Raw genomic sequence first — 115,343 nt, 5'->3', positions numbered from 1 at the left:
ACCTTGGCTGCCTGTTTTTGCAACTTCACAATTTCAAGCGCATTGCTTTGTATCTCAATATTCCTTTTTACTATTGCCAGCTGATTATCAAGCGCCAGTAACTCATAGTAAGCATTGGCAATTTCAGCTACCAGATTAGTAACAAGAAAATTCTTACCCTCAATGGAAGACATATATCTCTTCACTGCAGACTTCTTAGAATTTCTAAGCTTTCGCCAGATATCCACTTCCCAGTTAGCCACAGCACCAACCATTAAGTCGGGCACTGGGCTGTCCAGATTACGCTCTTCCTGCTCATTGAAATACTCTTCATTGGCACCTAAAGGTGTATGAAGGGCGTTTTTCTCTAGTCCACCACCTGCTTTGAGACCAACTGAAGGAAGTATCTCACCTTGCTTAGCTTGAACTTCATTAGCTGAAATAGCAATTTCCTGAAGTACAATATTCAACTCCTGGTTGTTGCTTAAAGCTGTATCTATCAGACCTATCAAATACTGATCCTGAAAATAGTCCTTCCAGTGAACCTTAGTATTATTGGTAGTATCTTCCGATGCACTATAAGTATCGGGGAGATTTACCTGCGCTGAACGCTCCACTAACGAAGGTGTTTTACATGCTGTAAACACCAATGAAAGGAAGATTACTCCAAATGTTATTTTTATTATGCTTCTATTCATTTCTTTTCGTTTAATCAATGCGTACTTTTTCATCATGATCATCGTCCTTGTCATCATCTTCAGACTCATAAACAGGATTATAATCTTCACTCAATGGTGAATCATACTCATCCTTAATCATGGACCTACCATCAGCCATTCTACCAAATATGTAGTACAAACCTGGTATAATGATTACACCGAATACGGTACCGAAAAGCATACCTCCTAAAGCTGAAGAACCGATGGTTCTATTACCAATAGCACCAGCTCCTGTAGCAATAATTAAAGGAATTAAACCAGCTATAAAGGCGAAAGAAGTCATCAAAATAGGACGGAAACGAACGCGAGCACCTTCAATAGCCGCTTCCAGAATTGTTGCGCCCTGACTCCTCTTCTGTACAGCAAACTCTACAATTAGCACAGCATTTTTACCCAATAAACCTACCAGCATGATAAGACCTATTTGAGCATAAATGTCATTGGCTAAGCCCATAGCTTTAAGTAACATGAACGAACCAAATACCCCTACAGGAAGTGATAGCACAACAGCTAAAGGAATAATAAAGCTCTCATATTGTGCTGCCAAAACGAAATAGACAAACACCAATACAATTATGAATACGTAAAGTGCTTCATTTCCACGTTGCGCTTCATCGTATGAAAGTCCTTCCCAGGCAATATCATAACCACGAGGTAAGGTTTTCTCTGCTACTTCTCTTACCGCCTGAATAGCATCGGCAGAAGTATAACCTTTAGCCGGTAAACCTCTGATGGATGCTGAATTATACATGTTAAACCTGGTAATTTCATTTGGTCCCTGCTTCTTCTCTATTTTCATAAAGGATGAATAAGGTACCATCTCACCATGATCATTCTTCACATAAAATTTCAGAATATCAGATGGCATTCTTCTAAACTGAGGATCGGCCTGAACATATACTTTGAAGAATCTTCCGAACCTAATGAAGCCTTGCTCATAAGTACTACCAATTAAAATATTCAGGTTCTCCATAGCCTTACCAATGGAAACCCCCTTCTGCATGGCTAACTCATTATCAATAGTTAATTCATACTGAGGATAGTTGGCTGCGAAGAAAGTAAACAAACCAGTAATCTCAGGTCGCTCACGCAGATTATCCATAAACTGGTTGTTGATTTTATCAAATTCCTGATAATCTGTGCTTGTTGTTTTATCAAGCAAACGCATAGAGAAACCTCCTGAAGAACCAAAACCTGGAATTGCCGGAGGCTCAAAAAACTCAATAACGGCTCCAAGACCTTTAGATTTTTCTTCAAGCTCTTCCATAATCTCAGTTACAGTATGCTCTCTTTCTGACCAGCTTTTAAGGTTAATCAAACAAGTACCGGCATTCGATCCCCTACCCTCTGTCATGATTTCGTAACCTGCCAATGATGATACTGACTCTATACCGTCAACTTCTTCAGCTACCTTTTGCAACTTCTGCGAGACCTGATTGGTACGCTCAAGTGTTGCACCCGGAGGTGTCTGAATAATGGCATATATAGTTCCTTGATCTTCACTAGGAATGAAGCCTGAAGGCAGTATTTGATTTTCAAAGAAGATACCAACGCAGAAGGCAATTAATACACCGAACGTTAACATTCTTCTATTTACTATCAACTTCAACAAGCTTGTATATCGACCTGTGAGCTTTTCAAAACCTCTATTGAAACTATCAATTCCTCTGTTTAACAAGTGTTTCTTACGAGGTTTACCATGCGTATTTTTCAATAACATGGCACATAAAACAGGAGTAAGCGTTAAGGCAATAAGCGCTGAAATAACTATTGAACTTGCCATAGTTATAGAGAACTGGCGGTAGAAGGTACCCACCGGACCAGACATAAATGATATCGGTAAAAATACTGATACCATCACCATTGTTATGGCAATAATAGCTCCGCTAATTTCAGACATTACCTTTCGCACTGCTTTGTATGGCGTTAGGTTTTCCTCTTCCATCTTGGCGTGGACGGCTTCAACCACCACAATGGCATCATCGACCACAATACCAATGGCTAGCACCAGGGCAAAAAGTGTCACCAAGTTAATGGATAGCCCAAAGAACTGAATCACGAAAAAGGCACCTATTAAAGAAACTGGTACTGCCAGAATTGGTATTAATGTTGAACGCCAGTCACCCAGGAATATAAATACCACTATAGCAACCAAAATAAACGCATCTCTTAATGTGTGAATTACCTGCTCAATTGAGGCATCCAGGAATTTAGATACATCATAACTGATTTTGTAATCTACTCCCGGAGGGAAATTCTGCTTCATTTCCTCAAGCGTAGACTTTACATTCTCAATTACTTCTGTGGCATTGGTACCATAATTCTGCTTGAGTACTATTGCTGCAGAAGGGTGACCATCTAAGTTGGAGTAAATATCAAAGAACTCACTACCAAGCTCTATCTTGGCAATATCTTTCAGGTGAATGCTCTCTCCTTCTGCATTAGCCCTTACAATTATATTTTCATACTGTTCTGGCTTATTGAACCTTCCTTGATAAGTAAGAACATATTCTAAAGATTGTGCCGCTATACCTGAGCTACGGCCCAACCTACCCGGACGACCAATAATACTCTGCTCTCCCATAGCTTCCATTACTTCATCAATAGAAATATCATAAGCTCTCATTCGGTCGGGGTTCAGCCATACACGCATAGCATATTTACGGCTACCTAGTATTTGTGCCCTTGCTACACCATTGATACGCTGTATTTCAGGTATCATATGAACGTTAGCATAGTTGTATAGGAATTTTTCGTCCATCCTTTCATCATTACCATATAGGTTGACATACATCAACATACTTGGCTGAATAGGTGTGATGATTACACCTTCCCTTTGTACCAACTCAGGTAATAGTGGCATTACCTGATCGACTCGCGTCTTGACTCGAATTACGGCTTGGTTAGGATCTGTACCAGGTTCAAATATCACTCTTAGTGTAGCTTCACCGGCACTGGTAGCATCGGTAGCCATGTAGCGCATACCCTGTACACCATTAATTGAATTTTCAAGTGTTACTAAAGTAGAGTTTACAAGTACTTCAGCACTTGAGCCTGGGTAAGCTATAAATATATTTACTGTGGTTGGGGCAATTTGCGGAAACTGCGAGATAGGCAGTTGACGTATAGCTAGCAAACCAACAAATACAATAGTGATAGAAATCACTATTGCCAATACTGGTCTGTGGATTATTTTACTAAACATATGTGAATATTTTTAATGATGAATTATTCAGCGTAAAGCTCCAGACCCGCCAATGCAGTTGATGGTTCTACAAAGTCAAACTCTATTTGATCATTAGCTCGAACTAATCTTAAACCATCAAGAAGAATCTTATCATCTTCTTTTAAACCATCGCTAATAGCATAGATGTGAGGTAACTCACTTGCAATTTCAATTTCTCGTGCCTGTACCCTATGCTCTTCATCAATTACAAAGACATACTTTTTCTCTAACACCTCAAAGGTTGCCTTTTGAGGTATTAATAAGGCATCATTTAATGCAACCCGCATTTCAATATTACCTGTCTCACCATGTCTCAATAATGCATCAGGATTTGGAAAAGTAGCCCTAAACGGAATGTTACCTGTTTCATGATTAAAATCAGCCTCGATAGTTTCTACTTTCCCGTCATATTTGAAAAGCTTGTTATTAGCCATAAGCAGTTGCACTGTCACTGCACTATCACTTTTCAGCTCCGTCATATAATCCAAATATTCTGCCTCGGGTACATTATAATACACCCACATTTGGCTATTGTCGGATAGGTGAGTAAGCAATTCACCTTCTTCAACCAAACTTCCTTCCCGTACATGGAAGCGATCAATAATTCCGTCAAAAGGTGCACGAATATCAGTAAAATCAAGGTGTACTCTGGCAAGACTCAGCTCAGCCTTGGCTTTAGCTAATTTTGCTTTGGCCATGGCTAGCTCATTCGGAGCAACTACATTATTTTCAGCCAGGTTTTTAGTATTATCATATTCAATTTGAGCAAAATTCACCTCTGCCTCTGCTCTTTCTAATTCAGCCTGATATAAACGAGGCATTACTTTAAATAAGAGTTGCCCCTTTTTTACATGTTGGCCTTCGTCAACATAAATATTTTCGAGATATCCTCTTTCCTGCGCCATTAACTCAATGTGCCTTATGGAATGAATTTGACAGACATACTCTTTTACTAATGAAGTGTCTTTTCTAACTGGAGATGTAACTGGAAACTTATGTTCGGCTTCATGATGTGCTTCCTTGTGCTGACAACTGCTTGTCCATAAAGCGAATGACACACCAATGAAAATCAATATTTTTTTCATGTTGATATTTATTTATACTGAACACAGGATTAAACCATCGCAATAGAACGTGCTTCCATTAAAGCTGTAATGCGAGTTATTACCTGTAACAGGTATTTTGTTGTTTAAATAAGATTGATAAAAGTGTTAAACAGCAGCTTTGTAAAGCATAAGCTGCTAGTTATTTTTTTAAGTAATTTCTAAAAGGAATTGAAAATCTGGAACTGTAAGATCACAGCCCTATGAGTGGTATTATATTCTAAAAACTGCATGCAGTTTATATCTCTTATTGGAGATAAGATGATGAGATAAATTATCGTATTGTAAGCTTTTGGGTAAGCTAAAGTTAGAATTATGATAAACTGATGAATAAGGTGATTCTAGCGAATGCTCAATGCATTTCACATCATATTCTGAAGAAGATCGTTCATTTTCTTCTTCCTCTTCAATAAGGTTGTCATCAATCCAGCCGTTTCTATCATCGTGAATGTGACCTTGGCTAGCCTGAGAGGATATGACTGCAGATTGATGATTACTAGCATCATAAACAGCATCTACCTTAGTTGCTAAATAAGATATAAGGGTATCTGACTGCTGACCTGCAGCATTAACATGACTACCTGCGTACAGCAGTAGCGCAAATATTAAGAAGTATTTATGTAATACCTTATTCATTTATGATACAAAAGTAGAAGAGCATATTTATATCAACAAGCTAAAACGCTTAAATATTCAGTCATGTAAGTAATCTATCAGGTTTGTTTAAAACCTATCGCTATCGAACGATAGGTTTTTGAATTAGTTGCCTAACATCTTTCTCACTGTAAGACTTATGGCCAAATGATTTGCATTAGGACTTAACATAAAGTTATTCGGCCGACCATTACCTTCGTTCCAGTCGTATGATGAATACTGAAAATTGGCATTTCTAAAGGTAAAGCCCGGTTCAATAAAAAACACCTCTTTGTATACAAGGCTTAGTTTTGCGCCAAATTGATAACCAATTGAATTACCATATGCCACATCTCCGTTGTAATTATTATTTTCTGTCTGTGATGCCTCCGCAGGTAAATTATAATCTAAGCCACCATGCGCTCTAATACCGTAGAGTGCACCTTGATCTTCGAACCTGAACACATGACCAATGCCTAGTGATAAAGACTTATAATTAAAGTTGAAGGAACTTTTATTTGAGACACCATTTATATTTTCATACTGTAGAGCCAGTGCGAAATTGATTCCAGCCCCTGCGTAAAGGAAAATAGGAAGTTCGCTATCAAGCTGAACACCAAAAGAAATACCTAATCCGCTACCATAACCATACATTACATCATTTCCGGCATAGTCCATATTGGTATTCTTAAAGCCATAATTATAACCAATATCTCCATATAAGGAGAATTCCTGCGCATATGAATGATTTATAACGGTTATTAATGACATAGCAGATATCACCGCTATAAAAGCAATTTTATGAATAGTTTGTAACATATTAGTATAATAAAAAAGCCCTCAATGGAGGGCTTAAAATTTATTAAAGAAATTTCCTGAATTAACCGATTGCTACTCTTTTGAAAGCAGAAACAGTCATTCCCTTATTTACGCTATCAAGATATTGAGCGATTGATTGCTTATTATCTTTCACAAATGCCTGTGGTAATAAGGTATTCTCTTTGAAGAACTTGTTCAATTTACCTTGAGCAATTTTCTCAAGCATTTCTTCTGGCTTACCTTCCTGACGGGCTGTTTCTTTACCTATCTCGATTTCCTTCTCAATAGTAGAAGCATCAACACCTTCTTTATCAACAGCTACAGGATTCATAGCTGCAATTTGCATTGCTACATCTCTTCCAGCTTCACTTACGTCAGCATCACCTGTATTCTTAAGTGCTACTAAAACACCTAATTTACTACCTGCGTGTACATATGAAACAACCTTTTCACCTGAAAGCGTTTCGTAATGGCTGATTTCAAGTTTCTCTCCGATTTTACCTATGTTCTCAACTACTTTCTCCTGAACTGTAGTATCACCTAAAGGTAAAGCTTTTAATTCTTCAAGATCAGCAGGTTTCTTGTCTGCAACAAGCTCAATAATTTCCTGACCTAATTTTTGGAAGTCGTCATTTTTTGCAACGAAGTCAGTCTCACAAGTAAGAGAGATCAAGTAAGCTTCAGATTCGTCAGCATTAGTTTTGATAAAAACATTACCTTCAGAAGTAGCTCTGTCAGCTCTCTTCTCAGATAATTTTTGTCCTTTTTTTCTAAGGATTTCAATTGCTTTATCGAAATCACCATCAGCTTCAGTTAGGGCCTTCTTGCAATCCATCATGCCGGCACCTGTCATTTGTCTAAGCTTATTTACTTCTTGTGCTGTAATAGCCATGCTTATAAAATTTAAATGGTTTTAATTAGAGTTTAAAATTATAGTGATGTGGATAAAAAAAATTGAACACCGAATCTAGTCCAATGTTCAATTTTTGCATTACATCAAATAATCAAAGTATTATTTAGCATCTTTAGCTTCTTCCTTTGAAGGAGCTTCTTCTGCTTTAGTATCTACTGCTTTCTTTTCCTCTTCAGCTTCTTTCATTTTAGCTTCGTCCTTCTCTTGCTTTCTTTCTTGTAAGCCTTCTTCAATAGCCTTACCGAAAGTTTTAAGAATTAAGCTAATTGATTTCCAAGCATCATCATTCGCTGGAATTGGATAGTCAACCTGAGTAGGATCAGAGTTAGTATCAACAATAGCGAATACAGGAATATTCAATTTTTGTGCTTCTTTAATAGCAATGTGCTCTCTTTTGATATCAACTACGAAAAGCGCAGATGGAAGTCTGTTTAGATCAGAGATACCACCAAGTACTCTTTCTAATTTTTCACGCTCACGCTGAATCATCAATCTCTCCCTTTTTGCAAGGTTTAAGTAAGCTTCGTCTTTCATCATTTTATCGATGTTAGACATCTTCTTAAGAGACTTACGGATAGTAGCAAAGTTTGTCATCATACCACCTAACCATCTGTCGGTTACGAAAGGCATGTTCAACCTTTTTGCTTCATCCTGCACGATATCTTGTGCTTGCTTTTTAGTTGCTACAAAAAGCACTTTTTTACCTGAACGTACATGTTGCTTGATAGCGTGACAAGCCTCATCAAGAGCTGCCAATGTTTTGTTCAAGTCAATGATATGGATGCCATTACGCTCCATGAAAATGTAAGGAGCCATCTTTGGATCCCACTTTCTTGTTAAGTGTCCGAAATGGACACCAGCTTCAAGTAAATCTTTGTACTCAAGCTTAGCCATAAGTGTTTATTTTTAAATTGAAATTTATTGAAAAAGAAGTTGGTTGGAGTAGCGCTCCAACCAATTCAAAAATTTTATTAACGTTTCGAGAACTGGAATTTTCTTCTCGCTTTTCTTCTACCGTATTTCTTACGCTCAACCATTCTCGGGTCTCTTGTAAGAAATCCTTCTTTCTTCAATGCTGGTCTGTGCTCTGGATCTATTTCGCATAAAGCTCTGGAAATAGCTAAACGGATAGCTTCCGCTTGTCCTGCAACACCACCACCATCAACGTTAATTTTAAGATCATAATTTCCTTCAGTTCCTGAAGTAGCTAAAGGCTGTCTTACAATAGTTTGTAAAACTTCAGTAGGGAAATATTCTTTTAATTCTTTGGCATTAACAGTGATTTCACCTTTACCTGCTTGTAAGTACAAACGAGCAACAGATGTCTTTCTTCTACCAATAGTATTTATAACTTCCATCTATAATTATTTTGCGATTTCTTTTACTGTAGGTTTTTGTGCTTCATGACCATGTTCAGCACCTTCGTATACATAAAGATTTCTGAAAAGGTCTCTACCTAATCTGTTTTTAGGCAACATACCTCTGATAGCTCTTTCAACTAACAATGTAGATGATTTTGCCTTTAACTCACGAGGTGTAGTAGCACGCTGTCCTCCTGGGTAACCAGTATATCTTAAATATACTCTGTCGTCCCACTTGTCTCCAGTCATCTGGATTTTATCAGCGTTAATAACAATAACGTTATCACCACAATCAACATTTGGAGTATAATTAGGCTTGTTCTTCCCACGGATGATTTTTGCTACCTCACTTGCAAATCTACCTAAAACTTGACCTGTTGCATCTACAACAACCCAATTCTTGTCTACTGTAGCTTTATTTGCCGAGATGGTTTTGTAACTAAGCGTATCCACTATTTTCTCTTTTTGATTATTCCTAACTAAATGTAAATAAGCCTTTTAGCTAATGGCTCCATACCCAAATGGACACACTTCCTGCTAAAAGGGACACAAAGATAGCTGCTTAATTATGAAAATGCAATAAGGAACTGAAAAATTAATAGCAATTCTAAGACTACTTTTCAATTTCTGTTTTTAGTTAACTGCTTAATGGCCACTTCAAAATCTTTTGGATAGGGAGCTTCACAGCTCAAAGGCGCTTCATTTAAATCCAAAATAGATAAAAAACGTGCATGCAATGCAAATCGCTTAATGATGGGGAGTTCTTCTTTTCCTTTGGCTAAATGGTATTTGCTTTTTAGGTTAGATAATAAAAGCGGTTTACCTCCATAAGCATCATCACCGGTAATGGAGGCATTTAATGAAGCCAAATGAACTCTTATTTGATGCATCCTACCTGTCTCTGGAGTACACTCCACCAAAGTATGTCTTTTATATGCCTCTAAAGTGTTAAAACTCGTCTTAGCTTCTTTACCTTTTTTGTGAGAAATTTTCACATAACCTGAAGAAGTAATATGTAGAGGTAAATCAACTATTTCATTTTTAAAATCATGGATACCATCAGCTATGGCATGGTATTTTTTTATAGTAATTCGCTTCTCAAACTGAATAGATGCATTTCTGTAAGCCTCAGCATTCTTAGCTATCAACAGCACTCCAGAAGTTTCTTTATCTAATCTATGACAGATCTGAGCATCCGGCAGATAGTCCTTAACCAAGGAAAGAATAGTGATAAGATCATTCCTATCTGCTAATGTGGAAATAAAAGGTGGTTTATTAATAAATATGTAATCCTCTGTTTCTTTAAGAATAAGAGGTTTTAAAGAATCGAAATACATTTACTACTATTCAGCTTCGTCAGATTCAACAACTTTATGTTTTATAGGATTCATTCTTGGAAGTTTAAAGCTAAAGGTTGAGCCTTTACCCACAGCACTGGTTACTATTACCGATGAGCCATGTGCTTCCACTATATGCTTTACGATGGCCAGACCAAGACCGGTGCCTCCTCTATCTTTTGACCTACTCTTGTCAATCCTGTAAAAACGATCAAAGATACGTTTTATATGCTCAGGAGAAATACCTGATCCATTATCTTTCACAGAAACTTCTACATCAGCCTTATGTATCTCAAACCCGATTACTACTTCTGTATCTTCACTTGAATACTTTAAAGCATTGGTAACGAGGTTAATAATCACCTGATAAATTCTATTATAATCAGCATAAACCTCAATTGGCTCATAAGCCTTATCCAATTTTAGCTGCATATGTTTTTTCTCAGCTTTTCCCTCAAGCTGATCAATCACATCATGAACAAGGGCCAGAATATCAAAGCTTTCAAAATGCATTTTTATCTCTCCGGCCTCTATATGAGAAAGCGTAAGTAAATCATTTACTAACATTTCCAGACCATCAAGACTTTTGCCGGCCTTTTTAAGAAATTTATTCCTTACTGATTTATCCTTTACGGCACCATCGAGGAGTGTATAAATAAAGCCTTGTGCAGCAAATATTGGAGTTTTAAGCTCGTGAGAAACATCTGCCAGAAACTCTCTTCTGTAAGCTGCCATTCTCTTAAGCTCTTCTATTTCCTGTTGTTTATTGGCTGCGTAGCTATAAATCTCCTGATTAATTCTTTTTAATGGATTAAGCGTACTTTTCTCCTCAAACTCATCAATAAAAGAATAATCCTTATTACCCAGTTTATTGAATACTTCGTAAATTTTATTGATTTCCCGAAAAAAAACGAATTCGAGAATGATTGAAATAAGCAAATAGGCACTTGATGCCGCTACTGCAAAAGTAAGCAGTAAGGCCTGTATACTAATACCATCAATTAAGCTTAGAAATGCCGTAGTTACAACCGCAATGGAAAATGCTAGTAAAACCGCTACCGCCCGCGAATTGTAAAACATAAATTAGGAATCTAAATCAAACTTATACCCTACTCCTTTTATAGTAGTGATAAATCCCTCACCAACTTTCTCCCTCACTTTTCGCACGTGCACATCCACCGTTCTAGCCAACACATAAACATCGGCTCCCCAGATGTTTTGAAGCAGCTCATCCCTATTAAAGACTTTATTCGGGTTCTGGGCTAAGAAATACAATAATTCGAATTCCTTTTTAGGCAATGTAACTTGTTTATCGCCAACACTAACTGTGTAACTTGTTCTATCAATTGATAAGTCACCAATTGTAATTTTACTGTTTTCCTTTTTCTTTTTAGTATCTCTTCTAAAATAAGCATTAATTCTGCTCATCAATGCTCTTGGCTTTATAGGCTTCGTAATGTAATCATCAGCACCATTTTCAAAAGCAGCTACTTCAGAGTACTCTTCGGAGCGGGCAGTTAGAAATATGATAAAGGCACCAGTAGTTTCTGGAGCTTCTCTCAATTGTCTACAAGTTTCTACTCCATCCTGATTAGGCATCATAATATCAAGAAGCACAAGTTGCGGCTGAAATTTCTTTGCAATTTCAACTGCCTTTACTCCATCAGAAGCAGTTTTAACCTCATATCCCTCCTTTTCAAGGTTATATTCAAGAATTTCAAGAATGTCAGACTCATCATCTACAACCAATACTTTTTGGTTTTGCTTGTTAGCCATAGTGTTTATTGTTACTTTATTTTCACTTAAAACTCGATAAAAATATCAATAAATTAAGCAGATAAATGGTTATTAACAATTTCTTAATACCTAGCACTCGGTGAAAAACCTTCAAATAGAGTTGAAATTTGTAGCATAGTAAGCCAGCATCTTAAGCACATCTTCATCAAAATCAGAAAGATACTGTTCTTCTAGTTTTTGCTGAATACTACCATATCTTTCAAAGGCAAGTAAATGCGCATTATTAAGTGAATCATTTTGAATGAGATAATCGGCATAGACCGGGTTGTTAAATTGCAACATGCTCAATTGATTCCTGAAATTTATAAACGCCTTAGCTTTAGCCTTTGCTTTTTGGCTGTCATCTAAACCTTCTAATCCAATATATAACTCATTAAAAAAGCTCAATTGATTGTTGATAAAGCTATTAAGTCTTAAGGCATCCTGAATATTAGACTGATACTGGTTGATTTCCTCAGAAAAATAATTAGAATCTCTCAGGTATTTTAAGGTCATCTTTCTACCCAGGAAAGAGGCTAAGTTTTCGTTGAAATCTGTACTATCTTTAATGTAAACCACATCATGAATCAACTCATGAAATATCACTTCAGCTAGTTTAGCTTCGCTGCGTTCAAGTAGTTTACTCATTAAAGGATCATTAAACCAGCCTAATGTAGACCATGCCCCGACAGGACGAATCCTAACATCAAAGCCTTTATTAGATAGTCTTTTAGCTTCTTTCTCAGCCTCTTTGTAAATAAAAAAGCCTTTATAACTGACTTCACCCAATATGGGAAATTGCCAGGTATAACTCTTAAGCTCATAAGGTTCAGCCGCAGTCACAACCCATAAAACATCTTTTCCTTTTTGGTCAAATACTTTTTCGTATTGATCTTCTGCAGGTAAGCTAAGGCTATCAACTGCGTAGCGCTTTATTTCGTCAAGTAGTTTAAGTTTACTCTTTAAACTATCAGGGAAATCAGGGCTATTCAAAAAATAACCAACTGGCTGAGCCTCCTTAATAATTTTGAATTGACCCTTAGCTTGCATAAAGCCATATGATAGCTCTTTATAAAAAAGACTGCATACCGCTGTAATTAACAACAAAACAAGAATAAGTATTTTTCTACCTCTAGCTAGTTTCATTAGCCCTTTCCAATAGGAATAGTTTTAAAAATATTGAAATAGATGGCATGTGAGAATTCAAATTTATTATTTCCGAAATCCCAGAAAGGCTCAAACCTCAACAACAAATTAGTTGATTCTCCCAAAGAAAACTCATTCATAACTCTTAGAATCAGTAATTCCCTTACATCTTCAAAATAGCGTGATCCAAAATTGGTAGTATAAGATTGGTAAATGCGCCCTCCTTTGTAAGAATAGAAATGATCTCCCCGCCAGTAAGAAAGCATAAAAGTTCCTATTTCACCTGAAATACTTGCATTTAAATATGCGCCATAACCCTCTAAATAAGGTAGCTCTGGTTCAGGAGAGGTATCCACAAAGTGCACCACGTGTCCTTCAAGCTTAAAACTGTTCAGATGTTTTCCGGAAAAGCCTTTTTCATAACTGGCTCCAATGCTATTGTTAAATACAATTATTAATGGAACATTTTGTAAGGTATCAATTTGACCTCCTCTGTGATAACCGCGGAACTGATATATTAAATTAAGCTTTTGCTTTTCATTATTTATGAGCTTGTAGTGATTTACCAATCCTCCAGAAATATGTTCTTTAAAATCAGAGGCTGGATAAATCATTTGTTCCCAATTAACCCATCCATCAAGAAACATTTTATCAGTTTCTCTTAAAAACTGTAAACCCTTTTCTGGTCTATCATAAAGCAAGCGTTCGAAATCCTCTAAAGGTTCAATCATTCTATGATGAACACTACCGTTGATATTACCAAAAATCAATTGATTGCTGTCCCATCCATATAAAATGTTAAAATATGGCTCGTAATAAGTAAGGTCAGGGTTGCCAAAATCTTGTTGCAGCATTACTCCTCCATTAATTTTTAATTGGGCATTAAGTTGCCATCCTAATGAAGGAATAATCTTGTAACCAAAAAGCGTGTAACCTTGGTTAATCTTGTTATAGTATTCGTTATTTTTATTAAAACCCAGAGCTCTTAAACTAAAAGTATAGGGTGTTTTGTAAGATGAATCTAATTCAAGCTTTTGTTCAAGCCCGCTATTATCAAGCTGTGCATGTAAGGCATTTAAGCTTAAAAAAAGAAAAAATATGGTGTAGATTTTACTGTATTTGGGCATTTAATCCTTTGATAAAAAGCAATATGCTCCATTTGGCAATTGAAGCAATTCCTACTAAATTCGATTCGGCAAGTTACACAATCAGCATTTACATAAAATAAGATGAGCGAAAAAAACGAGAAATTAAAGGCATTAAAGCTTACCATAGATAAACTTGAAAAAACTTACGGTAAAGGAACCGTAATGAAATTAAGTGATGAAAAAGTAGTTGATGTTCCTTCTATCCATACGGGTTCTTTAGGGTTAGACATAGCCCTGGGCATTGGAGGTATCCCTAAAGGTAGAATTATTGAAGTATACGGACCTGAATCATCAGGTAAAACTACCTTAGCCATGCATTGCATAGCCGAAGCTCAAAAAGCTGGAGGTTTAGCTGCCATAGTGGATGCTGAGCATGCCTTTGACAAGAGTTATGCTGAGAAGTTAGGTATTAACACTGAAGACCTATTGATTTCTCAGCCAGATAGTGGTGAGCAGGCACTAGAAATCGCAGAACACTTGATTAGATCTGGAGCATTGGATATCGTGGTGATCGATTCAGTTGCAGCGCTTGTACCTCGAGGTGAGTTAGAAGGGGAAATGGGTGATAGTAAAATGGGACTTCAAGCTCGATTAATGTCTCAGGCCTTGCGTAAACTTACTGGTGCAATTAGCAAAACAGGATGTTCATGTATTTTCATTAACCAGCTTAGGGAGAAAATTGGTGTAATGTTCGGTAATCCTGAAACAACAACAGGTGGTAATGCGCTTAAATTTTACGCTTCTGTAAGGCTTGATATCCGTAGAATAGGAAGCATTAAGGAAGGTCCTGATAATATCACTGGTAATAGAGTTAAAGTGAAGGTTGTGAAAAACAAAGTAGCTCCTCCTTTCAAAGTAGTTGAGTTTGACATTATGTATGGACTAGGCATATCAAAAGTAGGTGAAATAATTGATTTAGGTGTGGAGCTTGATATTGTTAAGAAGGCTGGTTCGTGGTTCTCTTATATGGATAATAAATTAGGACAAGGTAGAGATTCTGTCAAAAATCTACTACTCGATAACCCTGAGCTTATGGAAGAAATAGAAGCTAAAATTAGAGCCAGAATTAATGGTGAAGAAGAGGTAGAAGAAAAAGCAGAAAAGAAATAAGCAAACGCATAAATAATTTAAGCCTTGATCAATCAGATCAGGGCTTTTTTATGCCTTTTCAAATACAAACTTAATATAAGTTTAACAAGTTGGTAAAGTTTAAGGTTGTATAAGCACGTATCTTTGATAATGTCTATTACAGCACGCAAGCCACAATTAAAAACTGATAATAAGATAGACCCTAGTTTTTTCTATGATGATGAAAAACAGGGAATCTTTATAGCTTCTAATATTTTTAAGCTTAATAGGGCAACAGTCTTCTATCTTGCCTACATAGTAAGTATAGCTGTTTCCTTTATTATCAACTACGCCTTCAAATCTTATGCTGATATTGATTCGCGCATGTGGATCATAGCTGTAAATGGTGGACTACTTACAGTTTTAATTCCGTTTCATGTAATTCATGAAATATCCAGAGCTGAATTAATGAAACGTTTCGGTAGTGCTACTGTTGCCTATATTTGGAGCTGGCGACAGCTTGTTTTAAGGATTGAATATAAAGACATCTCTAAAGCCAACACTGATCATTTACGAATTGCCAATTCTATTCCCTTCTTACTATTCTCAATAATTCCGTTACTTGTTTCCTTTTTAACTAAAGGTCCTTTAAGTCTATATTTTATGACTGTAGCCTGTTTCCATGCTATTTATTCGATTAGAGGATTTTCTTTATTAAGTTATTTATATAGGAATCAAAAGATGCCCTTCACCAAATCTGAATAATTCGTTAACTTGAAACGGCTTTAGAAAATCCAGGGCTTGTCAAGTTATTTTAAATCGAATTGTTATGCATTTATTTACTCGTTTTTCTATTTGTGTATTAGTTGCTATATTATTTTTCTCTTGTGAAACAGATAAAAAAAGTGTTGAAGAATTGCAGGCGGATGTTATAGAAGTCCATGATGAAGTAATGCCTAAAATGGATGACATCATGAAATTGAAAGCACAACTAAAACTTATTAAAGCCGATACCGCGGAGGTTTTACCAAGTGATGAGTTGATATTAGTAAACAACCTAATTGACAACCTGGAGAAAGCCGATAAGAGCATGATGAACTGGATGCGCAACTATGACAGCCTAATGGAAGGCATGAGCGAGGAAGAGAAGTTAACTTATCTTATGAAGGAAGAGGCTGCTATTAAATTAGTGAAACAAAAAATGCTTAGCGCCATATCAGAGGCCAAAATATTTCTCGAAAAGCAACAAGATTAATCTTTACAGTTTGCAAGCGATTTTTGAACTGTTTTCACAGATACTAAACCTTTGGCATTACCCCAGGAATTATTAATGTAAGTTGCTATCTCGGCTACTTCCAAATCTGTTAAAGAATTATTATCAGGCATTTTCTGGCTATACAAAACTCCGTTCACCTTTATTTCACCTTGCATGCCATTTTTAATGATACAAAGCGATCTTGACATGTCAGTCAGCATATAATCTGCTTTAGCCAAAGGAGGATAAACTTTACCCAAACCAGCACCATCAGCCTGGTGGCAATTACTACAATACGAAGTATAAAGTGTTTTACCTTGTATCATGTATTTAGCAAATTTTTTCATCTGCTCAGAGGAATACTCCTTGGTAGCTTCATTCTGAAAGGATTCATAACTACCACATGCCGAGAGTAGTAGTGCAGCACAAAGGATGGTAAAGATTCTATTCATTTGGTTGATTATAAGTTTTCAATAGTAAATCAATATCCTTAATCAACTTATCTACCTCCTCACTCTTGGTACCATCATATACTCCTCTAATATGTCCTTCCTTGTCAACTAGCAAGAAGGCTCCACTATGAATGTATCCTCCAGCTTCATTCTCATCCTCCATAGCTGTGACCATATAACCCTGCTGTCCTAACTCATAAATCTCTTCTTTATCGCCAGTTACAAAGTGCCATTTTGGTGCTTCAACTCCTAAGCGTTCTGCAAAGTCATTCAAGAGTGGCACAGTATCATATTCCGGATCTATGGTATGTGAGATAATACCTACCTCATCATTATTTTTATATGCCTCATATACCCTTAGCATCTCCTTTTTCATGGTAGGGCAGATAGTTGGGCAACTTGTAAAGAAGAAATCCGCAACATAAACCTTTCCCTCAAAAGATTGAGGCGTTACCCATACACTGTCCTGATTCATCAATTTAAAGTCCGGAACAGTATGTTCAACCGTATCGGTTACCACCTCTCCATCAACTACTCTTTCAACATACTCTTTACGACCAAGAATAGGAAATGCATTTTCAGCTTCAGATTTTTTTTGATTCTCACAGGCAGACAAGACGATTATTGCAAACAAGCTAACTGCACCTAATATTCTATTTCTTAAACTCATAAAATTACTTCTTTGTAGATTTCTCCCTGAATGATTTATAAACTCTAACTATTATCATGATTAAAAAGCCAAAGGCCAAAAAGCCTAATGTTCCCCAAATCCAGTTAAATTGATTTTTTAATACAATAAGAAAAACGATAGCCACTAAAAATAAAGTTGCTACCTCATTCCATATACGTAACTGAAAAGAGGTGTATTTTGCTTCCCCTTTTTGAAGTTGTTTGTAAATATAGTGGCAGGCAAAGTGATACAGGTAAAGAAAAAACACAAAGCTCAGCTTTACATGCATAAATGGCATCTTCAACCACGAAGGCTGGGATATAATTAAGGAAGTTCCCAGAATTAATGTAATAATGGCTGATGGCCAGGTAATCACTTTCCATAATAACCTGCTCATTTTAGCTAATTGCTTATCTAAAATACCTTTTTCTGGTTCTTGCTTCGCCAAGGCTTCGGTATGGTAAATAAATAAACGTACCATATAAAATAAGCCTGCGAACCAGGTAACTATAAAAATTATATGAAGTGATTTTAGATAAAGATACATTGATCAATTGCTTACTTACAATATTGTTATACTGCTGCAAACTTATAAAGTTTGAACTAATTCTACTTAATTCACGTAAAGAGAACAACCTTATTTTTATACAATTCCCACAATGAGCACTGAAAGTAGTATATGGTATTTCGAAAATGTTGATCTTTTCAACATTCTGTGTCCGCATAAGCTAGCAGGTCTGTCTGAGAATCACGTCATGAACCGTTTCAAAAAGAATGAGTTTATTTATTTTCCAAATGACATCCCTCATCATGTTTACATGATTGCGGAAGGCAGGATAAAAGTAGGTTCTTATACAAATGAAGGTAAGGAAATTGTAAAGGCTATATTAGGGCCTGGTGAAATATTTGGAGAACTGGCATTGACTGGTGAAGAAAAAAGAAATGACTTTGCACAAGCCTTAGACAATGACACAATTGTCTGCCCGATGAGCTTAAATGAAATGAAGCAAATGATGGCTCACAATAAACCGCTCAGTTTTAAACTGATGAAACTAATAGGTTTGAGACTTAGAAAAGTAGAAAGAAGACTAGAGTCATTGGTCTTTAAAGATGCACGTACAAGAGTAGTTGAGTTTCTTAAAGATGAAGCAGAAGAGAAAGGAAAAAAGGTAGGGTATGAAACCATGATACCAAACCACCTGACTCATAAGGATATCGCATCATTAACAGGAACATCCCGTCAAACAGTGACTACTATTCTCAACGACCTTAGAGATAAAAACATCATTAACTTCGATAGACGCAAGATACTAATAAGAGACCTTGAAAAAATAGCCTGATAAAAACAAAAAAGGGAAGCAAATGCTTCCCTTTTTTGTTGACTTGTGATCTTATCATTTAGAAAAATTATTTCTAATCAAGAAATCTGTATATGCCTGCTGATACATTTCAACATCTGGGGCAATATTTATCGCTCTTTCATAAGCTGTTAATGCATCTAATAATAAATCATGTTCTTCATAGAAAGCTGCTAACACAATATTATCTAATGCAGTAGACTCTTCAACCTCACCTCTTAATTCAGCAAGTGTTTTCTTCAACTCATAAGATTCGTCTTCAGGCTTGGTAGTGATAGCATATTCATCAGATGTTAAATCGTTTCCTTTCACCGTAACTTTCACTTTCACAAACTTATTATCTAAAGAGGCAAAAGGCTCCTCTGCCATATTCAACATGTATGATGTTTTACCAGTCTCAGCAGTTTTGATTACATCATCAAATAAATTGCTAAATATAAGCTCATAAGTTAAATCTTCAACCTCTCCTTCTTGTTGAGGCTTATTCCATCTGATAACCACTTCTGAATTGATTATATCAGTAGAGCTATGGGCCATAATATTAATAGTAGCGCCACTTGCAAGTGCTCTGTCAACAGCCCCTGTTGCTCCCAAACTTTTTCTGTAATCACTGCCATCACCGCTATCGGTCATTTTGTTTATTACAAAATCAGCATATTTGCTAGCAACACTTGAATTTTTATTCTTTAAACTGCTAGCTAATGAACTTACAGAATGCGTTCCAGCGGTTTTAACTTCCAGCGTCTTTCCTGTATTATGCATTAAGCCAATATAAGCTTCGTCAGAAAGCTTCAATTCATCACCACTATTCAATGATTGTCCCGTCTTTAATGGCGACCATTCACTACCTCCTGATTTGTAGGAGTTATCTCCTTTATTCGCCAACACCTTAAAAACATAGCTTTGTGCATTAGCTGATACACTAAATAGCATAAAGCCGATAAACAGTAATTTTACAATTGATTTCATATCTCCTAGTTTAATAAAATTGTCTTCACTTTAATTCAAAATTCAAGCCATTAATTAATAACAACTTCCTTCTTCTTTTTCTGTACTTTAAACAGTTCCTTTCTACCTTCTTTGGTAAATATATTTTTAACTACTCCATTATATACCTCAAGGGAGTCACCTACCAAGGCAACTGCAGCCATTGCTATGGTTAAATCCAAAATCCAATCATATAAATGATAAGCGTAGATTATCAATCCCACAATTAATATCAATTCAATTAGTTGGGCCAATTTGGTTATACCATCGTACCAAGCAGGTAAGCGGTAATAAACCCACATAAAAGCTACAACATTCAAGTAACAAAGCAATATAGCTATTAAAATTTGTAGCTCATTACTTATGGTTCCTACATAATCTTCATCCAGAATCATGGAAATGATATTGGCATGAATAACCACTCCGTACATATCAGGCTCACCCCTACCGGCATATTTCTTATTGAGAGGGGTAAAATATTTATCTTCTATATTATAGCGATCACCAAAAAACCTCCCTAAAAACCCGAAAAGAACAATCTTTCCTTCAATCATTTCAGGAACAAAGTTCTCTTGAAAAACATCATGAACATCCAGCGCGAAGAAAGTGGTAGCAAAATTCGATTGTGACCCTAATGAATTACCCTTATAATTGATGTATTCTACCTCATTATTTCTCGCTAAAAACTTTTCAGCCTTTTCAGGGGCATAAATTGATGCAATTTTAACAGCAAATGCCATTTGAGAGCTATCGCTTTTATACGGCAAAACCGGGTTGAACACCCTGTTTGTTTTTACATCCTCTTGGGTTACCCCTTCGTCAGTCACTAAGTTAGCATGAGCAAAAATTGCATTATCACGAAACTTTGGATCTGACAGTTTAAGAGAGTCATAATACCATTTGCCACTCTCTTCCTCCACAAAGTTTAATACTTTGGATGCCATCACTAAAGTTTCAACCTCATTTAAGGCTTCCGCTAAAAGGCTGTCCTGTTCTTCATCTTTCGGAAAAGGAAAAAATGAATCAACACCTATAACTTTAGGATTGTACTTACTTATTATCTTAATCTGTTCTGCCACACCAGCACGTGGTAAAGTACCCATATTTACAAGTACGATGTCATCCTCGGCCATAGGATCTTCACGCAGCTTAGAATAAACAACATCGGTAAACTCAACATCTGCTAAAGCTTCTCCAATAGGATCTATTGCCTCAAAAGCATTAAACAAACCTGACAAGCCCCACATTACCAGAAATATAAAGGCTGTGGCTATTAGAGAATCGACCCATCTGTTGTTTCGTATCTTCACTTTATATTATTAAAATAATACTTTTTTTTATTGAAATAGTAAAATTATTGTTTTTAATCCTAATTAACAATAAATAATGGCAAAACTTGATTTAACTGCCTAGATGTCTGTAACTTTTGCACCTTTAAAAATGCATAAAAATCTTTGAGAAAAAAAAACAGATTAAGTTTAGCACAATATAAAGAAGGTATTTTATCTGGAGACAGGATTATTCTTAGTAGAGCCATTACACTTGTTGAAAGTAACTTACAAGAGGACAATGAATTAAGCACGCAATTAATCGATGAACTTTATCCTTCTACAGGTAATTCTATTAGGATTGGAATTACCGGTGTGCCTGGAGTAGGCAAAAGTACCTTTATTGAATACTTTGGTAAGTATTTGATATCGAAAGGGAAAAAGATAGCCGTGTTGACTATTGACCCCTCAAGTCAAAAAAGTGGTGGCAGCATACTTGGGGATAAGACCAGAATGAATGAGCTTAGCCAAGACAAGAATGCCTACATAAGACCATCGGCCACAGGTGATGCACTAGGAGGTATTGCCCATAGAACGCGCGAAAGCATGCTTTTATGTGAGGCTGCTGGTTACGAAATTATCATTATAGAAACTGTTGGTGTCGGACAATCAGAAACTTCGGTTAAGGGCATGGTTGATTTCTTCTTGCTTCTGATGCTGGCCGGTGCGGGTGATGAACTTCAAGGCATAAAGAAAGGTATTATGGAAATGGCTGATGCGATAGTTATAACCAAAGTTGACAGCGGAAATGAAAATGCAGCTCGTAAAGCAAAAAAAGAATATGAAAATGCCTTACATCTTTTCCCCCCTAACGAGAATGGTTGGCTACCTAAAGTAGAACTAAGTTCTGCCGTTGATGGTGAAGGAGCTCAGGAAGTTGAAAAGCTGATTAACAGTTTTATCAAAAAAATGAAAGAGAATGGTTTTTTTGACCACAACAGAAGTCAGCAAGCTATCAATTGGATGCATGAGACCGTTCATCAATATTTACGCAAGAACTTTTATAATACACCTGTAATTAAGGAGAATTTACCGAAATTTGAAGAGGATGTAAAATCTGGAAACCAGCATGCGGTTAAAGCCGCCTTAGAACTTATTAAAAAATATAAAGCTTAAAAATGAATAAACTGATCTTCACTCTTCTTTTATCTTTTTCATTGACCATAGCATATTCACAAACACCATGTGAAAATGGAAGTGCGGGAGGATATCCTTGTAATCAGGTAGACTTTTATTCCCATATTGATAATGCTACTTTAGCAGGTACTAGTGGAGTAGAAGGTTCGGACATATGGGGCTGGACTGATCCTCAATCGGGTATTGAGTATGCTTTAATGGCACAAACAAATGGCACTGTGTTTATTGAACTTAGTGATCCCGCAAATCCCACAATAGTAGGTAGACTTCCATCACACAACAATAAGTCGAGCGCATGGAGAGATGTAAAGGTGTATAATAATTTTGCATTTATTGTAGCTGACAACAACTCTGGTCATGGCATGCAAGTATTTGACCTTTCTAAATTACGCAATGTCACCAATCCTCCCCAGAATTTTGTGGCTGACGCGCGTTATACAGGGGTATCAAGTGCTCATAATGTAGTAATTAACCCTAGTAAAGGTCTTGCTTATATTGTTGGAGCACGGGGAGCTTCTAATGGTTGCGGAGAAGGTGGTCTTCACATAGTTAATATATCGAATCCACTTAATCCCACCTATGCTGGATGTTTTGATGCTGATGGATACACGCATGATGCACAAGTGGTTACCTACAGCGGCCCTGATCAAACTTATGTTGGTAAACAGATCGCCTTTAATTCAAATGAAAATACCATTACTATTGCTGATGTAAGTGATCCTTCTAATACAAGTTTAATTAGTAAGGAAGGCTATAGTGCTTCAGCTTACACACATCAAAGCTGGGTTACGGAAGATCATAGATATTTAATTTCTAATGATGAACTAGATGAAATAAACGGTTTGGTAGACAATACCAGAACCTTAATATGGGATATTCAGGATTTAGATAACCCGACTTTAATTAGAGAGTATTTTTCTGATAGAGTAGCTATTGACCACAACTTATACGTGCATGATAATGTAATTTTTCAGTCTAACTATCAAAATGGTGTAGTAATGTTAGATGCTAAAAAAGTAGGTTCAACCAATATTAGAGAGCTGGGTTATTTTGACACATTCCCGCAAGGAGACAACACTAGCTTTAATGGGAGTTGGAGCAATTATCCGTTTTTCGAAAGTGGCATATTAATAATTTCTGATATTGATAATGGTTTTTTCGCTGTAAAACCAAACATCAAAGATGTAATAACTAGTCATCCTGAATTCGTAAGTTGTGAAAATCCTACTACACTTAATGTTAATACGGATGATCAATTTGAAGTTTCGGAATACCAATGGCAGTTATTTGATGGCGCACATTTTAACGATATCCAAGACAATAACACTTATGATGGTGTCAATTCAGACGAGTTAACAATTACAAATGAATCAGATAATCTGAATGGAAGTGAGTACAGATGCAAAGTCACGATATCAACAGGTGAAATCGTTTACAGTTATGCATCAAACGGGTATCAGTCACCACCTATTGCAGACTTTGACATCTCATTGATGGGCAATACTGTAACTCTAACGAACAATTCAACAGGAGCACAAAGCTTTGAATGGGATTTTGGGGATGAATCTGCTTTATCTTCAGAAAATTCTACTAGTCATTCTTATGCAGAATGTGGAAGTTATACTATTACTCTAACAGCATCAAGCGCATGTGGTAATACAAGTTTATCTAAAGAAATCACAATAACTAAACCCGTTTCGCATTTTTCGTATGCTGTTATTCAAGAAGAAGATGAGAGCATTACCTTTAGTTTTATTTCAGATGTACAAAACGCTAATTCAATCCTTTGGGACTTTGGTGATGGAAATACGTCTATAGAAGAGAATCCTATTCACACTTACTCATCTAATGGTCAATATGAAGTTAAATTAACGACTTCGAACACTTGTGGCGACTCTATCTATACTGAAGTATTGGATTTAGACTTAATTCTTAGCTCTAAAAATATACTTGAGCAGAACCTGAAAGTATTCCCAAATCCGTTTAATACTGAATTAAAAATTGAAGCACTGGATAATTCTTATGAACTTAATTTAATCGAAATATATAATGCTGCCGGAGCTAAAATAGAACAAATTAAAGCTGCAAATAGAACATCAATCAGCACAGCTCATTGGAAAGAAGGGCTCTACCTGCTCGTATTTACTGACATCGAAGGACGTAAAGCTGTAAAAAGAGTGGTTAAAGAGTAGAAACATCAATTTGAAGACATTTTAAAATAGCCCGATAACTTCTATCGGGCTATTTTTTTGTCAGCAACTATTTACTTAATTCTTATCTCTCACATTTTTATGTTGATAAGGACAATGTCGGCATTTATTTCCACAGCAAAACCCGCGCTTTAAATGATATTGAGCTGTAAAGACCATTAATCCATTTTCAAAATAGAAATCTTTTGCCTCTAAATTAATACTGTCCTTTTTATTACTCATCTTATTGCAATAGGCTTTTTCTCTTCATCGATAGCCACCATAGTAAAGAGGCCTGAAATGGATTTTTCTCTGTTCTCAGAATACATCTCTTCGGTGAAAACCTCTACCAAAACTTCCATACTTGTTCTACCGACCTTTTGAACTGAACCAATCAATTCAACAATGGTACCTGCCGGAATAGCTTTATTAAAATCGATTTTATCACTGCTTACCGTTACCATCTTCTGTCTTGAATAACGGGTAGCCGTAATAAAAGCTACTTCATCCATCCAATTCAGAGCAGTACCTCCAAAAAGGGTATCATAATGATTAGTCGTATTCGGGAAAACCGCCTTTGTTACTTTGGTAATTGCGGCATTTTGCTTTTCTAAATCCATTATCTAAATATGAATTGTGTTGGTAAAATACCTGAGGTAAAAACTGCTACAAATTCTCCATCACTTGTGTAATGAATAAACTCTCCTTCACTGCCATACGCTACCCCATCACCTAAATATATATCTCCATTATCCGGATTAATAGAAAATGCGTAAGGTAATCCCAGCTCAACATTGTCAATTATTGTTTCATCCTTAGGAGAGTTTAAGTCAACCGCCTTTACAGCATTACCCTGATAATAATATACCTTACCTTCAAAAAACTCTACATCAGAGAGGATTTCTCCATTAAGGTTAATAGTCTGTGAAACGTTATCTGTATTGGTATCTATTTCAACAAGTGCACCTGAAGAGCAGGCAACCCATACTCGGTTCTGGTTATCAACAAATATTTCATCAGGTCCAGTGGCTATTCTTAAATCTGCCAGGATGGTTTCTGAAGCGATATCAATAATTGTCAAATTATTATATGCTCCGTAGTAATTTCTTGAGACATAAAGTTTACCGGAATGCTCAAGTATTTGTTCTACACCAGGCTCTGTGGCTATAGTAGATTCGATTTCAAAAGTTGTTAAATCGATAACAACAATCTTACTATCTGTTAATGAATAGTTCTCGCCATAAGGACCCCAAACGGTAAGATATGCTTTATTTCCATCTATGGTCATGTAACGCGGCTTATCTATTACACTTGCCTGAAGGGCATCAATTGTTTTTAAATCAGCAAGTGAAAATGATACTACCCTATTGCTCCCATTTAATACAGCATAGGCAATGTTATTATCTATTTCTACATCCTGAATTACATCACCAATAAAGTCGCCATTAGTGTTCTTATAAGCCGCTAATTGATAAGTGGTATCAGTAGTGTTATATATATCTATACTTGCATTGGATGCACCAAAACTCCCCTCATTAATAATAAATACATTACCGGATGACTGCACCTGAGGCTCATCGTTCTCTGAACAGGCAAAAGTGATAATCGATAAAAAAAGTAATAGTTGCTTTTTCATTTAGTTATTTGATTTAAAATTATAATTAAGTGTTAATTCGTAATTTCTACCCGGCATGGCATAACCCGCGTAAGTCTGATAATTTGTATTTAGGGCATTTCTAATTCTGAATCCACAAGTTATACCAGAGGGTAATGCGTACTGAAAACCTACATCATGCAAAATAAATTGCGGCAGCGCATAAACTTCTGTATTAACCTGAGAGGTATAAACCTTACCAGTATAATTAGCCAAATAGCTCAAACGCCACACTTTGTAAGTTGTAAATAATGACACATTTGCCTTGTGAGATGGCACATAAACGAGGTGTTTACCAATTTCAATTTCTCTTTCCGCTTCTAAAACGGTAGAATTTGTGAAGCTGTAGGCAAGATCTAATCCTAATTTCAGCTCATTAACCCTAAAGCTCGTTTGATTATTTAACTCTAAACCCAAAATTTCAACTGTCTTTACGTTTTCAGGCCTGCTATTACCCATATTAGTGGGCTTCCATTGTATATAATCACTGATTAGGTTACGATAAGTTGTTACACTAAAATTGTTCTGAAGGTTGCTAATACCACTATTTAACTCTAGTCCTAATTCATTATTGAAGCCACGTTCGGTTTTCAATTCAGGATCGCCAGCATTTTGCCAAAAACGATCGTTAAGTGTAGGAATTCGGTAATTAACAGAACTGCTGACTTTTAACTTCAACTTATGCCTTGAACGCTGGAAAAGTTGGTAAGCTAAGCCCAAGTATGGAGATAGTGGACTTTCAGGCGAGTCAGATATATATTGTTGTTTAATATGAGCAGCATAATTGATTTTTTGAAAAAGCTCACCTCTTGATTGAACCATAATGCTGTAGCGCTCTTCAAAAGCCTGCTCTTGCTCATATCCAGGGTTTTGAGCGGAAATAACATTCCCTCTTAACTCTGCTTCAACAATATGATTTTTTGCCAATGATGTCGTAATTTTTGAGAAACCCTCTATCCTATTCACAATGTATAGGGACCGTGCCAATCCATCTTTGTAATCCAATTTATCGTTGAAATAGCCAATACCGGAATGAAGTTGAAAGAATCGTGATTGCAATTGATATTGGATTGAAGTTCTTAAATTTTCATCTTGCTGATCACTATTATTGCTTCCTCCACTTAAAGTTGGTTGTATCTCCCTGTAGTTATCATTATACCAAAGACTAAACTCCAGCTTCTGATCATCAGTTAATTTATAACCTAAAGCTGTGAGTGCCCCATAACTTTGGTATGCTGCATGCTCTTGTCTCAAATTTCTTTCTGGTATTAGGAAGTCATTTTCAGAAACATTGTAGTACGCATTTATTTTGTAAGATAATTTTTCGGTGGACTTCTCAAATGAGCCTAAAGTTCTGTATGTATTAAAACTACCTACTGACTGCTGGATTTCAGCAGTCATATTTTTACGATAAGATAAGGGGTTTGCAAGTGCAACTGTACCACCTATTGCTCCACTTCCACCAAAAGAACTGCCTCCTCCAGGAATTAAGGTAACTTCGTCTGTAACAGAAAGCGGAACCGTAGAGAAATCGGTTTGACCTAAAGTATAATTATTTATGCTGAAATTATTCCATAAAACAGATGTTTGGCTGGCATTAGTACCTCTAAAAGAGATGGTACTTAGCATGTTGTTGCCATAAGATTTCAGATAGGTACTCGACTGTGAATTGAGAAATCCAGTTAGCGATGCTTGTTTGTTAAAAGCAACTAAGTTTTCATCCGGAACAATTACCCTACTCCCCACCAGATTGAGCTGAGCATTACTTCCGTATACAGCAACCTCATCTAGCCGCAGCAGGGAATCCTGCATTTGATCCTGCCCCAAAGCCAAATTAGCTGTTGCAAACAATATGATTATCAAAAATACGCGCATGCATTAATTTTTAATGCGACTGCGGTAAAAATCAGATGTAAAAAGATATAAATATAGCTTCGTACATTCCTGACCTTTCACCCGAAAGTCGAAATACTTAAGAATTGTGGCAGGTCTCCTGACTTGTCCTGATTTTGCGGCCTTCCCATGCTGATTGCTACACCAGTACAGTGGCAAAGAGGTTGCAAAAACTACTGCTTTACATCAAGCAATAGGGACTTACAGTTGCGGGGACAGTTCTGGAATTTTAGTTTTAACGGCTAATCACCAGATTCCCTTTTAATACAGACAGGCTCATGCCTCGTCCGTAACCATAATTCATAACAAAGGTAAGGAGAAGATTTGAAATAGCAATGTTAAAATCTACCCAGACAAAGTAATCAGAAATACAAAGACCTAAAAACAAAGCCTTCTACTTTGTTATACTCAAGAGCTGGAAATGGTACTTTAATAAGGTTGGCGGCTCTCAAGATCATTTTGAGCCATTTTCTATCAGTATGTATTCTAGAAAAATCTATATCAAGAGATAATATACACTGCCTATGGCGTATAAATTCTGGCAATGCTTCACCTCTGTAGGTACTAGGATTTTCAAACTCTTTCAACATTCCATTTCCACTGTAACCTACAGCTACATTTAGCCAATCAGGAACCCAACTATTTTCGACTATACTATTGATATTGGCTGACAACCAATAAGTATGACCATTATAATCATAAAAGAATTGTTCGACAGGTGTATCGCCCAAAGGAGGATAGTAAGCAGCATAAGGACTAGGACTATAGGAGAACTTCATCAATAAAATTTGCTGATCAAAAGCAACTTCCTGCGCCATAAAAAGAGCCGAACCAAAAGTATTAGCGATCATGTCAGACCATGAAAAACCCCAACCTTCATACAAACCATCAAAAATTTCGATAGGTGTTTGAAATACTAATCCCATCGGTCCACCAAAAAGTAAAGCCTTCTTTTTAGAGACACCAGAAGACCGAAGTGCCCTGTAGGCAGCAGCGCTTTCTCTGTAAGCCGTAAAAGCATGTCCGCCTTTATCTAGTTGCAAATACCCTTTACTATCATCATAATAATGAAAGGGTACCCTGTCAGTATCTTTATACCAGATAAAATGCAAGAAAGATAAGCCAGCTGCATAAGAAACTGATTCGGTTAGAATCACCTTCCTTAAAGCAACTTTGTTAAGCGTGTCAGGATGGGAGTTTTCATGACCTATTTGAGCTTTACCAAGAAAACTAATACTAAGAAAAAGAAGTACAAAGACGCTCTTCATTGCATGTTAAATTCATTTTGTGAACTTAACAAACGTTCAAGAACTATCTTATTTATCCTCCTATGAACTTCCGGCTTAAAGCTGAGGTATCTATTAAATTCATCAGCCGTAAAATGACCAATAATAATTCCTCTCAACTCCTTTTTATAAGCACTATCAGACTCAAATATTTTAATAACATATTTACTTTTATCTATATCTGATAGTTTGAAATAAGTATTTTGCTTTGCCTTTAAATGGGCGCAAAAATGCATTATGAGCACTTCGTGAACTTGTTTGATAATAGGTCTTAATGAGACATTCTGAAACTCTTCCTCTGCCAAAGTTTCACCTGTCACCTTGGCTTTTGGTATTTGAGGTCGATAATCAGGTTTATTCATAGTAATAAGGAAGTAACATTCTGATGCAGATAGCTCATTGTGATTAAAGGTTTAAATAGACCTTGTAAACCAAGTCAATAATATCAGAATCGAGCTCCTCATAATCGGCACCTGTAATTAATATTTCATTATACTCAGTATAGGCGCAACAGTCCTCTGATATTTGATTAGAATCAATAGAAAAAGTGAACAAATCCTCATCGCCATACATGAATCCATAATTATGTAAGCCTTGTTGCCACCCTATTTCTTCAGCCCTTAAATAATAATTCCCCTCAATAACCAAAGTATCAAGAGTAAGTCTTTCATCTGAGGATAACGGAGAAACTTTGAGTTTACTTAATTGAAAAGTATCTGAAGCTATAAAATCTGACTGATTACTATACAGCTGAAAGTAGATAGGATTTGGCGGAGTAAAGCATGCTATATCATCACAGTTTTCCTCCCCGAAAAAAGAGCAAGAAGTTTGTAGTACCAAGATTAAAAATAATGCAGTAATTTTAAGGGTGTTTTTCATTTTTAAGCTTTTATAGTTTGCTTGATACAGACACACCCGAAAATCGATCCGTTGGAATTACGCTAATAATTACTCCTCAGATCAAACTCTTCCTTCTGAGAATCAAGAAGTTTACCTTGGAAACATTTTAACACCCTGGCAGGGTGCTTTTCTATAAAACTGTGATCGTGCGTACCCATGAGTACGGCAGTGCCACTTTTATTGATATCAGTAAATAATTTAAAAACACCATCAGAAACTTCCGGATCAAGGTTACCAGTTGGCTCATCTGCAATTAATAATACAGGTTCATTTAACAAGGCCCTGGCAATTACTACACGCTGCTGTTCCCCTCCTGAAAGTTGATAAGGCATTTTATTGTCAATGGAGCCCAAACCTACTTGCATCAGCACATCGGCCATACGCTTCTTCATTTTAGAGCGGTCTTTCCAGCCGGTAGCACGCATCACAAATTGGAGATTTTCGGCTACGGTTCTATCAGGTAACAACTCAAAATCTTGGAAGATGATCCCTATTTTTCTACGGAGCTGGCTTATTTTTTTTGAGGAGATGCCGTTAATTTTAAAACCAGCAGTTTCCATCTGACCAAGTCTTAATGGAAGGTCAGCATACAGGGTTTTTAATAAGGATGATTTTCCGCTTCCTGTTCGGCCTATCAAGTACACAAACTCTCCTTTTCCTACCGTCAATGAAATATCGCTGAGTACAGCTTTATCTTCCTGAAAGATGGTGGCATTTTCTACTCTAACTACAGGATCGTTGGAAAAGGACATATTTATTAAATATCTAGTTTTTCAATTTTACCAAAAGACAAACGCTCAATAACTGCCTGAAGTGCTTCTTCCTTGCCCTCCAAACCATATTTTTCCATGTTCTTAAGCGGCCTGTCTGCTCTGAAATAGGCAATGAGCACAAAATCTTCATCGCGCAGCTGAATATAATCAGGAATTTTTGCCTTGCCTTTTACTTTGATGATATACATGGTGGAAGTATCAAGATTTTTGTATCAAGTACTAAGAAATATCTCTTAATACTTGATACAATTATACAGTCAATCAACTATTAACTTTTTTATGATCGGCTAAGAATTGCGCTAATCCTTTATCAGTTAATGGGTGATTTAATAAGGAAGTAATTACTTTAAGTGGACAAGTTACCACATCAGCACCGATGTTAGCACACTCTAATAAGTGCATTGAATGACGCACTGAGGCAGCTAAGACTTCCGTTTCAAAATAATAGTTTTGGTAGATGCCTACTATATCTTCAATAAGGGTTAAGCCATCCATTGAGATGTCATCTAACCTACCAATAAATGGTGACACGTAAGAAGCTCCCGCTTTAGCCGCTAGCAACGCCTGACCAGCCGAAAATACCAAGGTACAGTTAGTTCTGATTCCTTCAGAAGTAAAGTGCTTAATAGCTTTAACACCATCTTTAATCATGGGTACTTTCACCACAATTTTATCATCTATTTTGGCCAATTCTTTGCCTTCTTTAATGATGCCTTCATAATCTGTAGCTATTACCTCAGCACTTACGTTATTATCAACAATATCGCAGATAGCCTTATAATGGGCTCTTACATTATCATCTCCTTTAATGCCTTCTTTGGCCATTAGGCTAGGATTAGTGGTTACACCATCTAATACGCCTAAATCGTAAGCTTCTTTAATTTCATCAAGATTTGCGGTGTCGATAAAGAATTTCATTCTACAGTTTTTGAGGTTTTTCAATAAGTTTTAGCTGACAAAAAGTTCAGCTTTGATGGCTACAAAGGTAGAATATTAATCGGAAAATGGAATGTGAAAAAGAAATTGAAAAGAAGGGAAATAAAAATGGCAAACCAACATCGCACCGCTACAACCGCCTACCCTTGCTACCTTCCGGTCCTGGGGGAATTCAGCAGGAGCTGGTCGTGCCGATTTGCCGATGCAAAGGTAAGTAAATGTTATTGATTTGTAAACAGCCTATTAAGAAAAACTGTAAAACTGTTTTTATACCATTGAATATCAGAGAATAAAAATTTAAAATTTCAGCCTTAAACCATTATCTAAACTGAAAAGAAACTTCCTGATCGGGATAATCGGCTGGGCATCATAAGTTGCCGTAAAGGAAGTAGTGAATAATAATTTTGAAGTGAGCTTTACCTTAAGCGACAAATCCGTGCTGAATCGCTGCCTGTACAGATCATCTTCCCAATCATAACCCACCTGGTAATAATTAGTGAAATTAACATTTACTGCTTCATTGAACTTAGCTTTAAAAGCAATGTAGTTCGATGATTTAGGCAAAGTCTTCTCTCGAAGTCCGTCCTCCGCATTCCAAGCTTCATACTCAAGCATGATTCCTGAACCCACGGCCAAACTAAACTTCCCTGTGTCTAGCAATTCATACCTACCTCCTACTCCGGTAAGCCATCTATTAGCTAAGCCTCTACCTGCATCATACTGCCATTGGTTAAATTGCTCCATAGAAAAGCGCGACTGATAAAAGAAATGATTTCTGTAATGGATATATCCGGCACTGATGAAAGCATCTCCCGCCAGAGAATTATAGGTTACATCACCAATGAGAATGTAGGCTGTGATATCTTTAATTAAAGCTACATTGGCTTTAACACCAAACTGTGTATAAATAGAAGATGAATCAGGCGTGGAATTCCTGTTGTTCATGCTAAAATTAAAATCCAGGTTACCGAGCAAATCCTTATCGGTTGCCGCACTTTTACGAATATTCTCAACATTCAGAATTTGTGCCTGAGTAGAGGTGATTGATACAATTAAAAATAGGATAATATAAGAAAATTTATTCATAGCGTTAATATTTACTGTTGGCTACAACGTTGCAAAAGTATTTCCGTATTGTATGGCAGGCAAATAATAAAAGATTATCTTTGTTGCCCTCATTGGAAAAGCCGATGAGATTACAATTACAAGTCAAATATATGGGGTTGACCGGTATTGACGGTAAGTGTAAGTTATGTATTAGCATGCAGGGTGTAGCGTGTACATCCTCAAGTAATTCACGCAAACTATAATTGGCGAATCTAATTACGCCATGGCTGCATAATCTTAATTCATTTTAAGATTAGCTGAGAAGGGTTGAGTCCCCAAACGGATTCCCCAGCCACATTCCTCAGCCCTACGTTTCTTCGGGGCTGGTCAAGGAGTGTCGACTAGAAGGAACTAGCGTGGTGATGCTATTAAGCCATTGCGAAACTTTAGTAGCTAAGGCCTGCCACAGGACTGTTACTTTCCATAACAGGCTCGAAAACCCAATTAGTAACTAAGCATGTAGAAGATGCATAGGTTCCTTATCCGGACGAGGGTTCGAATCCCTCCAACTCCACCTACGCCCTCCGAAGCTTCACGCGAAGGAGGGCTTTTTAATTTAACACTTTCCTTCTCTTAACTCCCACCATCAAAGGCTTCGGTGGAGAGCTCCACAATATCACATTCCGAAGCCTCACACGAATGAGAACTTTTTAATTTCTATAATAAAAGGCTTAACTGACCAACCTTCATTTTTTAAGATATATTTAACTTATACTTAGGTTAAAAGATAGTTCCACTATGCAATATGTTTATTTATTAAAATGTGCTGATGGCAAGATTTATACAGGATGTTCAGGTAATCTAAAACAACGGCTGGAAGCTCACCAGAAAGGACAAGTGGGTTTTACAAAATCAAGACTACCGGTTGAATTAATTACTTATATAGCTTTTAAGGATAAAATAAAAGCCTTCCAATTTGAGAAATATTTAAAATCTGGTAGCGGCAAAGCCTTTGCGTATAAGAGGTTTATTTGAAAAACTTCACGAAATTACTATTACAGGCTCCTTTTTTGACTAATATTAAATAACATAAACGAACTAGAATTATGGATAGAAAGCAGGCAGAAGGTTATGTGTTGGAATTTGATATGAGAATTAACAACCTTACTCGAATTGTAAATGTCCATCAGCAGTTAATTGAAGAATACGAGGGACGTATGCAATTAGAACCCTGGTATGATGGTCTGCATTTTTGGCAAGATGCTGAAGAAGTATTCGGTCTGACATTGATTGCTTTCCAGAATTATATTAATAGCAGCATATATGAAAGAAAAGCAGGAGGTAAACCTTTGGATTCAACTATAGACTTTTACGAAATTGGGCAAAAAATAAACAACTCATCAATTACTAATATTCAGTTAATAGTTACTCTCTCTAATTATTATAAGCACAGGGATGACCTAAGACCACTTCAAAAACATACTACGAAGGTTTTAGATAAACTTGACTTGGCTTATAACATAGAAACAAGTGATGGACATAAATTTGATCCTCCTGATGACTCCCCAATAACACTAGGTGTAGAAATGTTATCAAAAGATTATAACCTACTTGAGATTCTTAGTAAAGTTACGAGTTGGCGAGAAGAGATTTGGAAAATTTAAAACACAAGATTCCCGTTTCCACGGGAATGACGCTCTGAGCAAGCATTCGGGATAAAACTACAATCGTCATTCCCGAAAATTCTGAAGTGGAACAAAAGAATTTATCGGGAATCTCATCTCTTTCAGCTAAGCTGTAAGTATTAACATAAAAAAACCACCCCGATTTTCATCGGGGTGGTTTCACCGTTAAATCTAAACTAAATTATTCTTAGGCTTCTACTTCTTCCATTTTTGGGTAATCGGTATAACCTTTATGGCCTGGTGTGTAGAAAGTATCCTGATCCCACTCTACTAATTCAGCTTCGGCTTCAAAACGCTCAACCAAATCAGGATTGGAAACATAAGGTTTTCCGTAAGCTACCATATCGGCATTACCTTCTTCAATTACCTTATTGCCGGATTCTCTGTCAAAACCAGCATTGATGATTAAGTTACCTCTGAACTTTGGGCGGTATCTTTTCGCAATTTCCGTTTCCGCATAAGGAATATCTGACACATCATTAAATGGTTCTGACAAATGCAGATACGCTAAATCATATTTATTCAGCTCATCAATAATGTAATCAAAAGTAGGGATGGTTTCTTCATCCATGGTCATCCCGAAAATGCCGTGTAAAGAAGGATTTAATCTTAAGCCTATTTTTTCTTCGGGCATCACTTCTTTGATCGCATCAATTACCTCAAATAGAATTTTTGCTCTATTTTCAATTGAACCACCGTATTCGTCAGCTCTGTGGTTAGAAGTACCGTTAAAAAACTGATGCAGCAGATAGCCGTTAGAAGAGTGAATTTCCACACCATCAAAACCTGCCTCCATGGCATTTTCAGCAGACTTCTTATAATCTTCTGTGGTCTGCTTGATCTCTTCAATGGTCATCTCTTTAGGTGTAACGGTATCTTTGAACCCTTCAGGCGTGTACGACTTTGAATTCGGGTTAATGGCTGATGGCGCATGCGGTAAATCTCCGTTATGGAAATCAGGATGAGACATTCTACCTACATGCCATAGCTGGATGAAAATCTTTCCGCCTTCGTCATGAACCATTTTGGTCACTTCTTTCCATCCTTCCATTTGGGCTTTGGTATGAATGCCAGGCGTGTTGATGTAACCAACTGCCTTTTCAGAAATCTGAGAGCCTTCGGTAATGATTAATCCTGCAGAGGCTCTTTGTTTATAATATTCGCCTTGTAACTCAGCCGTAGGTACCTTTTCAGGATTATCGGCCCTGCTTCTGGTCATGGGTGCCATCACTACCCTATTCTTAAGGTCCTGGCCTGCTAAATTAAATGACTTTAATAATGCTTGATCTTTATTCATGATTAATATATTCTATTTTGAAATTGTAAATATTGAATTGCATACGTGACGGAGTTCATGCTGTTTAGTCAGCAAAATGACACTTGAGTATTGAATCAGTTTTTACCAGAAATGTTTAGGTATAGTGCATTTAAAAAATGAATTGTGATTATGTAGAAAAAAGGATGCGGTGTATCTTTGCACAAAAGAATTTCACATGGCAAGACAAGCAAAAAATCCCAAAGACACTTATACCATCATGACAGAGCTGGTGCTACCCAACGACACCAATCCTTTGAATAACCTTATGGGAGGAAGACTTATGCATTGGATGGATATTGTTTCTGCCATTAGTGCGCAAAAGCATAGCAACAGAATAGTGGTTACTGCTTCGGTGGATAATATTTCTTTTCAAAATCCAATTGCTTTAGGCGATGTAGTAACGCTTGAAGCCAAAGTAACTCGTGCCTTTAGTTCTTCCATTGAGGTGCATATCATGGTTATGGGTGAGAATATTCCTTCCGGAAAGAAATATCATTCTAACTCGGCTTTCTTCACCTTTGTAGCTGTAGATCAAAGTGGTAAACCGATTGATGTGCCAGAGTTAATTCCTGAAACGGAGGAAGAAACAGAATTATTTGAAGGAGCCTTAAGAAGAAGACAACTTAGGCTGGTACTGGCAAAACGTATGAAGCCTGAAGAAGCAACAGAACTAAAATCTATTTTTAAACTCGATCAGTAATGCACATAGAAGATGAATACTTGCACCTGATATTTGGAGATGATGTAGTCTATTTGTCTTCTGATGCGCAAAGTACTAATGCCGATAAATCAGTGGTGGCTGAAGAAGCTGTTAAAGTAGAAACTGAGGAATCTCCAGTGGCTGAGGTAAAAGAGGAAGCAGCTGCCTATGAAAAGCCACCCAGAGCCATTGTTCTTATTCATGAAATACTGAAGGTTGAGCACAAAACACTTTTAGAGAAAATTCTTGGCGCCATCAATATTTCAATGGATGATGTTCAGCTGATTCAATCACATCCGGAAAAATTCACCAGCTTAAGTGGTACACAATTATTTCTTTCTTTCCACCCGAACTATGCCCCTAAAGGTGAATATGAAATTAATATCATCAATAACATAAAGGTAATTTATGCACACGCTTTAGCTGAGCTCGATCAAAACATAACCTACAAGAAACAATTGTGGGGAAATTTAAAAAAGTTGGCTTAGATGCAACTTTTTTTATGATTACTTGGTTTACTTTATAAACTACTTTATTTTTGAGTATAATTTATAACAGAGGAACCATGAATCAACAAGAATTATCAAATCAGGACAGCATTAAGATCATCATGGAGATGGTGCAAAGTACTAAGTACAATATAGCCAGAGATAAAGTCATCTATTTGATGTGGGGCTATTTGGTTGCCATTTCTTCACTTGCTCATTATGTATTAAAATTTCAGTTTGAAATAAGTCAAGCATATTATGTATGGCTGAGCATGCCAGTGGCCGGAATTATTACTGGTATCTATTATGGAAGAAAAAAGAAGCATAGCACGGCAAAAACATTTACAGATAGAGCAATGAGTTCAATTTGGATCGCTTTTATTGTTGCCCTGATTATTTTCCTTCTTGCCTCTCCTCAAATTGGTTGGAGTGCTGTATATCCTATCTTCATGGTACTTTATGGAATAGGAACTGCCACTTCAGGTGGGATTATGAAATTCAAACCTTTAGTGATTGGCGGTTATTTAAGCATGGGTGTTGGCTTGCTTGCTTTTTATCAACCTTTCGACATCCAGTTATTCTTATTAGCCCTAGCAGTAATAGTAAGTTATGTAATTCCAGGGCATTTATTACCAAAAGCTCAAAACGATTAAGTCATGTTTGAGCCTCTAGACCCTATATTACATTCGCAGCTCAGGCTAGCCGTTGTCAGCCTACTTATGAGTGTGGAAGAAGCCGAGTTCACTTACATTAAAGAAAAAACTAAGGCAACTGCTGGTAACTTAAGTGTACAGGTGAATAAACTAAAAGATGCAGGTTATATAACGGTTGAAAAATCTTTTAAAGACAATTACCCGCTTACAACCTGTAAAATTACCCAGGCAGGCGTTGAAGCATTTGAAAAGTATCTCAATGCCTTAAGATCGTATATTAAACCAGAATAAATAATAGAAAAATGAAAAAGCTATCAATCTTAATTTTAAGCCTATTTGTATTTAGTTATCTAAATGCGCAACCGGCACAAACAGATCAAATTGCAAAAAATGAAGTATCCAAACTTACATTTATGGAAGGTTATTGGGAAGGTACTGGTTGGCGTTATAGTGCCGATGGACAGAAGCATTCTTTTGAGCAGACAGAAAAAGTACAATTTAAATTAGATGGTACGGCCATACTTGTTGAAGGTCATGGAACCTCAAACGGCAAGACTGTTCATGATGCTATGGCAGTAATTACTTATGATAAAGAAAAGCAGAATTTCCGTTTTTCATCAAATTTATCAGACGGTAAAGGTGGTGTTTTCACAGGAGAAATAATTGATGGAAAATTCTATTGGTATCCGAATGACTTCATCCGTTACATTATTACAGTTAATAACAATGGCCAATGGCATGAAATTGGAGAAATGAATAGAAATGGCAATTGGTTTCAGTTTTTTGAAATGACATTGAATAAACAATAAGAGCATTAACACTACAAGAGGCTACACATAGCCTTATTATTTTATTATTTTAGTTTACATTATAAACTTATTTACAATGAAGAATTTAACAACAATGATCATAACAATAATTGTTATGATGTACTCATCAAAATCAGTTGGTCAAAATGTAGATCAGCTAATGAAGAAAGCTTATGTAACAAACAGCAAGACTCTTTGGAAACAGGCCGTAACAAAGTCTGAAGGAAATTTATGGACAAGTGCATTAGCTCACTATGGCTTATTAATTGGTACCATGTCTGATCAGGACGAAGCATTATTTGACGAATACATTGATCGAACTTTAGACCTATTAAGAAAGCTGGAAGAAGAACCAGCCTATACTGCTGAAGCCTTGGCTATTCGTTCTGGAGTTTATGGGCTTATTATGGCGTATTCTCCCTGGAAAGGAATGGTATATGGTTATAAAAGTTCCTCTTGTCTTGAAAAAGCTTATGAGCTAGCACCTAAAAGCCCTATTGTTTTATCACTTCAGGCAAATTCACTTTACTATACACCTACAGCCTTTGGTGGAGACAAGGTTGAAGCCAGTAAGAAATTCGAGCAAAGTGTAGCTTTATTTGAAGAACGAGAAGCTGTCAATGACAACTGGATGTATTTATACACATTGGCGAACCTTGGTCAGGCCTATCATGCCATTGATAAGGATGAGCAAGCACTGGCTATTTATAATCAAGCCTTAGAGTTAGCTCCTGATTTCTATTATGTATCAAAGGTTTTGAGACCTCAAGTTCAAAAGAAGTAATTCTTTAGCTATGAGAAAGCTCATATTCTTAACCGGTTTCATTTTTTGTGCAATGGTAGCAGTTGCACAAGAATCTGTTACAGGCCTAGTGACTAATAGTGAAAATGAACCACTTATTGGTGCTCATATCATCAACCTCAATAATATTGATCATAGTGCTGTAACAGATGAAACCGGTAAATTCATACTAATTAAATTTCAAGAAACCGATACGCTCCTGATTAAATACATAGGGTATCAGGAAAGGCTTTATATACCAAAAGAAATGGATGCATTAAATATTCAGTTGACAAGAGAACAGCGCGTACTTAGGGAAGTATCAGTTAAGGCTGTACCTATGGGTGCGGAAGTTTTCGCCATGGAGAAATTAAAGCCTCTTGATATTTATCTGAATCCTGCATCAAAGGCTGATCCACTAGTGGCAGTCAATACCACGGCTTCTTCCACCACAAAAGATGAGAATGCTGCTGTTTCATTTAGAGGAGCTACTGCCAATCAAACGGCATATTTTATAAATGGAGTGCCCTTAAAAAATCCTGTGAAATATACTCAACTTAATAATACAGGGACTTTGAGTATTTTCAATACTGATTTTTTACGAGATGTAACCATCTTCCCGGGTAATCCTCCTTTAGAATATGGTCAATCTACCTCAGGTGCTATTATTCTGGAAATGGCTGATCGGTTTCCCAAGTATCAACAACATAGCTTGAGCTTATCTTTGGCCAATCTTGGTTACTCTTTTAGAAACCAACTTAATAATGATTCTCATGTAGGCGTATTTACCAACTTTCAGTTCAATGAACTGCTACAGTTTACCAACCCAAGAGGTTTAGAGGACATCAATAGTTTCAGATCAAATGATTTGGGCGTACTGCTGGTGAAGCATAGTGCCTTTGGCTCTTTCAAATTCTTTCAGTATGGCTTGATGGATAGTTACAATTTTGCCTTTAATCATCCGAGTTACAAAGGAGAGTTCGTACAGTCTTCAGTAAGAAGTATTAGTACTTTGAAATGGGTCTATGATTTAAGTGATTTCACCTTTTCACTAATAGCTGGAAACAGCTATAACCAAAATAATTTTGAGTTTGGTAACCTGGATTATGATGATGAAAACTTATCTCCTTACCTAGCTGGTCATGTAATACAAGAAGGAACATCTCATATCTCAAAAATTGGCTACTCCTATTGGGGAAGAGAGAACCACTTTGATGGGCAGTACCCACTGTATGACTTTGCTTTAAGCCCTGAAAACCCTAGTGATGAATTAAGCTATACTGCTTCAAGTAATATTCATGAAGTGTATGGCTACCATAGACATAGTTTCGGTAATACTGCTTTAGGCGGTGGTGTAAGGGTTGGCATGCTTAAAAATGCTCAAAATGAGATTTCCTATCAATTGCAGTTTTCGCAGCAGCTCAACAAAAAACTTAAGTTAAAGCTAGCAGCTGGTAAATATTATCAGAATAGAATAGCCGAAGAAACTGAAGCTGATGAATTTATAACTTCATTTCAGCAATCAATCGATATTGAATATGATGCACGCAAGTTAGCCTTTACCCAAAGCTTTTACAGAAATGCCTTTGATCATAAAAACGTAATAGGCTCTGAAACGAGTGTTAATTTTAGATTCAGTAGAAAACTGCAAGTCAACCAGAACCTCAGTTTGTTAGATAATGATAACAGTTTTGACTGGTTTTCACGAAGTACAATTGATTGGAAGTTTCTACCTAGTTGGTCATTCAGTGCGATCCTTCAATTCTTTAAAGGCCAGCGATATCAGATGATTACATCCTCAACTTACAGTGAGCAATTAGATGTTTACAGCCCAATTTATGAAAATGGTAGTAGTCATTTCAGACCATACAGAAACATCTCCGTTTCAATTTCTAAATTAATGCAATTAGGAGACAGATTAAGCAGCGTATGGTTTTTCAGTCTGAATAATGCACTTGACTTTAAAAATACCCGAGATTTAGAATACAATTTTAACTATAATTACTACAGTAAAAACTATCTATCAAGAAGAGGAATTTACTTTGGTGTAGTACTTAATCAAATCTTCGAACCTAAATAACTGAACTATGGAAAATGAAAAAGATGATAAATTATGGAAAAAAGCTGAAGCAAGAGTCGGCTTTAAAAAGCATCTGACAACCTATATTCTTGTTAACATATTCATTTGGCTTGTCTGGTATTTTACAACTGCACCTTATTATGATGGTTTTCCCTGGGCAGCCTTTGTTACGCTAGGTTGGGGCATTGGCATTGTAACAAATTACATTCAGGTTTATGTAAATGACGGTGTGGATGTAACTGAAAAAGAATATGAGAAATTGAAGAATAGAGAAAGACGCTAAACAAAAAAAGGCTGGTTTACACCAGCCTTTATTAATATGATAAACTCTAAAATGATTAAGAGCCAGAGTAAATCTCCTCTAATTTTTGATGAAGTTCATCCCCTCTTAAATTCTTAGCTACAATTTTACCTTCCGGACCTATTAATAGTGAAAAAGGAATGCCTGAAATTTTGTATTCCTGAACAACAGGGGTTTGCCAATATTTAAGGTCTGACACTTGAGTCCATTCAAGTCCATCCTGTTCAATAGCTTTTAACCAATCTTCTCTTTTCTTATCCAGTGAAACGCCTAAAATTTCAAATCCCTGATCTTTATATTTATTGTATGCTGCTACAACATTTGGGTTTTCTGCTCTACAAGGCTTACACCAAGCTGCCCAGAAATCAACCAAAACATAGCCTCCTCTGTAGTCAGAAAGACTAACGGTATCTCCTTCTGGAGTTGGCATAGAAAAGTCAGGTGCTACCACACCTATTGATACTTTTGACAGATCGTCAATCTGCTTGGCATAAAACTGTACGATACTCGAGTTAGGATGTGCCTCTTCAAGACTTGCACTTACCTTTTGCATGAACTCAAAATCTTCATTAGGATTGAAGAAATTCATGGCCTGAATAACAGCAATAGAAGGCAACATTTCCTCAACTTTAGCCTTAATATTTTCTTTACGCTTCTCCTGAATGATCATGAAATCATCCTGAATATTCTTCATCTTTTCCTGATCATCAGCTTTTCTTGCCGCAAGAAATTGAGCATTAATTTCTCTAACTTCCTCATTCTGTTCTTCAGTCATATTGCGAATAGCTTCTAGATGCTTGATATCTTCGGAACCCGTAATTTCTAGTTTACCATTTCTTTCAGATCCATCTGCAATTACCTCTACATCCTCTTCACTAAGAATTAAAGTAGCCCTTTGAGTATTGAACATATTTAAGATGTAGAACTCTGGCGCTCCTGCCGGCATGGTGTATTCAAACGTATTATCCTCATTTAGTACAATGGTATCTTTTAAGGATAACTTGCCTTGCTCTAAAAGGGAAATCGTCATCATTCCTTCTTCTGGCGGGTTCTCTATTGTACCACTTACGGTTACCTGGTTTCCATCTTTGCTTTCACAAGCCGCGAAAAATATTACAGCAATTAAGCCTAAAGCTATTTTCTTCATTTTATGTTGATTTTAATCTAATACTTCTTTTAATAATTTTTGAGCCACTTGAGGGTCAGCCTTACCCTTACTCCTTTTCATAACCTCTCCCATAAACAGCCCAATCAGTCCTTTTTTACCTGATTTATAAGCTTTTACCTTGTCCGACATATCATTTAAGACCTCTTCAACAATTGGCTGAATGCTATCAGACGAGCTATCTTGTATAAGGTTTTGCTCTTCGGCTATACTTAAAGCTCCTTTATTTGGCTCTTTCAGCATAATTGGGAAAATCTTTTGTGCAGCAGCTGAGTTACTTACCTTATTTTGTTCTACTAAATTTATGAGCTCTGCTAGCCTTTGAGGTGAAATAGAAAACGCTTCTATCGTAATTCCTACATCATTCAAATAAGACTTTACAGTACCCATCAGCCAATTGGAAGCAACTTTACAATTACTTACACCTTTGCAAAGCGCTTCAAAATAAAAGGCAGTTTCTTTATTATCAGTCAATATCTGAGCATCATACTCCGGTAGCTCATATTGCTCCATAAATTTCTGCTTAAGCTCTCTAGGCAAAGCAGGCATAAGTTCCTTAATTTCAGAAATCCATGCATCGTCTACAATAATGGGTGAAAGATCCGGTTCAGGGAAATATCTGTAATCGTTTAAATCTTCTTTAGTCCTCAAACTAGAAGTAGTGCCACTATCAGCATCAAAATCTCTAGTTTCAGATATTATGGTACTACCTTTCTCAAGTTCTTCAATCTGTCTTTCTATTTCATGATCAACGGCTCTCTTCACATTTCTAATGGAGTTCATGTTCTTAACCTCCACCTTATTGCCAAGCTTTTCTGCTCCATTTAGCATGACTGAAATATTAGCATCGCATCTTAATGAGCCTTCTTCCATATTGCCATCGCATATGTTAAGATAACGCACCAACTTCCTAATTTCGGTAAGAAATGCTGCCGCTTCCGCTGAAGACTTCAGCACAGGTTCGGTAACAATCTCAATTAGAGGAACCCCTGCCCTATTGTAATCAACAAGCGTTTCTGTTTCACCTGCCAAATGCATAGATTTACCAGCATCCTCTTCTAAATGAATGCGGTTTAGCTGAACAGTATGCTCTTTTTCTGCACCTTCAGGTTTCACCCATACTTTACCTCCTACGCAAATAGGTGCCTTGTCTTGTGTTACCTGATAACCCTTTGGTAAATCTGGATAAAAGTAATTTTTGCGTGCAAAGATGTTTTCTTTGGTTATTTCACATTCACATGCTAAGCCCATCATGATAGCATAATCAAATGCTTTCTTGTTGGCTTTTGGTAGTACACCAGGATGTCCCAGAGAGATTGTGCTGATATTAGTATTAGGCTCAGCTCCAAACTTATTAGAATCAGCACAGAACATCTTGCTCTCAGTCATTAACTGAGCATGCACTTCCAGACCTATTATGGCTGTATATTTATCTCGTACCGACTGTTCTAACATGCTTATTATAATTTAGTGCTGGCTAATTCCTTCGCACTTTCAACAACTTGCGGAAGTCCTTCCACATTTTTACCTCCAGCTGTCGCAAAGAAAGGCTGTCCGCCACCGCCACCTTGAATATGTTTGGCAAGGTCACGAATAATCTGACCAGCATTTAACCCTTTACTTTCAACAATAGACTCTGAAATTACAACAGAAATCTGAGGTTTGCCTTCAATATTGCATGCCAATACAGCAAAAAGTGCCTCTAACTCATTTTTTAGTTCAAAAGAAAGCTTTTTAAGCGAATCAGCATTTGGCAGCTCTATTTGATCTATGATCACAGAAACTCCATTTTGTTCTGTAGCTTTTTTAATCAGCTCTTCCTTAAGTGCACCAGATTTTTTCTGATGTTCTTTATCTAATGCCTTTTGTAGCTCAGCTTTTTCATTGATTAATTGAGAAACAGCCTGTTTAACGTCCTTCGGATTTTTCAGTAAATCAGCAATCTGCTTCACTAAATCCTCCTGGCTATTTAAATAGGCTTCAGCAGTATCTCCAGTAATAGCTTCTATTCTTCTTATACCAGCGGCAACTGAAGTTTCTGTGGTAATTTTAAACTGCCCAATATTACCTGTAGCAGGAACATGTACACCACCACAAAGCTCAACTGAGAACTTAGGATCAAAAGTGATCACCCTTACTGAATCACCATATTTCTCCCCAAATAGTGCCATAGCACCTTTAGCTTTTGCTTCTTCAATCGGAATATTTCTCTCCTCTCCTTTCTGGATGTTTTCTCTAATCTTTTGATTAACAATCTGCTCTACTTTCTGTAGCTCTTCATCAGTCATTTTTGAGAAATGAGAGAAATCAAAGCGAAGCAACTTATCCGACACCAGTGATCCTTTCTGCTGAACGTGGTCACCAAGCACTTGCCTTAAGGCAGCATGTAAAAGGTGTGTAGCAGAATGGTTATATATTATTTTTCTTCTTCTTTCGGCATCTACCTCAGCAGTAACCTTTACCTCTTTATGCTCAGGTAATTTATTAACAAAGTGAACGATGAGGTCATTTTCCTTTTTGGTATCGAGCACATTAATTTTTTCACCCTCGAAATCTAATGTACCAGTATCTCCTATCTGTCCTCCACTTTCAGCATAAAAGGGTGTTTTGTTTAATACAATTTGATACTGCTCTTTATTCTTGTTTTTTACAATTCTGTATCTTAATAATTGAGCTTCAGCACTTAATTTGTCATAGCCGACAAACTCAACATCCTGACTCTCCTTTACTACATGCCAATCACCAGCCTCAAGCTTTCCAGCAGATTTAGACCTGTTTTTCTGTTCAGCCATAGCTTCTTCAAAGCCTTTTTCATCTAGCTCCAAACCATTTTCTTTGGCAATCAACATGGTTAAATCAACCGGGAAGCCATAGGTGTCGAACAACTCAAAAGCTACTTCACCAGGAATTTGATTCTTATTCTCCTCGGCTAAATCAGCTTTGATCACTTCAATACGCTTCAAGCCTTTATCTAAAGTTCTCAAGAAAGTTTGCTCTTCCTCACTAATCACTTTTTCAACTAGTGCCTGCTGAGCTTTAAGCTCTGGGAATACATTCTCGAACTGATTCGCCAATGTCTCAACCAACTTATGAAGGAAAGGCTCCTTTAAATCGAGGAAAGTATATCCATATCTGATGGCTCTTCTTAAAATCCTTCTTATTACGTAACCAGCTTTGTTGTTAGAAGGCAGTTGTCCGTCACTAATGGCTAAAGCAATTGCTCGAATATGGTCAACAATAACTCTGAAAGCTATATCTTCCTTAGTAGTTGTTCCATATTTCTTTCCAGAAATTTCTGCTACTTTAGCTAATAAAGGAGTGAAAACATCAGTATCATAGTTTGAGGTTTTACCCTGAATGGCCATACATAGTCGCTCAAAACCCATGCCTGTATCAACATGCTGAGCAGGAAGACTAACAAGTTTGCCGTCAGCCATCCTGTTAAACTGCATGAAAACAAGGTTCCAAATTTCAATAACCAAAGGATGATCCTGATTCACTAAATCTGCTCCTGGTACTTTTGCAATTTCATCCTCACTTCTTAAATCGATATGAATTTCGGAACACGGGCCACAAGGACCTGTCTCCCCCATCTCCCAAAAATTATCTTTTTTATCTCCGTTAAGAATTTTACTTTCATCTACATGAGCTTTCCATAAGTCAAAAGCTTCCTGATCAAAAGGAAGGTTATCACCCTTATCGCCTTCAAAAACTGTTACATACAAACGATCTTCTGGTAACTTATAAACCTCTGTTAATAGCTCCCACGACCATTCAATGGCTTCCTTTTTGAAATAATCGCCAAACGACCAGTTCCCGAGCATTTCAAACATAGTATGGTGATAGGTATCATGCCCTACCTCTTCCAAATCATTATGCTTTCCAGAAACACGCAAACATTTCTGTGTATCCGTTACTCTTGAACTTGCAGCTTCCTGATTACCTAAAAAGTAGTCTTTGAACTGATTCATTCCTGCATTGGTAAACATCAAAGTAGGATCGTTCTTCAAAACCATAGGAGCAGAAGGAACAATTTTATGATTTTTATTTTCAAAAAATTCTAGGAACTTTTTACGTATCTCGCTGGCAGTCATGTAGTAAAGTATTTCTATTTAATGTTTTACTTTAAAAATATTTCTTTATATTTGTGGATATCAGTTGGGTTCTAATAAAAAATTTGATTTTAACTGAACCTTTATGCAATTTTGTGCCTTTGAATATCCGGTTACAAAATTAGAAAGTTTTAACGAGTCTAAAACAGGATGGCGAGAATTAAATATTACTATGATACCGAAACTTGTAGGTATGAACGAGTAAAAGTATCAAAATGGGATATCCTTTTGAATTTACTAGGTTTCCTATCAGTTTCTTTAATACTAGCAGTTGGTATAATTATTACCTACAACGCATATTTTGACTCTCCAAAAGAAGCACGTCTTAAAAAGGAAAATAAAGAGTTACAGTTTTATTACAATATGATGGAGAAAGAGGTTCAAAACATGCAGAGTGTTTTGGGTGCCCTTCAGGAAAGAGACGATGAAGTATATCGTAACATCATGGGTACTGAGCCTATTCCTTCAAGCATAAGACAAGCAGGAGTTGGTGGTGCTGAAAGATATAAGAACATCATTGAAAGTGAGCTTGAAAGGGAAAAGCTTATTATGGATATGATGACAGATATAGATAAGGTTAAGAAGCAAATGTATATTCAGACCAAATCTTATGATGAGATCTTGGAAATGGCAAGAGACAAAGAAAAAATGCTTGCTGCCATGCCAGCTATTCAGCCTATTCCTAATAAAGAGTTGAAAAGACTAGCTTCTGGTTATGGTATGCGTATGCATCCTATCCTAAAAGTTGTCAGAATGCATGAAGGTTGTGATTTCTCTGCTCCAAGAGGAACTCCAATATATGCAACTGGTGATGGGGAAGTAGTTAGAATTTCAAATACTTACGGTGGCTTTGGTAAGCTTGTAGTAATAGACCATGGCTATGGTTTTGTTACTAAGTATGCTCATATGTCTTCGTTTAATGTCAAGAAAGGAGATAAAGTAAAAAGAGGTGATTGTATAGGCTTTGTTGGTAATACAGGTTCATCCACTGCTCCTCACTTGCATTATGAAATTCACCATAAAGGAAAACCTATCAATCCTATTCACTATTTCTATCAGGATGTTACTGATGGAGAATATGAAAAACTATTAGAGTTATCTGAAATCAAGAATCAGTCATTAGGATAATAGTAAAAGACTTTTGATAAAAAAGCAGTCTTGCAGGCTGCTTTTTTTATGATTATTTATGAAGAAACTACTTTTATACACTTCCTTATTTGCAATAGTTTTTCAGTCCTGTAAAACTGTTCAGCCATCATCTAGCAAAAAAGATGACAAGTCTGAGTTGAGCCAAGTTGATAGTGCCTTAGTTTCAAAAGATACAATTAAGTTAGTGGAAGTTGCTGAACCAAAAGCTCAAGACAGCATTGTGCTCACTGTTTCTCCCTTAAAAGACACTATTACACTTATTGGTGTGGGAGATATCATGATAGGAACAAATTTCCCTAATGAAGGCTACCTCCCACCTGATTCTGGTAAGTATATGCTTGCTGAAGTCGCTGCCACTTTACGTGATGCCGACTTAACATTCGGAAATCAGGAAGGAGTAATTCTAAATGAAGGAGGAAAGCAAAAATACTGTTCAAATCCTGATGTGTGTTATATTTTCCGAAGCCCTGAGTATTTGGCACAACATTACGTTGAAGCTGGAATAGATTTCATGAGTCTGGCAAATAACCACGCTGGTGACTTTGGAGATGAAGGAAGAAAAAACACTATGAGAACGCTGGATAGTTTAGGCATTCACCATGCAGGCCAATTAGCACAACCTTTTACCATTTTTGAAAAGGATAGAGTTACTTACGGCTTTGCTGCTTTCTCACCCAACACTGGCACACAAAGCATTAACGACCTAGAAGCAGCAGTAGATATCGTAAAACATTTGGACAGTTTATCGGATATTATAATTATTTCGTTTCATGGTGGTGCTGAAGGTAGTAAATACGAACACCTGACCAGAGAAAGAGAGTTTTTCTACGGAGAAAACAGAGGAAACGTATATGAGTTTTCACATGCTTTAATAGATGCAGGAGCGGATGTAATTTTCGGGCATGGACCTCATGTGGCAAGAGCGGTAGAAGTTTATAAAAACAGATTTATAGCCTATAGCTTAGGCAATTTTGCAACTTACGGTCGTTTTAATTTAAGAGGGGTAAAAGGTTTAGCGCCTATAGCGAAAATTAATATTGACAATAAGGGAAAATTCATTTCGGGTAAAATTATTTCTGCCAAACAAAAGGGCGCAGGCATCCCCGTGATCGATGGTTCACATGCAGCAGCCCTTAGAATTAAGGAATTAACAGAATCGGACTTTCCCGAATCGAATATTTCTATTGACCTAGAAGGTAATATTCGTTATCTTCACAACCATAATTAGGAAAAAGTGCCTTACAAAGAAAAAACCATAGAGAAAAAATACTACACCATTGGTGAAGTAGCCGATCAATTTGATGTAGCTACCTCTTTAATCAGGTTTTGGGAGGGTGAATTTGATATTATCAAACCTAAAAAAAATCGTAAAGGCAACAGGCAATTCACAAAAGAGGATATTGAAAACGTAAAGCTGATTTACCACCTGGTAAAAGAAAAAGGTTTTACACTTCAAGGAGCTAAGGACATGCTCAAGAATGACTCTCATGCGGTTAAAGATAAAATGGACATGCTTGATTCATTAAAAAATATCCGCACCTTTTTAACTGAAATCAAAGAACAACTATAAGCGTTGAATGCTGAAAAGAAGGCGTTACTTTCTTTGATGTCTGTTTCTGGCATTGGTAGCAGACTGATAAAGAACTTAATAAGTTATGCCGGCTCAGCTGAGAATGTTCTAGCATTACATACAAATAAACTTTTAAAAATACCCGGAATTGGCCCTAAAGCTGCTTCCAAATTAAGAAGTAATGAACTTAAGGAGGAAACAGATAAAGTAATTGATACTGCCAGAGCTACGGACACATTTATCACCTCCTATTTAGATAAAAGTTACCCATACAGACTCAAGCAAATACCTGATGCTCCTCCCATCATTTTCTCAAAAGGGATTTGGCCTGTAAACGATAAGCGGCCTACACTTGCTATTATTGGCACACGAAACGCCACAGATAATGGTAAAAAACTAACCGAAGAAATAATTGAAAACCTCGCTCCTCTCAACCCAATCATATTGAGTGGCCTAGCTTACGGAATAGACATAACTGCTCATAAAGCTGCCTTAAAGAATAATTTAAGCACATATGCCGTACTCGGCTCGGGCATAGATGTGATCTATCCAGCCGCTCATAAAAACACAGCTATTGAAATGCTTAATAAGGGTGGGATTATAACTGAACAACTTTTTGGTGCTAAACCAGATGCTTTTAACTTTCCTGCCAGAAATAGAATTATTGCTGGCATGGCTGATTTAGTAGTGGTTGTTGAAGCAGCAAAAAAAGGTGGAGCACTTATCACAGCAGAGCTCGCTAATTCTTATGACAGAGAGGTAGCTGCTTTTCCTGGCAGAATTCACGATACCTATTCTGAAGGCTGTAATAAGCTTATTAAATATAATAAGGCACATCTCATAGAATCAGCTGATGATATACTCAGGCTGATGAATTGGGAAATGGATAATCAGCAAAACATAAAAAAGAAGGTGTTGAATCTTTCTGAATTAGATGAGAAAGAACGGGAAGTTGTACATACTCTACTGCAGCATGATAAGGAGTTAAGTATTGACCTGCTCAGTATAAAATGCCAAATAAACCTTAACCAGCTAGCTAGTACACTTTTGAATCTTGAATTTAAAGGAATTATCAAATCACTCCCTGGGAAGAGGTATAAGGTGGTATAAAAAAGACTTTGAAAATGTATTTCAAAGTCTTTTCTTATTACAAAATTGATCTTAGAAGGAGACCTCAAACTCTACTCTTCTATTTTTCTCTCTACCCATCTTGTTTTCATTTGTTGCAATAGGATCTGTTTCACCTTTAGAATTGGTACTTATTCTAGCTTCATTTATACCATTAGCTACCATATAATCCCTTACGATCTGTGCCCTATCCATACCTAATTCACCATTAAATGAGCTTTCACCTAAATTACAAGTATGACCAATTAAAGTAATACTATAGTTTTCTTTCTTAGAGAGAATATCAATTACTTCGTCTATAAAAGCCTTTGAATCCTCGTTTAAATCATCTGAATTTAATTTGAATCGAACCGTCTTGGCTAGCGTTTCCTTTTCTTTTTCAGTAAGTGGCTGAAAAATGACTTCAGTTACTTCCTCTTCAACTTTTGGTTCTTCCTTAACTGGTTCCTCCATTACTATTTTTTCCTTAACCGGCTCTTCTTTTTGAGGTTCTTCAGCTTCTTCTATTTCGTCAACCTTCTTCTTTTGTGGTTGTTCTATTTCATTTTCAGCTTCTTCTTTTTGAACCTCTGATTCTTCTTGTAGTATTACGCCTGGCGTTTCTTCTGCTTGTTTCTTATTCTTTAATTTATACGAAATAGCAAATTCAAAAATACCATTCTGTGCTAGGTTAAATCCTGTTCCAACTGGGATGTCATAGCTAACACCAACGGCAATTCTTTTTTGTTCATAGGCAAGACTCATCACGCCAATTGAATTTGAATTATACCATAGACTTAAAATTAACTTTTTGAAATCTTCTGCATCTCCAGATAGTCTGTAGCCGACATCAGTACCCAAATCAAATGCATTATTTTGAGCTTGGCTGATCCACCTCACTGTAGGGGATACTGACAGCGTAGTATTATCATATACCTTATAACCTGCTATTGTCTTTATACTCATAGGAAGTTTATATGTATCTCCATTTTCAACAAAAGAAATATTAGGCTCTGTCATATTGAATAAAGAAACACCTACAAATGCCTTATCATGGTAATTAGCATCTTTTAGTCTATAGTAAAGGCCACTACTAATGGTAGGATAAGCATGTTGCTGGTTTAACAGCGGATCAATCTGACCTGCTCCAGGATTTATAACGCCACCTTCTATTTGTCCATCAGTAATAAAATCACCACCGATCTTATTTTGAAACAAACCACCTTGCACTCCCAAACTTAACTCAGACCTGTCATTTAAAGGAACTGTGTATGAAAAAGCCAGCATGCCACCATTAGAATTTAACAAGCCAGCAGATTGTTCCGTACTCACATTTGCACCTACCACTAATTTATGCTGGTTAGAAAAATGAATAGGCATATATCCCGAAATAACAGTAGTTGTTAAATTCTCTCCAGTATTTAGTGGTTGAATCCTACTATTTAACATGAAGTTTAAATGGTGCGTAGTCGATATTTGTCCTGGGTTTGTGTAAAAAGGAGTATACCTGTACATGGAAAAATTACCTTCCTGAGCCACTGAAACACTACTTAAACAAGCTGTTAAAGCTACTATTGCTATATATTGAATATTTTTTTTCATCGGTTTTGAATGTTTTTCAGTTATTATCTAGCGATAAATATTGTACCCTTATTTGATCCATTAATAGTAATAGGCTGACCATTAGTCATAGTGCCAGCAATCACCCATACGTAGGCGCCAGTAGGTTGATTAACCCCGTTTTTCTTTCCATCCCAACCGATTTCTGTTAATTCCTGAAAACTATCAGATTCAAAAACGAGATTTCCTTCTCGGTTATAGATTCTAAAGCTAATGGACTGAACACTAGCTCCTCCTCTAATGAGTAGCAAATCATTTACCCTATCATTATTAGGTGTAAATAAAGTTGGTAGCAATAACTCATCTGAAAGAATAGAGAAACTTTGACTAACATCTTCAGCTGGTAGATACGAATTGTTCCCTGCCTGGCTAGCTGTCACAGTTACAGTACCAACACCTTCCAAAAGGATGACTTCATTTGATAAAGTAGCTACACCATTGACAGGATCTGTTGAAATAGTAAAGGTAATCGGCTCATTAGAATCACCACCTGTGGCTTCTAAAACCACCTCTCGATCGCTTAATCTTTTATCATCTATTGGATTAAACGTAATAGTTTGGGGCAATTGGTCATCGTTATCAGTGATGGTAATAGTGGCTGTTGATTCCGCTGCTATTGAAGCTGATGTATTGCTAACACTTTCTAACGATAACTGGACTGTTTCATCTTCTTCAACCTCATTATCAGCCCTCACTACTACTGGAATGGTGATTGAACTTGTTAAAGAAGGGAAAACTATCGAGGTACCTATTGCCTCATAATCATTTGATTCGGTTGCTGTTCCACTAATAGAAAAAGTCAAATTCACCTCATTAGCAAATTGCTTCGTACTAGAGATGGTAAACAAACCATTTACATCATCTTCGGCTGCCTGATCGGTAGCTTCAAGGGACAAAACAGCCTCATCATTATCTGTTATAGTATAGGTATACATTGTAGTGGTACCCAATATGGCATTGTTAGGGTTAGCAAGTGTCACAATAACTGTTTCGTTCTGTTCCACTATTTCATCATCCACAATTCCTGTTATTTCGAGTGTGCCCGATGTGTTTCCTGCCGCTATTGTCAGCGTGCCGTTGGTCAACGTGTAATCTGTTCCACTTCCTGTAGCTGTGCCTGTAACCGAATAATCAACCGTAACAGGGATAGCAGCACTTCTTGTTAATTCAACAGCAAATTGGTGAGAAGAAATGGCTTCAGAACCATTACCTTCAGTACTTGTAAACTGTATTTCGGTTATATCATCATTCAAAATGGTCACAACTGCTCCGTCAGTAATGTCAATCGGTAAAGAAGTGCCAGAGAGGTTGCTGAGTGATATATTTACTGACTCATCTATTTCTACTTTAGTATCAGCGGTTGGTGTAAGTGTGAAAGTTTGCGTTTCTCCTTCATTACCGGCAAATGTTAACTTCTGATTACTAATCGGTGTGTAATCAGCATCTGCAGTTGTAGCTGTGCCATCTGCAGTGCTTACATCTACAGAAAAACCACCAACCACTTCAGCGTTTAATGTTGCTGTGAGTGTAATAGCTCCATCATCTTCATTGCCACTCACATCTGATATGGTGACCATTGCTTCATCATCGTTAGTTAATGTAATAGTAGCCTGATCGGTAATATCAACTGCTAAACTGGTAGATGCCAGATTAGACATGCTTACGCTGAATGTCTCATCCACTTCTACTTTTATATCTGAAATTGGAGCGATTGTAAATGCCTGTGTTTCCCCAGCTGTACCAGCAAAAGTCAACGTTCGGCTCGTTAAAGCCGTGTAGTCATTATCAGCTACTGTTGCTGTTCCATCTGCTGTACTCACATCTACTGTAAATCCACCTTGCACCTGAGCATCTAGCGTGGCTGTCAGCGTAATGGTACCGTCATCTTCATTAGCACTTACATCTCCTATGGTGACAGCCGCTGCGTCATCATTGGTTATGGTTACCGTAGCAACGTCTGAAATGGTGATAGGAAGACTAGTACCAGTAAGGTTTGACAAACCAACTGTAAAAGTTTCATTAGACTCATACTTGGTATCTGCCGTAGGAACTACAGTAAATGTCTGTGTCTCTCCTGCAGTTCCTGTAAAGGTTAAGGTCTGTCCGGTGATAGCTATGTAATCTCCATCTGCGGTAGAGGCACTACCATCTGCAGTAGCAACCTCTACTTTAAACCCTCCTTGCACCTCTGCATTCAACGTGGCTGTCATTGTGATTGAACCATCATCTTCATTGCCACCTACATTTGCAATGGTTATTGCAGCAGTATCATCGTTATTGATAGTTACTATTGCATTGTCACTGATATCAATCGTAAGTGCTGTCCCTGAGAGGTTGGACATGCTTACCGCTACAGTTTCATTGCCTTCTAGTTTTGTGTCTGCATTGGGTATAACTGTAAAGGTTTGTGTCTCTCCTAAATTACCGCTGAAAGTGAGTGTTTCACTCGTTACGGCTGTGAAATCACCATCTGCAGTTGTTGCCGTACCATCTACAGTACTAACATCTACAGAAAAACCACCAACCACTTCAGCGTTTAATGTTGCTGTGAGTGTAATAGCTCCATCATCTTCATTGCCACTCACATCTGCTATGGTGACCATGGCTTCATCATCGTTAGTTAAAGTGATAGTGGCCTGATCGGTAATGTCAACTGCTAAACTGGTAGATGCCAGGTTAGACATACTGACTGTCAGGTTTTCATTAGGCTCTAGCTTAGTATCCGCAGTAGGCACAACTGTAATGTTTTGTGTCTCCCCAGCTGTACCAACGAAAGTCAATGTTTGGCCCGTTACAGCTGTATAATCATTATCAGCTACCGTTGCAGTGCCATCTGCTGTACTCACATCTACTGTAAATCCACCTTGTACCTGGGCGTCTAATGTGGCTGTAAGTGTAATGGTGCCGTCATCTTCATTAGCATTTACATCCGCTATGGTAACAGCAGCTGCATCATCATCATTTATGGTACCTGTACCTGTATTATCCGAAATGACCACATTAGTACCTGTAGGGTTAGAAAGTGTCAGAATCACCGTCTCATCAGGTTCTAACATGAGATCTCCTGATACAACCACATCGATAGTTTTACTGGACTCTCCTGCTGCAAAACTCAAGGTTCCTGAAGTAGCGGTGTAGTCCGTACCTGCTGTAGCAGTACCATCAGAAGTAGCATAGTCAACCGTAGCACCACCTGATGGGGCCGGCTGAGATAGCGAAACAGTGAAGGTAAGATTACTTGAACCAGTGTTGCCTTCCGTTACTGAAGGGTCATTGGTAGCAATCTCCGTTTCATCTGTAGTGGTAAAACTCCAGGCTGTTGTACTGATGATTCCACCATATGCATTGCCCGCTTCGTCTTCAAATGCTCCATTGTCGAGTAAAATATAGTGCTCTGTATTTAAAGCCAGGTCAGTAGTATTATCAAAAGTGACCTCATTTCCTGAAACAGAAACAATGGTATTATTAGTAACATCAAATGTCCTAACTACTCCATCATCACTTACTCTATGGACGGTCAGGTTACCACTATTGACCACTACATCTTCATTGAATGTGATGACAAAATTTGAGCTTAAACTAACATCAGTAGCATTATCTGCTGGACTTAACGTACTTACTGTTGGTGCAGTATTATCTATTGTATAGGTATTATCATTAGTTCCTGTTGGAGTTGTAACTACCAACGGGTTTCCAGCGACATCCGTTATGTTCTGACCACTTGCAAAAGACAAGGTAACATCGCCATTCAAACTAGCCATATCTCCACCAGAAACGGTGACATCATAGGTGGTACCTGAACCAACTACCCCAATAGACTCTCCTGTAGGACCGGTTACCTCAAAATCTGCATCATTTACAGCTGTGACATTTGAATTAAATGTCAACCTGAAAACAAGGGCGTCCGCATTAGTTGGTGTATCGGTTGGATTTTGTCTCGCGATACTTGTGACCGCTGGAGCCGTATTATCCAATAGATAGGTATTAATATTAACTACAGTTGGAGTCATATTCGTGAGCGCATTGCCTGCTATATCTGCAATATTCTGACCACTGGCAAAACTTATAGTGACCGTACCCTCATAAGAGACCATATTTCCTCCTGAAATAGTAATATCACGTATAGACCCTGTACCTGTCACTCCAATAGATGCTCCGGTTGGTCCTGTAACTTCAAAGTCATTTAAGTCAGCTCCCGAAATATCTTCAGAGAAAGTTACTCTGAAAGTAACTGCATCCGCATTAGTAGGGCTTGAACCAGGTGTTTGTCTTTCAATTCTGGTAACTCGTGGGGCTTCTGTATCGACTAATACATCCGTAGTAGAGCCAACACCATTTAGCGTTAAAGTAGCATCATTTCCAGAGGCATCTCTAAAAGTAGCACCGTTAGCAGCTATACTACCAATAGAAATTCCATCAGTATCTGATTCACCAGCCTGAATAGTATAACGAAATAAAATTGAGCTTGAACCTGAACCACTCACATAGTCGGCTTGACGAGCTGTAGCGCCTATTGTTAAACCTAACTGGGGTAGTCCGCTGGCAATTGTGACATTTTCGTTAAAGTTGACGGTAAAGTCAAGATTTTGCCCCTGTGTGTAAGTGTTATTAGTTGGTACACTTACCGAGCTGACAACTGGACCAGTTGCATCCACCAAAATACCGGTTGTATTTCCCACACCATTGAGTGTTAGGTTAGCATCAGTGCCGAAAGCATCTCTAATAGAGCCTCCATTAGCTGCCAACGTTCCGATGCTGATTCCATCAGCGTCCTGGTCACCCGATTGCACCGTATAGCGAAATACAAGAGAACTGGAGCCTGAACCACTGATATAGGTTGCCTGGCGGGTAGTGCTTCCTATAGTAATAGCCAGTTGGGGAGTGCCACCTGTGGTGACTACGTCTACATTTTCGTTAAAATTTACCGTGAAGTCTAGGTTTTGATTGATGATATAGGTGCCATTGCCTGGAACGTTTACTGAACTAACAACAGGAGCTGCTGCGTCTTCATCTTGAATGGTAATAGTAACCTGCTGCGTTCCACTTTCAATAGAATTGGTTGGCACGTCCATATCAATGATAATGGTTTCATCTCCCTCTTCAATACCGTCAAACAGTGAGGTGATGCGAATACTGTCCATAATTTCTCCACTCGTTAGCGTAATGGTAGAGCTTGTAATGCTGTAATCAGTGCCACCACCTACAGCTGTACCAGAAAAACTAAGTGGAATATCAACTGTTTTACCTGATATCCTGTCTAACTTACCTCTAACATATACTTGTCCTCCGCTCTCATCGGTAATAGGGTTGTAAATAGAGAGTACCTCTAGTGAAGCATTTGGTTGAAAGGCAGTATCATCATTTGAAATAGTACCTGTTCCAGATGCATCAGAGATGGTAGCATTTGTTGGGCTTGATAGATTAACCGTAAAGGTTTCATCATTCTCATCCAGGGTCTCACCATTCACCAGTACAGTTACAATCTTGCTCGTTTGACCTGGCGTAAAAGATAATGATCCACTGACCGATGTATAGTCAACTCCAGCAAGAGCAGAACCGTCTGCAGAAGCATAATTCACCCCGATGGTCTCACTGCTGGGATTCGATAGTGATATGGTAAATGTAAAATTCGTAGTGCCTGCAATACCTTCGTTCTGTGTGACATCATTAATGGTAATTGTTGGCTGGGAGTCATCATCCGTAATTGTTAGCGCTACTGAGGAAGGGCTCCCAACCGTAGCGCCAGAAATAGTTGTTGAATTAATGGCTACGTTGAGCGATTCACCTCCAGGCTCGTATATAACATCTGATGTCATGTTCAAAGTGATAGATCCCGTAGTACTCCCACCTGAAATAGTGATATCTCCAGAGCCGGTATAGTCTACTCCGGTTGTTGCTGTGCCAGTAAATTGAAGAGGCACTGTCAGATCTGAACTTGGCGCGGAAGATGCTGTTGCTGTAACAGTGATCGACCCACCAGTTTCTAAAGCGGATGTTGCAGAAGATGAAAGTGTTACTTCGGGAGTAGAGGCTGCAGCTGTTACATTCACTCGGAAAACCATATCCAGCGTGCTTTGTGCTCCTCCGTTAAAATATAAAATTCCTTCTGAAAAAGCAGATCCTCCACTCTGGTCATAAATAAGGTTATTTGCTGCGGATACTTGTATCGTATAAGTGTTTCCACTAGTGACAGAAAACCCTCCAGATGAAACATCAAAACTTTCAAAGTTATTCAAACCTGATCCTGCTGATGCTAACCCAGTAACAGAAGTCCCCACCTGAGTTCCTCCTGTTCCGTTACCCTCAAACAATTCAATAGAAAAAGAAGTATCAGCACCTCCCCATTGTAACTCAACTGAAGTTAAATTTCCGCTGCAGTCTGCAACAAATGAATTAGCCAGGTTGCCTGTCGCAAAATTGGTGTTTGTAGTATTGGAGTTACCGTCCGTACATTGCCCATGGGAATAGGTTGAAATTCCGCCTGTAAAAATCAGGACCAGAATTAGTTTCAGTAATTGTTGTTTTATCATTAAGTAATAATTTTCGTTAGGATATTTATTTGTTCAAATACAGTGTCTGAATGAATACCGATCATACTATCAGTAAAAACTCGTTTTCAGACATATTTAGCTTTAGTAGACTCAAAAAATTAAGAGTTACCTATCCTTATTAAACCCAACTGACAGTCGGTTTAGCGTTGGAAAAAGCTGTTCGTTTAAACTATTTGATTTTTATAATTGAGGGAGAGGACCCGCAAGGTAATTTGTAAAATTCTTTCATATTTCTTTCTGTTATATAGTTTGTTAGTCTAGTTAGCAAATAAAATGTATTTTAAATAGGGACAACTCTATTTATTCTATGAAGTATTCCAAAAAATCGTTGAGTCAGTCCTGTTTTACTTGGTGTTAATCAGACTTACTTCACATAAAGTTCATACCATATTGTCTATCTATTAGGTAGAATTCATTTACTTTGCTCAAAATCCATCAAATGAAACATTCCATTATCATATAAATACTGGCTTTTAGCGTAGTAATTCGCGATCAGGAATCTTTTAAAGCAATTACGTTCAACATTCGCTTTGCTAATACAGGAGATGGCATTAATCAGTAGAAAAACTGAAAATCACATGTAGCAGGTTTCTTAATATTTCAAACCCCAGATGTAATCGGTATATAGGAAGCAATTTATTCGGAGGTGCAGTATCTGACAGCATTACTCGAGAACAATTTACTGATCGATGCGAGGTTAATCATCTCAACAGGTTACGAGAGTGATCAGTTCGATGAGCAGGTCATTGAAAAATTCTTAATGCTACTCAAAAAGGTAGATGGTATTTTTGCATTGAGTAACCCTATTGCAGCTGTAGCTTTAGTAAAGCTAAAAAAGACATGGAGTAAAAATATCAGAAGAAATTAAAATAAACTGTTTTAGAAATGATCCAATTAGGGAATTGATAAAGCCAAACCTTTCTAAAATTACACAATTGCCATTGGAAATGGGGGTAGAAGCCATTAATTTGCTGATGGAAACTATGAAAGACCAAGGAGCTAAGCGTAAAACTGTTCGTCAGGTTTATAAAGAGGCTTCACTTTTTCCAAGAGAGTCAACCATAGGGTAAATAGTAAAGTGTAATTCAAGTGTCTGTGAATAAGTTCCCTGCTAAAAAGGCTTATATTTTTGATATGGATGGAGTAATAGTTGATAATATTACTTACCATATACAAGCATTAAAACAGTTTCTTGCTCAGTTTGGTCAAGAAGTGGATGACGAATATTTCCAAAAACATCTCAATGGCAGAACTATGCAAGAAGTAGTTCTTGGCCTAAAACCAGATGCCTCGCAGGAGGAAATAATGCAGCTGACAGAAAAAAAAGAAAGTATTTACCGAAGCTTATACAGAGAACATCTTAAACCAACAGATGGATTAATCTCATTTTTAGAAGAAGCCAAAAATGCTGGTATCTTAATGGCAGTAGCCACTTCTGCAATTACAAGTAATGTTGAATTCACGCTTGATGGCTTGCACTTAAGAAAGTACTTTAATGCTATAGTTGATAGCACTATGGTTTCACGTGGCAAGCCTGATCCTGAAATCTACCTTAAAGCAGCATCAACCCTCGCATGTGAGCCTCAAGATTGTTTAGTATTTGAAGATGCCCTTGCTGGCATAGAATCAGCTCACAATGCTGGTATTGAAGTGGTGGGTTTGGCTACTTCTCTTAACTTTGAACAATTACCTGACAAGGTGATTCTGAAAACAAAAGATTTCACTCAACTATCCGTTACTAATTTATGATAAGGATCGTATTCATTCTTCTTTGTTTTACAAGCTTGGCTAATGCGCAACAGATTAAAGTTGCTAAAGTAAAATACAATGGAGGTGGTGACTGGTATGCTAACAAAACAGCCTTACCTAATCTGATTGAGTTTTGCAATGAAACACTTAACACTAAAATTGACAGTAAGGATTACATAGTAGAAGTTGGTGGACAAGATCTATATCAGTATCCTTATATATATTTAACAGGTCATGGTAATGTTGTATTTTCAGATGCTGAGGCCAGGAATTTGAGAGCTTACTTAATTGGTGGTGGTTTTTTACATATTGACGATAACTATGGTTTAAATCCCTTTATCAGGCTTGAAATGAAGAAAGTGTTTCCTGATAAGGAGTTTGTTGAAATCCCTTTTGACCATCCTATTTATCATCAGAAATTTGATTTTGAAGATAGTTTGCCAAAAATCCATGAGCATGACGGTAAGCCCGCACAAGGGTTTGGAATCATTTATGAAGGACGACTGGTTTGCTTTTACTCCTATGAATCTGACTTAGGAAACGGCTGGGAAGACCCAACAATTCATAACGATCCAGAGGCTGTTCGTCAAAAAGCTCTGAAAATGGGGGCCAATATTATCTCTTTTGCATTTACTCAAGAATAAGGTCTGGTTTTTGCTGCAAAGCTTTTAATTTCGCAACTATGAATAAAGTGTTTTTCAAGCTTATCACATTCGGATTAATTCCTACGCTGATTCTGGCAATGTTTTCATGTGAGCCATGCGAAGAGTGTGGACCAGAGAATGCTTCTCCATATTTTAAATTAACTATTTTAAATAAAACTTCTTTAGACACACTTAATGCAGATAATACCCGCTTTAAAAACGATTTAACGACTACAAAAGAGGCACTCAACAATCCTGAATTCTCTGGTAAAAGCGATTCATTAAACGCTCAAGTAGCCATAATAGAAGACTCTATTGATATTTTAGCTGATTTAATTAGAATTACAAAGGCCAGACTTATTAGCATTGAACAGATTAATGGGGAAAGTAATCTGTTTGAAAATGCTCAAGGTGGTGACAGTCTTGTAAATTTTAGAATTCCATTAGACCCCAACAATACCTTTTCCGATTATATAATAAAAATTGAGGGAACTGACCAATCAAATAATCTTTCTGTTTCATATACTTTAAAAGATTCGGTAATTGAAAGTAGGATAACCAAAGCAGCTTTCGATTTTAAAGTTGAATCTCATAATTATGATTCGATCAATGGGCCAAGAGGTTGTTCAAAAGAAGTATGCATTAGCAATGAATTGACACTATATGTTGAAATCTAAAACTCTATTACTTTTATTATTTTGCTCATTGCAAGCATTTTTAGTCAACGCTCAGTCAGAAGAAACTGAACAAGAGATAGACACTACAAAAAAGAAAGTTATTGAAGTAGGCCTTACTTTTGACTATTTAAAGCTACATACTTTGGCATTAGATAATAGTAAAAAGTGGGAAGGTGCTTTCAATATAAATCTGCTAAACCATTATGCCTTAATAGTGGAAGCAGGCATGTCAACACTTAGTCCTAAAGACGCCTACTATAATGCTAACTATATTTCTGAAGGCACCTATTACAGACTTGGATTTGACTATCAAACAAATATTAACCCGACAAATCTCATCATGTTCGGGTTAAGGTACTCTGGATCAAACTACTCAGAAAATATCACATATAGCACTACCAATCCATTATTTGAAGGACAAATAGGAGAAATAAAAAGAGAGGAATTATTCGCTCACTGGTATGAGTTAGTAATCACTTCTGAAAAAAACGTGAGAAGAATATTTAAAAACGACATTAAGGATTTTCTTTCTCTAGGCTTTAAGTTTAGATTAAAATCATATCTCAAATATTCTCAGTTCGAACTGGCAGAAACCAAGCAGATTCCTGGCTTCGGCAGTACAGTGAACAAACTTAATCCTGAAGTTAACCTCTTCATCAAATTCAGGATTCCCATTTTAAAAAATTAGAAAGTTCCACACTTGTTATTCTTTGGCAAACACTAGGCTTTAATTACTGTTGTATTAGTATGAGTAATAAAAAACGAATGGACATGGAAATTAATTTTATATACAACAGCAATGCATTACAGGAGCGTGAAGCCTTGGGCTACGTTAAATCTTTAGGCAACCATAAAATCAATGAAACCGATGTTTACAATAATGCATTAACTGAAAGAATGCTAGCAGACATTGCTCGTAAATTGAATGTTATGGTAAGTGACTTGCTCGACCCTGAGAATGACAAATATAAAGACGAGCTCAAAGATGCAGATTTCGAGGATAACGATATACTTAAAATGATTTGTGAGGATTTTTCTCTCCTAAGAACTCCTATAATGTTATTTAAGGAAGGCGCCAAATTTGTTAAGAGCCCTTACGACACAAACAGCATTGATATGGCTTTAGAAGACATTCAATCTACCATGGCCAATTCAGACGAGAAATAATTAGAAGATATATTGAAAACTCATATTAACACTCGCAAATGCAGGTGTGCTACTGAAGTTTGCTGAATTCGTAGTTACGTCCATCAAAGCTTTCTTATAGAGAGGAGTCAATGTTAATCCATAATGTTTATTAATATCATAGCTTAACTCCAAGCCCAAAGTGCCACTTGCAAAAGTGTTTCTGTAAGATTTCTGATCATTGGCATCAAAACTAATAGCCTTTATTTGTTCGCTAGAACCTGTTATAGTATTAGACAAAATAAAGTCAGCAGTTGCTCCGGCAACCAGACCAACACCAAATTTGCTATTTAAAAGCTTATATGTCGCGAAAACCGGTATAGAAAGAATTTCGAAGTTATTATTAAGATTATAAGTAGAAGTAACATTTAGTATTTTACCATCGCTAACTTCTACCGTACTACTAGCACCATGATAGGGTAAAAATTCATCACTATTTACATCTCTTATAACCGTGCTACTTTGAGAGGAAGATCTGTAGTTACCATACTGCAATCCTGATTTGATCGTCCATCGCTCACTTAGTCTTAAACCGAAGTTTATACCATAACTTAATGATATATTACTTTTTATCGGTGCTGAACTCAAATCTTCCACTATCTCTCTTTCCGGACTATCAGCAGAAGAAAAAGACCTACCGGCAGAACCTGGGCTATTAAGTGAAGATACTGTGGAATTTACAGGAGCCGAGGTAATATTTGTGTTAGGATTAAAACTACCCGAACCAAAGTTTAAATTAGCTTGAAAATTAACCGACTCCTTCTTTTTATTAGATTCCAACTCACTTACTGCAAAGTAAGAAACCTCCTCAACAGGAATATCTATTGGAGTCCATTTGGTTTCGGTTTCTGGATTGATATAAGATTTCTGAGCTAAGGCAATAGCTTCATTAGAAGTTAAAATATCATTATTGAGAAACACATTTTGAGAAGAGATATTTTGGGACTTATTCAGACCTTCAGATGACCTTGTAGCCACAAACTTTTGTCCTTTATCAGCACTACTAGAAGTTTCATTTCGCTTTAATGAGCTAGACTTATTTGAACTTCTTGAAGCTAGTAAATTTAGGTCTGTTCTTTTAGTTACTGAAGGAACTTCAGCGGTATAATTGTTATTAAGCCCTGCTTGCAATACCAAGCTACTACCATTTAAATCGATAGGTTCAATATCATTTACATTGGCAAACTCTTTAAAGCTATTGCCATTAAAATTGAAGTAAAGCGAAACCAACGCAATTAATAAAATAGCCGCTGCAGTATTTCTATACCACAATGCTCTCTTCTTCATTTTGGCATTATCAGCTCTTAAAAGCTCCGTTTCAATACCCTCCCATACATTTGAAGAAGGTTCAAAAGCTGCCTCGCTAAATCTTTGCTTTAAAGATTTATTAAAATTGTCCCTATCGTTATTGAATTCTTTCATTCCCCCACTTAGTGTTCTTTTCAATATATTCCATCAGTAGTTTTCTTGCCCTGGAATATTGAGATTTACTTGTGCCTTCACTTATAGAAAGCATTTTTGCTATTTCTTTATGTTGATAACCTTCAACTGCATATAGGTTAAAAATTACCTGACAGCCTGTTGGTAGTGTTTGCACCATTTCCATCAACTCTTCCATTGCCAAATTTTCAATAGAAACGGCTCCAAGTCCTTCCTTTAGATCATCTACATCCACCATAGGATATAAATAGAGTTTATTTCTTTGATGATTTAAGGCCGTATTGACAATAATTCTTTTTATCCAGTACCCTATACTCGAATCTTGCCTGAAATTTTTTATGTGCTGAAATACCTTAATAAAGCCTTCTTGTAATATATCCTCCGCCTCTTGCGTTGATTTAGAATAACGCATAGCAACAGCCATCATGCCTGAGGCATACTGCTTGTAAAGCTGGTATTGGCTTTTTCTGTCACCTTTTTGGCAACCTTTTATAATTTCAATGGCTGTTGACATATTGAAACCTTTCGGATTCTCTTATCTTTAGACCCAAATTAACAATATATGGTTGGAATCAGAGAAAATTTTTATCGATTACTTTTATTTACTTTTTTAATTTTCATCCAAAGTTGTGTTCCTGTTCAACCGACAAGTAGTAATTCATCCTCAGCTAATTACCCACAACTACGCTTCGAAAATACCACTTATGACCCTGATATTAAAACGGTTCAGTTGTTTCGCTTTGAAGGTGAGCAACAGGTAGCTCTTAACAATCCAACCATTCAATTGGATAAAAATGAGGGCCTATTCTTGACATTTGATGATTTAAGTAATCAGCAGCAATTATATCAGGCTAAAATTATACATGTAAATAAAGATTGGACGAAAAAGAGCCATGTACTCCCAATGAATTATTTGGGAGAATATAATCAGTTTGCCATTAGAAATTATGAGTATTCTTTTGATACCAAAGTTCCCTATATCCACTATAGCCTTCAGCTACCTCAAGTAAAAGTGACTGGTAACTATTTACTAGTAGTATACCGAGGTAGCAACTCTGAAGATATTGTGCTAAGTGAAAGATTTAGAGTCTACGAAAATTTAACGCAAATAAGTTATAAGATTGTACCATCTAATCTTGTGAAGAATAGAAGAAATATGCAAGAAGTCGAGTTTGAAGTTAATTTGAATGGAGCTAATATTTTAAATAGAGGATCGGACATATATCCGGTAGTTAGACAAAACAATAATGAGCTAAACGCTAAATATTTACAGAGTCCACGCCATATTGAATCTGACAAACTTATTTATTCTTTTTTCGATGGCCAGCTAAACTTCCCTGGAAGCAATGAATTCCGATTTATTGATATTTCAACGGTAAACTTCAGAGGCACTAATATTGCCTCAATCAATAAAGAGAGCTCTCCTATTAGTATGATTGCGGGAAAAGATACTGACCGTTCTAATCAGGCTTACAGGGAATGGGAAGATAGAAACGGTAAATTCTTAATTGGCAATAGAGAAAGACAAACTGATGAATTAGTGAACGATTACATTGATGTAACTTTTCGCCTAGATGTAGCACAGCAGGATGAACCCATCTATATTGTTGGTGAATTCAATAACTGGGAGATCAATAGCAAGAGCAGACTTAAATTCAACACTTTAACCGGTATATATGAAAATTCATACCTCTTAAAACAAGGCTATTTAGAGTATTTATACTACAGCAAGGAAGCTCCACATTATGAATATGAAGGTAGTTATGTAGATACCGAGAATGAATATGATATCGCTATTTATTATAGCAATCCACAATTAAGATATGATCAGTTAATTGGCTATACGCACTTTAACTCACGAAGTGCCCGTCAAAATAGGTAGTTGTTTCAGTACCAGGTTCAATATTAGTTAGGTCAACCATACCGAAGCCTTTATTATTAAATAAGCCAAGACCGTTGTTGAAAATATGTTTTTGTACTTCGACAGGAGCTTTCAGAGTGAAGGGTAAAGTATATCCTCTTACTTCAAAAGGTACATCCTGATCATATAATGGATATACCCGTGAATATTTTTTACCGTGGCTCTCAATCCTTTCAACATAATCCTCATCAGGCTGAAATTCTATATCACCTCCAAGATCTTTCCCATTCAAACCATCTGAAATTCTCTGTGCCAGTAATTCGGAAAATTCTATTGATTGTGGATGAATAAATTCTTTCGCTGAATCATCAGAAAATTCAGGAGATAAAAGAATGATAGGTGAAATACAGATATAGTTCATTTCCTCTTTGAAAGTTATCTCCGGCTCAAGCTCAACGGACAATGGCTTTAACACCAGATTTCGAACTTTAAGTGCTTCAAAAGAAAATATTGTTTGAATTAGCGAGTCTATAAACTCTTTATTCTCACAAGAAAAAACTATTGTAATTTTATTACTGTAGAAGTGCAAACCACTCTTACTAACCTTGGTTTGCCCTTTGAGTCCTGAAAAATTGTAATTCTTAAAATTCCTTAAATCATCATCACCACACTTACTTACCAAACCTTTGAAGAGCCTGTATAAATAATACTGGTGATGAAATGGAACTGAAGCCCCCTTTTCCTTATTTTCAAATATCAACCTTACTCGCAAACCATACAATTTTGCAAGTAGACAATAAGGTAGCTGCTATTGTTTAATAAATAATGAAAAAAATCAGACATTGAACCTGAAGTGCATTATATCACCATCCTGTACAACATATTCTTTTCCTTCAATAGCCATTTTTCCGGCCTCTTTACAGGCATGCTCTGTTTTATATTTCTGATAATTTTCGAGCTTTATAACCTCAGCCTTAATAAAGCCTTTTTCAAAATCAGTATGTATAACACCCGCAGCAGCAGGAGCTTTCCACCCTTTTTTGATAGTCCATGCTCTAACTTCTTGCTTACCAGCTGTGAAGTAGGTAATTAAATCTAATATTGAATAGGAAGCTCTTATAAGTTTGTTTAAGCCTGATTCCTTCAAACCATACTCATCAAGAAACATTTCTTTTTCTTCTTCATCATCGAACTCAGCTATTTGAGCTTCAATAGCTGCGCTTACAATAATTACTTCTGCATTCTCATCCTTCACATGCTCTTTAAACTCTTCAACGAATTTGTTGCCATTTACAGCTGCTGACTCTTCCACATTAGTTACATAAATAACTGGCTTATCGGTCAACAACATCAAATCTCGAACCGGCTCTTTTTCTTCTTTGCTCAAATCGAGCGTTCGTGCATTTTTACCAGACTCAAGGGCTTCCTTATACTTGTTAAGAATTGCGAGTTCAGCTCTCGCTTTAGCATCTCCAGATTTTGCTACTTTTTCAGTTTTCTGAATCTTCTTTTCAACAGAATCAAGATCTTTAAGCTGAAGCTCGGTATCAATAATATCTTTATCAGCAATAGGATTTACCCGGCCTGCTACGTGTGTTATATTATCATCCTCGAAGCAGCGAACTACATGTACAATGGCGTCTACTTCACGAATATTGGCTAAAAATTTATTCCCTAGTCCTTCACCTTTACTAGCACCTTCTACTAGCCCAGCAATGTCAACGAATTCAATGATAGTAGGAATAACCTTTTCCGGATTCACCAACTCTTCTAGAATTTCTAAGCGCTCATCAGGAACACTGATAACACCAACGTTTGGTTCAATGGTACAAAAAGGAAAGTTGGCAGCTTCTGCCTTTGCGTTAGATAATGCGTTGAACAAAGTTGACTTCCCAACATTCGGAAGGCCTACAATACCACATCTTAAACCCATCTATAGTAATATTTAATTCTGAAAAATCTTATACTGGCTATACCCTTTATAAAGCTCCACAAATACCACGCGGATAACTGTGTAAGCTGGAATAGCGGCAATCATACCCACTACCCCTGCCAGGGATGCGCCCGCAAAGATAATAACAAAAATTTCTAATGGGTGAGCTTTTACACTTTTTGAGAAAATAAGCGGTTGTAGAACAATATTATCAGTGATTTGAACAACCGCAAATACTGATACTATCTTAACTAGTAGAAAGAGTAATTCATTGTTCATTTCAAAAAGACCTCCGGTAGTTACCCCTACAATAATACCAAAGAGCGAACCTAGAATAGGGCCTGCATAAGGAATAAGATTGGCAACAGCTGCAAATACAGCTATAGTTACTGCATATTTAACACCAAATATACTTAGGCCTACCGATGCAATTGTAAATATAGAAACCATTTGAAAAAGCAAACCCAATAGGTAATTAGACAACAGACTCTCTATTTTGTAAATAGCACCAATAGATACCTCAAAATACTTGTTAGGGATAAGCGAAATAAAAGTTCTTCTTATTAACCCCTTTTCATAGAGCATGAAGAAACTGATAAAAGTTACCGCCAAAATGGCTATAAAGAAACTACCAGTAAAAGAAATGAAATTATTGATGAGTAGACTGAAATCTAAGGTCTGAACAAAGTTGAGAATATTGGTTCTGAGAGTATCAATAATAAAACCTTTCTCGCCTATTGAAGGAATTGATTCTATTAAGAATGCTTCAACTGCTCTTATAGGTTCTGACACACTTTTATAAAGTGCATCATAATCCAGCTTATTTAAGATGTTTATCTGTTCTGATACTAAAGGTATAAACAGACCTATGAACAAAACAATAAATCCTATAAGGCTAGCGAATCCAATAAGAATAGTTAAAAACTTTGGAATTTGATAGCCGAAAAAATAAACCTTCTGTAGATAGTTGGTAAGTGGCCTTAAAATGGTCGTAATAATTAAGGCAATTACCAGGTAAACTAAAATATCAGTAAACAGCAACCCAAAAAGGTAAATGGCAGCTGCACTTCCTAGCAAATAAAGTATTGGTCTAAGTCTGTTCACAGCACTAAGATAATACTTAAAGGCTACAAAAAAAGGCCCTCTTTTAAAGGGCCTCTTTTGCTATTTTAATTCCAGGAAAGGTTATCGCCTTCGCTGTCGCTCTTCTCTTCAGAATATTCCCTATCGAATTCAGTAAAGTCAAATTCAGGCATCAACTCTGTTTTTATGTGGTCAACACTTTCAGTTAATGCGCTCACAAATTTGTTAAAGTCTTCTTTGTAAAGAAAGATTTTATGTTTCTCATAAGTGAAACCATCTTCCTTGTATTTCCTCTTACTTTCGGTGATAGTCAAATAATAATCGTTGGCTCTGGTTGTTTTTACGTCAAAAAAATACGTCCTCTTACCTGCTCTAATCTTCTTTGAAAAAATTTCTTCTTGTTCTCTTTCCATATAGCTCACTATATTGCAACATCAAAATGTTGCCAACTACTAAGTTTAATTTTAATTAACAATTTTAAATATAGTATAATAGATTTCACAAATGCAAATCGGTTCATTCAAATTGAAGAATGATAACCTTAATTTAAAATAGACAATACCCGTATGAAGATATCCTTCGAAGAGCTACCTCACCTACCAAATATTGATCTACTCGCTAAAAAATTAGTTGAAGGATTTATTACGGGTTTGCACAAATCGCCATTTCATGGATTTTCCGTTGAATTTGCAGAACATAGACTCTATAATACTGGTGAAAGCACAAAACATATTGATTGGAAGGTGTTTGCCAGAACCGATAAGCTTTTCACCAAACAGTATGATGAAGAAACTAATTTAAGAGCATACATCATGGTTGATAATAGTTCTTCCATGTATTATCCATCAGAAAATAAAGGCAAAATAAAATATGCTGTTTTAGCGGCAGCATGTCTCTCTTATCTTTTACAAAAGCAAAGAGATGCTGTAGGACTAATAAGCTTTTCGGATAAAATAGATTTGTTTACTGAAGTAAAATCAACACAATCGCATTTACGCAATCTATTCACCCACTTTCAACATTTGCTTGAGCAAGAAAGCTCTCAAAAAACTACCGCCCTCGCAGATACTATTCATACAGTAGCAGAAAAAATACATAAGCGCTCACTAGTTATTATTTTTAGTGATTTGCTCACTGCCAATAATGAGCTGGATGAGTTCTTCCAAGCCATTCAACATTTAAAGCATAAAAAACACGAAGTATTGTTTTTTCAAATTAATGACCAACAAACAGAGCTTGATCTCGGTTTAGAGGACAGACCTTATTTGATTGAAGATCTTGAGAGCGGCAATCAAATGAAGTTAAACCCTTCAGATGTTAAAGATTGGTACAAGGAAAAATCTGAAGCATATTTCAAAGAAATTGAATTAAAGTGTCAACAATATAAGATTGACCTTACTAAAATTGATATTAACGAAAATATAGAAAAAGCGCTGGCTTCCTTTTTAATTAAGAGAAGTAAAATGCGCTAAAACAAGATATATGTTTACAGGAATAATTGAAGAGACCGGGAAAGTGCTTTCGGCTGTAAAAGATAAAAGCAACCTGATATTGACCATAAAAAGTCATATTTCGGAAGAATTAAAAATTGACCAAAGTGTATCACACAATGGCGTATGCTTAACAGTAACGGAATTGCATCCTGGTGCCCATACTGTTGTAGCGATTGACGAAACATTAAAGAAGTCGAATATAGGGAATATTAAAGATGGTGACCTGGTAAACCTTGAGCGTTGTATGCAAATGAACGGACGGCTTGATGGTCATATAGTTCAAGGACACGTAGATGCAAAAAGCAAATGTATGGGTGTAGAAGAAAGCGATGGTAGTTGGTTATTTACATTTAGCTATAATAGCCATGATAATGTTTTAGTAGAAAAAGGATCAGTATGTATCAATGGTGTAAGCCTAACCTGCTTCGAGGTTACAGATGACAGTTTTAAAGTTGCCATTATTCCCTATACCTTTGAGCACACAAATTTTAAAAAAATCAAAAAAAACGATGAAGTGAACATAGAATTCGATATAATTGGAAAATATGTACATAAACTTGTCGGTTTAAACAAGAAATAATTAAGCATGGCTGCAGAAATAAATTGTATGGTCGTTGATGACGACCCGATTTTTAGACAATATATAAGTAAGCAAATCAAAGAAACTAATGGTTTAAAATTGGTTACTGAGGCAGATAGTGCCCCAAAGGCCATTGAGCTTTTAGAAGAACATGAAGTAGACATCATCTTCCTTGATGTTCAAATGCCTGAAATGACAGGGATTGAACTTGTTCAGCGTCTGAATAATGGTTACGAAGTAATATTAGTTACAGCCAACGACAGTTATGCTGTTGATGCTTTCGATCAGCGAGTAACGGATTATTTAATTAAGCCTTTTGAGTACGATAGATTTAGCCAGGCTGTAAATAAGGCCAAAGTTAACATTGAAACTTTTAGAAAGAAGAAAGCTCATCTGGAGCATATTTTTATCAAAAGTGATGGTAAAATAATTCACCTACGATTACAAGATATACTTTTTGTTGAAGCACTTGCCGACTATGTTGTTATCAACACAGAAGCTAAAAAGTATATTGTTCACCATACCATGAAAGGTGTAGAAAAGAAACTACCAGAAGGTCGGTTTGTAAGGGTACACAGATCATTCATAGTGAATTTAGAAAAGATCGACTTCATTGAAGATTTGAGTATTCACATCAAAGTAAAGTCAATTCCTATCGGTGCTTCTTACAAAGAGAAACTATACAAGACCATGAATTTTCTGTAGGTCTTTGTAGAAGAACTTTTTATACAACCAGTACACTATAAAAGCGGAAAGAACACCTAAAATAGCACCCATTAGTATATCTCCTGGGTAATGAACACCTGCGTATATGCGGGAATAAGAAACTACTGCAGCCCAAACCAACATGAGCTTGCTCCACTTATTTCTGTAGACCAGAAATAGAAAGGTGCCCAGAGCAAAAGTATTACTAGCATGTGAGGATGCAAAACCATATTGACCTCCACACCTCTTAATAGTGTGTACTAAGTGCTCAATTTCGGGATTATGACATGGCCTTAATCGTTCAAAGAAAGGTTTAAAGAAACCTGATGCAGACTGATCTGCCAAGGTAATAAGCAAGCCAAAGCCCAAAAGCATAAATACAGACCTCCACCCAAGCTGTCTAATGATTAAGATGATTATTAGCAGGTAAAGCGGAATCCATTCATTACGCCCGGTAATAAAACGCATAATAGGATCTAGCCAATCAGCATGTAAGCCATTTAGAAAAAGAAATAATTTTTCGTCCCAGTGAATGAGTGTTTCTAGCATGCCACAATAATAAGGTTTTTATTTTGAGTGTTGAAAGCTTAGGGACCACATTATTTATATAGAAAATCCTAATCAAATATATGATTCAACAATTATATGTCGCTTGTATTCAGGTTAAACACCTTTTGTAATTACTTCATAATCAATTGAAGGGAAAGCTTATTTTATGATTAAAATCATTGAATAAATAAGCTCCTGAAACGAACAAAAATCACCCGATATGATTGTTTAAATAAATAGTAAAAACACAATAGTAATCATCTATCACTTCATAAATCATATAGATGAAAATTATATAATCGATTTCACTAAATTACAAGTACTAAACCAATAAACTTTTTAAAACATGGGAGACATAAACGAGAGTACAGCATCGTACCAAACCAACTCGGGCGACATTAGCAAGTGCCCTTTTCATAACGGAAAAATGGAAGAAATTGCAGGTGGCGGTCCGCGTAACCGCGACTGGTGGCCAAACATGCTAAACCTAGACGTTCTTAGACAGCATTCCAACTTGGTTGACCCAATGGAAAAGGATTTCAACTATGCTGAAGAATTCAAAAAGCTAGATTTAAAAGCTATTAAGCAGGATATCTATGATTTAATGACTGATTCACAAGACTGGTGGCCTGCAGATTATGGTCATTATGGTCCTTTCTTTATTAGAATGGCCTGGCATGCAGCCGGAACCTACAGAATTGGTGATGGGCGTGGTGGTGCAGGTTCAGGTACTCAACGTTTTGCTCCATTAAATAGCTGGCCCGATAACGCAAACCTTGATAAAGCGCGCTTATTGTTGTGGCCAATCAAGAAGAAATATGGCAAGAAAATATCCTGGGCTGATTTAATGATATTAGCAGGCAACTGTGCTCATGAGTCTATGGGGCTCGAGATGTATGGTTTTGCTGGTGGTCGTGAAGATGTTTGGCAACCTGAAGAAGAAATCTATTGGGGCTCTGAAACAGAATGGCTGGGCAGCAAAGCCAGATATGAAGGAGAAGATTTAGAGAATCCTTTAGCTGCCGCTCATATGGGATTAATTTATGTAAATCCTGAAGGCCATAACGGAAATCCTGATCCTGCCGAAGCTGCACATTATATTAGGGAGACATTCAAACGTATGGCTATGAATGATTATGAAACAGTAGCCCTTATAGCAGGTGGTCATACATTTGGTAAAACGCACGGTGCGGCCGATCCTACTAAACATGTGGGGGTAGAGCCAGCTGGTGCTAGTATGGAAGAACAATCAATGGGATGGAAAAACTCACATGGTTCTGGAAAAGGTGCTGATACAATTACCAGCGGTATTGAAGGTGCATGGACTGCAACACCGACAAAATGGAGTAATGGCTACTTTGAAAACCTTTTTAAATACGATTGGGAATTACATAAAGGCCCTGGGGGTGCTTATCAGTGGAAACCTAAAGATGGTGCTGGTGAAGGTACAATTCCAGATGCACATGACCCGAGCAAGAAGCACGCTCCTTTTATGCTAACTACTGACCTTTCATTGAAAGTAGATCCAGCATATGAAAAAATATCACGCCACTTTTATGAAAATCCTGATGAGCTAGCAGAAGCCTATTCCAAAGCTTGGTACAAATTAACCCACAGAGATATGGGACCTATTGATCGCTACCTGGGTGAAGAGGTTCCTAAAGAAGAACTCATCTGGCAAGATCCTATACCAAAGGTTAATTATAAACTAAGTGATAGTGATATTGCTGATTTGAAAAAGAAAGTGCTTGATTCAGGCTTATCTATTGCCGAACTAGTAACTACTGCATGGGGATCAGCGGCTACTTTCAGGAACTCAGATAAAAGAGGTGGTGCAAATGGTGGCCGCATCAGGCTAGCACCTCAAAAAGATTGGGAGGTAAACAATCCTACTCAATTGTCTAAGGTTCTTGACAAACTAGAAGCTATTAAAAAAGACTTTGGTAAAGAAATATCTATTGCTGATTTAATTGTTCTGGCAGGATGTGCCGGTGTTGAGAAAGCTGCAAAAGATGCAGGATTTGATATTACTGTTCCATTCACCCCTGGAAGAGGCGATGCTACTGCTGAGCAAACCGATGCCGAAGCATTTGATCCTTTAGAACCAGCTGTAGATGGTTTTAGAAATTTCGCCAATAAAAACAATGCATCAATTGCCGAAAGAGTATTGATCAATCATGCTCAGTTGCTTTCATTAACGGCACCTGAAATGACTGTTTTAGTAGGTGGTATGCGTGCCATGAATGCTAATTACGATGGATCGAAACATGGTGTATTTACTGAAACGCCTGGTAAACTGACGAATGATTTCTTTGTGAATTTATTAGACTTTGGAACTACCTGGAACTCAACTAATGACGAGCAAACAGTTTTTGAAGGTAAAGACAGGAAAACCGGTAAAGTTAAGTGGACGGGAACCAGAAACGATTTAATTTTTGGATCAAATTCAGAGTTAAGAGCACTTGCTGAGGTTTATGCTACTGACGATGCTAAAGAGAAATTTGTTCACGACTTTGTAGCAGCGTGGGACAAAGTGATGAATCTTGATCGTTTCGATTTAAAGAAGTAAATTTTTATTGCGTTTAGATAATACAAAAGGTGATCCAAAATGGAATCACCTTTTTTTATGAATTAACCTTTTATACCATCTATGGCTTATACAATCCTGTAAATCTCCATGATATTATTCAAAATCTGCTCGAAGTTAATTTCTAAATCAATAAGTTTACCTGAGTGTATATCGAACACCCAACCATGAACTGTTAAATTCCTTTCTTTAATAGCTTTTTGTACTTCTGGTGTTTTTAAAACATTGGTACATTGCTCCTGCACATTTAACTCCACCAACCGTTTATATTTCTCATCATCATCACTAAGGCTGTCAAGCTCCTTTTTATGAAGTCTGTAAACATCCCGAATATTTCTTAACCAGGGATTTAGAACTCCTAAATCAGCCGACTGCATAGCCGCTTTAACACCTCCACAAAAATAATGACCACAAACCACTACATGATTTACTTTTAAATGCTCCACTGCATAATTCACTACTGAAAGGGCACTTTGATCAGTGGTAGGCACCATGTTGGCAATATTCCTGTGTACAAAAACATCACCCGGGCCTAACCCCATTAACTCTTCAGCAGTAACCCGACTGTCCGAGCATCCGATGTAGAGCACTTCAGGGTTTTGCCCTTTAGACATATCGCTAAAGTAATTTTTATCAACTGAAAGCTTTTCGTTAACCCAGGCCTGATTATTTTTAAATATTTCTTTAATGTTCATGTTCAATAGGTTATTTAAAGGTCTTTCAATGATTCCAGAATATATCGGAAACAAATAACCACTGCATGAATATAAAGAAATTGTTTAGAACTCGGTAAATCACTTTAGTTTATCCAATCAATATTCTTCTTTAGTAATTTTGCAGTTTCTTTCTCAAAACCTTCCTGATGTTGATAATTGTATGCCCAATTTGCTGTTGGTGGCATACTCATTAAAATGGATTCTGTTCTTCCTCCTGTTTGTAGACCAAATTTGGTTCCTCTATCCCATACTAAGTTAAATTCCACGTATCGGCCTCTTCTTAATAGTTGCCATGCCTTATGCTTTTCCTCAAAGAGTTTCTCTTTATTAATCTGCATAAGGTGCGTATAAACAGGCGCAAAGCTCTCCCCTATTGACTGAACAAATTTGAATACATCTTCTTTCGATTTATTACTGTCCTCTTTCAATCTGTCGAAGAATATCCCACCTATTCCTCTGGTTTCATTTCTATGAGGAAGATAAAAGTATTCATCGGCCCAGCTTTTGAAGTTAGGATAATAATCTAAATCATGCCGGTCACAAGCATTTTTTAATTGTTGATGAAACCATGAGGCTTGTTCTTTATCAATAATATGCGGAGTTAAATCTATTCCGCCACCAAACCAATAAGTACCATTACTCAATTCAAAGTAGCGCACATTCATATGGATGATAGGAACCATTGGGCTTTTGGGATGCATGACAATGGAAACACCCGTAGCGAAAAAGGTAGGTGTTTGTTCATCATCTACTTCAACTTCCAGAGTATTTAAAAGACTTTTGGGTGCTTCTCCTTTCACAGCCGAGAAGTTCACTCCAGCTTTTTCAAGCACTGCTCCATTACTTAAAAGTCTTGATTTACCTCCACCGCCAGAGGTATGTTGCCATTCATCAGTTTTAAATTCTCCTTTACCATCTTCCTTCTCAATGGCATTGCATATATCGCTTTGTAACTCCTGAAACCAATTGCTAATATTCTCTTTGGAAATCATCTTATACCGCTTTTTCTCCTATTATCAAATTTGTGTAATAATCTCTTAGCCTTCGGGCAAAATTAACTATTTTTGAGGTGGAACGAAGGTAGAAAATTAAGCCGAATGAGTACAAAAACCAGTCAGAAAAGTAAATCCAAAATAGATAAAGAAATTCTTCTTAAAGCTTACGAGCTGATGCACACTGCCAAAAGAATGGCAGAAATTTACGATGAAAATAAGCCTGTTGCGGCTAAATATGTTCATAGTACCTCAAGAGGTCATGAAGCTATCCAACTAGCTGCTTCTATGCAGTTGGATGCAATCGATTACGCTGCGCCTTATTATCGTGATGAGTCATTCTTGTTGGGCATAGGTATGGAGCCATACGAATTGATGCTTCAGCTAATGGCTAAAAAAGATGATCCTTTCTCAGGAGGAAGAACCTACTATAACCACCCTTCTTTAAAAAGGGAAGGCATGCCAACCATTCCGCACCAAAGTTCTGCTACTGGCATGCAGGCAATACCTGCTACAGGGATGGCACATGCTATTAAATATTTGGAAGGACAAAACTTACTTGAAGGAGACAAAAAACCTGTAGTGGTTTGTTCTTTAGGAGATGGCTCCGTTACTGAAGGGGAAGTATCAGAGGCTTTTCAAATGGCAGTATTAAAGAACCTCCCTATCATATATTTGATTCAGGATAATGATTGGGGCATTTCAGCTACAGGAGCAGAAATGCGGGCCATGAACGCCTATGAATTTGCCGCAGGTTTCAAAGGGTTAAAACGCATTCAGGCAAATGGCTCTGACTTTGCAGATTCATTCGATAAGATGAAACAGGCTATTGACCATGTGAGGAAAAGAAAAGGACCCGTTTTGGTTCACGCAAATTGTCCGCTATTAGGTCACCATACTTCAGGTGTGCGTAAGGAATGGTATCGTACGGATGATGATTTAGAAATTCATGCAGTAGGTGATCCATTACCTAAGTTTCACAAATATTTGGTGGAGGCAGGTTTTGAAGAAAAGGAACTTGATAAGTTAGCAAAAGCTGGTGTTAAGATTGCTGAAGATTCATTTGAGCGAGCTGTAGAAGCCGCAGATCCTGATCCTGAGGATGTGATGTTACATGAGTTTGCTGAAACACCAATTGTTGAAGAAAAAGGAGAAAGAAAACCAAAAGGCGCTGAAAAAAGCGTGATGGTAGATGCCGCCTTGCATGCAGTTGATGATATCTTAAAAAATAATCCTGAAGCCTTGTTTTATGGGCAAGATGTTGGCGGTACGCTAGGTGGTGTATTCCGTGAAGCAGCTAATCTTGCCAAAAAATACGGTGACGAGCGCGTTTTCAATACGCCAATTCAGGAAGCTTACATAGTAGGAAGCACAGCAGGCATGTCTGCTGTTGGTGCTAAACCCATAGTTGAAATTCAATTTGCTGACTATATCTGGCCTGGTATTAACCAATTGGTTGAAGAGCTTTCTAAATCTTGTTATCTATCAAATGGTCAGTTTCCTATTCAATCACTCATAAGAATTCCGATAGGTGCTTATGGTGGTGGTGGTCCTTATCATTCTGGCAGTATTGAATCAACAGTATTGAACATTAGGGGAATTAAAGTAATATTCCCATCCAACGCGGCCGATATGAAAGGTTTGTTAAAGGCAGCTTTCCATGACCCAAATCCAGTAGTTTGCTTTGAGCACAAAGGCTTATACTGGTCTAAAGTGCCTGGAACTGACGATGCCAAGACTTTCGAGCCTGACGAAGACTATATTATTCCATTGGGCAAAGCCAGAGTAGATCAGGAAGCCGATCAGGCAATGATTGATGCTGGCGAATCTATGGTAGTTATCACTTATGGTATGGGCGTTTACTGGGCTAAGGAAGCCAGCAAGCAGTTTGAAGGTCAAGTAGAAATCATTGACTTGAGAACGCTTAACCCAATAGATTGGGAAACCATTTCTGAAAGTGTTAAAAAACATGGAAGAGGCTTGGTGCTTACCGAGGAACCGGTAATGAATTCTTTTGCCGAGTCACTTGCCGGACGATTAAACCAACATTGTTTCGAGCATTTAGATGCACCAGTAAAAGCTTATGGCGCGTTAAACCTACCTGCTATTGGCTTAAATGTAGTATGGGAAAATGCCATGTTACCTAATGCCGAAAAAGTAGCGAAAGAGATAGAAGGCTTGTTGGCTTATTAAGTTCTTTTTGAATTAGTACCAACTAGATATTGATGTTAAAAGCTCATAATCGTAAAGATTATGAGCTTTTCTGTTTTTAATCAATTTTAGCCATTTCCTCTTTAACAAAATTTATCAGACTACTGATGTTCTCTTCGCTAAAATCGAATTTGATATTGGCAGCCTCGTATACTTCAGGAATAGATTTAGTATAACCCAATTTCAAGGCATTCATATAAGCTTCCAATCCTTTTTTATTATCTGCTTTAAAGTTCTTCCAAACCGCTACAGCACCTAATTGCGCCATGCCATATTCAATGTAATAAAAAGGTACCTCAAACAGATGCAGCTGCTTCTGCCAGATATTATCCTTTTTCTTTTCAAGACCTGACCAATCTGTTACACCATCAGAGAAAGCATCAAATATCCTGTTCCACTCCTCTGTGCGCTCTTCAATTGTATGATTTGGGTTTTCATAAATCCAATGCTGAAATTTATCAATGGTAGCTACCCATGGCAAGGTTTCAATAATTTGTTCGAGGTGTTCCTTCTTGGCTCTTTTCAATTCCTCTTCATTATCAAAAAACACGTCCCAGTGATCCATAGTAATCAGCTCCATGCTCATGGAAGCTAATTCCGCTACCTCGGAAGGGGTTTCCTTAAAGCTATTCAATGAGAGGTCATTCATGAGGAATGAGTGTACTGCATGGCCACCTTCATGCAATAAAGTAACCATATCTCTTAAGGTGGAAGTAGCATTCATAAAGATGAAAGGCACACCTGTTTCCGAAAGTGGGTAATTATAACCACCCGGAGCCTTCCCTTTTCTTGAATCAAGATCGAGATGACCCATTTCCTCCATCTTCTCCAGACACTCCCCTAAATAAGGATCGAGCCTTTTAAAGCAAGTCACTGTTTTCTTAGTAAGGTCTTTTGCCCCATGGAAAGGTTCTAAAGCTTTCTTACCGGTAACATCTACCGCTTTATCCCATGGACGTAAATTTTCTACACCTAGCTTCTCCTTTCGCTCTTTGGCAATATCGTCCAATAAAGGCACTACCTCTGTTTGTACAGAATCATGGAAGTCAAAGCAATCTTTAGGAGCATAGTCAAAACGGCCCATAGCCGCGAACATATAATCGCGGAAGTTATCAAAGCCAGCGTTTTTAGCTAGCTCAGTTCTTAGAGCAATAAGTTCATTGAACAGCTCATCCAGCTTATCTTTATCCTGCTGCCTTCTATCGCTAATCTTTGTATAAATTTCTTCTCTTAATTCCCGATCAGTGGATTGCAACATAACAGCCGCCTGTTGTAATGTCATTTCTTTACCACCATGTGTAATATCCATAGCTCCGGAAATGGCTCCATATTTCTGACTCTTACTAGCAATTTCAGTCTGTAAAGGAATATTCTCTTCTCTGAAGATTTTAACTTCCTTTTCCATCTCACGAATCATAATATCAAAGCCTGGTTCCTTTTTTAAAGCATCGAGATAAGGAGATGCTAATGCCTTTTTATTGAGCTTATCAGAATAAGGAGCCATATGAGGTTCAATTTCCCGTACAAAGTACTCGTAAGCCTGAGCAAGTGTTTCATCAGCAGTATCGCATGTCATTTTTATATAACGCCATGCCATATCCTCTGAAACCACAGCCTCCAATTCACTCATTTGCTTAAACCATATCCGCAATTCATCTTCAGAGTTGATTTCCGCTTCCAGAAGTTGATCGAAATAAGGCTTAAGTCCGTCCCAGTCTTCTACTTTAAAATCTTCCGGTAAAAATATTCTTTTGTATATCGTAAATTCCATAAGTTATCATTCATAAAAAAAGAGGAACATGTCCTCTTCTTATTTTACTCTTTATAGCACTAAATGTTACCCGATTTGAATCTTTACTCCTGGCGAAGTAGGATGCCCTACACAGGTTAACACATAACCTTCTTCTCTTTCAGAATCAGAAAGACCTTCATCTTCATCCAAATGCATGGTACCTGAAAGTAGTTTCCCTCTACAGGCGGTACATAAACCACTCTGGCAAGAAAACGGCAAATCAATATCTTTATCTAAAGCAGTTTCCAGAATAGATTTATCAGCAGGAACAGTAAAAACATGCTCTTCATCATCGAAAAGAACTGTTACTTCATAATCCTGACCACTGCCTTCAGTTGTCTCTTTTTGGGCTTTATCAATAGTACCCTGAACAAAGCTTTCTTTGTATACATTGTCTTTAGGAATGCTTAAAGATTCAAGCATCTGCTCAACATTCTTCATCATGCCTTCAGGGCCACACATCAGGTACTGCGTGTTTTCATGTCCCCAGCTAGGAATACGATCGAATATTTTCTTGAGCATTTCTTCATTTAAAAGTCCGGATTCACCCTGCCAGTTAAGTGGTGCATCATCAAGCACATGAATGATGTGCATTCTACCCTCAAACTTGTCTTGCAAATCATCCAGTTCCTTTTTGAAGATGACTGATTCAAGATTTCTGTTGGCATAAATCAATGAGATAATGCTATCATTTTCTGCATGAAGGATAGACTTTGAAATACCCATCATTGGTGTAATACCACTACCTCCGGCAAACATGATTAGGTGTCTTTTCTTTTCGGCATCTACCTCAGTCGTGAATTTACCCATTGGCTCTAATACCTTAAAGGTATCACCGGCTTTGGTATTGTCATTCAGGAAATTTGACATCTTACCATTTTCCACACGCTTTACTGAAACTGCAGGATATTCATCCACTAAAGGTGAAGTACAAAGCGAGTAGGCTCTTCTAACACTTTCGCCTTCAATATCAGTTATAAGCGTTATAAACTGACCAGCTGTGTAGGTAAACTCCCAGTCAGGCTTTTCAAATTCAATAACGATGGCATCTTTAGTTGCCTTAATTACTTCTTTTACAGTTAATTCTTTATATCTATCCTGCTTTTTACTTGTGTCTTTATCTTTCTTTTTGAAAAAATTAAATGCCATAATCTATCTATAATTTTAGCTGATAACAGCTTGTTATGTTTAAGGTTTGCACAAAAATAAGAATCATTCATTAAAAACGACATGTATTTAAAAGATTGTGGCTTTCTAAATATTTCAAGAGGAAGGAACAAACTTTCTCTAAAAACATTCAGTTATAAACACAAAGCAAAAATTATGGCTAGAGCAAACATAAAATTGATTGATGCGATTAGAAAAGCCGCTAAGAAAATAGAGGATGGCTCAAATTATCAGTGGGGCCATATGGGCGGATGCAACTGCGGACATTTAGCACAAGAACTCACCCAATTTTCCAAAAGAGAAATTCATGAATATGCTATGCGGAAATCAGGAGACTGGACCGAGCAGGTTAATGATTTTTGTGGCATTACCGAAATGCCAATGGATGAGATCATCTCTTCTATGATGGAATCAGGATTGGAGAGAAATGATATGATTGAATTAGAACGCCTAAAAAACCATGAAGTAAGAAAGGTATTAGGCGAAAAAGGGATACAGCTAAGACATAATGTTAAGGAAGATGTAGTGCTTTATATGAAAGCATGGGCAGATTTACTAGAAGAAGAATTGTTAGACAAGGTTAAATTACCTCAAGTAGAAAAGTCCGAACTGCAAGAAGCGTAAACCTCAAAATCTTAAATTAAAAAGGCTGATCAGATGATCAGCCTTTTTAATTTACTAGTCTGTGGTATCAATTATCTTTCTGCTTTATTCAAATCTACTATTTGAACTTCAACCCTTCTGTTTTCTTCAGGGTTCTGAGAGTCAGCTTGAGTTGCACCATAACCTTTTGCAATAATTCTTCTACGCACTATACCATTTGCTTTTAAATTAAAGAAGTTAAGCACCTCAATTGCTCTTTTATTGGATAGTTTCCTGTTAAACTCAGGATCCCCCTCTGCTGAAGCATATCCGGAAATCTGAATACCTAACTCTTCATTATCCTGAAGGATATCATATATCTGCTGAAGTTTACTCTTATACTCATCCTTCAATTGAGCCTGGCCTACATCAAAATAAATTTTGTAAATAGGTTCCAATAATGACTTGTCATAATTTACTGAAGCCGATTTTGACTTATCCTCTTTTTGTTTCTCAGCTTCTTCCGTCACATACATAGTAGGTAACGAGTAAATAGTTTCCCCCTCAACATTTCTGCTTTTCAAGGTAGTGGTATCACTCTCATCGTAGTAATAAGTTCGACTAGCCACTTCCATCTCATCACTATTGGAAGAGAAATCAACATCATCTACAGGATTAACTGTATACATTAAATCCATTAAATAATTAAATGCTGCCGTATCTTCTGTGGCAATAATAGCATCCATCATGTCATACACATCAAGGCTATCATTCTGCACGAGCATCGCCTCGTTTGCTTGCCTAGGATTATACTGCTGTGATTGCTTGGTATCATAGAAGGCATTATTAACAGTTACTTCCTGCCCAACCACTACATCGAATTGTTTGATCAACTTCAAATTAATTTTCTGGTATAACTCATAAAAATAAGTCTGATTAGGCACATTGATATTTAAGGTATATGGTAAATAACCTTCCGATTCAATGATGAGGTCATAGTTTTTACCCGGAGGCAAAATGATTAGGTAATTACCAGTTTTTGGATCCGGATCATACACATAATCTACTTTGGTATTGTTCTCGTTGTCAATCAGTTTTATTTTTGTTGGTACAGGTTTTTCCTCGTCTCCTGCTGTAATTTTACCTTTTAACATAGTAAGTGGTATATTGGCATATTGCTCAGGCATCTCAAAAGTGTAGATGTCCTGACCTCCATAACCACCTTGACGATCTGAAGAAAAGAAACCTCTGCTACCATCAGCTGTCAGCGTAAAGTAATTATCATCTAAAGGTGTATTGATTGGGTAACCCATATTTTGTGGTGCATCCCATTTACCACCAAGTTTAACACTTTTGAAAATATCTCTACCACCCATTGAACCCATTCCATTGGAGGTGAAATATAAGGTTTTCATATCCGGATGAATAAATGGTGCATCTTCATCATACTTACTGTTGATATTAGGCCCAAGGTTTTTAACATTTCCCCAGCTGCCATTGGCTAATTTTTCTGCCACATAAATATCCATACCACCAAAACCGCCAGGTCTGTTACTGGCAAAATAAATCATTTTACCATCAGGTGTAATTGAGGCAGTAGATTCAAGGCTTGTTGAGTTCAATCCTTTCAGAGGTGCCGGAGTGCTCCACTTGTCACCTTCTTTATTCATGATGTATATATTTCCCTTGTTTCCAGAGCCTATAAAAACAAGCATTTGCTGGCCATCAGGTGAAATACCTGCAGTACCAACATTCTCATTGGTATTAAAAGAAACTTTAGTTAAATCACCCCAGTTACCACCAGAACTGCTTGTAGCTGTATAAACCTCTTCTACAGCCCTACCTCCTCTTTCGCCTGGTCTTAAAGTGGTAAATGCCATGATAGACTGATCAGCAGAAACTACAGGATTGTACTCAGTATATTCTGTATTAATAGGAGGTGCCATTCTCACTATATCAATCTCCTTTTTATCGTTTAGTAAACGTACTGCATTCTGACTTTTTTGCTTTTGTAGGCTTACTTCATCTTCTAATTTGGCATCCTTACCTTTGATGAGAGAAAGATATTTATCGTAGTATTTTTCGGCTTTTTCTAACTGTAAGTTTTTATGGTAAGCCTGTGCCATATAGTAGTAAACTTCATTAGGCACATTTTGAAAATTATTCATTCTATCAAGTGTTTCAAAGCTCTTAATAGATTTTAACTGATCAGTTGCATTAGGTTGCTTCAAATAGGAAACACCGAGCATATAAAGCACATATGGCTCCTTTGAACCAAGTTCTACTGCTTCATTCAATTGAGGAATGGCAGCATCATAATTCTCGATTTTGAAGTAGTTTTCCCCTCGGTATATTAAATCATCAATTTTTGATTGTTGACCTAATACTGCCAAGGCACTTGCAAAAAATAGTAATGTAAAGAATAATTTCTTCATAATAGTTAATGTTAAGCGGCACAAAGTGTAGCCTGCATGCTTACTAAGAACTTTGTAAGTTGTATACTGTTTGGATGTTACTCATCTTGATTTGATGAACTATTTTAATTACTGAATAAAAATAGTTGCACTACCCTCAAACTGTCTTAAATATATAGTATTTATTTAAAATAGGATAAGAAATCAGGCTGTTCTTTCAATTGCAGCCAGCCTTTTTAACAATGGAGGATGTGAGTAATGGAAGAAAACATACAAACTATGAGGCCTTAAATTACTCAAGTTATCAACTGAAAGTTTTTTAAGCGCTGTTGCTAAAGCTTCACCTTTGTAAGTTTTAGCTGCAAAATTATCTGCTTCAAACTCATGTTTTCTGCTGATGAAATTTGATAACAAGCCAGTTAACAAGCTGATGGGTGTATAGATAATTCCGAATGCGATGAAATTGACACCAAAACTCAACCTATCCGTACCTAAGGCCTCACTTAATGTAGGTTGAAAAATCATGAAGGACATAATAAAGAGCATTACGCCAATTTGTAAAATTCCACTAAACATACCCGAATAAGTATGCTTTAACTTATAGTGACCTACCTCATGAGCTAAAATAGCAACAAGTTCTTCTGTTGTATGCTTTTCAATAAGTGTATCAAAAAGCACAATCTTTTTCCTGCTACCGAAGCCAGAGAAATAAGCATTCGCTTTGGTTGAGCGTTTGGAGCCATCAATGACGAAAATATTGTTTATCGGAAACTCAACAGATTTTCCATATTCCATGATGGCTGTCCTTAGTTCACCTTCATCCAGAGGCGTGAGTTTGTTAAATAGTGGAACTATCCAACTAGTATAAAAGAAATTCATCCCAATCATAAATACTGATATCACTATCCAGAATATCCACCAAAATGACTGCCCCAAACTAATGATAAGAAATATCAGAAGAGCAATTAATATCCCTCCTAACAAAGCTGTTAACACATAACCTTTAAGCTTATCAAGAAAGAATGTCTTTAGTGTCGCTTTATTAAAGCCATACCTATCTTCAATTTTAAAAGTAGCATAGAGCTGAAAAGGCGTGTTTAATAAATCATTAATCAAGAAAATAATGCCGAAGAAAGCCAGTGTTTGTCCTACTAGAGAATAGAAGTAGTGACTCACCCACTCATCAAGCCAGCCTAACAACCCAAATATTACGACTAACAGAATGAGAATAAGACTAAAAAAACCATTAATAAGCCCGAAGTAAGTGTTCTCCCTCTGGTAGGCCAATGCTTTTTTATATTTTTCTTGATTGTAAAACAGCTTTACTGAATCAGGTACTTTAGTGGTACTATCTTTACCCAAATTCAATAAATCTATCAGCGTAGTAAGCAAATACTCACCAGTGATTATCACTAATATGATAGTCAGGAAAGCTTCAGTATGTAATTGCATAAATTATTAAAATTTAGGACAAGGAATCCTCAATTTATCTGCAGGTGGGCGTCTAGGATCGGTAAGGGACAGCACATATGAAATAGATATTTCATGAGCGCCTCCACTTCTAATTCCTAAGCCTGATAAGGTATAATCAAAGCTATAACCTACAGAAAGCTTCTCATAGGTATAACCCAATATTAATATTAAAGATTCAGCACTAGAGAACCCTTCATTAGCTGACGCAAACGGAATCCCTCTATATTGTAAACCAACCACCATTGGCTCTAGTGTGCTGTATACACCTAAATCCAACTGACGAAAAGGACCTTGCATTTTGAATTGAGCAGTTGGGGTTATGCTTCTTTCATCACCATATCTGGTGTAACCAGGTCTCCCTTGTCCAGTTTTAAGAGGTATTTTATAACCTGCATGAAATGAGTGTCTCATATTCAACACACTGGCGGTCCCTACAACAGATTGATTAGGTTGATTCAAGTGATAGTTGGAATAACCGAACCATAGATTCTCTGTATACAATACTCCTCCCAAAGAAAGGTCGAAAATAAATTTACTTGATCCCGCACCTGATTCACCCGTAGGATTTGAAAAGCATTGGCATTCAGGATCAAACGAATCAGCAAAGGTTAATCTGCTAAAATCCAGATTTGTATTAATAACACCTACCTGTACTCCAGGTCGAAAGGTCAGCTTCTCAGTAAGCCTTAACTGATAGGAATATTGAGCACCAACTGTAGTTGACCTATACCCTACCTGACCTTCCTGATCTCTTAAAACAATAAAACCAACCCCACTATTGATCATATCAAAATAGTGATCAAAATAAGCAGAGTAGGTGGTGAAGTTAGCACTTATACTAGGCCATTGATTTCTGTAGTTAACGCCAAAACGACTCATCTGCGTATTTCCGGCAAATGCAGGATTTAAATATAAAGGAGCTGCATAGAACTGTGAAAACTGTGGATCCTGAGCAGAAACTTGCTGCATAGAACAAATCATTAGCAGCACCACAGCCGATAACTTCGGAATAAACTTAACTTTCAAAATATTCTTTAGCACACAAACAGTATTCAAAATTGTCGAAATATATGAAAATAGTGACAAAGGCTAAGTACCAATCACAATAAATTCACTTAAACAGATTAAATAAAACATAAAAAGGCTTTGTATCATCCATCAGTTTAAGCATTTAATTTATTAATTTCGATGTTGAGTTTAAACGGTCTGAATTTCAATTCTGTATATTTTAATACAATTAAAAATTAAATCATGCCTTTAAACGTTAAATGGGTATCTTAAAATTTGAGTGAGCTTAGCTATGCATAAATTCTACATAAAATCAATTCTCGTTAGCCTGCTGTTTTTCGGAAATCAACTCTTCGCACAGGAATATAGCGAGTCTTTCTGGTATTTCGGAGACAACTCCAATGCCATTCAGTTCAATAAAAACCAAGGTAGAAGACCTATATTAATTGATGATCAGGCTACTCCATTTGGGCAAAACGGTGCTGCTGTAGCTGCAAGAGGTACTAACGGACAATTGCTTTTTTACACAGATGGAGCAACCATTTATGGTCAGAATCATCAAATGCTTCCTGACGGAGCCATTACCGGAGATAATACTTTAAGACACCCAGTGGCTATTAGCCCTTCTCCTATCGGAAATAATGAAGTTTTTCATGTGTATTTCATAACAGCTTCTCGAGGATTAAGCTATGTAGATGTAGACCTTTCATTAGGTACTTTTGGAGAAGTAACATCAGCTCCTGTTGCAACCGGATTCAATAATTTATCTCCTTTGGTAAAGACATTTCGCGCTGGCGATAGCTTTTATGTTCTATTTGAGACTACCGCGGACAATCAACTTCAGATAGCTCAAATAAATAATGATGGTAGTCTAACTACTGTCTTATCTCATACATTCTCACAAAACTATGCAGTTAATAACTTAAGCATGCGCTCCATTGGACAGGACTCGATTCAATTTGCTTTCAGTTCTGAAAATGTAGCAGGATCTCCAAAGAACGTGATTTTATTAGATTTAATAGGGGCTGATCCGAGTACTGCCAATTTTGAGAACGAACAGGTACTTACCAATACAGGTGCACTTAATCAATTAATAACAGATGTAGAATGGTCAGTAGGTGGAAGCAATCTCTACTATTCTAGAAACAACCTAAGCACTAATGAAGGAAATATCTTTCAGTTTAACCCTGATAGTTTAACAACTCAAAATATTCTAAACAGAAATATTAACGAAGCATTAGCCCTCCAAAATGGCCCTGATGGTGAACTTTATTTTTTATATAATAACGGTGCCGAATCATTTTTGAGCAACATCCAATTTGCTGATTCTATACCTGATTCTTTAAACATTCAGTGGAATCTATTTAATGCAACCAGTTTTGGAAATGCTCGCAATTTACCGTTTTCGAGCCCTCCTCAGTTGATAGATGCTCCTGTTAGTTTCGACTGGTATGATACACAGCTCAATGCTACCATCTGTCAAAACAACCCAATCTCATTTTTCGCCTCATATGATGACTTAGAGGATATTTCAGGAATTAATTGGGATTTCGGTAACGGTCAAACTTCTAATGCCATAAGTCCAATTGTTGATTTCCCCGATGCTGGTAGTTTCAATGTTACGTTAACAGTTAATGCGGGTGGTAATATTTTCATAGATTCCGGAACAGTAGTGGTGAATCAGTTTGATAGCCAGGTACAATTACAAGACACAACAGTTTGTGAACTTCCTCTTGAGAACTACGGACCTACTTTAAGTGATGGAGGCCAACCGGACGATATCACCTGGATTAATCCTGATCCGGAGAAATTTACTGTAAATGGAGATGGAACAGCCACATTTAATGAATCAGGCACCTACTCTGCAGCAGTAACTGTTGGTTCTTGTACTGTAACTGCAACTTTTACCCTCACACTTTTCGAAGAAGGCAAACAGCTCGCGAACTTCTGGTACTTTGGTGATGGTGCCGGTATTGATTTCAATGGTGATGCTGGTCCCCAAGCGGTTACTGATGGTAATATAATTGCTGAGCAGGGTTGTGCAACGGTTTCAGATGACAATGGGGACTTACTATTCTACACAAATGGAGAAACCATATGGGACTCCGAGCATAACGAAATGGCTAATGGTACTAACCTAGGAGGTAGCCAAGCTGCTTCGCAAGGTGTGTTGGCTGTAGCTCATGGAGTTGACCCTTCACTCTATTACATTTTCTTGAGTGAAGATGAAAGCAGTACTTCAAAATCATTCAAATATGCTTTAGTAGACCTTAAACTTAATAATGGTTTAGGTGATGTGGTACTCAAGAATAGAAAGATCTATAGCGAAAACCTCGAAAAAATTGCTGCTGTAGGTGCCGATAACACTACCGTTCTAACGCATGAACTAGGCACTAATAATTTCAGAGCATTTGATGTGAACGCACAAGGTATCAATTCTCCTAATTTCGTTTCAGAGGGTGCAACCTTCGTCTCTGAAGAAAGCATGCCAGGCTATATTAAATATGCTGCAGGAGGCGATAAAATAGCTCATGCTTATAATAGTGGAGGGGCATTTATTGATTATTTAAGAGCTGACAGCACAGGTGCTTATGAGTCTGCATTGATAGATGTAAATTTTGGAGGAGAAGTTTACGGAATTGAATTTTCACCTTCAACCGATTATCTCTATGCCACAATAATTAATGGAGGAACATCTCAGTTAGTTCAAATACCTGTTCTAGATAGTTATACAATTGCCGATATTGAAAATCCGGATAGCGTAACTGTTGCGGATTTAGACTTTGTTGCAGGAGCAATCCAAACCGGACCTGATGGTCAGCTTTATGCGGCTGCCGATAATTCGGGTGATGTATATACTATTGGTAGTGCCGACAATCGCTTTCAACCTGATCAGGGAGCTAACCTGGCCAGTAGTTTGCAGCCTTTTAATTTATCTGGAAGAAACTCACGCTTAGGACTTCCTAATTTCATTCAAAATTTATCTACCCCTGAGCAGGAACCTAGCATAAATGTAATTGCCGCCTGTTCATCTGATCCGATTATCTTGCAAGGATCAGGAACTACAAACTTCGATGTGTTTAATTGGACAATTACGCCTGCTGATGGTTCAGCGAGTGTGTATACTTCAAACCAGCAAAATGACACAGTTGATGTAGCCATTGACCCAGGGCAATATGAAGTGGCCCTTAGAATTACTAACCAATGCGGATATGATAATTTATTAGTCGAAAATATTGAAATATTTGCAAGCCCTGATTTGAGTCAGATTGTAAGTCCAAGAAACTTCTGTGGTGATACTTTAACACTAGGACAGGAAATACCTGAAGTTGCCGGACAAACTTATCTGTGGAGCACTGGCGAAACTACAAGAACCATTACTGTTACTGAACAAGCCATTTACAATGTAACCGTGACTAGCGCCAATGGCTGTACGTCTGAAGCAGAAATATTCGTAGGACCTCCTTTCGATGTTGATTTAGGACCTGATCAAAATGTTTGTCAGAATGAGATTTTAACCTTAGATGCCAATGTAAATGCAAACACCTATAATTGGTTTGTTAATGATGTGCAAGATATGTCAGCTTCAGGTAGAACTTATGACCTATCTACAGCTAACCATGGAACATTTCTTGTCAGAGTAGAAATTCCTGATCCTTTAGACCCTAATTGTGTAGCAGTGGACGAGGTTGAAGTTATAGTGAATGAAACACCTTCACTAAGTTTAATTTCTACAACTATACCTAATTGTAATATGGCGGAAGGCGGAATTGAGTTGGGAACAAATGGCGGGTCAGGAGATTACACTATTACATGGAATGGGCCAACACCTGTCACAGAAAATACAACTAATACTAGTCCAGCTAATCTAGAAGCAGGAAGCTATAATATAACTATAACTGATAACTTAACTGGATGCAATAGCACACTAACTGTCCCATTGGGAGAGAATGGTGATTTTACGGTTGCCGTAACTCAAACCCCAGATATTTGTGAAGAAAACAATCAGGAAATTACAGTTGATCTAACTGGGACATTCACTCCTGATTTCGATTGGAGCATTCTTGACCAGCAAGGAACTCAGATATCAAATGGAACAGAGACTACTGAGCCTTTTACTATTGGTTCGTTAAGTATTGGAGACTACTCCATTGAGGTAACAGATAATAGCGGGGCTGGCTGTTTAGGAGTAATAGATTTTTCTTTAACACCAGCTGATTCTGTAGCCTTCAATCCAGATTCTGTAGTCTCTTCCTGTGGTACCTTTGATTTGGAAGCATACTTACAAGGCATCACTGCTACTGGTGTTACTTTTGATTACGATCCTATGCCAACAGATGTAAACAATATTACTAGTACAACGGGTCCTATTAGAATAACAGCAACTCAGACAGGACTTTGCGATAGTGAAGAAGATATAACTGTTAACATTTCCGCATCAGCAGAAATTAGCAATATTGAAAACAATATAAATTGTGATGGCGGACAAACACTTACGGCATTTTTAGTAAGTGGCGATCCGGCCAATTTTGATTTTAGCTGGAGCAATGGTGCGCAAGGCCAAAGTATAACTGTGCAGCAAACAGGAACCTACAGAGTTTCTGTGTTCCCTAATAGTAATGTTAGTTGTGCTGATTCGGCCTCTTTTAATGTTGAAAGTATCTATGAACCTCTAGATGTAGCTTTAACTTCTCAAATCAACTGTGAAGATGGAACAGTTTTATTAAGAGGTAATATTAGCGGAGGAGAAGGCCCATATTCCTTTACATTAAAAAACAGTAATGACAATGATATTCCTACTACCGATCCTTCTCAGAATGTTCCAGAGTGGAATATAACAGCAACTGATACTTATAGATTTAAGGTTTCTGATGAGGGCAATAAGACCTGCGAAGAAGTAGAAATCATTCGAGATATCACAGTGCAAGAAGTATTTGAACCTACCATTCAAGATACTTACTTCATCTGTTCTACTGGTGTTGAAAGTGAAAGAGCTGTCACTTTAGACCCTGGCTCTTACGGCTCCTATTTATGGACTTTACCTAATGGTAGCACAGCAACAAGCAGAACTGTGATTGCCAATGAGCCTGGTACTTATGAAGTAGTACTTAGAGCTGCTGGCTGCGAATACAATATTTCAACCACAGTGCTGGAAGACTGTAAGCCAAAGGTTTTTGCTCCTAATGCAGTAAGGCCTGGTAGTGGCATTGCTCAAAACAGAACTTTTAGTGTTTTTGCAAATGAGTATGTGGGTGATTTCCAAATCATCATTTATAACAGATGGGGTAACTTGGTATTTCAATCAACTGACAAAGATTTTGAATGGGATACCACAGATACTAATGGTAATGCAGTACCTCAAGGTACCTATGCCTATATCATTACTTTTAGCAGTACTGATGCTAATAATGGCCGAACTTATGAAGAGCGTGGTGGAGTAACTGTGGTCAGATGACCTTAAACATAAATTATTAAATTTTATTTATTTAGGTATGTAGCAGTTTGTTACATACCTATTTTTTTATAATTATATCTTATGGACTATCAGTTGATTATAACCATTGCAGTAATCATTTGCGCAATGGTACTTTTTGCTACTGAGCTTCTAAGCATTGATCTGGTAGCTTTATGTGTAATGGTAGTCTGGGTAGCCGCAGGCATTCTTAGTCCGGAAGAAAGTTTTGCAGGCTTTTCCAACAGTGCTACCCTTACAGTAGCCGCCATGTTTATTTTGAGCGATGCTTTACTCAGGTCAGGAATTATACAGGTAATTGCACCAATTACTACACGTTTATTTAGCAAATCATTCGGAGCAGCAGTTTTCGGAATGAGCATTGGCACCAGCTCAATATCTGCTTTTATCAATAATACCCCGGTAGTAGCTACGCTTATCCCTATAGTTTCTAAATCTGCTAAAAAGCTACAAATGGAGCCTAATAAATTTCTGATACCGCTATCATACGGAGCCATTTTAGGCGGAAGTTGCACCTTGCTGGGTACCTCCACTAATCTATTGGTTGCAGGAATTGCAGCAAATAATGAAGCTACTCAAATAAACCTGTTTACCATGACTCCTATAGGATTGGTGTTTGTAGTGGTCGGACTTTTCTACCTGATTTTCATAAGTAAATATTTACTCCCTAAAAAAAGTAAAAGAAAGACACTTGAAGACGACAATTCCATTAAAACTTTCTTTACGGAGGTTCAGATTAACAAGCTTTCAGAGGATAAGAAAGGAGCCACCATTCAAGAATTATTTGAAGAAAAAGATTTAAAAGTAGAAGTAAAGCGACTAAAGAGAGGCGATGAAATTGAGAACAATCCTTCTCCCTCAAAAATTTTGCAAGAAAAGGATGTATTACTCATCAGCGGAGCCATGGACAAAGTAAGGCAGGTAATTGAGGATAATGACCTATCAATAAGAAGTAATATTAACGAAAAAAGCTTTCCTGAAGAAGGCACAAAGATGGTTGAAGTTATCATTATGCCAAGAACTCAGCTCGTGGGTAAAAAACTTAAAAATGTGAATTTCTTAAAAAACTATCAGGCAAGAGTACTAGCTATTAGGCAGAGAGGCAAAAGAAAGTTTTCGAACCTTGAAAACCTGCGCCTTAAAATAGGTGATGTTTTGCTATTACAAACCAATGAGAATGGCTACGAATTACTAAAAAACGATGAAAAGAATCCTAATGCACCATTTCTTTCAGTAAGAGAAACAGCTGTAGAAATACCTCAAAAGAAAAATCTATACCTTACTTGTTCAGTTGTTTTAGGCGTAATATTATTAGCATCCTTGAATATTCTTCCCATTGTTATTGCTGCCTGGGCTGGGGTGGCAATACTAGTAATTTTTAGAATTCTAAGCATGACAGATACCTATCAGGCAATAGATTGGAAGGTAATATTCTTGTTGGCAGGCTCGCTTAGTTTTGGTGCAGCTATGAAATCCAGTGGGTTAACACAAATTATAGCCGAATACCTTATGAGCTTTCTTAAAGACACCGGAGGTCAAATGATGATTATTGCCACACTATATCTTATTACAATGGTTTTCACAGAGATCATGTCAAATAATGCAGCGGCTGCTTTATTGGCTCCGGTTGTGATTGCCCTCGCACAAATTATGGGTTTAAACACTACTCCCTTGCTAATTACTGTTATGATGGCCGGCAGTGCGAGCTTTATGACTCCCATTGGTTATCAAACGAACACCATGGTATACAGTGCTGGTAATTACAAGTTCACTGATTTCTTTAAGGTAGGTGCTCCATTGAGTCTTTTGCTTTGGATTACAGCTTCCATCCTAATTCCTATTATTTATCCCCTTCACTAATTGCAGCAAGGATTATTACAACAATCCAACTTTATTAATAGCTTAGTATTGACAAACACTACCAATGAATAAAAGTATTAAGGATAACATAAGAGTTGCCATTCAAGGTTTTTCAGGAAGTTTTCATGAAAAAGCCGCTCAGCATTATTTTAATGAGACGCTCTCATTTGTTTACTGCAACACCTTTTCTGAAGTTGTAAAAGCTTCTGAAGATAGCGAGTTGTCTGATGGTGGACTAATGGCCATTGAGAACTCCATTGCCGGTACTATTCTACCTAATTATCAGCTTCTTAGAAATTCAGCTCTTTCAATTGTTGGTGAGGTATATTTGCAAATTGGTCAGCAATTAATGGCTTTACCTGGTCAGACTATTTCCGACATTAAAGAAATACATTCACACCACATGGCTATAAAACAGTGTGAGGAATTTCTAAAGAAGCATCCTAATATCAAGTTGGTTGAAACTGAGGATACGGCCTTAAGTGCTAAAAAGATAAAAAATGAGCACTTAAAAGGAGTAGCAGCTATTGCAGGTGAACAGGCTGCTAAAATTTATGATCTCGAGATTATTGCACCCAACATTGAAACTGTAAAGAATAACTTCACCCGTTTCCTTGTAATAAATCCTGAACAGAGAGATAACCATGAAGCAAACAAAGCTAGCTTGCTTTTTAGCTTAGTTCATGAACCAAAAAGTTTGTCTGATGTATTAATCACAATCGGGGAATACGACTTCAACATCTCTAAAATCCAGTCATTCCCAATTATTGAGCAGGAATGGTCTTATTATTTTGTAGTGGACATAGAATTTGATGAAATTAAGGAGCTCTACAATTTGATTGAAGAATTAAAACACAAAACCTCTTCTTTGAGGCTTTTAGGTAGTTATAAAAAAGGAATAACAATATGATAAATTCAGCATCTCGCATTAGCCATGTGGAAGAATATTACTTTTCAAAAAAACTGAAAGAGGTTGATGCGCTGAATAAAAATGGCAAGGGCATTATCAATCTTGGTATTGGTAGCCCAGATTTACCTCCGCATGAATCCGTAATAGAAGCATTAAACAATGCTGCTCAGTTAACTGAAAATCATGGCTACCAAAGTTATAGAGGCTTGCCTGAATTAAGAGAAGCCTTTGCCAACTGGTATCAGAAATATTTTAAGGTTAAGCTCAATCCCGATTCAGAATTACTTCCATTAATGGGATCGAAAGAAGGTATACTTCATATTTCTATGGCATATCTGGAACATGGAGATGAAGTATTGGTGCCCAATCCTGGTTATCCTGCCTATAGTGCCACAGCCAAACTGGCCGGAGCTGAAATTCGCTATTATGATTTAAAGGAAGATGAAAATTGGCAACCCGATCTTAATGAACTAGCCAAAACTGATTTAAGCAAAGTAAAACTCATGTGGGTGAATTATCCTCATATGCCTACTGGAGCTAAGGTAGATAATGAGCTCTTCAAAAAACTCAACACATTTGCTGAACAGCATAATATCCTAATCTGTCATGACAATCCTTATAGTTTCATTCTAAATGAAAAGCCAGAAAGCATTCTAAAAAATGGACCAAATGATCATGTAATTGAGCTTAACTCCTTAAGCAAATCGCACAATATGGCTGGCTGGCGTATTGGAGTAATCGCAGCAAAAGAGCATCATATCAATAACATCCTGAAATTTAAAAGCAATATGGATAGTGGCATGTTTAAACCTATTCAATTGGCCGCTATAGAAGCACTAAATTTATCTGATGATTGGTACCAGCAACAAAATGCGCTTTACAAGGAAAGAAAAGAAATAGCCTTCAAAATCCTCAATAGCCTCGATTGCAGTTATCAATCAGAGCAATCTGGCATGTTTGCCTGGGGTAAAATTCCTGAACATGTTACGAGTGTTGAAAATTTCACAGATGAGATACTTCATCATGCTCAAGTATTTATAGTTCCTGGAACAGTATTCGGAAGCAATGGAAGTAAATATGTGAGAATCTCCCTATGCGCTGATAAAGAAAAGTTGAATAAAGCTTTAGAACGGATTATAAAATTCAAGCAAAAGAAATGATTGTAAGTATAATAGGTGTTGGCCTTATAGGGGGCTCTATAGCTTTAGATTTAAAAAAGGCAGGTTTAGCTAAACAAACATTTGGAGTAGATAGGTCTGAAGTGAATCTGCAAAAAGCTGTTGAACTGAATATAATAGATAAGGGAGTTTCACTTGATGAAGCCTGCCAAATTTCAGATTTGATTATATTGGCCACACCAGTTAGTGTAGCTTCAGATATACTAATTGAAATTTTAGACTTCATAAAAACTGGAACCATCATATTGGATGTTGGCTCAGTAAAAGGAGCTATTTGTAAGGCAATAGCAAACCACCCAAAAAGGAAACAGTTTGTAGCTTGTCATCCGATAGCCGGGACTGAGTTCTCCGGTCCGGAGGCTGCCTTCACAGGTTTATTTCAGGGGAAAATCAATATAATTTGCAATCAGGAAGAAAGTGATAAAGAAGCAGTTCAAAAAGTAAAGCATCTGTTCGAGCAAATGGGCTCCACTAATATTTTCATGGATTCATCCACTCATGATAAGCATATTACTTACGTATCTCACCTCTCTCACATAACTTCTTTTGCTTTGAGCTTAACAGTACAGGCTCTTGAAAAAGACGAAAAGAACATTTTCAACATGGCAGGAAGTGGGTTTGAATCGACTGTTCGCCTTGCCAAAAGTTCAGCCGATATGTGGGTGCCTATTTTCCAAGCTAATAAAGAGCATATGATTGCTGCTATTGATGCTTACATTAATGAAATGAAGCGATTGAAATCATTTATAGAAAATAATGAAAATGAAAAAATGCAAGCGAGCATTGAGCAAGCGAATAATATAAGAAAGATACTCTAAATGAATTGAGGCAGGTTATTTAGGTATGGTGAAGTGAAATGTACTTCCTTTTTCTACTTCAGATTCTACCCAAATTTCACCATCATGCAGCTCAATAATTTTTTTCGCTAAGGATAAGCCTAGACCAATTCCTTCATAATCCTTTTCTTTATTGAGTCTTTTGTAAATAACAAATATTTTAGATTGATAACGTTTTGGAATGCCAATACCATTGTCGCAAAAAGTGAACTCCCAAAATCCATCATCTGAAATAGCATCAATTTCAATTTTAACTTCCGCTCCATGTTCTCTAAACTTCAATGAATTGTCTAGCAATATTTGGAAAAGCAATTTTAAATCTTCTCGATTTGCCGAAACTTTTGGTAAAGTATTCTTAACAGAAAGATTAGCCTTTATATGCCTGTTTTTATTCAGCACCTCATGTTTCAGCTCAGTAATAATGTTATTAACATCAACTTTTTGCAGCTCCCAATGACTCCCCAATCTGGAATAATCCATTAAACCCCTAACTAACAATTGCATTTTTGTGGTTGAGCCATGAAGATACTCTAAGTACTTATTTAGTAACCTGTCATCGCTATTATTAATCCTCTTACTAATGAGCTCCGTTGTTTGCGATATTGTTATAAGAGGTTCTTGTAAATCGTGAGATGCCACATGTGCAAATTGAGATAAGGCTTTATTTTTTGTAGCGAGTAGATTAGCATTTCTTTTTTCTCTTAAGCTTACATTTTTTAATTCTGAGGTTCTCTTCTCCACCTCATCTTCTAAGGACTGTGTTAAGTTCTCAAAACTCTTAAAACCATGTTTAGCCAAACTGACTAAAGCAACACAAATCCATATAGCAATAAACGCTATGAAATTATTGATCAAGTAAACGTCTTTAATGTTGTAAGTCTCATCGCCAAAGAAATCCGAAATGAAAATTAAAATTGTACAGAAAATAGCTGTATAAACGGTGGTTCTATTCCCCGGTAGTAACCAGCTATATAATATTACTATGCAATAAAGTACGCTTACAGCAATATGCGAAGAAACGAAAATATCAGCAATAAAAATTATACCTGACAACACTAAAGCCATTGTCAATAATACTACTGATTGAATGTTATCGTTCCTTTTTCCTATTCGCATCAGTAATTATCTCCCTTAGCTTCTATCTCTCTTCTTAATTCATCAATCAAAGCGTCTTTATTCGCAATTTCATTTAGTAAATCTTCTTTATAATCCATTATTTTAGGCATATCGCGTATGAGCGCAAACACTGTTAACATACTCACTATTGCGGTAATAAACTTGAGTAAGCCACTTAGGCGGTAAACAGGCCACCAAAAAATTATGGCATCTAAAAAATGTGTTGCTCCGCATGAAATAATAAAAACACCAAACAGCCAAAACACCGGTAAAAATGGAACATTTGGCTTACGTTGAATAAACCAGATGATTATCATGGGAATAAAGAAATAGGCAAGCCAAATTGCTACATCACTAAAAATATAAAGCCATCCATGAAAATCGCTCCACTCACCACAATACCAGCGGGCAGGCCAATCGCTAGTATCAAATAGCTTTTGAAAAAACTCTGTTAACTGATCCATTGTTCAATTTTTGGTAGAAAAAACAAATCAATACGGTTAGCAAAAAATTAAAGCTTCATAAAAAAAGTCATATTGAAAAGGAATATAATAAAAAGATTATTCCCTGTAATAACATCAAATTTATTTCATTCACATATCTTAAAAGTATAATAATTCTTTAATATATTACTTCATACCTATATGATCTCATTCTAAATAATGCTTCAAAAATGGAAATACGTGAATGTTTGAACTGCGGTAAACCTATACAAGGAAGAGCCGATAAGAAATTTTGTGATGATTCATGCCGGAATGCATATAACAATCAGGCTAAGCAAGTTAGCACGAACATAATGCGTAACATTAACAATGCGCTCAGAAAAAACAGAATAGTACTGAAGGATACACTTGGCAATAAGGATACCGCTAAAATACATGGCCAGCAACTACAAGAAAAAGGTTATTTAATGAAATACCATACACATACTTACACCACAAAAAAAGGAGATACTTATCTGTATAATTACGAGTACGGCATTCTTCCTACGGGCAATGACTGGTACCTTATTGTAAAGCAGGATTAATACCTACACCTCTGCCACACACTTTAATTCAATAGCTATAGGTGTAGGTAATGCATTTACTTCTACTGTAGTTCTACAAGGCTGATTTTCTTTGAAATAGTCAGCATAAATTCTATTGAAAGTTTTAAAATCATCTTTCATATTGGTGAGGAAAACAGTAACATCAACCAGTTTCGACCAATCAGATCCAATATCTTCCAAAATCATTTTAACATTTTGAAATACTGAATGACATTGTGCTTCAATATCATAAGAAGCAATAGAACCGTCTTCCTTTAAGGTGACACCTGGTATTTCCTTGCTATCCTTTTTTCTTGGACCAACGCCTGATAAAAACCATAAATCGCCAACTTGTCTGGCGTGCGGATATAGGCCTACAGGTAGTGGGGCTCTTTCTGAATTTTTACAGATTGACATTAGGCAGCTTTGTTTTTTAAACTCAATTTATCCTTAACTCTTTTTGCTTGATTTAAATGACGCAGTTCATGGCGCATCATTATATAAAATTGTTCACCTATATTAAATTTCAATAATGAACTCAATGGACTTACTGTGTAAATACTAGCATGGTCATAACCAATAGCTCTTTCAGCTGTCTCAATAATTTCATTCTGAAGCTGAAGATAATTTGTTAGCACTTGAGTTCCATCTTCTACCTTATTTTCATTTATAGGCTTGAAGATTCTTGGTGCTCTTACTTTCCATTTATATTTAGGATCAACAAATAACAGGAAGATACGACCCATCCAGGATAGTTTAATCGGATACTCAATAGTTCTCACCTCAGCCTTCTCAAGCTTTTTGTTAATGTCGTTTAAATACATATTGTTGGCAATTTCAATATGCTTTAAACACTCAGCAATTGACCAACTCTTTTCAGATGGTTTCCAGCGAAGTTCTTCATCTGATAATTGACCAAACTCAGCCTCAGTAGACTGCTTTATTTCCCGTAGCTCTTTTATAACATCTTTGATCCACATAGCTCTTTATGAATTCATAATATCCTCTATCTCATCTGCCTCTATTGGAATATTTCGCATTAAATCATGCAAGCCATCATCAGTAATCACCACATCATTTTCCAATCTTATTCCTATTCCTTCCTCCTGTATATATATGCCTGGCTCAATGGTAAATACCATATTTTTCTCAAGCTTTTTGTAAATATTCCCTACATCGTGAACATCCAACCCAATATGATGCGAGGTTCCGTGCATAAAATATTTCTTGTAAGCGGGATTTCTGGGGTCTTGATTTTTCACATCTGTTTTATCCAACAAACCCAAACCTAACAACTCACTCTCCATAAGTCTACCTACTTCTTTCTGATACTCAGGCAGTGTATTACCTGGTATCAGTAATTTCATAGCCTCACGCTGAACACGAAGAACGGCATTGTAAACATCCTTTTGCCTTTTGGTATACTTTCCTCCAACGGGGATTGTTCGTGTCATATCGGCATTATAATTACCATATTCTGCTCCTACATCCATCAATAGAAGCTCACCATCATTACATACATCACTATTTTCAATATAATGAAGTACGCATGCATTAGCACCTGAAGCTATAATTGGGGTGTAAGCAAATCCCTTTGAGCCATTTCTTACAAACTCATGCAAGTATTCCGCTTCAATTTCGTACTCTTTTACTCCGGGTTTCACAAAGTTAAGTACTCGCTTGAAAGCCTGCTCAGTAATGGTGTTAGCGACCTGAAGCTGATCAATTTCAGCTTGGGATTTAATAGCTCTCAAGTCATGCATAATAGGAGCTGCCTTTCTATATTGATGAGCAGGATATTTATCTTTACACCACTTAATAAACCTATCATCTCTGGTTTCAACTTCTTTGGGAGCTCTCATATGCTCATTGGTATTCACAAAAACTTGCTCGGCTTCGGCCATTAGTGTTGTAAATACAGTTGGAAATTGATCTAGCCACATCACATTCTTAACACCGGAGGCATTTGTAGCTTCTTCTTTAGTGTACTTATGTCCTTCCCAAATAGCGATATGTTCATTAGTTTTAGTTACAAACAAAATCTCACGAAAAGCTGGAACCGGAAAATCAGGGAATAAAACCAAGATACTCTCTTCCTGATCTATGCCCGATAGATAGAATATATCATTGTTTTGCCTAAAGCTCATTGTGCCATCAGCATTGGTGGGCATTACATCATTTGAGTTAAAAACTGCTAACGACTTTGAAGGCAAATGCTTGGTAAAGCTTTTTCTATTATTAATGTAAACTGACTTATCTAATGGATTGTATTTCATAAAGTGATTTTCACAAATAAAAACCGCCTACATGTGATATCCACTTACTTAATCAGTAAATTTCGGCATGTTTAAAAAGCGGTATCTCCTTCTAAATTTAAATATAATACTTCTTATACTTCTTTCTAGCCGAAGTGTTGCGCAAAACAAGTATTGGGTAGAGTTTGCTGATGACCTGACTAAATCATCAATCACTCAGGTGCTGGAAAGAGAAAGCATGGAGCTTTTTTTCTATTCAGAATTCTTGGAAGCTTACAGCATTTATGGTGAAGAAGATATTTTAAAGAGGCTACTAAATGAAGGTATAATGACTGATTTTCAACCTGTTGCAACCTTAAAACAGCATGCTACTGAGCGAAATACCTTTGAATACGCTTTCGTATTGGAACAGATAAAGGCCTGGTACCTAACTGACAGTTTAAAACTTAGCGGGAAAGGAATTAAAATTGGAGTTATTGATGGTGGCTTTATGGCTGCGGATAAAGAACCTGCCCTGGCTCAAGCTTTCAAAAATGAGCAACTCAAACACTTTACTGATTATTTAATGAAAGGAAACACAGATCCCTTTTATGGAAAAAGATTGGCACATGATGACCATGGCACCGAGGTTTTAAAAATGATCATTGGTAAAAATGATGATATCGATTTACAAACGGGTATGGCTCCTGATGCACAGCTTTATCTGGCAAGAACAGATCATGGAATTAGAGAAAATAGATTGGAGGAAGATTACTGGGTAATGGCACTTGAGCGTTTTTACGACATGGGTGTTCGTTTAGTGAATTCTTCGTTAGGCTATACTGATGACTTTGACAAGAAAAAGGAAAACCATAAAGTGAATGAGGTTGATGGCAAGACTAGCATGATTACGCAAGCGGCTCAAAAAGCGGCCGAAAAAGGAATGTTGTTAGTTATCTCAGCCGGCAATGATGGTAGTCATAAATGGAAAGTAATTTCATTACCTGCTGATGCTAAGGGTGTAATGGCGGTAGGTTCTACAAATTTTGGTGATTGGTCAAAGATGAGCTACAGTTCCATAGGCCCGGAAAAACTAGCTTATGTAAAGCCGGATATATCATGTTTTGCTGCAAACGGCACCTCGTATAGTGCTCCTGTTATTACGGGACTGGCCGCCTGCATTTGGCAGTATGATTCTACTCTAACCAATTATGATATAATGGAAATCATTAAAAATTCCGGACATTTGAGTAGGCTACCAAATAATTACCTCGGCTATGGTGTCCCTGATTGTGAAAACATTAAACTTCAGCTTCAAAATAAACCGACAGAAGACAATACTCAATTTGTAAGAGCAAAAAGCAACTCATTTGATTTAAGTACTTATAAAGACATAGTGCAAATTGAGTACTTCCATAAACAAGACAGCATAAATGTTTCGGATCATGGAATTAGAAGAAGAAATGATTCAGAGGAAGAACTTATCATTGAACGTCCCGATAAGAAGGTGAAATACACAACCATTACTGCAAAAGATGAATTAGTGCTGGAAATAGTTTGGCCTGAAAAGTAATCTATAAAACACTATTATAAACACGCTCCAGATCAGAAGCTATTTTTTTGCTTGTGAATTTTGCTAAGTGCTCTTCTACTCCTGAAAGCATACCCGTACTTAAGGACTGATCATTTATAAGTTTTGAGATTTGAGCTGCAAATTCTTCAACTTGAAACGGATCTGCATATAGTGCATGCTTCCCTCCTGCTTCTTCCATAGCTGAACCTTTACCTGCTAAAACTGGTGTGCGCATGGTTAGTGATTCTAAAACAGGAATACCAAAACCTTCAAATGAAGATGGATAGATAGTGCCGGCTGCACCTTTATATAGAAAAGGCAACTCACCAAATGGTACTTTATTCAAAATAAGTACATCTTCAATTATATTCAGTTGTCTTATCTCTTTTTCTACAGCCTCCTGATACTTGGTTTTCTTACCAACCAGAATCAGCAATGTATCATCTTTTGGGTTTTGCTCTTTCATACGCTTAAACGCTTTCACCATTTGTAGCGCATTTTTCCTTTCTTCAATGGAACCCACATACAATAAATAAGGCCTATGCAAGCCATATTTCTGTGTTAAATGTAGCATGCGTTCAGTGCCAATCTCGATGTGATAATTGTCGTGAACTCCCTGATAAACTACTTGTATTTTCTCTTCAGGGATACCAAGAAATTCGATAATGTCTGCCTTTGTTTGCTCACTTACAGCGATTATAGCATCAGATGAAGTACACGCTTTCTTAAACTTTCTTTTATAGATATTCCTGTCAATAAACGGATAATATTCTGGGTATCTCAGAAATATTAAGTCATGTATGGTTACAATGCGCTTTGTTTTGTTGTTGTAGCCAGAAGGAAGTTCATTACTTAAGCCATGAAAAATATTTGCATTTTCCTTAACTGCATTTTTATAAATTGATGCACTTCTCCAGACTTTTTTAAGAGCTCCTTTACTGTAAACACCTTTTGGCTGAATCACTTGGTTTTTGTATTTCCTATAAAATGCTTGCGCTTCAGGATGATCCTTTATACCAGGCGTATACAATAGCAAGCCGTCTGCATCCAGATGTTTATCTATCGCACTGATCACGAATCTTGCATAATTGCCAAGGCCCGTAAAATTATTAAAGGCCCTTTTTGCTTCGAAGGCTATTTTCATCTAATACAAGTTTTGCTTTATAGGTCACATGGAGTCACACTAAAAATTTTAAAGTTATTAGGTGGCTCCCTTTGCAGACCAGTCAACTATTGTAACTTTTAAAACTAAGCATTTTCTGATTTCTTGTGTTAACAAATTTTAATTTCTCTCCATTCTCCTACCTTCTTGTTCTATAATTTTAAGGTAGGTAAACCATCAAAAATTTGTACTTTTGCCAGCTAAGTGGGGACAGCATGAAATGAGCATATACATTCAAGATAGTCTTATACGAACTGCCCAATAAATGTTAATGTTGAATTATAGGTAGTCGTTAAAAATTTGACCATACTCATGACAAGGCATCTTATACTTTCGAGGCCAACTGAGAATTAGCTCATCGAAGCGAATTCCATGTGGCCGTTGAAAAATAAACTACATACATGAAATCATTTCAGGTAAGAACATTAAATAACGGAATCCGGGTAGTACATCAGCCAGTTAACAATTCAAAAATTGTTCATTGTGGTTTTACGCTTGATGTAGGCAGTAGAGATGAAAAGCCCCACCAAGTTGGAATAGCTCACTTTTGGGAGCATATGGCTTTCAAAGGAACTGAGAAAAGGAAGGCTTATCATATTCTCAATAGGTTAGACTCTGTTGGTGGCGAGCTCAATGCTTATACAACAAAAGAAAAAATATTTTTCCATGCATCAGTTCTGGAACAACATGTCGAAAGAGCCATTGATTTATTAACAGATATCACTTTCAATTCCAACTTTCCTGAAAAGCAAATTCAAAAGGAAAGGCAGGTCATTCTTGAAGAAATGGCCATGTATGCTGATTCACCTGAAGATGCCATTCAAGATGAGTTTGATGAGGTTATCTTTAGCGATCATCCGTTAGGAAATAACATCTTAGGCACACAGAAAAGCCTCAAAAGTTTTACAAGAGAAGACTTTATAAACTTTCTTGATGAGAATATTGATACTGAAAGGATAGTATTTTCTGTTGTAGGAGATATCAAAGAAAGAAAGTTAAACAGGCTTATTGATAAATACTTATACAATATACCGCACAAAACCAGGCAAAGAGATCGCCTTTTATTTGATCAGTATAAGCCTAAGACAAAAAATGTAAAAAAAGAAATCAGCCAGGCGCAATGTGCAATTGGAACTACCGCCTACCCAATTCATCATCCAAAGCGGTTACCATTCTTCATGCTATCAAACATACTTGGAGGACCAGGAATGAATACACGGTTAAATATGGTTTTGCGTGAAAAACATGGTTTTGTCTATGCTATTGATGCTGGCTACCATCCTTTTATTGATACAGCACTATTTAGTATATTTTTCGGAACTGATCCGGGGCAGCTCAATAGAAGTATCAATTTAGTTAAGAAAGAACTTCAAAAGCTGCAAAAAACACCTTTGGGCAGTTTACAATTGCATGTAGCAAAAGAACAACTAATGGGCCAGCTGGCAATGGCTGAAGAAAATAATATGAGCTTCATGCTCATGCTAGGCCGTAGCCTTCTGGATAAAGACAACATAGAATCTATAGACGAGATTTTTACGCAGATTAAGAAAATTTCTGCCAACGAATTAATGGATATTGCCAATGAAGTATGGGCAGAGGAAAATTTGAGTATTTTAACTTACAGCGCCAAATAAACAATTATGGAGTTTCTTGACGAGGATTTATCAAAGTACATAGAAGAACATACCGAAAACGAACCTGAGCTTCTAAAATCAATTAATAGAGAAACGCATCTTCAAGTATTGAAACCACGCATGCTCAGCGGCCATTTACAGGGTAGAGTACTTTCCATGCTAAGTCATATGATTAAACCATCTCGGATTTTAGAGATTGGAACCTACACTGGCTACTCGGCACTAAGCATGGCAGAAGGGCTTCAGAAAGATGGACTTCTTTACACTATTGATATCAATGAAGAGTTAGAGAAGCGTGTGCAAAGCTATTTTAATCAAAGTGATTTCTCTAATTCAATAAAATTCCTAAAGGGCAATGCTTTGGATATAGTTCCTACGCTTGATGAAAAATGGGACATGGTATTTATTGATGCCGATAAGGAGAATTATTTGAACTACTATAAATTGTGCTTCGATCAGGTTAAGCAAGGAGGTTACATACTTATTGACAATGTTTTATGGAGCGGCAAAGTGCTCGCAAAAAATCGTAAAAAACTAGATAAAGATACCGAAGCAATCCTTGGCTTTAATAAATTTGTGCATGACGATGAGCGCGTGCAAGATGTGCTTTTCCCTATTAGGGATGGTTTAATGATCTTAAGAAAAAAATGAGAATAACCTGTTTACTAGTACTTAACCTGCTTCTAATTTCATTCAGTGGACTGAGCCAGACTGTTCCGCATAAAATTGATTTTGCGGATATGGAACTCAAGCTCACAAAAGATGCTATCAAAGATATTCAGTCTCATGTTGATGCTTTGACAAGAAGCGATTCTTATTTTCAGAAGCAATTGGAGAAGGCAGATATGTACATGCCCATCATCGAAAGAATTTTCAAAGAAGAGGGGCTGCCTGATGATTTTAAGTATTTAGTAATACAAGAAAGCGCACTTATCCCTGATGCAGTATCATCTAGTAATGCTGTAGGTTTCTGGCAGTTCAAAGAGATATCAGGTTTGGAAAATGGCCTCAGAATAGATCGGCAGGTTGATGAAAGAATGAACATAGTATCCGCCTCACATGCAGCGGCCAATTATCTCAAAAAGCACAATGAACAGTTTGACAACTGGGCCTATACTTTAATAGCTTATCAACGAGGTGTTGCAGGTGCCAGAAGTGTAATTGATGAGCGTTATTTTGGTGCACGGAAGCTACCCATCACAAAGAACACTTATTGGTATTTAAAGAAATATCTGGCTCACAAAGTAGCCTTTGAAAATGCATTAGGTACAACACAACCTACTTATTACTTAAAAGAGGTTAAAGATGCTCAAGGCAAACATTTGAAAGATATTGCCAATGAAGAAAATGTAGAACAGGAATTAATCGAAGACTATAACAAATGGCTTCTAAGAGGTAGAATTCCCGATGATAAAAATTATACAGTTATTGTCCCTATTGATCGCGCAAATAGTGACACACCCTATCATAACACCAAAAAAGAGCCTACTGTAGATTTACCGGGGAAGGTTAATCAAAGACTTCAAAATCAATACCCTATCATTGAAGATAAAGCAGCTAGTAAAAACGCTACCATCGCCCATGAAATTAAAGTAAATGGATTAAAAGGAATTGTAGCAGCTGAAGGATATAAAGTTGAATCATTAGCCGAAAAAGGCGGACTAAAGGCATCTAAATTCAGAAAGTTTAATGACATGTCACTTAGACAGTCGTTAGAAATAGGAGAAATATATTATCTCCAAAGAAAAAGAAATAGAGCCAAGTTCTATTATCATACAGTTCAACCTGGTGAAAGCATGTGGGAGATAAGCCAAAAGTATGGACTAAAGCTGCATAAACTTTATAGGAAAAATAGAATGAAAGATCCTGCAACACCAAAAGCAGGCCGTGTGCTGTGGTTAAGACTTAACAGACCAAGCAATATTCCTGTTGAATATAAAGAAATTAGAATGCCTGTTAAACCAAAACAAGAACAGGAAAAAGTAATAGATGAAAAAGCTGAGATAAAAGCTCCCTCTCAGAAAGATAAGAGTTCCATTCAGCTTGATTCTGTCCAAACTAAAAAGGAAGAAGTTGCTAAGCCAATAAATATTGAACCCATAGCTGAAACTGATAGTACGATTACATCAGTTAAACAAGACTCTACTAACAGCACTATGGATGTTTCTCATGAACTGGATAAAACTCCCTCTGTTGACCATGAAGTGATTACTTCAGATACTTTAAAAAATGATACCTCCGCTATAGAAATTGATTCTACTCAAGTTGACACAGAGAATTTTGAGCAAGAAAGAGAGAATACTGAGTTAATGGAATATACTATCAAAAAAGGAGACACCTTTTTCTCCATCTCAAACAGGTTCAATATGAGAATCTCAGATTTACTTAATTACAATGATTTAGACATCAGAGATACCTTAGCAATTGACCAAAAAATTCTGGTTAACAAAATGGTTATTCCTGATAGTGAGCGGCAACAAGCATCTGATAATGAAGACAATTCATCTGAAAGTTCTTCTGAGCAAAAAGCTGACATTGAACATAAAATATCATCTGGAGAAACACTTTATAGCTTGGCTCGAAAATATAATGTAAGCCTTAAGGAAATTCTGGAGTGGAATAACAAAGATGATTACAGTATAAAAGAGGGCGAAATAATTATCATTAAACGTAAATAATTAATCCAAAACGGATTAATTGTTAGTTCATTGTCTTACATTTGCACTCACTGTTCGAAAAAACTAATTTTTCAAACAGAATAAGTTTTAATTAAAAAAAAGTTTACTTATGTTTAGATATAACTCTAAAACAGAGTAAACAGAAATAGAATCAAGTAAGGAATTACATGGTAACAGCTACAAAAACTGTTGATTTAGTGATGCTAGTAGATGATAACGATACTGATAACTTTATCAGTAAACGAATCATTGAAATTACCGAATTCGCTAAGACCGTTGAAATAAAAAATTCTGGAAAAAGTGCCTTAGAGTATCTTGAAGAGCACAAGAATGATCCAGATAAATTACCAAATATTATCTTTCTTGACATCAACATGCCCATAGTTGATGGTTTTGTATTTTTATATGAATTTGAAAAATTTACTGACACAGTTAAAGACAAGTGTAAAGTAATAATTCTTTCCAGCTCAGATAATAAAAGAGATATTGATAAAATCGTTAATAACGATCACGTGATAAAGTTCATTACAAAGCCATTAACAGAAAATGCTTTAAATGAAATCAGGTCGTTAGATTTATAATTCTAGGGTAAACACCAATTTATTTTCTCTCCTATGAAAAAGCTATCACTCATTGTAGCCATAATTTTTAGCGTGTTACAACTTAAAGCGCAGAATGATACTATTCCTGCAGACACCTCTTATTGGACAAAAGAGGCAGTTATCAACTTAAACTTTTCGCAAGTAAGCTTAACTAACTGGGCTGGTGGTGGCCAAAGCTCTATATCAATTACTGGACTAACTAACTTTAAGGCGGATTACGAAAAGGGAAAGAATCTGTGGGCCAATAGACTAGACATGGCTTATGGCATTTTAAGACAAGGAGATGAAGACCAGCCTTTTATAAAAACTGATGATAATATCATTTTAACATCAAGATACAGTAGAAAAATGACTCAAAACTGGTTTGCTTCTGCCTTGGTCGATTTCAGAACTCAGTTTGCTGAAGGTGTTGAAGAAATTGATGGTAGAGATTCAGTTATTTCTAAATTTATGGCACCGGGCTTCTTGCTAGCCAACATAGGTATTACCTATAAATACAAAAAGATTTTTAATGCTACCCTTTCACCATTATCATCTAAAACAACTTTTGTATTAGATGATTCTCTGTCGAGCAGTGGAGCATACGGAGTTGAGGCTGGTGATAAGTACAGGTTTCAGGGTGGTGTTAACTTTGCCTCAGCTTTTAACAAAACAATTGTAGAAAATGTGACTTTCTCTTCTAACCTCAACCTCTTTGCCGCTTACGAAGAGTTAGCTGAGATAGATGTTAACTGGGAAAACACATTAGTCTTCAAAGTAAACAAATTCATTAACGCTACCTTTAGCACGCAATTAATCTACGATGAGGATATTAAATCGAAAGAAATTGTAGTGAATGAAACAACTGGAGACACCAGATTAGCTCCAGGCGTTCAGTTCAAGAGTGCAATTGCTATAGGCTTCTCCCTGAAGATCTAAGAGCAAGTATTGAAAATACTTAGCGATTTCATAAGGTTCTCTAAAAATCCTAATGAAGGCCGAAGCACTTTATCAAGGTGGCAAAATATTAAAGTATTTTCTCTACTATTACTCATTAACCTTATAGTAGGTTTAGCAGTACACTTTCTTCTTGAATTGTTAAGTTCATATAGTATCATTGAATTACCATCACACCAAATTGACAGATTGCTAGACGATACTTCCGTCACCTTTATAATCGTATTTGGCGTTATTTTAGTCCCTTTTTTAGAAGAGGTGATTTTTAGATTTCCATTAATCTGGCGTTATAACTATATCTTTCGAATAATTAATTATATTCTCGGTAGCAATCGGCTAAAAGAATTTTGGAAAAAATATTATTCGTATTTTTTATACTTTTTCGTTTTAGCGTTTGGATTTATTCATTTAACCAATTTCGAGGATGTCACGCTTATAATAATCATAATTAGTCCTCTTTTAGTCTTATCTCAGATAATTGGTGGCCTATGCCTCAGTTATGTAAGGGTTAGGATGCATTTTCTTTTAGGTTTTATATTTCATGCTTTATTTAATCTAATCTTGTTAACTCAATCAATTGTATTTAACACAAGTACCAAAGTTGATATAGAAAATACTCAATACAACTTAATTATTGAGTCAAAAGAAGCACGTTTTGGTGCTAAAATGAATTTTGACACTATCAGAAATGAGACTAATCTAGACAGAATAACACTAGAAAATATTTACTTAAAAACTGCTGGGGTCATCTTTAATAATCCTAAATTAGAATTCAACAAATTACACCAAGATCAAGTAATTAATATTTATTTTGAAAGCAAAAACAAGAATCTAAATAGCGATTCAATAATAAACCACCATTTAGATCAATTATATGATCAATAGTCAGTATCTAACCCCAGTTTATCTCTTAGTTTAGCAAGAGCAGGATTTTTATTCATCATGGCCTCAAACTTCTCTTTTGGGGTATAAGGTCTAGACGATCCCGTTTGTACATCAATTACATAATTAATATTCAAATTGGGTTCGTTAAACTTTACTCGCAGATGATTTAGTAAGGCACCCTTCTCCAGTTCAACCTTATCTTTTTCTAAAGGATTGGCCAGCTTATAAGTAATCTGATTTCCCTCAAATTCAAAATCACTTTTCAGGCTATTCTTAGCCATTATATCTATAGCTTTATTCTCTTCTACGTATTGCTGGATTGATTCTGATAAATTCTCCTTTGTTAAAGGAATAGATTCTTCAGATTTAACAATAGACTCCTGTTCAGACTGTGAATTAGGCTCTGACAATTCCAGACTTGGTTCATTATCAGAGTTTTCATTGAGAACAACCTTACTAGCTTCATTGGCTGGCTTAGCTTGCTGTCCGGGTTTAGGAATATCAATTGTTGATCTTAGCTTTTGCTCCTTTTTGGGGCCATTAGTCAGTTGACTCAGATAATCTTTATCACCCGATTCATCTGTTGTTTCCTGAGAACTATCAGCCTTAGCGGCTGCTAGCTCACTTTTTTTTTTAAAACCTCTTGGTTAGATTTCGCTAAACTGATGGCACTATTAATTTTAGCAATTTTCATCAGTGCCAATTCTACGTGCAGTCGTTGGTTTTTGCTTGCCTTATAAGTCTGATCGGCCTGATTGATAACCTGTAGAGCAGTAAGGATAAATGAGGTATTCAAAGCCTTGGCCTGCTCATTGTATCTCTGTTTCACTTGATCTGAAACTTCCAACAAAACTAGGGTTGCGGTATCCTTACAAACTAGTAAATCTCGAAGATGTGCAGATAAGCCATTTAGGAAATTTTGTCCATCAAAGCCCTTCTTTAATATTTCATCAAATATTAAAAGGCTCTGAGGAATATTCTCATCGAAAAGATGATCAACTATTTTGAAATAGTAGTCATAATCAAGAATATGCAGATTATCGATAGTTGCCTGATAGGTTATTTTATTATCAGGTGAAAAAGTCACTACCAAATCAAATATAGAAAGTGCATCTCGAAGGGCACCATCTGCCTTCTGGGCGATAAGATGAAGTGCTGCTTCTTCAGTTTCAATATTTTCCCTTTTTGCAATATCTAATAGGTGCTCTGCAATGTTAGAAACTTGAATTCTATTGAAGTCATAAATTTGACAACGAGAAAGTATAGTTGGAATTACCTTATGTTTCTCTGTAGTGGCCAATATAAATATGGCATATGAGGGCGGCTCTTCCAGTGTTTTCAAGAAGGCATTGAAGGCCTGATTAGAAAGCATGTGAACCTCATCAATGATGTACACCTTATATTTCCCCTGCTGAGGTGGTACCCGCACTTGGTCAATCAGGTTACGAACATCGTCTACTGAGTTATTGGAGGCTGCATCAAGCTCATAAATATTCATAGAAGAAGAACCTTCCATGTTATCAACATCAAAATCGTTGATGAGCCTGGCAAGTATACGCGCACAAGTAGTTTTACCTACTCCACGAGGACCACAAAAAAGCAAAGCTTGCGCTAAATGATTGTTATCAATAGCATTCTTTAGAGTAGAAGTAATATGGCTTTGACCAACCACTTCATCAAATCCTTTCGGTCTATACTTTCTAGCAGAAACAACAAAATTCTCCATTACCGCAAGTTAAAAATCTCTTCCTGAAATATCGGAATAAGTCTGATAAAAATTATTACCCCATGTATTCCACAAAATTTCGTGGAGTCTCATATAAGGTTAATTTATAAAGAGAGGCTGAAGGCTGGATTCCCCCTATTTTAGGCGCTAATATATCCCAAAACTCTTTTATGATGACTTCGCAGCTTGTCATCTTACCTACCAGGAAGGGAACATCTAAATTCAAGTTTTTATGATCTACCTTTTTAATGATCTCCTCTTTAATTAGTATGCTTAGCTTCTTAAGGTCAATCACAAAACCAGTATTAGGATCTGGCTCACCTGCTACCGTAACTATCAATTCAAAGTTATGTCCATGCCAATTTTCATTAGCACAAGGTCCAAAAACTTCGGCATTCTGCTCTTTACTCCAATTAGGATTGAATAGCTTATGAGCGGCATTAAAATGTTCTTTGCGATTGACGTAAACCATGTCGTTCAAATTTTAGGCTGCAAATATACGCTTTATTCGTTTAATATAAATAGCTTTGCTTAAAAGCATATTTATAGAATCTATGATCATTGTTACTGGCGCTGCTGGCTTTATAGCTAGCAATCTTATAAAAAGGCTCAATACAGACGGTTTCAAACAAATTATTGCTGTCGATAAGTTCGATAATCCCGAGAAAAATAAAAATCTAGAAGACTTAACTATTCTTCAAAAAGTTGAAAGAAACGACTTTTTTGAATGGGCTTACGGTCAAGAACAAGAAATTGAATTCATCTTTCATTTAGGTGCTAGAACTGATACTTCAGAGTTCGACAGAGAACTACTATGGTCGCTCAATACAGATTATTCTAAGAAGATATGGAAGTTATGCATCGATAAACAGATACCGCTGGTATACGCGAGTTCAGCCGCTACATACGGTTTAGGTGAGTTAGGTTATGATGACGATGAGTCAAAAATTCCTAACTTGAAGCCTTTAAACCCGTATGGTGAATCCAAAAATGAGTTTGACATTTGGGCATTAGAGCAGAAGGAAAAACCATTCTTCTGGACAGGGTTAAAATTCTTTAATGTTTACGGCCCAAGAGAATACCACAAAGGCAGAATGGCCAGCGTTATCTTTCATGCTTTTAATCAAATACAAAAAACTGATGGCATGAAACTCTTCAGGTCTCATAATCCTGAATTCAAAGATGGTGAGCAAATGCGCGATTTTGTGTTTGTAGAAGACGTAGTTAATGTGATGATTTGGTTGATGCATCACAGAAAAAATTCCGGCATTTATAACCTAGGCAGCGGTAAAGCACGCACTTTTCTAGATTTGGTGAGAGCTGTATTTAAATCAATGAATAAGGAGGAAAATATTAGTTTCATTGACACCCCTGAAGATATTCGAGATAAATATCAGTATTTCACTGAAGCTAACATGGATAAGCTTAAAAGAATAGGATATAAAAACCCCTTCACTCCATTAGAGGAAGGGGTTCAGCAATATGTTAAA

Annotated in this window: 107 protein-coding genes, 2 other RNA genes, 1 pseudogene and 1 riboswitch (2 of these 111 only partly in view); of the genes and pseudogenes, 50 read left to right on the top strand and 60 right to left on the bottom strand. The window is 36.9% G+C overall.

Annotation, left to right across the window (positions count from 1 at the left end; translation table 11 throughout):
• The 14 genes from JKP34_RS06500 to JKP34_RS06435 all read right to left on the bottom strand — a co-directional run.
• Window positions 1–677 carry the beginning of a TolC family protein gene (locus tag JKP34_RS06500; protein ID WP_201918903.1) on the bottom strand. It extends 760 nt beyond the left edge of the window, so only the first 677 of its 1,437 coding nucleotides appear in the window; its start codon is at window positions 675–677; its stop codon lies off the left edge, out of view.
• Between the two features lie 10 nt (window positions 678–687).
• Complete coding sequence (locus JKP34_RS06495; protein WP_201918901.1) at window positions 688–3,903, bottom strand: efflux RND transporter permease subunit; 3,216 nt, start codon at window positions 3,901–3,903, stop codon at window positions 688–690.
• Window positions 3,904–3,926: 23 nt separating this feature from the next.
• A complete protein-coding gene (locus JKP34_RS06490) occupies window positions 3,927–5,009 on the bottom strand; it encodes an efflux RND transporter periplasmic adaptor subunit (RefSeq protein ID WP_201918899.1) in 1,083 nt (360 codons plus the stop codon).
• A 231-nt stretch (window positions 5,010–5,240) separates the two neighbouring features.
• Entirely contained in the window at window positions 5,241–5,663 is a 423-nt protein-coding gene (locus JKP34_RS06485) for a hypothetical protein (protein WP_201918897.1), read from the bottom strand.
• Between the two features lie 123 nt (window positions 5,664–5,786).
• On the bottom strand, window positions 5,787–6,479 hold the full coding sequence (locus tag JKP34_RS06480) for a hypothetical protein (protein ID WP_201918895.1): 693 nt from the start codon (window positions 6,477–6,479) through the stop codon (window positions 5,787–5,789).
• A 61-nt stretch (window positions 6,480–6,540) separates the two neighbouring features.
• Window positions 6,541–7,371, bottom strand: coding sequence for a translation elongation factor Ts (tsf, locus tag JKP34_RS06475; protein WP_201918893.1), 831 nt, complete (start codon window positions 7,369–7,371; stop codon window positions 6,541–6,543).
• A 120-nt stretch (window positions 7,372–7,491) separates the two neighbouring features.
• Window positions 7,492–8,286: a 30S ribosomal protein S2 gene (rpsB, locus tag JKP34_RS06470; protein ID WP_201918891.1), complete on the bottom strand. Its 795-nt coding sequence runs from the start codon at window positions 8,284–8,286 to the stop codon at window positions 7,492–7,494.
• A gap of 77 nt (window positions 8,287–8,363) precedes the next feature.
• Window positions 8,364–8,750 carry a 30S ribosomal protein S9 gene (rpsI, locus tag JKP34_RS06465; protein ID WP_201918889.1) on the bottom strand — a complete coding sequence of 129 codons (387 nt, stop codon included), beginning with the start codon at window positions 8,748–8,750 and terminating at the stop codon, window positions 8,364–8,366.
• Between the two features lie 6 nt (window positions 8,751–8,756).
• The gene (gene rplM / locus JKP34_RS06460; RefSeq protein WP_201918886.1) at window positions 8,757–9,206 is read right to left on the bottom strand and encodes a 50S ribosomal protein L13; all 450 of its coding nucleotides are present in this window, start codon (window positions 9,204–9,206) and stop codon (window positions 8,757–8,759) included.
• Between the two features lie 167 nt (window positions 9,207–9,373).
• Entirely contained in the window at window positions 9,374–10,090 is a 717-nt protein-coding gene (locus tag JKP34_RS06455) for an RluA family pseudouridine synthase (RefSeq protein WP_201918884.1), read from the bottom strand.
• Between the two features lie 6 nt (window positions 10,091–10,096).
• Window positions 10,097–11,170: a sensor histidine kinase gene (locus JKP34_RS06450; RefSeq protein WP_201918882.1), complete on the bottom strand. Its 1,074-nt coding sequence runs from the start codon at window positions 11,168–11,170 to the stop codon at window positions 10,097–10,099.
• 3 nt (window positions 11,171–11,173) lie between these two features.
• The gene (locus JKP34_RS06445) at window positions 11,174–11,866 is read right to left on the bottom strand and encodes a response regulator transcription factor (RefSeq protein WP_201918880.1); all 693 of its coding nucleotides are present in this window, start codon (window positions 11,864–11,866) and stop codon (window positions 11,174–11,176) included.
• Window positions 11,867–11,977: 111 nt separating this feature from the next.
• Complete coding sequence (locus JKP34_RS06440; protein WP_201918878.1) at window positions 11,978–13,012, bottom strand: aminopeptidase; 1,035 nt, start codon at window positions 13,010–13,012, stop codon at window positions 11,978–11,980.
• Window positions 13,012–14,139, bottom strand: a complete 1,128-nt coding sequence (locus JKP34_RS06435) for a hypothetical protein (protein WP_201918876.1) — start codon at window positions 14,137–14,139, stop codon at window positions 13,012–13,014. Before JKP34_RS06435 ends, JKP34_RS06440 begins: the two co-directional genes overlap by 1 nt.
• Before the next feature lie 102 nt (window positions 14,140–14,241).
• Between JKP34_RS06435 and recA the strand changes: the two genes are divergently transcribed.
• From recA to JKP34_RS06420, 3 genes are all read left to right on the top strand, one after another.
• On the top strand, window positions 14,242–15,270 hold the full coding sequence (gene recA, locus JKP34_RS06430) for a recombinase RecA (protein WP_201918873.1): 1,029 nt from the start codon (window positions 14,242–14,244) through the stop codon (window positions 15,268–15,270).
• A 129-nt stretch (window positions 15,271–15,399) separates the two neighbouring features.
• The gene (locus JKP34_RS06425) at window positions 15,400–15,993 is read left to right on the top strand and encodes a metalloprotease family protein (protein WP_201918871.1); all 594 of its coding nucleotides are present in this window, start codon (window positions 15,400–15,402) and stop codon (window positions 15,991–15,993) included.
• A gap of 64 nt (window positions 15,994–16,057) precedes the next feature.
• Window positions 16,058–16,483: a hypothetical protein gene (locus tag JKP34_RS06420; RefSeq protein WP_201918869.1), complete on the top strand. Its 426-nt coding sequence runs from the start codon at window positions 16,058–16,060 to the stop codon at window positions 16,481–16,483.
• On the opposite strand, the gene JKP34_RS06415 is transcribed toward JKP34_RS06420, so the two are convergent.
• From JKP34_RS06415 to JKP34_RS06405, 3 genes are read right to left on the bottom strand one after another with little or no spacing between them, the layout of a single operon-like run.
• Window positions 16,480–16,935: a c-type cytochrome gene (locus JKP34_RS06415; RefSeq protein ID WP_201918867.1), complete on the bottom strand. Its 456-nt coding sequence runs from the start codon at window positions 16,933–16,935 to the stop codon at window positions 16,480–16,482. The genes JKP34_RS06420 and JKP34_RS06415 overlap by 4 nt on opposite strands.
• Window positions 16,928–17,605: an SCO family protein gene (locus JKP34_RS06410; RefSeq protein WP_201918864.1), complete on the bottom strand. Its 678-nt coding sequence runs from the start codon at window positions 17,603–17,605 to the stop codon at window positions 16,928–16,930. The genes JKP34_RS06415 and JKP34_RS06410 overlap by 8 nt, the downstream gene beginning before the upstream one ends.
• Window positions 17,606–17,609: 4 nt before the next feature.
• Complete coding sequence (locus JKP34_RS06405) at window positions 17,610–18,152, bottom strand: CopD family protein (protein WP_201918862.1); 543 nt, start codon at window positions 18,150–18,152, stop codon at window positions 17,610–17,612.
• Between the two features lie 112 nt (window positions 18,153–18,264).
• On the opposite strand from JKP34_RS06405, the gene JKP34_RS06400 reads away from it, so the two are divergent.
• Entirely contained in the window at window positions 18,265–18,945 is a 681-nt protein-coding gene (locus JKP34_RS06400) for a Crp/Fnr family transcriptional regulator (protein WP_201918860.1), read from the top strand.
• Between the two features lie 54 nt (window positions 18,946–18,999).
• Here the strand turns inward: JKP34_RS06400 and JKP34_RS06395 are convergent, their stop codons facing one another.
• Both JKP34_RS06395 and JKP34_RS06390 read right to left on the bottom strand, forming a co-directional pair.
• Window positions 19,000–19,932 carry a hypothetical protein gene (locus tag JKP34_RS06395; protein WP_201918858.1) on the bottom strand — a complete coding sequence of 311 codons (933 nt, stop codon included), beginning with the start codon at window positions 19,930–19,932 and terminating at the stop codon, window positions 19,000–19,002.
• A gap of 50 nt (window positions 19,933–19,982) precedes the next feature.
• Complete coding sequence (locus JKP34_RS06390; RefSeq protein ID WP_201918856.1) at window positions 19,983–21,260, bottom strand: CHASE2 domain-containing protein; 1,278 nt, start codon at window positions 21,258–21,260, stop codon at window positions 19,983–19,985.
• A gap of 144 nt (window positions 21,261–21,404) precedes the next feature.
• On the opposite strand from JKP34_RS06390, the gene meaB reads away from it, so the two are divergent.
• Together meaB and JKP34_RS06380 are read left to right on the top strand one after the other, a co-directional pair.
• Window positions 21,405–22,394: a methylmalonyl Co-A mutase-associated GTPase MeaB gene (gene meaB, locus JKP34_RS06385; RefSeq protein ID WP_201918854.1), complete on the top strand. Its 990-nt coding sequence runs from the start codon at window positions 21,405–21,407 to the stop codon at window positions 22,392–22,394.
• A 2-nt stretch (window positions 22,395–22,396) separates the two neighbouring features.
• Window positions 22,397–24,607 carry a choice-of-anchor B family protein gene (locus JKP34_RS06380; RefSeq protein WP_201918851.1) on the top strand — a complete coding sequence of 737 codons (2,211 nt, stop codon included), beginning with the start codon at window positions 22,397–22,399 and terminating at the stop codon, window positions 24,605–24,607.
• Between the two features lie 75 nt (window positions 24,608–24,682).
• On the opposite strand, the gene JKP34_RS06375 is transcribed toward JKP34_RS06380, so the two are convergent.
• From JKP34_RS06375 to JKP34_RS06320, 12 genes are all read right to left on the bottom strand, one after another.
• Complete coding sequence (locus JKP34_RS06375) at window positions 24,683–24,847, bottom strand: DUF5522 domain-containing protein (RefSeq protein ID WP_201918849.1); 165 nt, start codon at window positions 24,845–24,847, stop codon at window positions 24,683–24,685.
• On the bottom strand, window positions 24,844–25,224 hold the full coding sequence (locus tag JKP34_RS06370; RefSeq protein ID WP_201918847.1) for an acyl-CoA thioesterase: 381 nt from the start codon (window positions 25,222–25,224) through the stop codon (window positions 24,844–24,846). The genes JKP34_RS06375 and JKP34_RS06370 overlap by 4 nt, the downstream gene beginning before the upstream one ends.
• Window positions 25,224–26,240, bottom strand: coding sequence for a YncE family protein (locus tag JKP34_RS06365; RefSeq protein ID WP_201918845.1), 1,017 nt, complete (start codon window positions 26,238–26,240; stop codon window positions 25,224–25,226). The genes JKP34_RS06370 and JKP34_RS06365 overlap by 1 nt, the downstream gene beginning before the upstream one ends.
• Window positions 26,241–28,133, bottom strand: coding sequence for a TonB-dependent receptor domain-containing protein (locus JKP34_RS06360; protein WP_201918843.1), 1,893 nt, complete (start codon window positions 28,131–28,133; stop codon window positions 26,241–26,243).
• A 91-nt stretch (window positions 28,134–28,224) separates the two neighbouring features.
• Window positions 28,225–28,464, bottom strand: a riboswitch (cobalamin riboswitch).
• A gap of 49 nt (window positions 28,465–28,513) precedes the next feature.
• On the bottom strand, window positions 28,514–29,419 hold the full coding sequence (locus tag JKP34_RS06355) for a DUF2279 domain-containing protein (protein ID WP_201918840.1): 906 nt from the start codon (window positions 29,417–29,419) through the stop codon (window positions 28,514–28,516).
• Window positions 29,416–29,799, bottom strand: a complete 384-nt coding sequence (locus JKP34_RS06350) for a hypothetical protein (protein ID WP_201918838.1) — start codon at window positions 29,797–29,799, stop codon at window positions 29,416–29,418. The genes JKP34_RS06355 and JKP34_RS06350 overlap by 4 nt, the downstream gene beginning before the upstream one ends.
• A gap of 43 nt (window positions 29,800–29,842) precedes the next feature.
• Window positions 29,843–30,316, bottom strand: a complete 474-nt coding sequence (locus tag JKP34_RS06345) for a hypothetical protein (RefSeq protein ID WP_201918836.1) — start codon at window positions 30,314–30,316, stop codon at window positions 29,843–29,845.
• Between the two features lie 62 nt (window positions 30,317–30,378).
• Complete coding sequence (locus JKP34_RS06340; protein WP_201918834.1) at window positions 30,379–31,089, bottom strand: cell division ATP-binding protein FtsE; 711 nt, start codon at window positions 31,087–31,089, stop codon at window positions 30,379–30,381.
• A gap of 5 nt (window positions 31,090–31,094) precedes the next feature.
• The gene (locus tag JKP34_RS06335) at window positions 31,095–31,298 is read right to left on the bottom strand and encodes a fructose-6-phosphate aldolase (RefSeq protein ID WP_201918832.1); all 204 of its coding nucleotides are present in this window, start codon (window positions 31,296–31,298) and stop codon (window positions 31,095–31,097) included.
• Window positions 31,299–31,371: 73 nt separating this feature from the next.
• Window positions 31,372–32,028 carry a fructose-6-phosphate aldolase gene (fsa, locus tag JKP34_RS06330; protein ID WP_201918830.1) on the bottom strand — a complete coding sequence of 219 codons (657 nt, stop codon included), beginning with the start codon at window positions 32,026–32,028 and terminating at the stop codon, window positions 31,372–31,374.
• A 123-nt stretch (window positions 32,029–32,151) separates the two neighbouring features.
• Window positions 32,152–32,249: signal recognition particle sRNA small type (gene ffs, locus JKP34_RS06325), an RNA gene on the bottom strand.
• Window positions 32,250–32,343: 94 nt separating this feature from the next.
• Window positions 32,344–33,132 (bottom strand): DUF481 domain-containing protein, encoded by a 789-nt coding sequence (locus tag JKP34_RS06320; RefSeq protein WP_201918828.1) that lies wholly within the window; start codon window positions 33,130–33,132, stop codon window positions 32,344–32,346.
• 133 nt (window positions 33,133–33,265) lie between these two features.
• Between JKP34_RS06320 and ssrA the strand changes: the two genes are divergently transcribed.
• From ssrA to JKP34_RS06305, 3 genes are all read left to right on the top strand, one after another.
• Window positions 33,266–33,670: a transfer-messenger RNA gene (gene ssrA, locus JKP34_RS06315) on the top strand.
• A 221-nt stretch (window positions 33,671–33,891) separates the two neighbouring features.
• The gene (locus tag JKP34_RS06310; protein WP_201918826.1) at window positions 33,892–34,128 is read left to right on the top strand and encodes a GIY-YIG nuclease family protein; all 237 of its coding nucleotides are present in this window, start codon (window positions 33,892–33,894) and stop codon (window positions 34,126–34,128) included.
• Window positions 34,129–34,199: 71 nt separating this feature from the next.
• On the top strand, window positions 34,200–34,757 hold the full coding sequence (locus JKP34_RS06305) for a hypothetical protein (RefSeq protein ID WP_201918824.1): 558 nt from the start codon (window positions 34,200–34,202) through the stop codon (window positions 34,755–34,757).
• Between the two features lie 208 nt (window positions 34,758–34,965).
• On the opposite strand, the gene JKP34_RS06300 is transcribed toward JKP34_RS06305, so the two are convergent.
• On the bottom strand, window positions 34,966–36,075 hold the full coding sequence (locus JKP34_RS06300) for an alkene reductase (protein WP_201918822.1): 1,110 nt from the start codon (window positions 36,073–36,075) through the stop codon (window positions 34,966–34,968).
• 196 nt (window positions 36,076–36,271) lie between these two features.
• Here JKP34_RS06300 and JKP34_RS06295 point away from each other — a divergent pair, with 196 nt between their 5' ends.
• The 8 genes from JKP34_RS06295 to JKP34_RS06260 all read left to right on the top strand — a co-directional run bounded on the left by JKP34_RS06295 (window position 36,272) and on the right by JKP34_RS06260 (window position 41,890).
• Window positions 36,272–36,796 carry an acyl-CoA thioesterase gene (locus JKP34_RS06295; protein WP_201918820.1) on the top strand — a complete coding sequence of 175 codons (525 nt, stop codon included), beginning with the start codon at window positions 36,272–36,274 and terminating at the stop codon, window positions 36,794–36,796.
• On the top strand, window positions 36,796–37,284 hold the full coding sequence (locus tag JKP34_RS06290; RefSeq protein WP_201918818.1) for a DNA polymerase III subunit psi: 489 nt from the start codon (window positions 36,796–36,798) through the stop codon (window positions 37,282–37,284). The genes JKP34_RS06295 and JKP34_RS06290 overlap by 1 nt, the downstream gene beginning before the upstream one ends.
• 50 nt (window positions 37,285–37,334) lie before the next feature.
• The gene (locus JKP34_RS06285) at window positions 37,335–37,937 is read left to right on the top strand and encodes a hypothetical protein (RefSeq protein ID WP_201918816.1); all 603 of its coding nucleotides are present in this window, start codon (window positions 37,335–37,337) and stop codon (window positions 37,935–37,937) included.
• A 3-nt stretch (window positions 37,938–37,940) separates the two neighbouring features.
• The gene (locus tag JKP34_RS06280; protein ID WP_201918814.1) at window positions 37,941–38,228 is read left to right on the top strand and encodes a winged helix-turn-helix domain-containing protein; all 288 of its coding nucleotides are present in this window, start codon (window positions 37,941–37,943) and stop codon (window positions 38,226–38,228) included.
• 11 nt (window positions 38,229–38,239) lie between these two features.
• The gene (locus JKP34_RS06275) at window positions 38,240–38,746 is read left to right on the top strand and encodes a hypothetical protein (RefSeq protein ID WP_201918812.1); all 507 of its coding nucleotides are present in this window, start codon (window positions 38,240–38,242) and stop codon (window positions 38,744–38,746) included.
• 76 nt (window positions 38,747–38,822) lie between these two features.
• Window positions 38,823–39,530: a tetratricopeptide repeat protein gene (locus JKP34_RS06270; protein ID WP_201918810.1), complete on the top strand. Its 708-nt coding sequence runs from the start codon at window positions 38,823–38,825 to the stop codon at window positions 39,528–39,530.
• Window positions 39,531–39,540: 10 nt separating this feature from the next.
• Complete coding sequence (locus JKP34_RS06265; protein ID WP_201918808.1) at window positions 39,541–41,607, top strand: Plug domain-containing protein; 2,067 nt, start codon at window positions 39,541–39,543, stop codon at window positions 41,605–41,607.
• A gap of 7 nt (window positions 41,608–41,614) precedes the next feature.
• Complete coding sequence (locus tag JKP34_RS06260; RefSeq protein ID WP_201918806.1) at window positions 41,615–41,890, top strand: 2TM domain-containing protein; 276 nt, start codon at window positions 41,615–41,617, stop codon at window positions 41,888–41,890.
• A 55-nt stretch (window positions 41,891–41,945) separates the two neighbouring features.
• Here the strand turns inward: JKP34_RS06260 and JKP34_RS06255 are convergent, their stop codons facing one another.
• From JKP34_RS06255 to alaS, 3 genes are read right to left on the bottom strand one after another with little or no spacing between them, the layout of a single operon-like run.
• Window positions 41,946–43,055 carry a peroxiredoxin family protein gene (locus JKP34_RS06255; RefSeq protein WP_201918804.1) on the bottom strand — a complete coding sequence of 370 codons (1,110 nt, stop codon included), beginning with the start codon at window positions 43,053–43,055 and terminating at the stop codon, window positions 41,946–41,948.
• Between the two features lie 12 nt (window positions 43,056–43,067).
• Window positions 43,068–44,528, bottom strand: a complete 1,461-nt coding sequence (gatB, locus tag JKP34_RS06250; protein ID WP_201918802.1) for an Asp-tRNA(Asn)/Glu-tRNA(Gln) amidotransferase subunit GatB — start codon at window positions 44,526–44,528, stop codon at window positions 43,068–43,070.
• 5 nt (window positions 44,529–44,533) lie between these two features.
• Window positions 44,534–47,167 carry an alanine--tRNA ligase gene (alaS, locus tag JKP34_RS06245; RefSeq protein WP_201918800.1) on the bottom strand — a complete coding sequence of 878 codons (2,634 nt, stop codon included), beginning with the start codon at window positions 47,165–47,167 and terminating at the stop codon, window positions 44,534–44,536.
• 168 nt (window positions 47,168–47,335) lie between these two features.
• Between alaS and JKP34_RS06240 the strand changes: the two genes are divergently transcribed.
• The 4 genes from JKP34_RS06240 to dprA are packed head-to-tail and all read left to right on the top strand — an operon-like array spanning window position 47,336 to window position 51,014.
• Window positions 47,336–48,313, top strand: a complete 978-nt coding sequence (locus JKP34_RS06240) for a M23 family metallopeptidase (protein ID WP_201918798.1) — start codon at window positions 47,336–47,338, stop codon at window positions 48,311–48,313.
• Window positions 48,314–48,371: 58 nt separating this feature from the next.
• Window positions 48,372–49,562, top strand: coding sequence for a CapA family protein (locus JKP34_RS06235; RefSeq protein ID WP_201918796.1), 1,191 nt, complete (start codon window positions 48,372–48,374; stop codon window positions 49,560–49,562).
• Between the two features lie 6 nt (window positions 49,563–49,568).
• Window positions 49,569–49,904, top strand: coding sequence for a MerR family transcriptional regulator (locus JKP34_RS06230; RefSeq protein WP_201918794.1), 336 nt, complete (start codon window positions 49,569–49,571; stop codon window positions 49,902–49,904).
• A gap of 3 nt (window positions 49,905–49,907) precedes the next feature.
• Window positions 49,908–51,014, top strand: coding sequence for a DNA-processing protein DprA (gene dprA / locus JKP34_RS06225; protein ID WP_201918792.1), 1,107 nt, complete (start codon window positions 49,908–49,910; stop codon window positions 51,012–51,014).
• 51 nt (window positions 51,015–51,065) lie between these two features.
• Here dprA and JKP34_RS06220 read toward each other — a convergent pair whose 3' ends face one another.
• Both JKP34_RS06220 and JKP34_RS06215 read right to left on the bottom strand, forming a co-directional pair.
• The gene (locus JKP34_RS06220) at window positions 51,066–52,613 is read right to left on the bottom strand and encodes a PorP/SprF family type IX secretion system membrane protein (RefSeq protein WP_201918790.1); all 1,548 of its coding nucleotides are present in this window, start codon (window positions 52,611–52,613) and stop codon (window positions 51,066–51,068) included.
• Window positions 52,614–52,636: 23 nt separating this feature from the next.
• Window positions 52,637–59,161 (bottom strand): Calx-beta domain-containing protein, encoded by a 6,525-nt coding sequence (locus tag JKP34_RS06215; protein ID WP_201918788.1) that lies wholly within the window; start codon window positions 59,159–59,161, stop codon window positions 52,637–52,639.
• Window positions 59,162–59,828: 667 nt separating this feature from the next.
• On the opposite strand from JKP34_RS06215, the gene JKP34_RS06210 reads away from it, so the two are divergent.
• Genes JKP34_RS06210 through JKP34_RS06180 form a run of 7 tightly spaced genes read left to right on the top strand, consistent with a single transcriptional unit; the run spans window position 59,829 to window position 63,419 of the window.
• Window positions 59,829–60,050 (top strand): type 1 periplasmic-binding domain-containing protein, encoded by a 222-nt coding sequence (locus JKP34_RS06210; RefSeq protein ID WP_201918786.1) that lies wholly within the window; start codon window positions 59,829–59,831, stop codon window positions 60,048–60,050.
• The gene (locus JKP34_RS06205) at window positions 60,034–60,252 is read left to right on the top strand and encodes a substrate-binding domain-containing protein (protein WP_201919342.1); all 219 of its coding nucleotides are present in this window, start codon (window positions 60,034–60,036) and stop codon (window positions 60,250–60,252) included. Before JKP34_RS06210 ends, JKP34_RS06205 begins: the two co-directional genes overlap by 17 nt.
• Window positions 60,253–60,271: 19 nt before the next feature.
• Complete coding sequence (locus JKP34_RS06200) at window positions 60,272–60,931, top strand: HAD family hydrolase (RefSeq protein ID WP_201918784.1); 660 nt, start codon at window positions 60,272–60,274, stop codon at window positions 60,929–60,931.
• A complete protein-coding gene (locus JKP34_RS06195; protein ID WP_201918781.1) occupies window positions 60,928–61,575 on the top strand; it encodes a DUF4159 domain-containing protein in 648 nt (215 codons plus the stop codon). Before JKP34_RS06200 ends, JKP34_RS06195 begins: the two co-directional genes overlap by 4 nt.
• A 38-nt stretch (window positions 61,576–61,613) precedes the next feature.
• On the top strand, window positions 61,614–62,252 hold the full coding sequence (locus tag JKP34_RS06190) for a hypothetical protein (RefSeq protein ID WP_201918779.1): 639 nt from the start codon (window positions 61,614–61,616) through the stop codon (window positions 62,250–62,252).
• Window positions 62,239–62,940, top strand: a complete 702-nt coding sequence (locus tag JKP34_RS06185) for a DUF6048 family protein (protein WP_236664904.1) — start codon at window positions 62,239–62,241, stop codon at window positions 62,938–62,940. The genes JKP34_RS06190 and JKP34_RS06185 overlap by 14 nt, the downstream gene beginning before the upstream one ends.
• A gap of 59 nt (window positions 62,941–62,999) precedes the next feature.
• Window positions 63,000–63,419, top strand: coding sequence for an arsenate reductase family protein (locus JKP34_RS06180; RefSeq protein ID WP_201918775.1), 420 nt, complete (start codon window positions 63,000–63,002; stop codon window positions 63,417–63,419).
• Here JKP34_RS06180 and JKP34_RS06175 read toward each other — a convergent pair whose 3' ends face one another.
• On the bottom strand, window positions 63,420–64,883 hold the full coding sequence (locus JKP34_RS06175; protein WP_201918773.1) for a porin family protein: 1,464 nt from the start codon (window positions 64,881–64,883) through the stop codon (window positions 63,420–63,422).
• Window positions 64,843–65,391, bottom strand: coding sequence for an RNA polymerase sigma factor (locus tag JKP34_RS06170; RefSeq protein WP_201918771.1), 549 nt, complete (start codon window positions 65,389–65,391; stop codon window positions 64,843–64,845). Before JKP34_RS06170 ends, JKP34_RS06175 begins: the two co-directional genes overlap by 41 nt.
• Window positions 65,392–65,439: 48 nt before the next feature.
• Between JKP34_RS06170 and JKP34_RS06165 the strand changes: the two genes are divergently transcribed.
• The gene (locus JKP34_RS06165) at window positions 65,440–66,759 is read left to right on the top strand and encodes a type IX secretion system plug protein (RefSeq protein ID WP_201918769.1); all 1,320 of its coding nucleotides are present in this window, start codon (window positions 65,440–65,442) and stop codon (window positions 66,757–66,759) included.
• On the opposite strand, the gene cas6 is transcribed toward JKP34_RS06165, so the two are convergent.
• The 4 genes from cas6 to JKP34_RS06145 all read right to left on the bottom strand — a co-directional run bounded on the left by cas6 (window position 66,728) and on the right by JKP34_RS06145 (window position 70,167).
• Window positions 66,728–67,510 (bottom strand): CRISPR-associated endoribonuclease Cas6, encoded by a 783-nt coding sequence (gene cas6 / locus JKP34_RS06160; protein ID WP_201918767.1) that lies wholly within the window; start codon window positions 67,508–67,510, stop codon window positions 66,728–66,730. The two genes, JKP34_RS06165 and cas6, sit on opposite strands and share 32 nt — an antisense overlap.
• A 63-nt stretch (window positions 67,511–67,573) precedes the next feature.
• The gene (ychF, locus tag JKP34_RS06155; protein WP_201918765.1) at window positions 67,574–68,671 is read right to left on the bottom strand and encodes a redox-regulated ATPase YchF; all 1,098 of its coding nucleotides are present in this window, start codon (window positions 68,669–68,671) and stop codon (window positions 67,574–67,576) included.
• Between the two features lie 12 nt (window positions 68,672–68,683).
• Window positions 68,684–69,775 (bottom strand): AI-2E family transporter, encoded by a 1,092-nt coding sequence (locus JKP34_RS06150; protein WP_201918763.1) that lies wholly within the window; start codon window positions 69,773–69,775, stop codon window positions 68,684–68,686.
• Window positions 69,776–69,840: 65 nt separating this feature from the next.
• Window positions 69,841–70,167, bottom strand: a complete 327-nt coding sequence (locus tag JKP34_RS06145) for a DUF3276 family protein (protein ID WP_201918761.1) — start codon at window positions 70,165–70,167, stop codon at window positions 69,841–69,843.
• Between the two features lie 153 nt (window positions 70,168–70,320).
• Between JKP34_RS06145 and JKP34_RS06140 the strand changes: the two genes are divergently transcribed.
• Genes JKP34_RS06140 through JKP34_RS06130 form a run of 3 tightly spaced genes read left to right on the top strand, consistent with a single transcriptional unit; the run spans window position 70,321 to window position 72,532 of the window.
• A complete protein-coding gene (locus JKP34_RS06140; RefSeq protein WP_201918759.1) occupies window positions 70,321–71,226 on the top strand; it encodes a DUF58 domain-containing protein in 906 nt (301 codons plus the stop codon).
• Window positions 71,227–71,236: 10 nt separating this feature from the next.
• Window positions 71,237–71,827, top strand: a complete 591-nt coding sequence (locus JKP34_RS06135; protein ID WP_201918757.1) for a riboflavin synthase — start codon at window positions 71,237–71,239, stop codon at window positions 71,825–71,827.
• Window positions 71,828–71,833: 6 nt separating this feature from the next.
• Window positions 71,834–72,532, top strand: coding sequence for a LytR/AlgR family response regulator transcription factor (locus JKP34_RS06130; protein WP_201918755.1), 699 nt, complete (start codon window positions 71,834–71,836; stop codon window positions 72,530–72,532).
• Here JKP34_RS06130 and JKP34_RS06125 read toward each other — a convergent pair.
• On the bottom strand, window positions 72,506–73,081 hold the full coding sequence (locus JKP34_RS06125) for a phosphatase PAP2 family protein (RefSeq protein ID WP_201918753.1): 576 nt from the start codon (window positions 73,079–73,081) through the stop codon (window positions 72,506–72,508). The two genes, JKP34_RS06130 and JKP34_RS06125, sit on opposite strands and share 27 nt — an antisense overlap.
• 346 nt (window positions 73,082–73,427) lie before the next feature.
• On the opposite strand from JKP34_RS06125, the gene katG reads away from it, so the two are divergent.
• Entirely contained in the window at window positions 73,428–75,650 is a 2,223-nt protein-coding gene (katG, locus tag JKP34_RS06120) for a catalase/peroxidase HPI (protein WP_201918751.1), read from the top strand.
• 86 nt (window positions 75,651–75,736) lie between these two features.
• On the opposite strand, the gene JKP34_RS06115 is transcribed toward katG, so the two are convergent.
• On the bottom strand, window positions 75,737–76,363 hold the full coding sequence (locus tag JKP34_RS06115; protein WP_201918749.1) for a carbonic anhydrase: 627 nt from the start codon (window positions 76,361–76,363) through the stop codon (window positions 75,737–75,739).
• A gap of 104 nt (window positions 76,364–76,467) precedes the next feature.
• Window positions 76,468–77,376, bottom strand: coding sequence for an oxygen-dependent coproporphyrinogen oxidase (hemF, locus tag JKP34_RS06110; protein ID WP_201918747.1), 909 nt, complete (start codon window positions 77,374–77,376; stop codon window positions 76,468–76,470).
• Between the two features lie 105 nt (window positions 77,377–77,481).
• Between hemF and JKP34_RS06105 the strand changes: the two genes are divergently transcribed.
• Entirely contained in the window at window positions 77,482–79,569 is a 2,088-nt protein-coding gene (locus JKP34_RS06105) for an alpha-ketoacid dehydrogenase subunit alpha/beta (RefSeq protein ID WP_201918745.1), read from the top strand.
• Window positions 79,570–79,645: 76 nt separating this feature from the next.
• Here the strand turns inward: JKP34_RS06105 and JKP34_RS06100 are convergent, their stop codons facing one another.
• Both JKP34_RS06100 and JKP34_RS06095 read right to left on the bottom strand, forming a co-directional pair.
• Window positions 79,646–81,358, bottom strand: a complete 1,713-nt coding sequence (locus JKP34_RS06100) for a M3 family oligoendopeptidase (protein ID WP_201918743.1) — start codon at window positions 81,356–81,358, stop codon at window positions 79,646–79,648.
• A 66-nt stretch (window positions 81,359–81,424) separates the two neighbouring features.
• Window positions 81,425–82,528: a 2Fe-2S iron-sulfur cluster-binding protein gene (locus tag JKP34_RS06095; protein ID WP_201918740.1), complete on the bottom strand. Its 1,104-nt coding sequence runs from the start codon at window positions 82,526–82,528 to the stop codon at window positions 81,425–81,427.
• Between the two features lie 174 nt (window positions 82,529–82,702).
• Here JKP34_RS06095 and JKP34_RS06090 point away from each other — a divergent pair, with 174 nt between their 5' ends.
• The gene (locus tag JKP34_RS06090) at window positions 82,703–83,170 is read left to right on the top strand and encodes a hypothetical protein (RefSeq protein WP_201918738.1); all 468 of its coding nucleotides are present in this window, start codon (window positions 82,703–82,705) and stop codon (window positions 83,168–83,170) included.
• A 71-nt stretch (window positions 83,171–83,241) separates the two neighbouring features.
• On the opposite strand, the gene JKP34_RS06085 is transcribed toward JKP34_RS06090, so the two are convergent.
• The 3 genes from JKP34_RS06085 to JKP34_RS06075 all read right to left on the bottom strand — a co-directional run bounded on the left by JKP34_RS06085 (window position 83,242) and on the right by JKP34_RS06075 (window position 88,008).
• Entirely contained in the window at window positions 83,242–85,563 is a 2,322-nt protein-coding gene (locus JKP34_RS06085; protein ID WP_201918736.1) for an OmpA family protein, read from the bottom strand.
• A gap of 183 nt (window positions 85,564–85,746) precedes the next feature.
• A complete protein-coding gene (locus JKP34_RS06080) occupies window positions 85,747–86,994 on the bottom strand; it encodes a M48 family metallopeptidase (RefSeq protein ID WP_201918734.1) in 1,248 nt (415 codons plus the stop codon).
• A gap of 6 nt (window positions 86,995–87,000) precedes the next feature.
• Window positions 87,001–88,008, bottom strand: a complete 1,008-nt coding sequence (locus tag JKP34_RS06075) for a PorP/SprF family type IX secretion system membrane protein (protein WP_317193657.1) — start codon at window positions 88,006–88,008, stop codon at window positions 87,001–87,003.
• A gap of 307 nt (window positions 88,009–88,315) precedes the next feature.
• On the opposite strand from JKP34_RS06075, the gene JKP34_RS06070 reads away from it, so the two are divergent.
• The 5 genes from JKP34_RS06070 (at window position 88,316) to JKP34_RS06050 (ending at window position 98,262) form a co-directional block, all read left to right on the top strand.
• Window positions 88,316–93,478, top strand: coding sequence for a T9SS type B sorting domain-containing protein (locus tag JKP34_RS06070; protein WP_201918731.1), 5,163 nt, complete (start codon window positions 88,316–88,318; stop codon window positions 93,476–93,478).
• A gap of 81 nt (window positions 93,479–93,559) precedes the next feature.
• On the top strand, window positions 93,560–95,356 hold the full coding sequence (locus tag JKP34_RS06065) for an SLC13 family permease (protein ID WP_201918729.1): 1,797 nt from the start codon (window positions 93,560–93,562) through the stop codon (window positions 95,354–95,356).
• 64 nt (window positions 95,357–95,420) lie between these two features.
• A complete protein-coding gene (locus tag JKP34_RS06060) occupies window positions 95,421–96,266 on the top strand; it encodes a prephenate dehydratase (RefSeq protein ID WP_201918727.1) in 846 nt (281 codons plus the stop codon).
• A complete protein-coding gene (locus JKP34_RS06055; RefSeq protein WP_201918725.1) occupies window positions 96,263–97,426 on the top strand; it encodes a pyridoxal phosphate-dependent aminotransferase in 1,164 nt (387 codons plus the stop codon). Before JKP34_RS06060 ends, JKP34_RS06055 begins: the two co-directional genes overlap by 4 nt.
• Window positions 97,423–98,262, top strand: coding sequence for a prephenate dehydrogenase (locus JKP34_RS06050; RefSeq protein WP_201918723.1), 840 nt, complete (start codon window positions 97,423–97,425; stop codon window positions 98,260–98,262). Before JKP34_RS06055 ends, JKP34_RS06050 begins: the two co-directional genes overlap by 4 nt.
• Window positions 98,263–98,277: 15 nt before the next feature.
• Here the strand turns inward: JKP34_RS06050 and JKP34_RS06045 are convergent, their stop codons facing one another.
• Together JKP34_RS06045 and JKP34_RS06040 are read right to left on the bottom strand one after the other, a co-directional pair.
• Entirely contained in the window at window positions 98,278–99,396 is a 1,119-nt protein-coding gene (locus JKP34_RS06045) for a sensor histidine kinase (protein WP_201918721.1), read from the bottom strand.
• Window positions 99,396–99,860, bottom strand: coding sequence for a hypothetical protein (locus tag JKP34_RS06040; RefSeq protein ID WP_201918719.1), 465 nt, complete (start codon window positions 99,858–99,860; stop codon window positions 99,396–99,398). Before JKP34_RS06040 ends, JKP34_RS06045 begins: the two co-directional genes overlap by 1 nt.
• A gap of 209 nt (window positions 99,861–100,069) precedes the next feature.
• Between JKP34_RS06040 and JKP34_RS18175 the strand changes: the two are divergent.
• Window positions 100,070–100,174 (top strand): annotated as a pseudogene (locus JKP34_RS18175) (DUF2116 family Zn-ribbon domain-containing protein); the annotation flags it as partial.
• A gap of 18 nt (window positions 100,175–100,192) precedes the next feature.
• Window positions 100,193–100,423, top strand: a complete 231-nt coding sequence (locus JKP34_RS06035) for a hypothetical protein (protein ID WP_236664942.1) — start codon at window positions 100,193–100,195, stop codon at window positions 100,421–100,423.
• A 3-nt stretch (window positions 100,424–100,426) separates the two neighbouring features.
• Here JKP34_RS06035 and JKP34_RS06030 read toward each other — a convergent pair whose 3' ends face one another.
• The 3 genes from JKP34_RS06030 to JKP34_RS06020 are packed head-to-tail and all read right to left on the bottom strand — an operon-like array spanning window position 100,427 to window position 102,699.
• Window positions 100,427–100,840, bottom strand: coding sequence for a RidA family protein (locus JKP34_RS06030; protein ID WP_201918714.1), 414 nt, complete (start codon window positions 100,838–100,840; stop codon window positions 100,427–100,429).
• On the bottom strand, window positions 100,840–101,403 hold the full coding sequence (locus tag JKP34_RS06025) for a DinB family protein (RefSeq protein WP_201918712.1): 564 nt from the start codon (window positions 101,401–101,403) through the stop codon (window positions 100,840–100,842). The genes JKP34_RS06030 and JKP34_RS06025 overlap by 1 nt, the downstream gene beginning before the upstream one ends.
• Window positions 101,404–101,409: 6 nt before the next feature.
• Window positions 101,410–102,699, bottom strand: coding sequence for an aminopeptidase P family protein (locus JKP34_RS06020; protein ID WP_201918710.1), 1,290 nt, complete (start codon window positions 102,697–102,699; stop codon window positions 101,410–101,412).
• Window positions 102,700–102,766: 67 nt separating this feature from the next.
• Between JKP34_RS06020 and JKP34_RS06015 the strand changes: the two genes are divergently transcribed.
• Complete coding sequence (locus tag JKP34_RS06015) at window positions 102,767–104,230, top strand: S8 family serine peptidase (protein ID WP_201918708.1); 1,464 nt, start codon at window positions 102,767–102,769, stop codon at window positions 104,228–104,230.
• Between the two features lies 1 nt (window position 104,231).
• On the opposite strand, the gene JKP34_RS06010 is transcribed toward JKP34_RS06015, so the two are convergent.
• The gene (locus JKP34_RS06010) at window positions 104,232–105,374 is read right to left on the bottom strand and encodes a glycosyltransferase family 4 protein (protein ID WP_201918706.1); all 1,143 of its coding nucleotides are present in this window, start codon (window positions 105,372–105,374) and stop codon (window positions 104,232–104,234) included.
• 419 nt (window positions 105,375–105,793) lie between these two features.
• On the opposite strand from JKP34_RS06010, the gene JKP34_RS06005 reads away from it, so the two are divergent.
• From JKP34_RS06005 to JKP34_RS05980, 6 genes are all read left to right on the top strand, one after another.
• A complete protein-coding gene (locus JKP34_RS06005; RefSeq protein WP_201918704.1) occupies window positions 105,794–107,026 on the top strand; it encodes a M16 family metallopeptidase in 1,233 nt (410 codons plus the stop codon).
• Window positions 107,027–107,032: 6 nt separating this feature from the next.
• Window positions 107,033–107,677: an O-methyltransferase gene (locus JKP34_RS06000; RefSeq protein WP_201918702.1), complete on the top strand. Its 645-nt coding sequence runs from the start codon at window positions 107,033–107,035 to the stop codon at window positions 107,675–107,677.
• A complete protein-coding gene (locus JKP34_RS05995; RefSeq protein ID WP_201918700.1) occupies window positions 107,674–109,704 on the top strand; it encodes a LysM peptidoglycan-binding domain-containing protein in 2,031 nt (676 codons plus the stop codon). The genes JKP34_RS06000 and JKP34_RS05995 overlap by 4 nt, the downstream gene beginning before the upstream one ends.
• 167 nt (window positions 109,705–109,871) lie before the next feature.
• Complete coding sequence (locus JKP34_RS05990) at window positions 109,872–110,285, top strand: response regulator (protein ID WP_201918698.1); 414 nt, start codon at window positions 109,872–109,874, stop codon at window positions 110,283–110,285.
• 33 nt (window positions 110,286–110,318) lie between these two features.
• Window positions 110,319–111,224 carry a DUF3078 domain-containing protein gene (locus JKP34_RS05985; protein WP_201918696.1) on the top strand — a complete coding sequence of 302 codons (906 nt, stop codon included), beginning with the start codon at window positions 110,319–110,321 and terminating at the stop codon, window positions 111,222–111,224.
• 9 nt (window positions 111,225–111,233) lie between these two features.
• Window positions 111,234–112,127, top strand: coding sequence for a CPBP family intramembrane glutamic endopeptidase (locus JKP34_RS05980; RefSeq protein WP_201918694.1), 894 nt, complete (start codon window positions 111,234–111,236; stop codon window positions 112,125–112,127).
• On the opposite strand, the gene JKP34_RS05975 is transcribed toward JKP34_RS05980, so the two are convergent.
• The 3 genes from JKP34_RS05975 to JKP34_RS05965 form a co-directional block, all read right to left on the bottom strand.
• A complete protein-coding gene (locus JKP34_RS05975) occupies window positions 112,121–112,537 on the bottom strand; it encodes a hypothetical protein (RefSeq protein ID WP_201918692.1) in 417 nt (138 codons plus the stop codon). The two genes, JKP34_RS05980 and JKP34_RS05975, sit on opposite strands and share 7 nt — an antisense overlap.
• 206 nt (window positions 112,538–112,743) lie before the next feature.
• Window positions 112,744–113,853: a DNA polymerase III subunit gamma/tau gene (gene dnaX, locus JKP34_RS05970; RefSeq protein ID WP_201918690.1), complete on the bottom strand. Its 1,110-nt coding sequence runs from the start codon at window positions 113,851–113,853 to the stop codon at window positions 112,744–112,746.
• A 55-nt stretch (window positions 113,854–113,908) separates the two neighbouring features.
• Window positions 113,909–114,325, bottom strand: a complete 417-nt coding sequence (locus tag JKP34_RS05965; protein ID WP_201918688.1) for a 6-pyruvoyl trahydropterin synthase family protein — start codon at window positions 114,323–114,325, stop codon at window positions 113,909–113,911.
• An 82-nt stretch (window positions 114,326–114,407) separates the two neighbouring features.
• On the opposite strand from JKP34_RS05965, the gene rfaD reads away from it, so the two are divergent.
• Window positions 114,408–115,343, top strand: the 5' portion of a protein-coding gene (gene rfaD, locus JKP34_RS05960; RefSeq protein ID WP_201919338.1) for an ADP-glyceromanno-heptose 6-epimerase. Its footprint extends 18 nt past the window's final position; the window shows 936 of its 954 coding nt (coding positions 1–936); the start codon lies at window positions 114,408–114,410; its stop codon lies beyond the right edge, outside the window.

Source organism: Marivirga atlantica, from assembly GCF_016734805.1.
In the GTDB taxonomy this organism is placed as follows: Bacteria; Bacteroidota; Bacteroidia; order Cytophagales; family Cyclobacteriaceae; genus Marivirga; species Marivirga atlantica.
Note: the sequence above shows the minus strand (reverse complement) of the source record. Positions and strands in the feature narration are given on the sequence as shown.

Excerpts from the sequence above, each read along its gene's own strand:
- JKP34_RS06495 (WP_201918901.1), bottom strand. The coding sequence starts at position 3,903 with ATGTTTAGTAAAATAATCCACAGACCAGTATTGGCAATAGTGATTTCT.
- JKP34_RS06490 (WP_201918899.1), bottom strand. The coding sequence starts at position 5,009 with ATGAAAAAAATATTGATTTTCATTGGTGTGTCATTCGCTTTATGGACA.
- JKP34_RS06485 (WP_201918897.1), bottom strand. The coding sequence starts at position 5,663 with ATGAATAAGGTATTACATAAATACTTCTTAATATTTGCGCTACTGCTG.
- JKP34_RS06480 (WP_201918895.1), bottom strand. The coding sequence starts at position 6,479 with ATGTTACAAACTATTCATAAAATTGCTTTTATAGCGGTGATATCTGCT.
- tsf (WP_201918893.1), bottom strand. The coding sequence starts at position 7,371 with ATGGCTATTACAGCACAAGAAGTAAATAAGCTTAGACAAATGACAGGT.
- rpsB (WP_201918891.1), bottom strand. The coding sequence starts at position 8,286 with ATGGCTAAGCTTGAGTACAAAGATTTACTTGAAGCTGGTGTCCATTTC.
- rpsI (WP_201918889.1), bottom strand. The coding sequence starts at position 8,750 with ATGGAAGTTATAAATACTATTGGTAGAAGAAAGACATCTGTTGCTCGT.
- JKP34_RS06455 (WP_201918884.1), bottom strand. The coding sequence starts at position 10,090 with ATGTATTTCGATTCTTTAAAACCTCTTATTCTTAAAGAAACAGAGGAT.
- JKP34_RS06450 (WP_201918882.1), bottom strand. The coding sequence starts at position 11,170 with ATGTTTTACAATTCGCGGGCGGTAGCGGTTTTACTAGCATTTTCCATT.
- JKP34_RS06445 (WP_201918880.1), bottom strand. The coding sequence starts at position 11,866 with ATGGCTAACAAGCAAAACCAAAAAGTATTGGTTGTAGATGATGAGTCT.
- JKP34_RS06440 (WP_201918878.1), bottom strand. The coding sequence starts at position 13,012 with ATGAAACTAGCTAGAGGTAGAAAAATACTTATTCTTGTTTTGTTGTTA.
- JKP34_RS06435 (WP_201918876.1), bottom strand. The coding sequence starts at position 14,139 with ATGCCCAAATACAGTAAAATCTACACCATATTTTTTCTTTTTTTAAGC.
- recA (WP_201918873.1), top strand. The coding sequence starts at position 14,242 with ATGAGCGAAAAAAACGAGAAATTAAAGGCATTAAAGCTTACCATAGAT.
- JKP34_RS06425 (WP_201918871.1), top strand. The coding sequence starts at position 15,400 with ATGTCTATTACAGCACGCAAGCCACAATTAAAAACTGATAATAAGATA.
- JKP34_RS06420 (WP_201918869.1), top strand. The coding sequence starts at position 16,058 with ATGCATTTATTTACTCGTTTTTCTATTTGTGTATTAGTTGCTATATTA.
- JKP34_RS06415 (WP_201918867.1), bottom strand. The coding sequence starts at position 16,935 with ATGAATAGAATCTTTACCATCCTTTGTGCTGCACTACTACTCTCGGCA.
- JKP34_RS06410 (WP_201918864.1), bottom strand. The coding sequence starts at position 17,605 with ATGAGTTTAAGAAATAGAATATTAGGTGCAGTTAGCTTGTTTGCAATA.
- JKP34_RS06405 (WP_201918862.1), bottom strand. The coding sequence starts at position 18,152 with ATGTATCTTTATCTAAAATCACTTCATATAATTTTTATAGTTACCTGG.
- JKP34_RS06400 (WP_201918860.1), top strand. The coding sequence starts at position 18,265 with ATGAGCACTGAAAGTAGTATATGGTATTTCGAAAATGTTGATCTTTTC.
- JKP34_RS06395 (WP_201918858.1), bottom strand. The coding sequence starts at position 19,932 with ATGAAATCAATTGTAAAATTACTGTTTATCGGCTTTATGCTATTTAGT.
- JKP34_RS06380 (WP_201918851.1), top strand. The coding sequence starts at position 22,397 with ATGAATAAACTGATCTTCACTCTTCTTTTATCTTTTTCATTGACCATA.
- JKP34_RS06375 (WP_201918849.1), bottom strand. The coding sequence starts at position 24,847 with ATGAGTAATAAAAAGGACAGTATTAATTTAGAGGCAAAAGATTTCTAT.
- JKP34_RS06370 (WP_201918847.1), bottom strand. The coding sequence starts at position 25,224 with ATGGATTTAGAAAAGCAAAATGCCGCAATTACCAAAGTAACAAAGGCG.
- JKP34_RS06365 (WP_201918845.1), bottom strand. The coding sequence starts at position 26,240 with ATGAAAAAGCAACTATTACTTTTTTTATCGATTATCACTTTTGCCTGT.
- JKP34_RS06360 (WP_201918843.1), bottom strand. The coding sequence starts at position 28,133 with ATGCGCGTATTTTTGATAATCATATTGTTTGCAACAGCTAATTTGGCT.
- JKP34_RS06355 (WP_201918840.1), bottom strand. The coding sequence starts at position 29,419 with ATGAAGAGCGTCTTTGTACTTCTTTTTCTTAGTATTAGTTTTCTTGGT.
- JKP34_RS06350 (WP_201918838.1), bottom strand. The coding sequence starts at position 29,799 with ATGAATAAACCTGATTATCGACCTCAAATACCAAAAGCCAAGGTGACA.
- JKP34_RS06345 (WP_201918836.1), bottom strand. The coding sequence starts at position 30,316 with ATGAAAAACACCCTTAAAATTACTGCATTATTTTTAATCTTGGTACTA.
- JKP34_RS06340 (WP_201918834.1), bottom strand. The coding sequence starts at position 31,089 with ATGTCCTTTTCCAACGATCCTGTAGTTAGAGTAGAAAATGCCACCATC.
- JKP34_RS06335 (WP_201918832.1), bottom strand. The coding sequence starts at position 31,298 with ATGTATATCATCAAAGTAAAAGGCAAGGCAAAAATTCCTGATTATATT.
- fsa (WP_201918830.1), bottom strand. The coding sequence starts at position 32,028 with ATGAAATTCTTTATCGACACCGCAAATCTTGATGAAATTAAAGAAGCT.
- JKP34_RS06320 (WP_201918828.1), bottom strand. The coding sequence starts at position 33,132 with ATGAATAAATTTTCTTATATTATCCTATTTTTAATTGTATCAATCACC.
- JKP34_RS06310 (WP_201918826.1), top strand. The coding sequence starts at position 33,892 with ATGCAATATGTTTATTTATTAAAATGTGCTGATGGCAAGATTTATACA.
- JKP34_RS06305 (WP_201918824.1), top strand. The coding sequence starts at position 34,200 with ATGGATAGAAAGCAGGCAGAAGGTTATGTGTTGGAATTTGATATGAGA.
- JKP34_RS06300 (WP_201918822.1), bottom strand. The coding sequence starts at position 36,075 with ATGAATAAAGATCAAGCATTATTAAAGTCATTTAATTTAGCAGGCCAG.
- JKP34_RS06295 (WP_201918820.1), top strand. The coding sequence starts at position 36,272 with ATGGCAAGACAAGCAAAAAATCCCAAAGACACTTATACCATCATGACA.
- JKP34_RS06290 (WP_201918818.1), top strand. The coding sequence starts at position 36,796 with ATGCACATAGAAGATGAATACTTGCACCTGATATTTGGAGATGATGTA.
- JKP34_RS06280 (WP_201918814.1), top strand. The coding sequence starts at position 37,941 with ATGTTTGAGCCTCTAGACCCTATATTACATTCGCAGCTCAGGCTAGCC.
- JKP34_RS06275 (WP_201918812.1), top strand. The coding sequence starts at position 38,240 with ATGAAAAAGCTATCAATCTTAATTTTAAGCCTATTTGTATTTAGTTAT.
- JKP34_RS06270 (WP_201918810.1), top strand. The coding sequence starts at position 38,823 with ATGAAGAATTTAACAACAATGATCATAACAATAATTGTTATGATGTAC.
- JKP34_RS06265 (WP_201918808.1), top strand. The coding sequence starts at position 39,541 with ATGAGAAAGCTCATATTCTTAACCGGTTTCATTTTTTGTGCAATGGTA.
- JKP34_RS06260 (WP_201918806.1), top strand. The coding sequence starts at position 41,615 with ATGGAAAATGAAAAAGATGATAAATTATGGAAAAAAGCTGAAGCAAGA.
- JKP34_RS06255 (WP_201918804.1), bottom strand. The coding sequence starts at position 43,055 with ATGAAGAAAATAGCTTTAGGCTTAATTGCTGTAATATTTTTCGCGGCT.
- gatB (WP_201918802.1), bottom strand. The coding sequence starts at position 44,528 with ATGTTAGAACAGTCGGTACGAGATAAATATACAGCCATAATAGGTCTG.
- alaS (WP_201918800.1), bottom strand. The coding sequence starts at position 47,167 with ATGACTGCCAGCGAGATACGTAAAAAGTTCCTAGAATTTTTTGAAAAT.
- JKP34_RS06240 (WP_201918798.1), top strand. The coding sequence starts at position 47,336 with ATGGCGAGAATTAAATATTACTATGATACCGAAACTTGTAGGTATGAA.
- JKP34_RS06235 (WP_201918796.1), top strand. The coding sequence starts at position 48,372 with ATGAAGAAACTACTTTTATACACTTCCTTATTTGCAATAGTTTTTCAG.
- JKP34_RS06220 (WP_201918790.1), bottom strand. The coding sequence starts at position 52,613 with ATGAAAAAAAATATTCAATATATAGCAATAGTAGCTTTAACAGCTTGT.
- JKP34_RS06215 (WP_201918788.1), bottom strand. The coding sequence starts at position 59,161 with ATGATAAAACAACAATTACTGAAACTAATTCTGGTCCTGATTTTTACA.
- JKP34_RS06195 (WP_201918781.1), top strand. The coding sequence starts at position 60,928 with ATGATAAGGATCGTATTCATTCTTCTTTGTTTTACAAGCTTGGCTAAT.
- JKP34_RS06190 (WP_201918779.1), top strand. The coding sequence starts at position 61,614 with ATGAATAAAGTGTTTTTCAAGCTTATCACATTCGGATTAATTCCTACG.
- JKP34_RS06185 (WP_236664904.1), top strand. The coding sequence starts at position 62,239 with ATGTTGAAATCTAAAACTCTATTACTTTTATTATTTTGCTCATTGCAA.
- JKP34_RS06180 (WP_201918775.1), top strand. The coding sequence starts at position 63,000 with ATGAGTAATAAAAAACGAATGGACATGGAAATTAATTTTATATACAAC.
- JKP34_RS06170 (WP_201918771.1), bottom strand. The coding sequence starts at position 65,391 with ATGTCAACAGCCATTGAAATTATAAAAGGTTGCCAAAAAGGTGACAGA.
- JKP34_RS06165 (WP_201918769.1), top strand. The coding sequence starts at position 65,440 with ATGGTTGGAATCAGAGAAAATTTTTATCGATTACTTTTATTTACTTTT.
- ychF (WP_201918765.1), bottom strand. The coding sequence starts at position 68,671 with ATGGGTTTAAGATGTGGTATTGTAGGCCTTCCGAATGTTGGGAAGTCA.
- JKP34_RS06145 (WP_201918761.1), bottom strand. The coding sequence starts at position 70,167 with ATGGAAAGAGAACAAGAAGAAATTTTTTCAAAGAAGATTAGAGCAGGT.
- JKP34_RS06140 (WP_201918759.1), top strand. The coding sequence starts at position 70,321 with ATGAAGATATCCTTCGAAGAGCTACCTCACCTACCAAATATTGATCTA.
- JKP34_RS06135 (WP_201918757.1), top strand. The coding sequence starts at position 71,237 with ATGTTTACAGGAATAATTGAAGAGACCGGGAAAGTGCTTTCGGCTGTA.
- JKP34_RS06130 (WP_201918755.1), top strand. The coding sequence starts at position 71,834 with ATGGCTGCAGAAATAAATTGTATGGTCGTTGATGACGACCCGATTTTT.
- JKP34_RS06125 (WP_201918753.1), bottom strand. The coding sequence starts at position 73,081 with ATGCTAGAAACACTCATTCACTGGGACGAAAAATTATTTCTTTTTCTA.
- katG (WP_201918751.1), top strand. The coding sequence starts at position 73,428 with ATGGGAGACATAAACGAGAGTACAGCATCGTACCAAACCAACTCGGGC.
- JKP34_RS06115 (WP_201918749.1), bottom strand. The coding sequence starts at position 76,363 with ATGAACATTAAAGAAATATTTAAAAATAATCAGGCCTGGGTTAACGAA.
- hemF (WP_201918747.1), bottom strand. The coding sequence starts at position 77,376 with ATGATTTCCAAAGAGAATATTAGCAATTGGTTTCAGGAGTTACAAAGC.
- JKP34_RS06105 (WP_201918745.1), top strand. The coding sequence starts at position 77,482 with ATGAGTACAAAAACCAGTCAGAAAAGTAAATCCAAAATAGATAAAGAA.
- JKP34_RS06100 (WP_201918743.1), bottom strand. The coding sequence starts at position 81,358 with ATGGAATTTACGATATACAAAAGAATATTTTTACCGGAAGATTTTAAA.
- JKP34_RS06095 (WP_201918740.1), bottom strand. The coding sequence starts at position 82,528 with ATGGCATTTAATTTTTTCAAAAAGAAAGATAAAGACACAAGTAAAAAG.
- JKP34_RS06090 (WP_201918738.1), top strand. The coding sequence starts at position 82,703 with ATGGCTAGAGCAAACATAAAATTGATTGATGCGATTAGAAAAGCCGCT.
- JKP34_RS06085 (WP_201918736.1), bottom strand. The coding sequence starts at position 85,563 with ATGAAGAAATTATTCTTTACATTACTATTTTTTGCAAGTGCCTTGGCA.
- JKP34_RS06080 (WP_201918734.1), bottom strand. The coding sequence starts at position 86,994 with ATGCAATTACATACTGAAGCTTTCCTGACTATCATATTAGTGATAATC.
- JKP34_RS06070 (WP_201918731.1), top strand. The coding sequence starts at position 88,316 with ATGCATAAATTCTACATAAAATCAATTCTCGTTAGCCTGCTGTTTTTC.
- JKP34_RS06065 (WP_201918729.1), top strand. The coding sequence starts at position 93,560 with ATGGACTATCAGTTGATTATAACCATTGCAGTAATCATTTGCGCAATG.
- JKP34_RS06060 (WP_201918727.1), top strand. The coding sequence starts at position 95,421 with ATGAATAAAAGTATTAAGGATAACATAAGAGTTGCCATTCAAGGTTTT.
- JKP34_RS06055 (WP_201918725.1), top strand. The coding sequence starts at position 96,263 with ATGATAAATTCAGCATCTCGCATTAGCCATGTGGAAGAATATTACTTT.
- JKP34_RS06050 (WP_201918723.1), top strand. The coding sequence starts at position 97,423 with ATGATTGTAAGTATAATAGGTGTTGGCCTTATAGGGGGCTCTATAGCT.
- JKP34_RS06045 (WP_201918721.1), bottom strand. The coding sequence starts at position 99,396 with ATGCGAATAGGAAAAAGGAACGATAACATTCAATCAGTAGTATTATTG.
- JKP34_RS06040 (WP_201918719.1), bottom strand. The coding sequence starts at position 99,860 with ATGGATCAGTTAACAGAGTTTTTTCAAAAGCTATTTGATACTAGCGAT.
- JKP34_RS06035 (WP_236664942.1), top strand. The coding sequence starts at position 100,193 with ATGCGTAACATTAACAATGCGCTCAGAAAAAACAGAATAGTACTGAAG.
- JKP34_RS06030 (WP_201918714.1), bottom strand. The coding sequence starts at position 100,840 with ATGTCAATCTGTAAAAATTCAGAAAGAGCCCCACTACCTGTAGGCCTA.
- JKP34_RS06025 (WP_201918712.1), bottom strand. The coding sequence starts at position 101,403 with ATGTGGATCAAAGATGTTATAAAAGAGCTACGGGAAATAAAGCAGTCT.
- JKP34_RS06020 (WP_201918710.1), bottom strand. The coding sequence starts at position 102,699 with ATGAAATACAATCCATTAGATAAGTCAGTTTACATTAATAATAGAAAA.
- JKP34_RS06015 (WP_201918708.1), top strand. The coding sequence starts at position 102,767 with ATGTTTAAAAAGCGGTATCTCCTTCTAAATTTAAATATAATACTTCTT.
- JKP34_RS06010 (WP_201918706.1), bottom strand. The coding sequence starts at position 105,374 with ATGAAAATAGCCTTCGAAGCAAAAAGGGCCTTTAATAATTTTACGGGC.
- JKP34_RS06005 (WP_201918704.1), top strand. The coding sequence starts at position 105,794 with ATGAAATCATTTCAGGTAAGAACATTAAATAACGGAATCCGGGTAGTA.
- JKP34_RS06000 (WP_201918702.1), top strand. The coding sequence starts at position 107,033 with ATGGAGTTTCTTGACGAGGATTTATCAAAGTACATAGAAGAACATACC.
- JKP34_RS05995 (WP_201918700.1), top strand. The coding sequence starts at position 107,674 with ATGAGAATAACCTGTTTACTAGTACTTAACCTGCTTCTAATTTCATTC.
- JKP34_RS05990 (WP_201918698.1), top strand. The coding sequence starts at position 109,872 with ATGGTAACAGCTACAAAAACTGTTGATTTAGTGATGCTAGTAGATGAT.
- JKP34_RS05985 (WP_201918696.1), top strand. The coding sequence starts at position 110,319 with ATGAAAAAGCTATCACTCATTGTAGCCATAATTTTTAGCGTGTTACAA.
- dnaX (WP_201918690.1), bottom strand. The coding sequence starts at position 113,853 with ATGGAGAATTTTGTTGTTTCTGCTAGAAAGTATAGACCGAAAGGATTT.
- JKP34_RS05965 (WP_201918688.1), bottom strand. The coding sequence starts at position 114,325 with ATGGTTTACGTCAATCGCAAAGAACATTTTAATGCCGCTCATAAGCTA.